Source organism: Bradyrhizobium sp. USDA 3262 (genome assembly GCF_054060035.1).
The window spans coordinates 183,682-296,118 of sequence record NZ_JBSSCT010000001.1 but is presented as its reverse complement, the minus strand read 5'-3'; the positions used below and the strand labels follow the sequence as shown (position 1 = coordinate 296,118).

Sequence of the window (112,437 nt, the reverse complement as noted above, 5' to 3'; positions counted from 1 at the left end):
GTTCGACTCGCTGCTCGACAAGGACAAGCAGCCGCGTCTGCTCGGCGTCGACAACGAGATGGTGGTCCCGGTCAACAAGGTGGTGCGGATCCAGACCACCGGCGCCGACGTGATCCACTCCTTCGCGGTGCCGGCCTTCGGCGTGAAGATCGACTCGGTCCCCGGCCGCCTCAACGAGAGCTGGTTCAAGGCCACCAAGACCGGCGTGTTCTACGGCCAGTGCTCGGAACTGTGCGGCAAGGACCACGCCTTCATGCCGATCGCGGTGCGGGTCGTCAGCGACCAGGAATTCGCGACCTGGGTTGAAGGCGCGAAGAAGAAGTTTGCGACCAACCCGGCGAATTCCTACGCCTCGGCTGGTCAGGCGGCGCAGTAAGCCTCACGGCTTACGGCGCGGATGGAATAAGGGCGACGGGACCGCAAGGTCCAAGAGGGACTGCAAGGCAGGATTTTGAACATGGCGACAGGCGCAGCGACACACGACGATCACGCCCATGATGATCACGCCCACCATCCGACCGGATGGCGGCGTTATCTCTACTCCACGAACCACAAGGACATCGGTACGATGTACCTGGTCTTTGCGGTGATCGCGGGCATCATCGGTGCTGCGATGTCGATCGCGATCCGTGCCGAGTTGATGTATCCGGGCGTCCAGATATTCCACGAGACGCACACCTATAACGTGTTCGTGACCTCGCACGGTCTGATCATGATCTTCTTCATGGTCATGCCGGCGATGATCGGCGGCTTCGGCAACTGGATGGTGCCGCTGATGATCGGCGCGCCGGACATGGCGTTCCCGCGCATGAACAACATCTCGTTCTGGCTGCTGCCGGCCTCGTTCGCGCTGCTGCTGATGTCCACCTTCGTCGAGGGTGAGCCGGGCGCCAACGGCGTCGGCGCGGGCTGGACCATGTACGCGCCGCTGTCGACCTCCGGCCATCCGGGTCCTGCGGTCGATTTCGCGATTCTCTCGCTCCATCTCGCGGGTGCCTCGTCGATCCTCGGCGCCATCAACTTCATCACCACGATCTTCAACATGCGCGCGCCGGGCATGACCCTGCACAAGATGCCGCTGTTCGTGTGGTCGATCCTGGTGACCGTGTTCCTGCTGCTGTTGTCGCTGCCGGTGCTCGCCGGTGCGATCACCATGCTGCTGACCGACCGCAATTTCGGCACCACGTTCTTTGCGGCTGACGGCGGCGGCGACCCGGTGCTGTTCCAGCATCTGTTCTGGTTCTTCGGTCACCCCGAAGTGTACATCCTGATCCTGCCCGCCTTCGGCATGGTCAGCCAGATCGTCTCCACCTTCTCGCGCAAGCCGGTGTTCGGCTATCTCGGCATGGCCTACGCCATGGTCGCGATCGGCGGCATCGGCTTCGTGGTGTGGGCGCACCACATGTACACCGTCGGCATGTCCTCGGCGACGCAGGCCTATTTCGTCGCCGCCACGATGGTGATCGCGGTGCCGACCGGCGTGAAGATCTTCTCCTGGATCGCCACGATGTGGGGCGGCTCGATCGAGTTCAAGGCGCCGATGATCTGGGCGATCGGCTTCATCTTCCTGTTCACCGTCGGCGGCGTCACCGGCGTCGTGCTGGCCAATGCCGGTGTCGATCGCGTGCTGCAGGACACCTACTACGTGGTGGCGCACTTCCACTACGTGCTGTCGCTCGGCGCCGTGTTCGGCATCTTCGCCGGCTGGTACTACTGGTTCCCGAAGATGTTCGGCTACATGTACTCGGAGACCATCGCCAAGGCGCACTTCTGGTTTACCTTCATCGGCGTCAACCTGGTGTTCTTCCCGCAGCACTTCCTCGGCCTGTCGGGCATGCCGCGCCGCTATGTCGACTATCCGGATGCATTCGCGGGCTGGAACCTGATCTCGTCCTGGGGCTCCTACATCTCGGGCATCGGCGTTCTGATCTTCATCTACGGCGTGATCGATGCCTTCGTCCGCAAGGAGCAGGCCGCGAACAATCCGTGGGGTGCGGGTGCGACCACGCTGGAGTGGACGCTGACCTCGCCGCCGCCGTTCCACCAGTTCGAAGTGCTGCCCCGCGTGCAGTAAGTCCAGGACAACGCGGCGCACTTTAAGGGTGCGCCGCGCCTTTTGAGAGAAGCGAGACCTGATCTTGTCGGTTATCGATCACAACGCCATCGAACTGCCCCGGATCTCCGAGGCCGAAGTGGGCGACTACATCGCGCTGTTGAAGCCGCGCGTGATGTCGCTGGTGATCTTCACCGCCCTGGTCGGGCTGATGATCGCGCCGGTGCACGTGCATCCGGTGCTGGCGTTCACCTCGATCCTGTGCATCGCGGTCGGCGCCGGCGCCTCCGGCGCGCTCAACATGGCCTATGAGGGCGATGTCGACGCGCTGATGACGCGCACCGCCAACCGGCCGATCCCGCGCGGCCGTATCACGCCGACCGAGGCGGCCGCGTTCGGCATCACGCTCGCTTTCTTCTCGGTGATGACGCTCGGCATCCTCGTCAACTGGGTGGCGGGCGCGCTGCTTGCCTTCACCATCTTCTTCTATGCCGTGATCTACACGATGTGGCTGAAGCGCTGGACCGCGCAGAACATCGTGATCGGCGGCGCCGCCGGTGCCTTGCCGCCGGTGGTGGCGTGGGCCGCCGCGACCGGATCGCTCTCGGTCGAGCCGATCCTCCTGTTCCTGATCATCTTCTTCTGGACCCCGCCGCATTTCTGGGCGCTGGCGCTGTTCCGCAGCGACGATTATGCGCGCGCCGGCATCCCGATGCTGCCGGTCGTCGCCGGACCCGACGCGACCCGGCTGCAGATCCTGCTCTACACCATCGTGCTGGTCGCGATCGCGCTGGCGCCGTGGCCGCTCGGCTATTTCGACGCGATCTACGGCGTCACCTCGCTTGTGCTTGGCGCCGGCATGCTGTGGCTCGCCATCGAGGTCTATCGCCGCCGCGAGGGCACTGCTGCCAATCGCGCCACGCGCCGGCTGTTCGCCTTCTCGATCCTCTATCTGTTCGCGCTGTTTGCCGTCCTCCTCGCCGAGGTCGTGGTCCGCGCGATTGCGCCTGTCTTCATCGGATAGGGAGCCGGGGGGCGAGATGGGGGCGCATGGGATATCAATGGACGAGAAACGCGAACCAGAAGGAATCGTCCTCACCGAGGCACAGCTCAGGAGCCGCCGCCAGCGCTCGATCGCCATCGCGCTCGCGCTCGGCATCCTGGTCGTGCTGTTCTTCGCCGTCACCCTCGTCAAGGGGCCAGCCGTGCTGGTGCGGCCGCTGTGAGTGAGATGGCGAACCAGGAACCGCAGCAGGGTGAGGGCGCCAAGGTCACGCGCCGCACGCTGACGCGCGACGCCGTGGTCGCCTCGATCTGCGGCTTCGTCGTGGTGCTGATGGTCGGCGCGTCCTACGCGGCCGTGCCGTTCTACAACTGGTTCTGCCGCACCACCGGCTTCAACGGCACCACCCAGGTCGCGACCTCGGTGCCTTCGGATGCGCCGCTCGCGCGCACCATTTCGGTCAGCTTCGATTCCAACGTCGCGCCGGGCCTGCCCTGGAAGTTCGAGCCGGAGCAGAACACGATCGACGTCAAGATCGGCCAGGTGGTCACGGTCTACTACGCCGTCACCAACCAGTCGGCGCGCACCACGACCGGCCAGGCGTCCTACAATGTCGCGCCGCTGACGGTCGGCGCCTATTTCCAGAAGATCAACTGCTTCTGCTTCACCGAACAGACCATGGCGCCGGGCGAAAAGCGCGAGATGGCCGTGGTGTTCTATGTCGATCCGGCGCTGGCCAAGGACAGCGAGAACGACACGCTGAAGACGATCACTTTGTCCTACACCTTCTTCCCCGTGCGCGACGCAACGCCGAAGCCCGTGGCGGCCGGCGAGGCGGAGCAGCGCAAGGGCGGCTAGTCCTGGAATTTGAGATTTAAGACGTGCCTTGCGGCACGCGAATGGAGAGACGGCAATGGCTGAGGCGCAAGTCAAGCATCACGACTATCATCTCGTCGACCCGAGCCCGTGGCCGGTGGTCGGCTCGATCTCGGCCTTCATCATGGCGTTCGGCGCGATCGGCTGGATGCACCACATGTTCTCCGCGGCCCCGATCGTGTTCGGCGTCGGCACCATCGGCGTGCTCTACACCATGGCGAGCTGGTGGGGCGACGTGATCAAGGAAGCCCAGTACAAGGGCGACCACACCCGCGTGGTGCAGATCAGCCACCGCTACGGCATGATCCTGTTCATTGCCTCCGAGGTGATGTTCTTCGTCGCCTGGTTCTGGGCCTTCTTCAACTCGGCGCTGTTCCCGGCCGACGCGGTGCACGCCACGCGCGATGCGGTGTTCGGCTGCGGCGCCGGCACGGCGATGGGTGCCTGCTCGGTCCCGGGTACCTGGCCGCCGAAGGGCATCGAGACCTTCGATCCCTGGCATCTGCCGCTGCTCAACACGCTGCTGCTCCTGACCTCGGGCACCACCGTCACCTGGGCGCACCATGCGCTGCTCGAGAACGACCGTCAGGGCCTCAAGCAGGGCCTGATCCTCACGGTGATCCTCGGCGCCCTTTTCACCTGCGTGCAGGCCTATGAGTACGCCCATGCGACGTTCTCGTTCGGCGGCAACGTCTATGGCGCGACCTTCTTCATGGCGACCGGGTTCCACGGTTTCCACGTGCTGGTCGGCACCATCTTCCTGCTGGTCTGCCTGATCCGCGCCTATGCCGGCCACTTCACGCCGAAGCAGCACCTCGGCTTTGAGTTTGCCGCCTGGTACTGGCACTTCGTCGACGTGGTCTGGCTGTTCCTGTTCATCTGCATCTACGTCTGGGGCCACGGCGCCGAGACGATGGCCCACGGCGCACACTAATTGCCGGCCGACGTGCTAAGAGGGGGCGGCCGAATGGCCGCCCCTTTGCTTTTGAAGAGAACCGATGACCGATACTCCGCCGACCGTCACTGAGAGCGCACTGCGCGGCATCGCCTGCCGCTGCCCGCGCTGCGGCAAGGGCAAGCTCTATTCCGGCTTCCTGACGCTGGCGCCGCGCTGCCAGGCCTGCGGCCTCGACTTCGCCTTCATCGATTCCGGCGACGGGCCGGCGATCTTCGTCATCATGCTGGCCGGCGCCATCGTGGTCGCGGCGGCGCTGATCGTCGAGGTGAAGTACCAGCCGCCGTTCTGGGTGCATGCCGCGCTGTGGCTGCCGTTGATCCTGGTCACCACGATCCTGCCGCTACGATCGATGAAGGCACTTCTGATCGCGCTGCAATTCCACCACAAGGCCGCCGAAGGCCAATTGATCGAGCGCGACCCGAAATGAATGATACGACGACGCATCGGCCGAGCGCGGCCGGCTTCGGCATTTTCACGTTGATCCTGATCGCGGTGTTTATCGCCCTCGGCTTTTGGCAATTGCAGCGCCGGGTCGAGAAGCACGCGCTGATCGCGGCGCTCGATGCGCGGCTGGCCGCCCCGATCGAGGCGCTGCCGCCGCCGTCGGCATGGCCGACGCTGACCTCCGCCAAGGATGAATTCCGCCGCGTCACCCTGACCGCGACCTATGCGAAGCAGCCCGACGCGATGGTGTTCAGCTCCGGCTCCGCGGTGCGCGACGACATTTCGGGTCCGGGCACCTGGGCGTTGCTGCCGGCGAAGCTCGCGAGCGGCGAGATCGTCGTGATCAACACCGGCTTTGTCCAGAACACGATGCAGGATCGCGCCTTCGAGGACCGCGTCGTTGGCCGCCTCGTCACCGGCGCGCCGGTTGAACTGACCGGCTATATCCGCTTTCCCGAGCCACCGGGCCGGCTGACGCCCAAGGAAGATCCGGCGAAACGGCTGTGGTTCGTGCGCGATCATCGCGCGATGGCGCAAACGCTCGGCTGGGGCCAGGTCGCACCGTTCTATATCGACCTCGAGGCGCCGGTGCCCGACAGCGGCACGCCGAAGCCCGGACCGCTCAAGGTGCGTCTCAAGGACGACCACATGCAGTACGCCATCACCTGGTTCTCGCTGGCCGCCGCGGTCACCATCGCCTTCGGCCTGTGGTGGCGCGGCCACCGGCGGCGCGCCTCTGGTCGAACCTAGCCTCATCATGGTTTGATTGACCGCGAAGGGGACTTCGCGGCGAGCAAATCAGGGTGTGCCATGGAGAAATACGGCGCCGGGCCAATCGTTGTCCTGGACTATGACCCCAACTGGCCGGCCATGTTCGAGACGGAGCGCGCGAGGATCGAGCATGCGCTCGGCTCGCTGACCCTGGCCATCGAGCATGTCGGAAGCACCGCGGTTCCGGGTTTGCCGTCGAAGCCGATCATCGACCTGATGGTCGGTGTCTCCAGCCTCGCGGAGGCACGGGAGCGCTGCATCAGGCCGATCGAGGCGCTCGGCTACCACTACATACCGGAATACGCGGCGTGGCTGCCCGGCGAGTTGTTCTTCCGCAAGGGCCCCCCGGGCCCGTGGACCCATCATCTGCATGTGATGGAGCCATCCAATCCGCGCTGGGAAACGCTGCTGGTGTTTCGCGACTATCTTCGCGCGCACCCCGAGGCGGCCCGCGCCTACGCGGATATCAAGCAGGCCCTTGCTGCCTCCTCAAGGGAGGACATCGCGGCCTATCGCAACGGCAAAACTCGTTTCGTCGAGGAGACGACCGCGAAGGCCCGCGCATGGCGCGCGGACCCGTCCGGTCGATAGCGCGGCTTCGCCACGCCTGCATTCTGTCGTAGCTCATGCATGTCCGCGCCGGGATCAATGACCCATAGGGGCGGGACCGCCAAGCCTGACCTTGCGCAAGGTCAGCGCCAGCGGGATCGCGGAGAGCGAGATCAGCATCAGGACCCAGAACGCGTCCATGTAGGACAGGAACGAGGCCTGGGTCTGCACCTGCTGCCCGATCCACTGAATCGCCTGTTGATGCGCCTGCGCCAGCGAACTGCCCTGGGCGACGAAGAAGTCGGTGATCTGGTGCAGCGTGTCCTGGTATTGCGGGCTCGACGGCGTCACCTGCTCGACCAGCCGGCTCTGGTGGAATTGCTGGCGATGCGTCAGCACGTTGGACACGATCGAGACGCCGATCGAGCCGCCGGTGTTGCGCGCCGCGTTGATCAGCGCGGAGGCCTGGTCGGTCTTGTCGGGCGGAATGCCGTCATAGGACGCCGCCATGATCGGCACGAAGATCAGCGGCAGGCCGACGCCGATCAGCATGCGCGAGCGCGCCATGAACCAGAAGCCGAGATCGCCATAGACGTTGGTCATGCTGTACATCGAGGCGGCGATCACCAGCGCGCCGGCAACGATCAGGTATTTCGGCTGCACCCGGGCGGCGAGCCGGCCGACCGCGAACATCATCATCATGGTGACGACGCCGCCGGGCGAGAGCACGAGGCCGGCCCAGGTCGCGGTGTAGCCGAAATCCTGCTGCACCAGCTGCGGCAAGAATTGCGTGGTCGCGAGCAGGATGGCGCCGGTCGCCAGCATCACCAGGAAGCAGGCGCCGAACTGCCGGGTTGCGACCATGCGCAGGTCGATCATCGGATTGCGCCGGGTCATCTCCCACGGGATCATCAGCACGAACGCCGTAGCGCAGATCACTGCAAAGGTGATGATGAAGGGCGAGGCGAACCAGTCGTCCTCGAGGCCGCGGTCGAGCACCACCTCGAGCGCGCCGAGGAAGGTCGCGACCAGCGCGAAGCCGATGAAGTCGAACGTGTTGCCCTGGGGCTGCGCGCCCTTGGCTTTCGCGGTCGCGGGCTCCTGCAGCACGGCCGCGATCAGCGCGATCGCGAACACGCCGACCGGCGCGTTGATCAGGAAGCACCAGTGCCAGGAGAGGTTGTCGGACAGCCAGCCGCCGAGCGTCGGGCCGACCACCGGCGCCACCACGACGGCAATGCCGAACACCGCGAACGCCTGCCCGCGCTTGGCCGGCGGGAACGCATCGGCGAGAATAGATTGCGCAACCGGCACCATGCCGCCGCCGCCGAGACCCTGCAGGATACGGAACAGCAGCAGCGCGTTCAGATTGGGCGCGAAGCCGCACAGGATCGAGCTGATTGTGAAGATGCCGAGGCAGATCAGGAAGAAGGTCTTGCGCCCGAGCGTGCGGGCGAGAAAGCCCGAGGCGGTCAGGATGATGGCGTTGGACACCAGATAGGTGGTGACCACCCAGGAGGCCTCATCCTCGCTCACGCCCATGCCGCCGGCGATATAGGGCAGCGCCACGTTGGCAATGGTGGTGTCGAGCACCTCCATGAAGCTCGCGAGCGCAACCACGATGGCGATCAGCCAGGGATTGACGGTGGCGCTCGGAGTCGAAAAACCTTTGGCGTCGATGGCGGCGGCACTCATCACAGCCTCCCGAAGCTCGACTTCTCAAGGCGCTCGACGAGGGACGGCGTGGCATCGATCCGCACCGTCGGCACCACGGACATGCCCGGGCCGAGCGCGACGTCGGTCGGCGGGTTGTCCATCACGATCTTCACCGGCACGCGCTGCACGATCTTGACGTAGTTGCCGGTGGCGTTCTGCGCCGGCAGCAGCGAAAACGCGGTGCCGGAGCCCGGCTGCACGCTCTCGACATGGCCCTGGATGGTGCGGCCGGGATAGGCGTCGATCTTCAGCGTCACCTTCTCGCCCGGCCGCATCTTGTCGAGCTGGATCTCCTTGAAGTTCGCGGTGACCCAGGTCTGGTCGGGCACGAACATAGTGAGATTAGTGCCGGCCTGTGCGAACTGGCCGACCGCGGCTGACAGGTTGACGACGCGGCCCGGCTGCGCGGCGGTGACCGTCGTATAGGACAGATTGAGCCCGGCCTGGTCGCGCTGCGCCTCGGCCTGGGCGAGGTTGGCGACCGCGCTCTTGCGCTGCGCCTTCAGCGACTCGACCTGGCGCTGCGCGAGGTTGAGCGTCGCCTGCGCGCTCAGCAGCGCAGCCTGCTGCTGATGCAGCTGCGAGGTGAACTGCTCGGAATTCTGCACCGTGCCGTAGCCGGATTGCTCCAGATGCTGGTAGCGCGTCGCCTGCTGCTGGGCGAATACCAGCGCCGCCTGCGCCTGGTCGACCTGCGCCTGGTTGGCGGCAATCTGCGCCTGCTGCACGTCGAGCTGCGCATCGACATTCTCGATGCTGGCGCGCGCGGCCGCGACCTGCGCCTCGGCCTGCGCCAGCGCGACGCGATAGTCGCGGTCGTCGAGCCGGGCGATCACGTCGCCGGCCGCGACATGCTGGTTGTCGGTGACCGGGACGGCGGTGATGTAGCCGGAGATCTTCGGCGCCAGCGCCGACTGACGCGCGGCGATGAAGGCGTCGTCGGTGGATTCGAAATGCGCGCTGTAGTCCATGTAGAGATAGCCGCCGCCAATGGCTGCGGCGAGCAGCACGGCGCCGATCGCGGAGACGACCGGACGGCGGCGGAGAAAGCTGGGCCGTGTTGCCTTGCCGATGATCTCCGGCGGGATTGTTGCCGGCGGAGCGGGCTCCTTGTCCGCAGGGCGCTCCTGCGCAGGAGCCCGCGCCGTGATCTCCGGCTGCTCCGATGTGACGTTGGGCTCATGCGCTGAGGGGGCACCCTCGATGCCCTGGTGGCCCGGTTGGTCGCGCTCCAAGACGGTGTCTTCAAACATGATGGCGGCTCCTGCTGTCAGGCGAGGTCTGCAAGGCCTTCGCAAAAAAGGAACGGTACCGTTCCGTTCTATGCGGCAAATAGTCTCGCCGTGGTGCGCCGTCAATAGAAACGGAACTGTATCGTTCTATTTACAACTAGATGTGATAAGGCTATATTGCCTGATATTGCCGGCCTGACCGGCCCATCGAACCCGGGTCGATGCGATGACCACCAGCACCCTGAAGAAGCCGCGGGTCGCCAAAGCCAAGCCGGTCGAGGTGCGCGCCGGCCGGCCGCCGAAGGAGCTCGCCGGCGAGGTCGATGCACGCATCCTCGACGCCGCGCGCCGGGTGTTTCTGCAGCGCGGGTTCGAGGGCGCGAGCATCGATGAGATCGCGGAAGTCGCGCGCTCCGGCAAGCGGACGATTTATGCGCGCTTTCGCGACAAGCGGGCGCTGTTCACGGAAGTGGTGACGCGGGACATCCTGGCACGCATCGCCGAGTTCAAGGCCGATCCGCCGGTCGGCGCGACTATCGAGGAGCGCCTCACCAGCGTTGCCTCGACCCTGCTGCATTGGGGCTTCGATGCCGACCGGATCGGCCTGATGCGGCTCGCCATCGCGGAGGCGCACCGCTTCCCGGATCTCGCCGCCAACGTCAACCGCAGGGCGCGCGCGCTTAGCACCGAGCTCGGCATTCACCTGCTGCGCGACCTGACGCAATCCGACGAGCTCGGCAAGCTGCCGGCCTTCGCGCCCGAACACCTGCCGACCACGGCGCGGATGTTCCTCGACATCATCGCCGTGCCGATGCTGCTTCGGGCCTTGTTCGAGGTGGATCTGAAGGCGCTCGACCCCGAGATCGACGCCCATGTCGCGCGCGGCGTCGCGTTTTTCGTTGCTGCATGCCGGACCGGCTGGGTGGAGAATCCCAAGCCATAGGCGCGCTCAATCCGGCGCGCGCTCCACCGCGTGACGCAGCCAGACCATGCCGCCTTCCAGCGTCTCGCAATGGGTGAGCCGGAGCGATTGTCCGGCGCCGGGGCGGTCGCCGTCGGGGCCGTGATAGTCGACGATGCTTTGCGAGCCGGCGACGCCGTCGACCGCCGGAAAGATCAATGTGCTGAACTCGTCGATCAGCCCATGCTTGAGGAAGGCGCCGTTGATTCCGCCGCCGCCTTCGAGCAGCAGCGTCCTGGCGCCGAACAGCGACGCCAGCTGCGCCATCGCGCCCGGCAGGTCGTCGCCCTTCGTGCCTGCAAAGATGTAAGACGCACCGTCCTCGCGCAGCTCGGCGAGATGTGCATCGGACACCTGCTCGCCCAGCACCGCGACGGCGTGATCGCCGCCGACATTGTCCTTGCCGAAATGCACGCGGCCCGACGGATCGATGCCGACGGCAAGCTTGCGGCCGTTACGGTTGCCGAGATGCGCCTCGCGCGGCAGCCTCAGTGGGTTGGCGGTATGCCGCTCGGCTCCCTTGGCCATCTCGTTCATGGTGACGCGGCCGATGATCCATCCATCGGCATCGAAGCCGTCATGGATCCGTTCGTAGTGGCCGCGCAGCACGTCGGCCGGAATCCCGGCAGCGGCCTTGGTGAAGCGGCTGGGATGCAGCCGGCCGTCGATCGACGTGCCCATGTGGCAGATGATGTGGAGGCGCATAGGCTGAACTCTTCGATGGGGGATGACCGCGCCGCAGGGGCGGGTGGGCAGCTTCAGATTTATAGACGCGCAGGCAGGTTCTCAACGCCGATAACGCCGCGGCGTTTCAACTTCGCTTGTTAATCGAACCAGCCGTGCCGCTTGAACCAGAGCACCGGCAGGATGCCGCTGGCGATGATCGCGGCCCAGGCCAAGGGATACCCAAGCGTCCAGCTCAGCTCCGGCATCGCCTTGAAGTTCATCCCCCAGACCCCGACCAGGATGGTCGGGGGAACGCCGACCACCGACACGATGGTCAGGATCTTGAACAGGTCGTTCTGCTGGATGTTGATGAAGCCGAGCACGGCGTCCAGCAGCAGCTGGATCTTGTCCGACAGCCGCGTCTCGTAGTCGCCGAGCGAGGCGACGTCCTTGGTGACGGCCTCGAGCCGGCGCTTCGATGCCGACGTGATCCATTCATTGCCGACGTCGTCGGCGAAGCTCGCGACCCGGCCGACGCCGAGCAGCACGTCGCGCGCCTTCGCCAGCCGATCGGCGAGCTCGCCGATGTTCTCCAGCGCCTCGCGCAGCCTGCGGCTGGAGCGCACCGGACGCTTGCTCCGCACCAGGCCGCCCTTGAAGACGCCCCGCGACAGCCTGTCGGTCTTGGCGCCGAGATGCTCCAGCACGTCGGCGCCGCGATCGATCATGGCCTCGAGCAGCGCGGTGAACACGCACATGCCGTTCTGCAGGCTCTTGTCGGTGCCGATCCGCTTCATGACGTCGTCGAACGTGGTCAGCTGCGCGAACCGCACGGTGACCAGCACCTTGGGGCCGATCACGAAGCCGATATTGGTGATCTCGGCTTCGTTGTTTTCGTCGAGCCGCACCGCCGGCGAGCTCAGATAGAGCCGGTCATGGTCGGTGATCAGGCGGCTCGACGCCTCGATCTCGCCCAACGATCGCTCGGACGGGACGCGGATGTCGAGCACGCGCTCGACGAACTGCTTTTCGTCCTCGGTGGGATCGAGCAGATCGATCCAGATGATCTCGGACGGCAATTCCACGCCGATGCTTCGCCAATCAAAGGTCGCCGACCTGTACAGCTTCAGCAATGATCGGGCTCCATGCATGGTGGGTCGTGCGTCCCACGACAATCGCGAGGACAGCAAAGCCGTTCCATGCATCTGGAAGCCTGCCGGCACTCACTTCAGTCGATGAGAGGTTCCGCCGAGCTTTCTAAGCCGGCGCAGGTCACTTGCGGCCTCCGAGAGCAACCAATCGCGAAACGTCACGATCTTCGGCAGGTTTGCCGTCGCCTTCGGGCAGAGGATCCAGTAGGTCTTCGACAACGGCAGCGACTGCGGAAACGGCCGCGCCAGATGGCCGTTGATGAGGTCCCATGCCGCCAGCGTGGTGCGCGCCAGCGCAATGCCTTGCCCATTGATGGCGGCATCAATCACCATGCTGGCGCGATTGAGGACCGGGCCATGCGTGGCGGCAGCATCGTCAAGTCCCGCTTCCTGAAGCCAGTTCTTCCAGTCGACGCGACTGTCCATATGGATCAGCGGAAATTTCAGAATGTCAGCGGGATTGCTCAAGCGTCGCTTGCCGGACAATAGCTTTGGGCTGCACACGGCAAATAGCTGCTCCGGGCTCAGCCGCACCGCGTCAAGCCCCGGCCAGTTGCCGTCGCCATGGCGTACCGCGAGATCCACTTCCTCGCGCGCGAAGTCGACGTGGTGCAGCGTGGCGGAGACGCGCAGGTCGATGCCGCTATGCGCCTCAACAAAGTGGCCGAGCCGGTGCACCAGCCATTTCGCAGCAAAATCCGGCGAGGTCGAAACCGTGAGCACACCGGTATTCTGCCGCAGCAATAGCCGCTCGGTGCCGATCGCGATGCGATCGAGTGCGTCGCGCACGACCGCCAGATAATCGCGTCCGGCTTCTGTGATGATCAGTCGCTGGCGCTCGCGGTTGAAGAGCTTAATTGCGAGCTCCGCTTCCAGTGCTTTCACCTGATGGCTGACGGCACCCTGCGTGACACAAAGCTCTTCAGCCGCGCGCGTAAAACTCTCGTGGCGCGCGGCGGCCTCGAAGGATTTCAGGGCGTTCAGTTGCGGCAGGCGTGGGCGCATCGCAATACTTCATGAGAAAAATTAGGGCAGGCACGAGAAACGATGCTTTGCGGGAAACCGCCCCGCGCCATTATTGAACAGCTCCAGTGCAGCATTTTCAAGCAATTTGGAGCCCCATCATGTCCGTCCTATTAACCGATACATGGTCGATCCCGCCGGTGCCCGCCGCCGACCCGGCCACTCCACATCATCAATCCAGCTCAGGAACGTCGCCAGGCGCTCCGCGCCCCGGATGGTGGAGCTTGCTTGACCGGCCGTTTCAGCGCATGGCGCTGCGCGCGATTGCCGATGACCCGCATCTGCTTCGCGATCTCGGCCTGACGCGCGAAGAGGCGCAGCGCGAGGCCTCCAGCCCGTTCTGGCGCTGAGACCAAACAGAAAGGAGAAACGGATGTCCGATCCGATCGTCTACGGTTTCCCACGCAGCAGTTTTGTCAACATCGTCCGCTTGATCCTCACGCACAAGGACGTAGCATACCAATTCCACGACCTTGAACCGGTCATGGGCAAGCCCGATCACCTGGCGCTGCACCCGTTCAACCGTGTCCCAATTCTGAAACACGGCGATCTCACCGTCTACGAGACGAGCGCAATCGCCGCCTATGTCGACAAAGCCTTTGGCGGCGTGTCGCTGACGCCGAAAGAGATCAAGGCGCGGGCACGCATGAACCAGTGGATCAGCGCTGTTAACAACTATTACTACCCCTACATGATCTATCACGTGACGCATGAGCGTCTGGTTTTCCCGGAGCTCGGCATCGCCCCCGACGAGAAGGTCGTGGCGCATGCGCTGCCCAAGGTCGAGATCGGGCTTGCGGTGGCCGAGCGCCAGCTTGCGCACGGCAAGGATTTTTTGCTCGGGGACGAGCTCTCGATTGCGGATTTCTATCTGCTGCCGAGCACGTTCGCCTTCAGCCTCACCGCCGAAGGGCAGTTGATGTATCCGAAATACCCGGCATTCTGCCGCTGGCGGGAACGCATGGACAATCTGCCCGCAACGCAAAAGGTTCGCGCCGTCGTGCAACGGGTGCCGATCGAACACGCGCGCGAATGGGCTACTTCGCACCGGCCGAAATATTGACCATCACTGTTCGCGTGCAGAGCGCCCGGTTCCGGGCCAGAAACCCGTTTGTTTCCGAACAAAGGCGATGACGGAGCGTTAGCGCAGAGCAAGAGGAAGGGACAACACCATGAAGAATTCCATATCGGTTGCGTTCATCTCCGCGGTCGCAATGACCTTCGCATTCGCCGGAAGCGATGCAAAAGCACAGTCTACGCCTGTCCAACAGGCCCAGCCGCCTCAGCAGTCGGAGCAAACCCGCGAGCAGGATCGCAGTCGCGCCGAGGACGTCAAGATCGGGCGTGACTGGAAGGCTCAAGGCGGCGAGAAGGACCACGCCGGCCAGGCAACACCTGACGACAGCCATCAGACTGTCGGTCGAGACTGGCGAGCCCATCCAGAGAACCGGGACCGCCAGTAGCTATCGAGGCGGAATTGGCGACGCTTGGTGCGCGGCGTGACCTTCGAAGAAGGAAAGCGGAAAGCCGAAGGTCAATCCCGCACGTATCTCGTTTACCGGATGGCCTCCTGTGAGCGCGTGCCGGACCGCGATGTCGAAGCTGAGGTCGTCGCGCACACGATAGATCAGCCCGACCAACCCCGAGAACGTCTCCTCCTTGCCAAACTCGTTCTCGTAGAAGATCTCGGCGACGGGGCGCACCGTCCAGGTCATCGGTCCTTCGACAATAGCACCCACGAACACGTCGCCATGATGGTCGCGAGTGATGGCTGTCTCGGCATTCAGGTGAATGGTGCCCCAATCCCAGCGCTGCGAGACGATGCCGGCCAAGCTTACGCCAACGCCCGAATTGCCGGTACTGTCAGGAAGAAGGACGCCAAATTCGGTCGCAATGCTCGGACCGGTCTTGTCCTGCAGGCTACCGGGTACGACCACGTGCTTGAGAAACGCTCCGGCTGCAGTCAGGCTGGTCAGCCCGGGCGGAGAGAGCGACGTTTGTCCCTGGCCTTCGAAGACGGCTTCCCAACTCTCGCTCAAACCGTAGTTGAGAACCCAGGCCGGCGCGATCAGGCTCGTTCCACTCTCATCACGCAAACGTCCGGCCGGCTGCAGCTCGACCTCCATCTCACCTTTCTTGGCAACGGCGGCATCGGTGCCATCGAAGGGGCGATAGGCCGAGGCGGGGTCAGACCAGGCGATCAGTCCAAGAGCGACCATGAAGCGAGGCGCAAGGCGTCTCGAGCTGCGAAAGCCCCGGCTGCGTTTCCACATGCGCCGTCTCCCCACAAAGTCGATCTCAAGGCATTGGCTTGAACACCCAGATTGCCGCCGGTCCGGCAGGCCCCGCGCGGACCGCAACAAACAGACGGTCCATCTCCGGCACAAAGAGCGATGTTCGTGCGCCCGTTGCCGTCGGCAGGCGCGCGATCAGTCGATAGGCCGCTTCATCAATCTCAAATACGTCGACGTATCCACCGCCGCAGCTCACATAAATGCGTCCGCGCTTTGCATCTACAAAGAGGTCGTCGGCATCGCCGCAAGTACCGGTGGCTGCAATCACCTTGCCGTCGTTCGAAAAGGCTGCAAGCTCGGCTGGGCTGCGATACACCAGGAGAACGCGACTTCGTTCGTGATCGATGGCCATCGCGAAATTACCGCCCTTGTCCAACGGCCAGCTGGTGAGTTGTTTCCCGGAAGCAACGTCCACCACCGCGACGGCTCGCGCGTCAGGCAGATTGACAAAGATACGCCCACTATCGGGCTGAAGCTGGAAGCTTTCCGGATGTGCCTTAAGGAGTAGGCTCCGAACCTTTGTCCGGGTGGATGGGTCGACGACTGCCAGGCCACCATCGCCATAGCCGACGATGACGCGCTTGGCCGCCGCGTCGACCCGGATATTGTCGGCGTCGCTGCCGAGTTCGATTCGCCCGGTCGCCTTGTATTCGTTGGCTTCGTACAGCTGCACCGATCCGTCGCGGGCGTTGGCGACGTAGAGGGTGTCGGTCGACGGCTCATAGCCGACGCCTTGGGGTTCGCTCAATCCGGTAATGGTTCGAAGCAAGCTGCGCGCAGCCAGATCGACGACGCCGACGCTGTCATTGCCGAGCTCGGCCACGAACAGTCGCTGCCGCTTCAGGTCGACCGCCAGGTGATCAATCCGACCGCGGACATCGCCGAGCAGGATTTTCGTTTCGAGCTGAAGGGGCGTTTTGTCTCCTGCCGGTTCAGCTGCCGCTGCCAGCGTCGGAATGAGGGCGTCGATGCGCCGGACGATCTGATCCCGGGCCGACTCATAATCATCGATACCCAAGGGAATGCCGGACCAGTAGGTCACGTCGGCCCGTCCGTGCCGCTCGGCGGGGATCTGATCGAACGCCACCACCTGGTCCGCCGCGGCCATGTCGTCCACGGTCAGCTGCTGCGGCGTGTTGGCCGCCTCCAGACCATCGAGTGCAAGGCCATCCTGGACCCTGACCGGTACCGACCGATAAAGGTCGATGCCGCGTGAGACCGCCCTGAATCGCAATCCACGCTCCTGGGCAGCCTTGTTGAAATAGGCCGCCGCCATCTGGCTGTTCACCACGCCGTGCAGGCAGACAAAGACAACGATCTTGCCATCGTCCGCCGGCGCCGGCCGAGCCGATGTCAGCGCGATCGCAAGCAATATGGCGGCAACGCGCAGCGTCGCCTGGGCACTCCTGAGCAGCGTTCGCGTCGTCAGCATCTCACTTCAGCCCGGTTAGCACCCACGCCGGTTGCAAGAGCGCCCCTGTCATTTCTTGCAGGCTTTCTTGCACATCTGATACTCGGACTCGCAGGTCGGCCCGGCATAGTTCTTCATGCACGCTTTTTGCTGATCGGCGCAGACCCGACAGCTGGTCTGGCCGATCGCAGCGTCCATCCCCACAAGAACTCCGACGACAACCATGGACATGACCGTGAGGCTTCGCATCGTCGATCCCTCCAAGACCAGAGTCAGCTTTTTGTCGTGGCCGTCTTGTCCAGCGCGGCGCGCAGGCCCTTGGCGAGCTTGATGGCGTCGTCATTGGCCCAGAAATGCATGAAGAACAGGCGCGGCTGTTCATCCAGCATGTGGCTGTGCAGCGCGGTGACGTCGATGCCGTGCGTCCGCAGCGCCATGATGACGGGGTTGACCTCGTCATTTGTCAGTACGAAATCGCCGGTGATCGCCGCCTTGCCGCCGCCGGTCGGCTGGAAGTTGATGCCGATGGCGACGCCCATCGGACCGACCGGGCTCAACGCCATGCCCTGTTCGGTGATCGGATCGCGGCGGGGCACGTTGAACTGATAGACGCCGCCATTGGCCTGACCCTTGACGCCGATGATCTGGTCGAGCTGCGCGGTATCGAGATCGATGGCCGGCGGCGGCGCGGCCGGCGCCGCGGCCGTGAGCGGCGTCTTGCTTTCCGCGAGGCCATCCCGGATCGCGGCGGCGAGCTTGACCGGGTCGCCGTGGCCGGCGACGTGCATGTAGAAGGTGGCCGGGCTCGCGCCAAGCAAATGGTTGTGCACGGCCGTGATCTGCAGGCCGTTTCCGATCATCTTCAGCATCACAGGGTTGATCTCGGATTCGAGCAGCACCAGGTCGCCCATCGCCATGACGCCGTCGTGCATGGGCTTGAAGGCGACCCAGCCACCGAGCGCCAGCGCCGGCTTGATGGTGACACCGTCGAGCGTCACCGCAAGGTCGCTCCGCGGAAAGCCGTAGCGATGCACGTCGCCAGTGACGGCGGGTTTTCTGCCCAGCACGTCATCGACCTTCTGCCAGTCGATCGCCTGCGCATGCGCCGACGAGACGAACGGCTCGGCGAACACCTGCCAGTCGATCTTTTGCGTGCTCCCGCCCGTGGCGAAGAGGCACGCACCGACGCCGATCAGGGCCGAAATCGTGTGTCGCATTGGATTGCTCCCTTGAACCTGGTTTTCGATGCGTCGGAGCCCGGCTCTATTGCTTCGAGAGCCCGACGATGGTCCGGAATCCGGCGATGCTCTGCACCGCGATTTCGACGGGATCGCCGAAGCGGACGGCATTGAAGATCAGGCCGTCCTGAACCTTGAACGATTCGATCCGGTCCGGAGACAGCCGTATCAGCAGCGCGTCGTTGCGTTCATCGACGCGATCGACGACGCCGCGCAGCGTCTCGCTCGCCTGCGGATGGACCGTCGCCGCCTGCAATGTGACGGCCGCGTCCTGCTGCTCGTCGAGGGCGGCCGGTACTGCCAGGGTTGCGCCCGGCCACAGCACCGCCATGCACAGGGCCACAATAGCTCTCATCATGATTGTCACTCCATCGATTGGTCGGCGACTTTCGCGCCCGCAAGCTCAGTCCCGCTCCTTGACTTGGCCGCTGCTGTCGATCACGAGCCGCACCGGCTTGCCGTTCTTCATCGCCTTCGCCGTCGTGCCCTCGGCCGTCGACTTGACGTCGGTGACCTCGGCGTAGCCGGCGGCGCGAAGCTTCGCGACGAGCTCGTCCTGCGTCAGGGCATGGGCCGGCATGGCCGCACCCGCGATCGTCAGTGCGAGAATCAAGTGGGAGAGTCTTCGTCTCTGCATGGTTGTTCTCCTGGTTGTGTTGTGCTGCCCCAGGTTCTTCCGATGCGTGCCGCTCCGCTCAGATGATGCCCGCGAGGCGTAGCAGCACGCCCGTGATGCAGGACGCGGCGAGGACACTGAGCATCCCGACATTGAAGCGGAAGATCGCGATCGCGGCGGCGATGGACAGCGCCAGCGCCGGCCAGTCGACGCTATCGAGCACCGGCGCGTCGAACGACAGGCCAAGCCCATGCACCGGCGAGGTTTGCCGAAACAGCGTGTGCAGCGCGAACCAGATCGACAGATTGAGGATCACGCCGACCACGGCGGCGGTGATCGCCGAAAGCGCGCCCGCCAGCGCCTTGTTGCCGCGCAGCGCCTCGATGTAGGGCGCCCCGACGAAGATCCACAGGAAGCACGGCGTGAACGTCACCCAGGTCGCGAGCAGCCCGCCGAGCGTGGCGGCAAGCATCGGCGACAGCCCGCTCGCCTCGCGGAACGCGGCCATGAAGCCCACGAACTGCACCACCATGATCAGCGGGCCGGGCGTGGTCTCGGCCATGCCGAGCCCGTCCAGCATCTCGCGCGGGCTGACCCAGTGATAATAGTCGGCCGCCTGTTGCGCGACATAGGCGAGCACGGCGTAGGCGCCGCCGAACGTCACCATCGCCATCTTGCTGAAGAAGATCGCGATCTGGGTGAACACGTCGCCGGGCCCGAGCGCAATGAGCAGGGCGAACACTGGCACCAGCCAGAGCGCGAGCCATATGGCGCCGACCCGCAAGGTGCGCGATGCGTTGGGACGGACATGATCCGGCACCGCTTCACCGAGCATGCTGTCGATCACGGCGGAATTCTTGCCGTCATGCTCGATTGCCGCAAATTCGCTCCGGCCGAGGCGTGCGCCGACCAGCCCGGTGACCGCGGCGGCTCCGATGATCAGCGGAAACGGCACGGCGAAGAAGAAGATCGCGACGAAGGCGATCGCCGCGAGCGCGATCATCACCCGGTTGCGCAGCGCGCGCTTGCCGACCCGCACCACGGCCTGGATCACGATGGCCAGCACCGCGGCCTTCAGGCCGAAGAACAGCGCCTCGACAAACCCGACATTGCCGTATGCCGCATAGATATAGCTGAGGCCCATGATGGCGAAGACGCCGGGCAGGATGAACAGCCCGCCCGCCACGATGCCGCCGAGCGTCCGGTGCAGCAGCCAGCCGATATAGGTCGCCAGCTGCTGCGCTTCCGGCCCCGGCAGCAGCATGCAGTAGTTGAGGGCGTGCAGGAAACGCCCCTCCGATATCCAGTTCTTCTCCTCGACCAGGATGCGATGCATCACCGCGATCTGGCCGGCCGGTCCGCCGAAGCTCAGGATGGCGACGCGCATCCAGACCAGCAGCGCCTCGTTGAAGGAGATGCCGTGCGCGGGCTCATGCCCGCGCGCCTTCGCTGTCGTTGCGACGTCCGTCATGGCTTCACCTTGCTGGTCGGCCAGTTGTGCGTCTCCTTGGTCGCGTCGCGGCACCATCGGTAGAAGGCGTCGTAGAGCAGCAGCCCGGCGCTCAATTGCTCGAGGTCGTCGTCGAACATGCGCGAGAGGCCGAGCGAGGCGGCGAGCAGCCCGGGCGCCTCTGGCGAAAGCTCGAGCCGCGCTGTATCGGCCGCCCGCACCATCGTCGCGAGCCGCTCCAGCGCCGGCGTCGCGAGGCCGAATTCCTTGACCATCACGTCGAAGGTGCAGAGCTCGCCGCGATGGCTCCAGAACACGTTCTCGATGTCGAACGGCGTGGCGTCGAACCGTTCGGCGACCGCCTCCACCTCGGCCGATGTGACGAACAGGAACACCGCCGCGGGATCGACGAAGCGGCGGATCAGCCATGGACAGGCGATGCGGTCGATCTTCGGCCGCGATCGCGTCACCCAGACGGTGCGGCCCCGCCCGTCGCGTTTCGGAATCTTGTCGGCGGGAACGGTCGGTAGCTCCGCCTCCCGCCAGCCGAGGTGGCCGCCCTCGAGAATCTCGGCCGTGATGTTGCTGCAGCGGAGCCAGGCGGCGGTGCCTTCGGCGAGCTTCTGCCCCTTCTGGCAGACCACGACCACGGACTGGCCGGTGAGGCGGGAAGCCCAGTCCTGGACATCGCGATGGGAGTAACGGACCGCGCCCGGGATCAGGCGCGGATCGGCGGCGAAATCTTCATCGAGACGAACGTCGACGAGCGTCGGCGCCTTGGCCGTGCCGATGAGACGGGACAATTTTTCGGATGAGATCGATGTGTATGACGACATGGTGCGCCCTTGGTGAAAGGACGCGATTCTTGGGCATGTCGCCTCGCGGGGAGATCGCACATCCCCGTAGCCGCATCAAAAACCCTGATCTCCGGGCTGTCAACCTGACTTTGCCAAATCCCGCAGCAATCGCCGATCGACAGTCACGAAAACTTCATCGCGCAGGTTGGAACGAACATCCGCCGCAGGAGCGGCGCGCTGCCCCCTCCCAATCGCCAACCGAAGCTGGCTCAAGCCGATGGGTCACCTCTCCATCTCCGGCGAGTTGCGAATAGGAACATACAATTCGTTGCCGAGTTGCGCGGTGGCAGGGACCAGCTCAGGTAGACGCCGGACACTGCGAACGTGTCGCGCTCCCGCCTGCATTCATTGGAGCAATGCCGATTGATGGACAGTCATTATTGGCATGCGACGCCTGTTGCGCTTGTCGCCATGCTGCTCATCACAACAACCGGCGGCGCTCGCGCCCACGATCATCAGCACCCCGACTTGAACGGTTGGTACGAGGGCTTGCATAGCAGCAAAGGTCCCTGCTGCGATGGCACGGATGCGCAGCACATTGACGACGTCGACTGGGAAACCAGGAACGGCCATTATCGGGTGCGCATCGATGGTGAGTGGGTTGACGTTCCGAACGAAGCCGTCGTGCCCGGGCCGAACCTGTCCGGCCGACCCATCGTGTGGCCCTACTACATAGACGGTCACCCGAAGGCGCGTTGCTTCATGCCTGGAAGCATGGGCTGACGCCCGTCGCTGACATCCCGCCCGCCATGCCTCGATGCGCCGCCCGGCCGGCCGACAGCGTGGTTGACCAATATAGGGTACCCCCCTATATTACATTCATGTCGCATACCATCAAGCACAAGTCCAAGCTCGTCGGCCGGGTTCGCCGCATCAAGGGCCAGCTGGAGGCCGTCGAGCGCGCGCTGGAGTCCGAGATTGGTTGTGCCGACGTGCTGATGCTGGTGGCCTCGGTTCGCGGCGCCATCAACGGGCTCACCGCGGAATTGCTCGAGGATCACATCCGTCATCACGTCGTGGATCCCGCCCGGGAGAAGGATCCCGACAAGGCGCAGGGCGCCGCTGACCTGATCGACGTCGTTCGTACCTATTTGAAGTGAGTGCCATGACCGACCTGTCTCAGCTGCTCCAGCAGGGCAGCGCGCATGCATGGCTGTTCGTACCCAGCGCGATCCTGCTCGGCGCGTTGCACGGGCTCGAGCCCGGCCACTCCAAGACAATGATGGCGGCCTTCATCATCGCGATCCGCGGCACCGTGGTGCAAGCGGTGTTGCTCGGCCTGTCGGCGACGATCTCGCACACCGCCATCGTCTGGCTGGTCGCGCTCGCCGGGCTGCACTTCGGCCAGCAATGGTCCGGAGAGCGCAGCGAAGCCTGGCTGCAACTGGTGTCGGCGGTGATCATCATCGCGATTGCGGCCTGGATGGCCTGGCGCACCTGGCGCGAGCAGACGGCCGAACACGATCACGATCATCACCATCACGACGAAACGCGGCGGCTGGTCCTGGCCGGACAAGCGCTGTCGCTTGAGGTCTTCGAGGACGGCGTGCCGCCGCGCTGGCGGTTGCGAAGCGAGGCCGGAGCGCTGCCGGCGGCCGGCGACGTTGACGTCGTGACGATCCGTCCCGACGGCAGCGAGCAACGCTTTCGTTTCGCCGGCCACGACGGCTATCTGGAAAGCATCGACGAAATTCCGGAGCCGCATGCGTTCAAGGCGCGCGTCTCGGTGCGGGCGGACATGGCGGAAGTCCTGTTCGAGGAGCACGACCATGCGCATATGGATCTCGTCGACGAGGACGACGCGCATGCGCGCGCGCACGCCGCCGACATCCGCAAGCGCTTTGCCGGGCGCACCGTCACGACGTGGCAGATCATCCTGTTCGGCCTGACCGGCGGCCTGATTCCGTGTCCGGCGGCGATCACCGTGCTGCTGCTCTGTCTCCAGCTCAAGCAGTTCAGCCTCGGCTTCGTGCTGGTGCTTTGCTTCGGCATCGGGCTTGCGATCACCATGGTCTCCGCCGGTGTTGCGGCCGCGCTGAGCCTGCGTCATGTCGAGCGCCATTGGGCCGGCTTCAGCCGCTTTGCCCATCGCGCTCCCTACGTCTCGGCGGCGCTGATCGTGCTCGTCGGCCTCTATACGGGCTGGCTCGGGTTGCACGGGATCACGGCGTGATCCGGGATCACGGCCTGATCCGCTTCGCCCCACTTCCATCTTGAAACCTGCGCGCGGTGGTCTAGATTTGCCTTGAGGGGACAAGGCAGACTCCCCGTGAGACCTCGGTCCAAGCTCTGCGCGACATTCACCGTCGTGGAGCTTTCACATGGACACCGAACCACACACACATCTTCGTTCCGAAAATCGTCGTTGCAAAATCGCCATCCTGTCGCGTGGCGACGCCGCGTCGCGACGGGAGGCGACGGCGCAAAACAGCCGTTTCGTCCGCGTCTTCGAAGCGCTCGCCGCCTCGGACATCGAGGCCGTTCCCGTCGTCTATGACGAGACATTCGCCGATACCGTTCGCGACCAATTGCTGACCATGGACGGCGTTCTCGTCTGGGTCGATCCGATCCATCAGGGCAAGACCCGCGCCGCCCTCGATCCGCTGCTGCGCGAGGTCGCGGCGAAGGGACCGTGGGTCAGCGCACATCCCGACGTCATCCTCAAGATGGGCGTCAAGGACGTGCTGTACCGGACGCGTCACCTGGGCTGGGGCGCCGACACCCATCGATACGCCACGGTCGATGCGTTCCGCGCCGAATTCCCCTCGCGCTTGCGCGCGGGCGGTCCGCGCGTGCTCAAGCAGAACCGCGGCAATGGCGGGCAGGGCGTCTGGAAGGTGGAAACCGTGCCGAACACCGACGCGACGATTCGCGTGCTTCATGCGCTGCGTGGCAGCCGGCCGGAGGAGATGTCGCTGGTTGACTTCATGGCGCGCTGCGAGCCGTATTTCGGCTGGGGCGGCTGTATCGTCGATCAGGCATTCCAGCCGCGCCTGCCCGAGGGCATGATCCGTTGCTATGTCAGCGGATCGAAGGTCGCGGGCTTCGGGCACCAATTGATCAAGGCCTTGATCCCGCCGCCCCCGCAAGGCCCGGATTCTCCGGAAGCTCAACCTGGACCGCGCATCATGCACGGCCCCGATGCCCCGCAATTGCAGAGGCTGCGAAGGTTGATGGAGGACGAATGGATCCCGCAAATGATGGCCGCGCTGGCGATCGATGAAGCGTCGCTGCCGGTGATCTGGGATGCCGATTTCCTCTACGGTCCGCGCGACGTTGATGGTGCCGACACCTATGTGCTCTGCGAGATCAACGCGAGCTCGTGCTTTGCGATCCCCGACGAAGCGCCGGCGGCGATCGCGCAAACGGTCGGGAATCGCATCGGCCGGAACATGGCGAGCGTGAGGTGAGCACGCCCTCCAGGCTCCCTCTCCCGCATTCGCCAAGAGGCGACGGCGGATAGGAGGGGGAGGGAGCCTGCCGCCGATGCTTGACGCACGCGTGGGTCGTCAATCAATTTGTTCTGATTTTCGGAATTCAACTTGACAGGTCCCCCAACTCAGATGTTCAATACATCCATCTCACCCGATCGAGGGGCGCTTCGCGGTCGTCACGAACGCGGCGTGGGATGCGGTGGACGCCGAGCGTGGTGCTGACGAGAGCGCGCGAAGCGGACGGTGAAGTCGTGTGGTCCTGACGCCCTAGCGGCAGGTGTCTTTTCGCATTGCGCGATGCGCGTTGTGAAGACGGTGACAACAAAGCCCAGTCTCACCGGGGAGAGCACGTATAAGCCGTAGCCCATCGCGCAGGGAAAGCCGGGCTGCTCCGGTTACACCTGTGGTCCTACCGCCGAGCTTTCTACCCATTGCTCGGGGCCCATGGGTGCGATCGGCGCCCGGCCTTCCATGCGCCCTCTGTCCAAGAGAGGGCGGAACGAACAGCAACGCTCGGACAAAATCGTGTCGCGAGAATGTGGATGTATGGCTCACAGATCGTGCAACACACTCGGCGTCGTCCCGGCGAAGGCCGGGACCCATTACCCCAAATGCCAATGATCGCGCGACGCTGGGGCCACAGCCTTCTTCAACTACTCGACCCTGTGGTTATGGGTCCTGGCTTTCGCCAGGACGACAACGATGAGTCCCCTCCACAACAACCGCCGCGGAGTATGGGTCCCTGCTTTCGCAGGGACGACGGTTGTGTTTGCGGCGCGCCCGTCAATCTCCCTCAGCAGCGCCACTCACCACTCGTCCCGCGACCCCGAAGCGCGTGCTTCGGGCTACCCATTGCCAGTCCGATCTTCTATGGTGAACCGTTCGGGTCGCATGAGGCGAACTCGATAAATCCATGATATCAAAGGCTTAAGGCTCTAATCGAAGCCTTTGGAGGGCGGTTTGACGCGGTATATCTCGACCAGGGGTGAGGCCCCGGTGCTTGGCTTCTGCGACGTGATGCTGACCGGGCTTGCCCGCGACGGCGGGCTCTACGTGCCCGAGACCTGGCCGCAGCTGTCGCCCGAGACCATCGCCACCTTCTTCGGCCGTCCCTATTGGGAGGTCGCGGTCGAGATCATCCGTCCGTTTGTCGCCGGCGAGATTTCCGACGCCGAGCTCGGCCGCATGGCCAACGAGGCCTATGCCACGTTCCGTCATCCCGCGGTGGTGCCGCTCGATCAGGCCGGGCCGAACCAGTTCCTGCTAGAGCTGTTCCACGGGCCGACCCTGGCGTTCAAGGACGTCGCGATGCAGCTGATCTCGCGGCTGATGGATCACGTGCTGGCCAAGCGCGCGCAGCGCACCACCATCGTGGTCGCGACCTCGGGCGATACCGGTGGCGCCGCGGTCGAGGCTTTTGCCAATCTCGACAATGTCGACCTCGTCGTGCTGTTCCCGAACGGCCGCATCTCCGAAGTGCAGCGCCGCATGATGACGACGACCGGCGCCGCCAACGTCCATGCGCTTGCGATCGAAGGCACCTTCGACGATTGCCAGGCGCTGGTGAAGGCGATGTTCAACAATCATCGCTTCCGCGACACGGTGGCGCTGTCGGGCGTCAACTCGATCAACTGGGCGCGCATCGTCGCGCAGGTGGTCTATTACTTCACCTCGGCGGTCGCGCTCGGCTCGCCGCAGCGCACCGTCGACTTCACGGTGCCGACCGGCAATTTCGGCGACATCTTCGCGGGCTATGTCGCGAAGCGGATGGGGCTGCCGATCCGGAACTTGCGCATTGCGGCCAACGTCAACGACATCCTGGCGCGCACGCTGAAGACCGGCATCTACGAGGTGCGCGAGGTGCACGCCACGACGTCGCCGTCGATGGACATCCAGGTGTCGTCGAACTTCGAGCGGCTGTTGTTCGAGGCGAGCGGCCGCGACGCCGATCAGGTCCGCCGCCTGATGGCCTCGCTGAAGCAGTCCGGCCGCTTCGTGCTGCCGGATGCGACGCTGGCCGCCGTGCGCCGTGACTTCGACGCCGGCCGCGCCGACGAGACCGAGACGGCGGCGGCGATCCGCGCCGCCTGGCGCGAGGCCGGCGACCTCGTCGATCCCCACACCGCGGTGGCGCTCGCAGTCGCCGACCGCGACACCTCCGATTCCAGGATTCCGAACATCGTGCTGTCGACCGCGCACGCGGCCAAATTCCCCGACGCGGTGGAAGCCGCCTGCGGGGTGCGTCCGCAGCTGCCGGTCTGGCTCGGAGGCCTGATGAGCAAATCCGAACACATCACGGTCATGAAGAATGATTCTGCCGAGGTCGAGCGCTTCGTGCTGTCGGTCAGCCGTGCTGCCAAGCAGGGAGTTGCCTGATGGGCGTTGAAATCACCAAGCTGCCGAGCGGCCTGACAATCGTCACCGACACCATGCCGCATCTGGAAACCGCGGCGCTCGGGGTCTGGGCTGGCGTTGGCGGGCGCGACGAGAAGCCGAACGAGCACGGCATCTCGCATCTGCTCGAACACATGGCGTTCAAGGGCACGGCGCGGCGCTCCTCGCGCGAGATCGTCGAGGAGATCGAGGCGGTCGGCGGCGACCTCAATGCCGGGACCTCGACCGAGACCACGGCCTATTACGCGCGGGTGATGAAGGCGGATGTGCCGCTGGCGCTCGACGTGCTCTCCGACATCCTCGGCAACCCGTCATTCGTGCCGGACGAGCTGGAGCGCGAGAAGAGCGTCATCGTGCAGGAGATCGGCGCGGCGCAGGATACGCCCGACGACGTCGTGTTCGAGCATCTCAACGAGCTCTGCTATCCGGAGCAGCCGATGGGGCGCTCGCTGCTCGGCACCGCCAAGACGCTGAAGGCCTTCGACCGCGACATGCTGCGCGGCTATCTCTCGACGCATTACCGCGCCCCCGACATGGTGGTCGCAGCCGCCGGCGCGGTCGATCATGCGCGGATCGTCGAGGACGTCACGCAGAAATTCGCAAGCTTCGACGCCACGCCGGCGCCGAAGCCGCAGGCCGCGATGTTCGGCAAGGGCGGCTCGCGGGTGGTGCATCGCGACCTCGAGCAGGCGCATCTGACGCTGGCGCTCGAAGGCGTGCCGCAGACCGACCCGTCGCTGTTCTCGCTGCAGGTCTTTACCAACACGCTCGGCGGCGGGATGTCGTCGCGGCTGTTCCAGGAGGTGCGTGAGAAGCGCGGGCTGTGCTACTCGATCTACACCTTCCACGCTCCCTACACCGACACCGGCTTCTTCGGCCTCTACACCGGGACCGATCCGGCCGACGCACCGGAAATGATGGAAGTCATCGTCGACGTCATCAACGACGCGGTCGAAACCCTGACCGAGGCCGAGGTCGCCCGCGCCAAGGCGCAGATGAAGGCCGGCCTGTTGATGGCGCTGGAAAGCTGTTCATCCCGGGCCGAACAATTGGCACGCCATGTGCTAGCCTATGGCCGGCCGCAGACGGTGGAAGAACTGGTGGCGCGGATCGACGCGGTCAGCGTCGAATCGAGCCGCAACGCCGCCCGTGCCCTGCTGGCGCGCAGCCGGCCCGCCGTTGTCGCGCTCGGCAGCGGCAGGGGTCTGGACACGGCGGTGGCTTTTGCGGAAGGATTGACGAAGTCGAAGGCAAAGACGCTGCTGCATTAAGAATTCTGCTTACCTCGCCCCGCGCTTGCGGGGAGAGCATAGGCCGCCTACCGGCGGCCGTTGACGGACATACGCCGAGGCGGAGCCTCGGCTATGGCCGAAGGCTTCGGGTGAGGGGTAGAGCCGCAAAACCGAATCTGCGGTAGGACCCCTCACCCCGACCCTCTTCCCGCAAGGGCGGGGCGAGGGAGAAGTGGCGGGGAGTGTTGGGCCATGGCCCTGTTTCGTTTGCCGTCCAATGGACCCGCTGCACTGATGCCGCGCGGTCACGGGCTCTTGCTGCGCGCCCCGCAGATGTCGGATTTCCCGCAATGGGCGCAGTTGCGCGAATTCAGCCGCGCCTATCTCACGCCGTGGGAACCGATCTGGCCCTCCGACGACCTGACTCGCGCCGGCTTCCGTCGCAGGCTGCGCCGCTACACCGAGGATATCGCCGCCGACCGCTCCTATCCGTTCATCATCTTCCGCGAATCGGACGGGGTGATGATCGGCGGCATCACGCTCGCCAATGTGCGGCGCGGCATCGTGCAGGCCGGCACCATCGGCTATTGGGTCGGCCTGCCGCACGCCCATCGCGGCTACATGACAACGGCGCTGCGGGTGCTGCTGCCCTCGTTGTTCGGCGAGCTCAATCTGCACCGCATCGAGGCGGCCTGCATTCCCTCCAATGCCTCGTCGATCCGGGTGCTGGAGAAGTGCGGCTTCACCCGCGAGGGCCTGGCGCGGCGCTATCTCTGCATCAACGGGATCTGGCAGGACCACCTGCTGTTCGGCCTGCTGCACGAGGATTTCCGCGGCTGAATCATAAGCCTATTGGCTGATGACGATCCCGATTCCATGCCTTGGGTTCGCCGCCATTGCCTTGCTATAACGCCCGCGAAACGGGGAACCGGGCTTGGAGATTTGAGGATATTGATGGGTGACAGGGTGATCAGGTTCGCGCTCGCGGCGGCGGTATCGATCGGTCTCGGTGCCACCCTGCTGCCGTCGGCAGCTTCCGCGCAGTCGCTGAGCGACCGTTTCAAGAGCCTGTTCGGCGGCGGCTCGTCCGACCAGGACAAGCCGTCGACGCCCGCAGCGCCGCAGCAGCTCAACGATGCCGACGCCGAGCTGACCTGCCCACCGGTGCAGATCCGCTCCGGAGCCTCGACCTATTCGGTGGCCGCGAACGGCAAGGAAGCGGTCGGCAACGACGTCAAGTTCCTGGCTTCGATCACGCGCACGGCGCGGCAATGCAATCTGAATAGCGGCCAGATCACGGCCAAGATCGGTATTCAGGGGCGGATCATTGTCGGTCCCCAGGGCGCGCCACCGAGCATTCAGGTGCCGCTTCGCGTCGCCGTGGTGCAGGGGGGCGTCGGCGAGAAGACGATCATGACGAAGGCCTACACCACCACGGTGCAGATGGACGAGAGCGGCAGCGTGCCGTTCAGCCTAGTCGCCGAGGATGTCGTGTATCCGGCGCCGTCGCCGGCCGACAACGACAATTACATCTTCTATATCGGCTTCGATCCGCAGGCCCTGAAGCCGGAGCCCAAGCCCCGCGCGCCGCACAAGAAGAAGTAGGCGCAAGAGAAAAAGAAAAGGCCGGCGCGATCAGCTCGCGCCGGCCTTTTCTGGAAGGAGTTGAGATCGCGTCAGTTCAGCTTGGAGCGGACTTCGGCGATGCCCTTGCCGACGAGGTCGTCGGCAACCGAGCCCCTGACCGATTGCGACAGGATGGTCGAGGCGGCGGTCACGGCGGCGTTGGCCGCGGCGGCGCGGACATCAGCCACGGCCTGCGCCTCGGCCTGGGCGATCTTGCTCTCCGCGGTCTTGGTCCGCCGGGCGACAAAATCTTCCATCTTGGTCTTGGCCTCGGCCGCGATCCGCTCGGCTTCGGCCTTGGCGTTGGAGATGATCTCCTCGGCCTCGCGCTCCGCGCTGGCGCGGCGCGCCTTGTACTCGCCGAGCAGCTTATTGGCCTCGTCCTTCAGACGGCGGGCGTCTTCCAGCTCGGCCTTGATGCGCTCGGCACGGTGGTCCAGCGCCGTCAGCAGGGTGCGATGGACGCCGAGATAGCCGAACACGACCAGCAGAATGACGAAGGCGATCGCAACCCAGGTTTCCGGTTCGTAAAACATCGTCTATCCCTTCAGCGACGCGTCGACGGCGCTGTTGACCGCATTGGCGTCCGGCGTGACGCCGGCGAGTTGCTGGACGATGGCACCGGCCGCATCCGCCGCGATGCCGCGGACGTTGCTCATGGCGTTGGTCCGGGTCGTTGCGATCTGCTTCTCGGCGTCGGCGAGCTTTGCCGCCAGCTTCTCTTCCAGCGCCTTGCGCTCGGCTTCCGAGGCCGCGTTCAGCTTCTCGCGGGTCTCGTTGCCGATCGCCTGCGCGTTGGCGCGCGCATTCGCCAGCTCGGTCTCGTAGGCCTTCAGCGCCGCGTCGGACTCGTCCTTCAGCTTCTGCGCCTCGGCCAGATCGCCCTCGATCTTGTTCTGACGTGCGTCGATCGTCCCGCCGACGCGCGGCAGGGCGAAACGCGACACGATCAGGTAGAGCGCGACAAATGCAATCGCCAGCGACACCAGCTGCGAGGCGAAATTGGACGAATCGAACGGCGGAAAGGTTCCGCCGTGATGTCCGCCGTCGGTCTCGGTGTGGGCGCCGGCTTTCTGGCCTTTTGCCTCGCCATGACTCTCAGCCATGGTGTTCTCCTGTTGCTGTCATGCGCGCCGCCCTCGGGATGGTCTTTGGGACGACCTTTGGGCGGCGCGAAGGGGTTACCGCTAATGCGGAACCGGGTTACCGCATAGCGGAACCGGGGTGCCGCTCAGAGCGGAACGAACAGCAGGAGCAGCGCGATCAGCAGCGAGAAGATGCCGAGCGCTTCGGTCACGGCGAAGCCGAAGATCAGGTTGCCGAACTGGCCCTGAGCGGCCGACGGATTACGCACCGCAGCGGCGAGGTAGTTGCCGAAGATGATGCCCACGCCGACGCCCGCGCCGCCCATGCCGATGCACGCGATGCCCGCGCCGATAAGTTTTGCTGCTGCCGGTTCCATATGTAGCTCCTTGAGAAAGATAGACAGATTGGTGGGTGGAGATTCCCCGGACCGCTTAGTGTCCCGGATGAATGGCGTCGTTGAGGTAGATGCAGGTCAGGATCGCGAACACGTAGGCCTGCAGGAACGCGACCAGCAGTTCGAGGGCGTACAGCGCAATCGTGAGAGCCAGGGGCAGCACGCCGCCGACCCAGCCGAGCGCGCCCAGCGAGAAGCCGAGCATTGCGACGAAGCCCGCGAACACCTTCAGCGCGATGTGGCCGGCCAGCATGTTGGCGAACAGACGAACGCTGTGCGAGACCGGCCGCAGGAAGAACGACAGGATCTCGATGAACATGACCAGCGGCAGGATGTAGATCGGAACGCCGTGGGGGACGAAGATGCTGAAGAATTTCAGGCCGTTCTTGTAGACGCCGTAGATCAGGACGGTGAAGAACACCAGAAGCGCGAGCGCCGCGGTGACGATCAGATGACTCGCGATCGTGAAGGTGTAGGGAATGACGCCGACCAGGTTCGAGACGCAGAGGAACATGAAGAGCGAGAAGATCAGCGGGAAGAACTTCATGCCTTCCGCGCCGGCCGTGCTGCGAATCGTGGTGGCGACGAACTCGTAGGAGATTTCGGCGACCGACTGCAGCCGTCCCGGAACCAGTTCCCGGCCGCTCGCCAGCATCAGCAGCGCGATCAGCAGCACCGCGATGAACATGAAGAGCGACGAATTGGTGAAGGCGATCGTGTGATTGCCGATGTGGCCGAGCGTGAAGAGGGGCTCGATATTGAACTGGTGGATCGGGTCGATTTTCATCCGCGCGGCTCTTGGTCCACCGGCTATCGTGCCGGTAATCGAATTTCAAATGTCGTGACTTCCCGCCAGCGCTCAGCGCTTGCCCGAGGCCACGCCCGCGGACCTCACCACGTTGACCACCCCGGCGACGAAGCCGAGCAGCGTTAACACGATGAAGCCGAATGGCGACGTCGACAGCAAACGGTCGAACCCCCAGCCAATCGCCGCTCCGACGGCAACGCCCGCGATCAGCTCCGAGGAAAGGCGAAAACCGAGCGCCATCGCCGAAGCTCTGGCGGCACTGTCCCCGCTTTCATTACCGGATTGATCAGTCTTGCTCCTGCGGCTGTCGCGAATTTCTGACAACCGATGATCGAGACTTCCGAGCCTTGCGGAAAGCGCAGCTTCGTCAGGAGGCGATTGATCGCGACTTCCATTTGCGCCGTCGTTGGTGTTCTCAGCCATGCTGCAAACACTAACCGATGCCGCGGATGATGGAAATTGCGCCCGTCCCCGTCAAAAGCCGCGCGGACCATACTTACCGCGTCTAATCAAGTCAAGATTGCGTCGTCACCAGTTATTGCTTTGATTCTGCTGGTTTTATTTGGAGATATTCAAGGTCAGAGTGACGCAGTGATCGCAGTGCAACAGCTTGCGTGGCATTGAGCGATATTGCGTGGCTTTTCCCGCTCTGCTGGGATCGCCGAAAGTCCCGTCCTCTCATGCAGTCAGGTTCCGCATGCCGCGCCAGATCGATTACTACTTCTCGCTGCAATCCCCCTGGGCCTATATTGGCCACAAGCCCTTCGTTCGACTCGTAAGCACTTACGATCTCAAGGTAAATTACCGGCCTGTGCTGCTGGTCGATCTGTTCTCGGAAACGGGCGGGCTGCCGCTCGCCAAGCGCCATCCGGTGCGGCAGCGCTATCGGATGATCGAGTTGCAGCGCTGGCGCGACAAGCGCGGGCTGAATTTTCATCTGCAGCCGGCCAACTGGCCGTTCAACGGGCGCCTTGCCGATGGCGTCGTGATCGCGGTGCTCGAGGCCGGCCTCGACCCCGAGCCCTTCCTGCAACGGGCTTATCCTGCGGTCTGGGAGCAGCAGCTCAACCTTGCCGATCCCGCGACACTGGTGAAGCTCGCCGATGATGCAGGTTTGCCCGGCCGGCAGCTGGTGGAGCGCTCCGGCACTGAAGCGATCAGCGCGACCTATGAGCAGAATCGCCAGAATGCACTGGACGCCGACGTGTTCGGTTCGCCCGGATATGTGCTCGATGGCGAGGTGTTCTGGGGCCAGGACCGGATCGAATTGCTTGAAGACGCGTTGAAGTCGGGCCGCAAGCCCTATAGCTCTGTTGTGTAGGGGCAGGAAGGTTGAGGCGGAGCAAGCCATGCCCATCGCGATGTCGCCGTCCAAATTGTCCATCGCAATTGCTGCCATCCTGATTGCAAGCGGCGGCGCGGCGATCGCGCAAAATGCACCGGACACCGAGAATGGCCGCTACGCCTTGTCTCCGGCCGGCGACGGTTTCCTGCGGCTCGACACGCGCACCGGTGCGGTGTCGACCTGCACCAATTCCAGCGCCGGCTGGGCCTGTTACATGGTGCCGGACGAGTGGGCGGCGCTGGATGCCGAGATCGGGCGTCTGCAGGCAGACAATGACAAGCTCAAGGGCGAGCTTGCCGCGCGCGCACCGTCGGCCAAGACCGACGAGGCGTTGCCGAAATCGGATTCGTTGAAGAAGCCAGAGCCCAAGACCGAGCCGAAGAGCGCCGAGGGCGAGCGCAAGATCGAGATCCCGCTGCCGAGCGACCGCGACATGGATCGCATGATGTCGTTCGTGGAGCGGGCCTGGCGGCGGCTGATCGAGATGGCCAACCGCGTGCAGCGCGACGTCAATGGCGGCAAGATTTGATACGGCGTTTGCAACATCCACGGTGTCGTCCCGGCGAAAGCCGGGACCCATAACCACCGGAGCGTATGGTTACAAAGAATATCCACTCCGAGTCTTTGAACATGAGGGGCCGCGGAGTATGGGTCCCGGCTTTCGCCGGGACGACGAGTTGAGAGGCTGCAGATGAGTTCGGCGAAAATGATCACGCACTCGGCGCCGTCCTCCGTCGCGGCAACCAGCATCGTGTCGTCGCGATTGACGGTCGAAACGTCGGGCGCCGGCTTCACCGACATCTCGCGCGAGGTCGTCAAATTCCTGCGTGAGGTGCGCGCCGGCGAGGGCGCGGTGACGCTGTTCATCCGTCACACCTCGGCCTCGCTGACGATCCAGGAGAATGCCGATCCGACCGTGCTGCTCGACCTGATGACGGCGCTCGATCGCGCGGCGCCCGAAGACGGCGGCTGGCGTCACGACGCCGAAGGTCCCGATGACATGCCGGCGCACATCAAGACCATGCTGACGTCGACCTCGCTGCAGGTCCCCGTGCTCGACGGCGAGATGGCGCTCGGCACCTGGCAGGGCATCTATCTGATCGAGCACCGCGCCCGGGCGCACCGGCGCGAGATCGTGCTGCAATTCATCGGCGCCACGCGCTGACGCGCGCATGTCATCCGGCTTCGGCTCCTAAAACGACATCGGCCGCGGATCGCTCCGCGGCCGATGCATTTTGACTGGGATGTCGACCGGTCAGGTCTTGGTGATGTCGACGTCCTTGGTTTCCGGGATGAACAGCGCGCCGACCACGACGGTGATTGCGGCGAAGATGACCGGATACCAGAGACCGGAGTAGATATCGCCGGTCGATGCGGTGATCGCGAACGCGGTCGCCGGGAGCAGGCCGCCGAACCAGCCGTTGCCGATGTGATAGGGCAGCGACATCGAGGTGTACCGGATGCGGGTCGGGAACAGTTCGACCAGCATGGCGGCAATCGGGCCGTAGACCATGGTGACGTAGAGCACCAGGATGAACAGCAGGCCGATGACCGCGGCCACCTGCGGACGGAAGACATCGAACGGATGCGACATCTTCACGATGCCGGCGTCACCCGGCTTCGGATAGCCCGCCGCCTGCACCGCCGCGAGGATTGCGGGGTTCGACGTCTTGGCGTCCGTATACGGCACTTCCTTGTCGTTGATCAGGATCTTCACCGGCGAGCCGGCCGGGCCCGGCACCGTCGAGTATTTCACCGACGATTGGGCAAGGAAGGCGCGGGCGGTGTCGCAGGGCGCGCTGAAGACGCGGGTGCCGACCGGGTTGAACAGATCGCCGCAGCCCGCGGGATCCGCAACCACCTGCACCTTGACCGTCTCATAAGCCTTCTCCAGCGCCGGATTGGCGTTGGTCGTGATCATCTTGAAGATCGGGAACAGCGTGAGTGCGCCGATCAGGCAGCCCGCCAGGATGATCGGCTTGCGGCCGATCTTGTCCGACAGCGCGCCGAACACCAGGAAGAAGCCGGTGCCGAGCAGCAGGGACCAGGCGATCAAGAGGTTGGCGGTATAGCCGTCGACCTTCAGGATCGATTGCAGGAAGAACAGCGCGTAGAACTGGCCCGTGTACCAGATCACCGCCTGGCCCATGGTCAGGCCGAGCAGCGCGAGGATCACGATCTTGGCGTTGCTCCAGGTCGCGAAGGCCTCGGTCAGCGGCGCCTTGGAGGTCTTGCCCTCCTCCTTCATCCGCTGGAACACCGGCGATTCGTTCAGCCGCAGCCGGATCCAGACCGAGATGCCGAGCAGCAGCACCGACACCAGGAACGGAATGCGCCAGCCCCAGTCGGCGAAATCCTTTTCGCCGGTGAGGGTTCGCGTGAACAGGATCACCAACAGCGACAGGAACAGGCCGAGCGTTGCCGTGGTCTGGATGAAGGAGGTGTAGTAGCCGCGCTTGCCGGGCGGGGCATGCTCGGCGACATAGGTCGCGGCACCGCCATATTCGCCGCCGAGCGCGAGGCCCTGCAGCAGGCGCAGCGAGATCAGGATGATCGGCGCCGCGATGCCGATGGTCTTGGCGTTGGGCAACAGGCCGACGATGAAGGTCGACAGACCCATGATCAGGATGGTGACGAGGAAGGTGTATTTGCGGCCGACGATGTCGCCGACCCGGCCGAACACGATCGCGCCGAACGGGCGCACCAGGAAGCCCGCGGCGAATGCCAGCAACGCGAAGATGTCGCGGGTCGCCGGCGGATAGTCCGAGAAGAACTGCGCGCCGATGATGCCGGCCAGCGAACCGTAGAGATAGAAGTCGTACCACTCGAACACGGTACCGAGCGACGACGCGAGGATGACGAAACGCTCATCCTTTGTCATGCCGGCGGGCCGCGCCGAAGTTGCAGTCATAGTGGACATCTGGATTGCTCCCCCCGAAATATTGCTGCCATGCTCGCCCCCGGCTGGCGGGTGAGGCCCGAATAGGCCCTCGGCTTGAGATGAAGGTAACATCGCAGTGAAACCCGCCCCAATAAGACTTTTGGCCTTTTCAGGATCGAACCTATCTTCAGAAGGAAGAGCAGGATGGAACGCCTTCGCAGGCGTCTATTGCGGCGCACAAGCTGCGCGGGTTAACCGCGTTGGCATCTGGTATTATCAAGCGCTTGCGTGATACTGCCGCGCGGGCGAAAACCGAGCGACGCGGGTTTGCCTAAAGCCCGCTTGTGGGACTGAGATGACTGCTGCTGCCAATACTCATCTTGTCATCGCCGACGACCATCCGCTGTTCCGCGATGCGTTGCGTCAGGCGGTGTCGAGCGTCGTGAGATCGGCCACGATCAGCGAGGCCGGATCGTTCGAGGACCTGACCGCGCTGTTGGAGCGGGACTCCGAGGTCGACCTGATCCTGCTCGATCTGAGCATGCCGGGGATCAGCGGCTTCTCCGGCCTGATCTATCTGCGGGCGCAATACCCTGCGATCCCTGTCGTCATCGTCTCCGCCAGTGACGATGCCGGAACCATCCGCCGCTCGCTCGACTTCGGCGCCTCCGGCTTCATCCCCAAGCGCTTCGGCGTCGAGACGTTGCGGGATGCCATCATGAAGGTGATGGAGGGGGACGTCTGGGTGCCGCCGGACACCGATCTGTCGGCGGCCGGCGATCCCGACATGACGCGGCTGCGCGACCGGCTGGTCACGCTGACCCCGCAGCAGGTGCGGGTGCTGATGATGCTGTCCGAGGGGCTGCTCAACAAGCAGATCGCCTATGAGCTCGGCGTTTCCGAAGCCACCATCAAGGCCCATGTTTCGGCGATCCTGCAGAAGCTCGGCGTCGAAAGCCGCACCCAAGCCGTGATCGCCGCTGCCAAGATCGCCGGCGGCCAGTGGCGCCAGGGCACGCCGCCGACGTAGTCCCGAGCAACTCCAGCTGTGATCGCCGGGCTCGGGCCACGGCATTTGCGAGCCGATGGGTGGCGCGAGAGCGCGCCCGATGGCACGCTTCCGCGAAGCCATCCAGATCCCATTCAAACTGCGCATCGGTCGAAAACCGAGTATCCTGTCCGGCATCGGCCCGTGAGAGGCCGCATGCTTTTGGGGAGAACGCCATGATTTCCGTCACTCGCCTCGCCGGACTATCTCTGGCTGCGGCAATCCTTCTCGGTACCAGCTCTTTCAATTGCGCTCAGGCCAAGCCGTTGATGATCGTCGGCCTGGACGAGAAGCTGTTGTGGGACGACGACGGCAAGCCGGTGCTGTCAGCGCCCGGCAAGGATCAAGTGCTGATCGTCGATCTCGCCGATCCCGAGAACCCGAAGATTGCGGCTTCTCTCCCATTGAAGAACTCGGTAGTCGGTCCCCCGGTCAACGTCGCTATCGATCCGACCGGAACGGTGGCGCTGGTCGCGGATTCGGTCGACGTGGTGAAGGAAGGCGACGCTCTGAAGCAGGTGCCGGATAACAAGATCTATGTGATCGATCTCAAGGCGACCCCGCCCAAGCTGGCAGCGACCATTGCCGGCGGAAAGCAGCCATCAGGGTTGAGCTTCAGTCCCGATGGCAAGATGGCGTTGGTTGCCAACCGCGGGGACAATTCGATCAGCGTACTTTCGGTCAACGGCACTGACGTCAAGATCACCGACACGATATCGATGCCTGACAGTGTCGCACATGTCGCGTTCGCGCCAGACGGCAAGCACGCGCTGGTCGCGCGTTTTCCCGGGCACAAGATATCGGTGCTCGATATCGCCGGCGACAAAGTCACCTACACCAAGATAGACCTGCCGGCCGGCCAATGGCCTTATAACGTCGCAGTGACCCCGAACAGCAAGATCGCGTTGACGTCGGACAATGGCAACGCGGGCGCGTCGGACGGCAGCGTCGACACGGCCAGCGTCATCGATCTCGAAGCGAAGCCGCCGCGCATCATCGATCGCGTGGTGGTCGGCGATGGACCGGAGGGGCTTGGCGTCAGCCCGAAGGGGGATCTCGCAGTCTCGGTGATCCTGCGCGGCTCGAACATGAAGAATGCGTTCTTCCATGAGAAGAACGGCAGCGTCTCGGTCCTGAAGATCGACGGCAAGAAAGTGACCAAGACCGGAGATATCGAAGTCGGCGGACTGCCTGAGGCCGCGGTCTTCACGCCCGACGGAAAATACATCCTGGTCGGGAACTACCTCAGCCAGGATTTCTCGATCCTCAAGGTCGACGGAACCAACGTTACCGACACAGGCAAGCGCTTTCAGGTGCCAGGGCACCCGGCGTCGGCCGGAATGGGGCCGAACTGAACCGACACCTGGCGATCTTGCTGGAGCATGTGATTTTCGGTTGAGCCGGCCACTCCGCGGCTCGCTTCACCTCTCGCGCTTGCGGAGGGAGCACCGTGTCTTTGCGGCGCCTTCATGATGCGATTCGATCCAATCGCATCATGATCCAAAGCGAGATGCGCGCCCGGATTGCGCCGCCGCGCGCTATTCCGCGGCCACCATCTGCTGGGTGCGCCATTGTCCGAGCAGGGCGCGCAGCGAGGCGGGTTTGACCGGCTTGTTCAGCACGGCGATGTTCTCCTCGCGCGCGGCGGCGCGCACCGCCGGGCTGCGGTCGGCGGTGATCAGGATCGCCGGAATGCCGTCGCCGAAGCGGCGGCGGATCTCGCGGATCGCGGCGACGCCGTTGCCGCGGTCGAGATGATAGTCGACCAGCACGCCGGTGACGCGGCCGCCGGCGGCCTCGATCGCGCTGATCGCGCCGTCGGCGTCGAGCACCGCGATCACCTCCGCGTCCCACGCCGTCAGCAGCGTCTTCATGCCGTCGAGAATGGCGGGATCGTTCTCGATGCAGACGATCAGCGAGCCGCTCATCGGCGTCTTCGACAGCGGCGTGGCGGTGGTGACGGCCGCGGTATGGTTGACGGCGGTCGCGACCGGCACGGTGACCGAGAACGCCGAGCCGCCGCTGACATTGGCCGAGATCGCGATGCGGTGGTTGAGCACCCGCGCCAGCCGCTCGACGATCGACAGGCCGAGGCCGAGGCCGCGCGCGATCCGGGCGCCCTGCTCGAGACGATGGAACTCCTTGAAGATCTCGCCGCGCTTCTGCACGGGAATGCCGACGCCGGTGTCGAAGATGCTGATCTGGAGCGTGGCGCCGCGGCGGCGGCAACCGATCAGGACGCGGCCGCGCGGGGTATATTTGATCGCGTTGGAGATGAAATTCTGCAGCAGCCGGCGCAGCAGCGAGCGATCGGATTCGACCGGCAGCGAGCAGGCCACGAAGCGCAGGTCGAGGCCCTTGTCGCGGGCGATCGGCATGAACTCGATCTCCAGCGAGCGCATCAGGTCGGCCATCCGGAAGCTCGTGATCGCCGGCGTCATGGCGCCGGCGTCGAGCCTGGAAATGTCGAGCAGCGCGCCCAGGATGTCCTCGATCGCTTCGAGCGAGTCGTCGATGTTCTCGACCAGGCGCGAGTCCTCGCCGCCGTTCTGACGCTCGACCAGGCTCGTGACATAGAGGCGCGCCGCGTTGAGCGGCTGCAGGATGTCGTGGCTGGCGGCCGCCAGGAAGCGCGTCTTGGAGGCGTTGGCGTCTTCCGCGATGCCCTTGGCGAGCGCGAGCTCCGAGTTCAACCGCGTCAGCTCCTCGGTGCGGTCGCGCACCCGCTTTTCCAGCGTCGCGTTGGCGCGCTCCAGCGCCTCCGCCGCCTCGAAGCTCGGCGTGACGTCGGAGAAGGTGATGACGAGCCCGCCGCCTGGCATCCGGTTGGCACGCACCTCGATCACCAGATGGCGGTCGGTGAAGCGTTCCAGATAGGGCTCGCCCTCGGTGGTGTAGGCGCGCAGGCGGGCCTGCAGCAGGCTGTCGCCGTCGCCGGACGCCGGCGGACTGATCGCGCCCATGAATTCGAGGATCTCGGACAGCGGGATGCCGAGCTGTACCAGATGCTGCGGCAGCCCCAGCAATTCGGAGAACTGGCGGTTGGAACAGATCAGCTGCAGATCGGCGTCGAACACCGCGATGCCCTGGCGCACGTGATTGAGCGCGGTCTGCAGGATCTCGCGGTTGAAGTGCAGGGCGGCGTGGGAATCGTCGAGCAGTTTCAGCGCGGCCTTGGCCGACACCGTGCGCCGTTGCAGCAGCAGCGACATCACGAGGCGCGAGGACGCCGCCCCGATCGAGGAGGCGATCAACCGCTCGGCATGCTGCAGCAGCTCGAAATCGGCCGGAGCCGACGCCAGCAGCACGATGTTGCGGTCGACGGCGAAGGCGGCGAAGGCCTCGCGGGTGCGGTCGGGGCCGAGATATTGCGTCACCGTGCTCTGGATGTCCTCCACCGTCACCGTGGTGCGCCAGCGCCGGAAGCTGGGCGCGATCGGCGCCAGCGCGTTGGGCACGAACACGTCGGCCTGCAACAGCTCGATCGAGGACGGCGCGCGCGCCAGCGAGAACAGCACATAGGTGAGGATGTTGAGCGCAAGGCTCCACAGCACGCCGTGCAGCAGCGGCGGCAGGTCGGCGCCGAACAGCGCCTGCGGCCGCAACGCCTCGATCCCGAACGGCCCGTGCTGCAGCAGCATCAGGCCGGCGGTCGAGGTTTCCAGGAAGCTCGGGATGAACAGGGTGTAGAGCCACGTCGCGAAGCCGACCAGCATGCCCGCCATGGCGCCGCGGGCGGTGGCTCTGCGCCAGAACAGGCCGCCGAAGAACGCCGGCGCCAGCTGGCTGATCGCGGCAAACGACAACAGGCCGATCGCGACCAGCTGGGTGTTGCCGAGCGCGCGATAGTAGAAATACGCCAGCACCATGATGGCGAAGATCGAGAAGCGGCGCGCCTTCAGCAGGAAATTGCCAAAGTCCTTCTGGCCGGCGCTGGCATCGTCGCTGCGCGGCAGGACCAGCGGCAGCACGATGTCGTTGGAGACCATGATCGACAGCGCGACGCATTCGACGATCACCATCGCGGTCGCCGCCGACAGCCCGCCGACGAACACGGCGAGGCTGAGCAATTGCGAATTGCCCTCGATCGGTAGCGCCAGCACGAACATGTCGGCATCGACCGCGCCGAACGGGAAGATGACGAGGCCGGCGATCGCGATCGGAATCACGAACAGGTTGATGGCGATGAGGTAGAGCGGGAACAGCCAGCGCGCCCGGGTGACTTCGGCGGGCGTCGAATTCTCGACCACGCTGACATGGAACTGGCGCGGCAGCAGCATGACCGCGCAGAACGACAGCAGCGTCATGATCAGGAAATTGCCGATCGACGGCACATATTCGATCGCGCGCACCGCCTCCGGCGTCTTCAGGGCGCGCTCGTAGAGCTCGACCGGAGAGAACATCCAGAAGGTGACGAAGGCGCCGGCGGCGATGAAGGCGACCAGCTTGACGATGGACTCGGCCGCGATCGCCAGGATCAGGCCGTGCTGATGCTCGGTCGCGTCGGTGTGGCGGGTGCCGAACAGCACCGCGAACACCGCCATCGCCAGCGTCACCATCAGCGCGATGTCGCCGATCACAGGGATTTTCGAGAACGCCTGGTCCTCGCTCAGGATGGTCTCCAGCGACGCCGCCACCGCCTTCAGCTGCAGCGCGATGTAGGGCACCGAGCCGATGATCGCGATCAGCGCCACGGTCGCCGCCACCGCCTGGCTCTTGCCGTAGCGCGCGGCGATGAAGTCGGCGATCGAGGTGATGTTCTGCGACTTGGCGAGCGCGATCACCCGGCGCAGCAGCGGCGTGCACAGTCCGACCATCACGATCGGGCCGACATAGATCGCCAGGAAGTCGATGCTGGTGCGGGTGGCGAAGCCGACCGAGCCGAAGAAGGTCCAGGAGGTGCAGTAGATCGCCAGCGACAGCGGATAGATCCACTGGCTGGCACGGCCGCGCTCGCCCGGCGACGTGCGGTCGCCGCGGCTGGCAATGAAGAACAACAATCCGATGTAGGCGAACGCCGTGGCGATTACGCCCCAGTCGTGCAGCATCGCTGCTTATCTCCGTCCAGGCCGGGAAAGGGGCCGGATACCGGATTATATAACGCAAAGGGCCGGCCGCGCGATGCACGGCCGGCCCAAATTCGGGGTCGGAAACGAATAGGGTTACTCGGCGGCCAGCGACTTCTGGCGCAGGGGCAGGCCGAGCCGGTCCCAGACCTGGAGCAGCGCCTCGGCCAGCGCGTCGATCAGGCCGTCGTCATGGTAGGGCGAGGGCGTGATGCGCAGCCGCTCGGTGCCCTTGGCGACCGTCGGATAGTTGATCGGCTGGATGTAGATGCCGTGGTCCTCGAGCAGCAGGTCGGAGGCCCGCTTGCACTTCTCGGGATCGCCGACGAACAGCGGCACGATATGGGTGTCGCTCGACATGACAGGCAGGCCGGCGGCGGTCAGGATCGCCTTGGTGCGGGCGGCACGGTCCTGGTGGCGCTCGCGCTCCCAGTTCGAGGTCTTCAGGTGCCGGATCGCAGCCGTCGCGGCCGAGCAGATCGCCGGCGGCAGCGCGGTGGTGAAGATGAAGCCCGGCGCATAGGAGCGCACCGCGTCGATAACCTCGGCGCGGCCTGCAATGTAGCCGCCGAGGCAGCCGAAGGCTTTTGCCAGCGTGCCCTCGACGATATCGATCCGGTGCATCACGCCGTCGCGCTCGGCGATGCCGCCGCCGCGCGGGCCGTACATGCCGACCGCATGCACCTCGTCGAGATAGGTCATGGCGCCGTATTGCTCGGCGAGATCGCAGATCTTGCCGAGCGGCGCGACGTCGCCGTCCATCGAATAAAGGCTCTCGCAGACGATCAGCTTCGGCCGGTCGGGACCGGCGGCGATCAGGAGCTCCTCGAGATGCGCGACGTCGTTGTGGCGGAAGATCTGGCGCTCGCAGCCGGCCTGGCGCACGCCCTCGATCATCGAATTGTGGTTCAGCGCGTCCGAAAGGATCAGGCAGTTCGGGATCAGCTTGGCGAGCGTCGAGATGCCGGTCTGGTTCGAAACATAGCCCGAGGTGAACAGCAGCGAGGCTTCCTTGCCGTGGAGGTCGGCGAGTTCCGCCTCGAGCTGCACCAGCGGGTGATGGGTGCCCGCGATGTTGCGGGTGCCGCCGGCGCCGGTGCCGACCCGGGTCGCAGTCTCGACCATCGCGCCGACCACCTTGGGGTGCTGGCCCATGCCGAGATAGTCGTTGGAGCACCAGATCACGACGTTGCGGCTGCCCTTCGGCGAATGCCAGGTCGCGTGCGGGAAGCGGCCCGCGATCCGCTCGAGGTCGGCGAACACCCGGTAGCGCCGCTCGTCGTGCAGGCGGTTGAGGGCGGCATTGAAGAACTGGCTGTAATCCATCGGCAAACCCAGAAAACGGAACCTGACCGGAATGATTGCTTCTTCTTAGAGCTTTTCCAGCTCTAATGTCCATGCATTGACCCACATCTGGGCATGCGCCGCAGTTGGGCAAATTGCCCTAGCCGGGGCCGTTCGGCTTGATTTCGGTCAAATCGCCGGGCGATCCCTTGCCGCCCGGCCGGGTTCAGGTCGTCTTGAAGCGCAGCATGCCGTCGGCGTGCATCTCGGCCGTCAGGCGGCCCTCGACCAGCATGTAGTTGACATGGGCGACCAGCTCGCCGGCGGCAAAACCCATCTGGTGCTCGTCCAGCACGTGCTTGTGGAACACCACCGGCACCAGCTCCTTGGAGGTCTGCGGCACCTCGCGGCAGGCTTCGGCGATCAGCCGGCAGCGCTCCTCATGGTGATCGGCAAGCTGCTTGATCCGGGTCTTCAGCCCGTAGAACGGCACGCCGTGGCCGGGCAGCACCATCACGTCATAGGGCAGGGTGGTGGTCAGGCTCGCCAGCGACGCCAGATATTCGCCGAGCGAGTTCTGCTCGGGCTCGACCGCCCAGACGCTGACATTGGGCGAGATCTTGCTCAGCACCTGGTCGGCGGACAGGAACAGCTTGTCGGCCGCGCAATACAGCATCACCTGGTCGAGCGCGTGGCCGCCGCCGGTAATCACCTTGAAGCGCCGCGTGCCGATCACGACCTCGTCGCCATGGGTGAGGCGGTGATAGGACGGCGGCAGCACCGAGACGCGCTTCAAATAGTCCTGGCCGCGCCCGAGGAGTTTTTCGGTCAGGTCCTCATCCATGCCGTGACGGCGGAAGAACAGCCGCTGCGCGTTGCGCCGCTCCTCGGTGCCGCGGTTCTGGTGATAGACCGACTGCAGATATTCCACCTGCGACATGAACAGCGGACAGCCGAAGCGCTCGGTGATCCAGCCGGCGAGACCGACATGATCGGGGTGCGAATGCGTCACGATCAGGCGGGTGACCTTGACGTGCTTCAGCGGTCCCTCGAACAGCGTGGTCCAGGCCGCGATCGATTCCTCATTGCCGAAGCCGGCATCCACCATGGTCCAGCCGTCGCCGTCGGCGAGCAGATAGATGTTCACATGGTTGAGGCGGAACGGCAGCTTCAGCCGCGCCCACAGCACGCCGGGAGCCACCTCCACGACCTGGTCGGGGCCGGGATGGTTCTCCCAGGGGTATCGCAGTGCCTCCGCCGAGGAGTGCACGGGGTCGGTCTTCGTATGCATGCTACCGGCTTAGCGGCACACGGGCCGCCGCGCCAGCCGAAAAATCAGATAGTCGTCCGGAGAATACGCTGGGAAGTCGCCGGAATTCCGTAGCCCGGATGAAGCGAAGCGCAATCCGGACAAACCTCCCCTTGAAAAGGGGAGGTCGCTTTGCTCGCAGAGCAAAGCGGGTGGGGATCTGCTCTCTCCACATAGAGCGTCGCCTGCGGCTGAACCCCATCCCGACCTTCCCCCTTTCAGGGGGAAGGGGAAGACAAATCGTGGTCCCGGATTTCGCGGAGCCTGTCATCGGGCGCGCGTTCGCGCGACCCGTTGGCTTCATCCGGGCTACGGGATATCGTTGTTACGCCGCGCGGATGTTCGACAGGAAGCCGTCGATCTCCGAGCGCAGCACGTCGGCCTCGCGGCGCAGCGCGTCGGAGGCGCTCAGCACCTCGCCGGCGGCAGAGCCCGCCTCGGCCGAGGCTGTGGAGACGCCGACGATGTTGCTCGACACCTCGCTGGTGCCGCCCGCCGCATGCTGGATGTTGCGGGCGATCTCGCGGGTCGCCGCGCCCTGCTGCTCGACCGCGGCGGCGATCGCGGTGGTGACGTCGTTGATCTCGCCGATCGTGCTCGAGATGTTGCGGATGGCGGAGACGGCCGTGGTCGTCACCTCCTGCATGCTGACGATCTGCTGGCGGATTTCTTCGGTCGCCTTCGCGGTCTGGCTCGCGAGGTTCTTCACCTCGGAGGCGACCACGGCAAAGCCGCGGCCGGCCTCGCCGGCGCGCGCCGCCTCGATGGTGGCGTTGAGCGCGAGCAGATTGGTTTGCGAGGCGATGGTCTGGATCAGGTCGACCACGACACTGATGCGTGCGGCATTGTCGGCGAGCCCCTGCATCGTGCTGTCGGTGGCGCTGGCTTCCTCCACCGCCTTGCGGGCGATCTCCGCCGAGGTGACGACCTGACGGCCGATCTCCTGGATCGAGGACGACAGCTCCTCGGTGCCGGCCGACACCGTCTGCACGTTGACCGAGGTTTCCTCGGCGGCCGACGCGACGGCGTTGACCAGCGCGCTCGACTGGTCGGCGGTCGCCGACATGCTCTGCGCGGTCGACTGCATCGAGTTCGCCGCGGTCTGCAGGCTGCCGAGCGCGCCGCGGACGTTGGATTCGAACGTGACGATCTGCGCTTCCATGCGCGAGGCGCGCTCGGCCTTGGCGCTGCGGTCCTTGTTCTGGTTTTCCGTGAGCTCGCGGCTCTCGACCATGCTCTCGCGGAACACCTGCAGCGCGTCGGCCATGACGGCGATCTCGTCGCGCTGGCGGCTCTGCGGGATCTCGGTGTCGAGGTCGCCGTCGGACAATAGCTGCATCGAGCGCTGCAGGCCGCGGATGCGGCGCAGGATGTTGCGCCCGACATAGAGCCAGACGAACAGGAACGAGCCGACCAGCGTCAGCGCGCCGAGGCCGATCATCACCATGGTCGCGAGCGAGATCTGCTGCCGCGCCTGGAAGGTCGAACTGTCGGTCTCCTTCTGCACCGCGTCGACCAACTGCTGGACGCTGATGCCGAGCCCGACATTGAGCTTGCGCGTCTCTTCCAGGATGGTCTGGCCGTAGTCGATCGCGTCGAGCTCCTTCTGGCGGATCTTGAACACGCCGGTCTTGCCTTCGCCGAGCACGAGCAGCTTCGAGGCGGTGTCGCGCACCGCAACGATCGCGGGATTGTTCGGCAGGTCCTCGAGGTTGGACTTGACGCGTTCGCGCCCGGCCTTGAACTCGGCCTCGATCGCATCGAGCGTTTCGCTGGAATTGGCCGACAGCGCCGCGGTCATGTCGGCAGCCATCAGATTGCCGGCGGCGAGCACGTTGCTGATCTGGCCGACGGTGCGGGCAGCTTCAGTGGCGTCGTCCGCGGACACCTCGGCCGCGGCGAGGATGGCGTTGAGCCGGGTCTGCGCGTCGAGCATCGCCGGACTTGCGGCGGAGACGAACGCCGCCTGCGCCTTGCGCAGCGCGTTGTACTGCTTGTCGCGCAACGCGCCGACCTCGAGCCGCTCGCGCGCCGCCGAGATCAGGCTCTTGGTCGCCTCGTCGGTGTTCTTGACGTTCTCCTGCAGCGCGCTGACCACGGATTTGTCGGCGCCGAGCTCGATGATCTCGCCAAGCTTGGCGTTGGTGAGCCGCGCGACGTCCTGCACCTTCTTGGTGCGATCGTTCAGCGCGTCCTCGCTCTGCACGGCGAGCAGGCCGGGACCTTGCGCCGCGAGCGAAGCGCTTTGCGCGGCAAGCTGCAGGCTCGCGGCAAGTCGCGGAATGTCGCGGCCGGAGAGATCGGTCATGGTGCCGCCGAGCTGATGCAGCACGATGCCGGCGCCTGCGCTGATCACCAGCGCCATGCCCGCGATCACCGCGAACGCTGCGAACAGGCTGCCCCTGACGCCCATCTGCGGCAGATGGATACGCTTGAGATTTGGTTTCCCGAGCTTGAACCGAAACGCCATTGCCCCCGTGCCCCCTGGCCCACTACGCTTGGCCACTATCCTTGGCCACTACTCTTGGATGTTTCCCCGGCGCGGGAGTATCGGTGCGGCCGGTTAACAAAATCGGGAAAATTGCGACCATCTGCGGGATTTTTCAGGGCGGCCACGCCGTAGCGCGGTCCTGGTTCGCTGTGCGGAATCGATGCACGCGACATGACGCAAAAAGGCCGGCTTGCGCCGGCCTTTTCCACTATCGGTTGTGGGCAGTATTCTCAGTAGCGGCCGTAAGCGGGGCCGCCGAAGTTGCCGAGATTGAAGCGGTAGTTGAGGCCCGCCTTCACGGTGTGCTCGTCATTGTGGAAGCTGCCGACCGGCACCAGCGCACCCGGCGCGGTGAAGCGGCTGTCGCCGAAGTCGTAGTACTGGTACTCGACCTTGGCCGACCAGTTCGGCGCGAACATGTATTCGGCGCCGCCGCCGATGGTCCAACCGTTGCTGTGGTTGTCGCTGAGCGCGAAGCCGACCGGGGCGCCGCCGAGCGTCACCGTTTCGTTGTTGTCGGAATAGGCGTAACCGCCCTTCACATAGATCAGGCCCGGGCCCCAGGTGTAGCCGACGCGACCGGTGATCGAGCCGATGCCGCGCTGGTTGTTGTTGTAGACGTAGCCGCCGGGGAAGATCGCGTTGAGCTGGTGGCCGCCGACCCAGGAATACTGGCCTTCGACGCCGATCACCCACATCGGCGACAGCTGCCAGTCGTAGCCGCCCTGCACGCCGCCCATGAAGCGGGCGTCGGAGTCCGACAGCGCGAGGCCGTTGAAATTGTTGTTCTGGGAGAACACGCCGCCGAGATGGCCGCCGAGATAGAAGCCGGTCCAGTTGTAGAGCGGAGCGGCGTAAACAGGCGCGGGCGCCTTCTGATAGTAGCCACGGTTGAAATCGGCGGCGTTGGCGGTCGCGCCAAAGGCAGCGACGGCAGCCGCGGCGGCTGCGGTTGCGAGCAGGAACGTCTTCATGGGGGCAGTCTCCGGACAAGTCATGAGGCGCAGCGTGAATGGCGCCATCCATGGCGGATGGGTTAGACCGCATTTGAATAAAATGCAGTCACCCGAACGCTGCTCGGAGCGTTAAGTCGCAGCCTTTGCGGTGAAACGTTTTGTTGTGCCTAACGAACGCTTAAGGTGGAATGAAGCAAGGCTTAACGCGGTGCGCGCGGCGCGCATTTCCCGTTAACCAAGCCGTCGGCTAGAGCATGATCCGGAAAAGTGCGAAGCGGTTTTCCGAGAAGATCATGCTCAAACAAGGAGCTAAAGCGCGATGATGATTCAACCTAATCTCATCGCGCTTTAGGCCAGTCGCTTGCGCACATCGTCGCGCATCTGCTCGCGAAACGCCTGGCGACGCGCGGCGCGATCCCTGACCGGAACGTCGTGGCGATCGAACACGTCGAACTTCTCCAGGATCGGATAGTGCTCGCTCGCCATCGCCAGCACGCGCAGCAGGGCGGCAACCTTCGGAGTCGGGCCGGTGACTTCCCACCTGCGCAGCTTCTCGGCGCCGCCTGCGGCCGACAGCCCGCACAGCTTCGCCATGTCAGCCGCCGTCAGCTCGCGGCCGAGCGCCTCGCCGAGATGTTCGCGCAGTTTCTTCAGTTCTGGGCCGGTCACGATTGGTCCGCTCCGCGATGGCAAAATGTGAAGTGAGTCACATGACGTGCTCGAGGCGCGGGTTATACGCCACACAGGTGAGTTCTAAAGGAAACCATCATGCACGGCATCATCGAAAGCCTCAGCCCCGAACACGATCAGATCGATTGGAAATGGGTCGGCAGTGTGTTCGCGTTCTACGTCGTGCTGACGATCGGCGGAATGGGCGCGCTGCTGGCGCGTTGATCCGCGGAAGCGGTGCGAAGGGCCGATTGCGCGGATAGCGATCAAAATAGAGCGGTCACGTGACGGCTCAGGCCCGGCGGTAGCCGCCGGAACCGGATCGCAGAATCCTCCCTGAGAGGCGGTAGCCACGTCCTGCCGGCGCCTCCGATCGGCGCCGACAGGGTGTGTTCAGATCATCAGCGTGAGGCGAGAGCGTTGGCCATCCGGGCGGATTTGCCGGACGGCTTGGGCGCAGACCGTGCTGCCACCACAGGTTCGGATGGTGTCGCATTCGTCGGCCAGGCACCGGGGAACGGCGGGGCAAAATGGTGCGCTTTCAGGGCCGCGATGTCCCAAGAGTTCAGACAGGTTTTCCCGCCATACTCCGTCGAGTTGTAGAAGGCGTGAAATCCGATACCGAGAGCCGAGGCGAAGCGGTCTCCCTTGGTCGCTCCATCCACATAGCTTCGGAGCTTTGCGCAGAACTTGGGCAGATTTGCCGACCAGGGAGAATCAACCGCATTCTGGGCATTGTTGAATTGGCCTTGAAGCTCGCCGTACCGATCGGAAAAGGCCCTGTCCACTCCGAGCCAGCCGTTTCCGCCGTCAATATCCGGCCCGGTGTCACGCACGATCTTGTCGATCGAGATGACGGTCTTTCGGCCGCTTCTGTAGCTGATGTTGCTGGCGGTTGACCTGATCTCATACTGCCTGGGATCGGGCGATCTGGTTTCCGCAAACGACGCCATGATCGAGTTCACCCCGTTATTGAGCGTGGTGATGGCGTTGCTGTTCTTCTCCAGATAGGAGACGACAGGAACGATCGCCGATCCAACACCGGTGCCCGTGGCCAAGGAACCCAACGCGACCGCACTGGTGCCGACCGTCGCAATCCCGCTCACAAACTTCGTCGGGTCATTGAATCGGATGGTGTCCGACTGCTTGTACTCAAAGTGCAGCCTTACTTTCGCGTTCGCCGGAACGTCGGTGATGATGGTGCCTTCGCAGTTCTGAATTTGAACGTCGCCAAAGTTGGCTTTCGCTATGATCGGTACCTTGACCTGCTTGATCTGGTCACTCTTGGCGTTCGGGAACGTGACGACGGCCGCAAGGGCGACAGACCGGTCGTGAATATTGAATCCATCCTGGAATATGTTGCCGGTTCGCTTCGCTCCGACCCAGCCCGATGCCACGTTGTTCAGGCTCTGCGGATTGTCGCAGAGATTGCGGACCTTGAGATCGTACTGGAAAACGTCCCTGGGGCCGTCGAAGGCTCTTACGACCGGCTGCGAGCCCGATGCACGCTCAACATCTCCCAAGTCAAAGCCAAATGCGGACGAGGAGGCCAGCAGCGTAACAGCCGCCGGCAGCAGAACTTTTATGTGCACGTGAAATCCCCCAATTCCCTGTCGTATTGCCGAGTTCTGAAATTCGCCAAAGTAATTACAGGTGCCATAGAAGTATGGCTGTGGCCGAAAATCAACCAAAAGTAGATTTCACGATCAGGACGTAACGGAGGCCGGGCCTTTGGTCCGGTCTTTGGCGAGGCGGGGATGTCTCGTATTCGGCTCAGCGCTGCGCGATGAAGATCCTGGTGCTGCCAGACAGGATTGAACTGTCGACCTCTCCATTACCAATGGAGTGCTCTACCACTGAGCTACGGCAGCATGCCCGGGAAAAATTGAATCGGCCCCAAGGGCCCGTCCAAGCGGGCGGTTCTTGCCACAGGCCTCCCTTTGGCGCAAGCGAAACAGCGCCCCTGTCGCCCTTGAAATCGGCAGAAATCGACGGCCTCGCCGATGATTTTGGCCAATTCGGCCGATTTCGGCCGGATTGGGTTCCCGATCTCGCCGAAACTATCCCGATCCGCGCTTGCCGCCGAATCATATCGCCGCAACTGGCCGACCGGGCAGGGTGCGCGGGCATCCGCCATTGGCTATGCTCGCCTCGCGCCGGTCGGCGGCGGCTCGAGAGTTTTGCAATGACAGGCGATCAGGACAGAGGCGGCGGGCAGGCCGGAGCCCGCGTGAAGGATTCACGACAGGATCGTCTCAAGCTGGCGCTGCGCGAAAATCTGAAGCGACGGAAATCGCAGGCGCGCGGTCGCGAGGATGTGGCTTCCGAACCAGCCGATGGCTCGGTAGATGACGCCGGCGGAAACGAGCCGCGCCGTTAACCCGGTTCGTGCGCATTGTTATAAGGAAGCGGGTCGCCGATATGGCTGTAGATGAGACGACGATCGATCGGCTGAACGCAACCGCCTACGCCTTCCCGCGCCATGAGCAGACCTTTCCGACCCTGACCGCGCACGAGATCGAACGGATGCGCCGCTTCGGCGAGCCGCGCGCATACCAGGACGGCGAGGCACTGTTCGAGACCGGCAAGCCCGGGCCCGGCATGTTCGTGGTGCTGTCCGGCAATGTCTCGATCACCCAGCGCGACGGGCTCGGCCATGTCGCGCCGATCATCGACCAGGGACCGGGGCAGTTTCTCGCTGAGATCGGCCAGCTCTCCGGCCGCCCGGCGCTGGTCGACGGCCATGCCGATGGGGTGGTCGAGACGCTGCTGTTGCCGCCCGACCGGCTGCGCGCGCTTTTGGTTGCGGAGGCCGATCTCGGCGAACGCATCATGCGCGCGCTGATCCTGCGCCGCGTCAGCCTGATCCAGGGCGGCGCCGGCGGGCCGGTGCTGATCGGCCCCGCCTCGGTCGGCAACATGGCGTCGCTGCAGAATTTCTTGGCGCGCAACGGCCAGCCGCACCACTTCCTCGACCCCGAGACCGACAAGGATGCCGCCGACCTCGTCGCGCGCTATTCCCCGACGCGCGCCGAGCTGCCGCTGGTGGTCTGTCCCAACGGCACGGTGCTGCGCAATCCGTCCGAGACCGCGCTTGCGATGGCGCTCGGCATGATCGGCAACAGCGCGCATGAAAAACTCTACGATGTCGCCGTGGTCGGCAGCGGCCCGGCCGGGCTTGCCACCGCGGTCTATGCGGCGTCGGAAGGCCTGTCGGTCGCGGTGTTCGATTCCCGCGCCTTCGGCGGCCAGGCCGGCGCCAGCATGCGCATCGAAAACTATCTGGGCTTTCCGACCGGCATCTCCGGCCAGGCGCTGGCCGGACGGGCCTTCAACCAGGCGCAGAAATTCGGCGCCGAAATGCTGATCCCGGTCTCGATCAAATCGCTCGACTGCACGAAAGCGTCCGGCGCATTCGTGCTCGACACAGCGTGCGGGCATACGCTGCGCGCGAAATCCGTGGTGGTCGCCAGCGGGGCGCGCTATCGACGGCCCGAGATCGACAATCTCGATGCCTTTGAAGGCCGCGGCGTCTGGTACTGGGCATCGCCGATCGAGGCGCGGCTCTGCGCCCAGCAGGAAGTCGTGCTGGTCGGCGGCGGCAACTCCGCGGGGCAGGCGGCGGTGTACCTGTCGGCGCATGCCCGCAGGGTCAACATGATGATCCGCGGCGGCGGGCTCGGGGCCAGCATGTCGCGCTATTTGATCGAGCGCATCGAGGCGACGCCGAACATCGAATTGATGTTCAACACCGAGGTGATCGGACTCGACGGCGCCGAGACGCTGCAGCGGGTGCGCTGGCGCAGCCGGCTCGCGCCCGACGAGTTCACCATGGATATCCGCAATCTCTTTTTGTTTGTCGGCGCCGATCCGGCGACCGGTTGGCTCGAGGGCTGCGGGGTGCAGGTCGACCGCGGCGGCTTCGTGATGACCGGCGTGCAGACCGGCGAGGGCGCGCGCGCCGTGCCGCTGCTCGAGACCACGGTGCCCGGCGTGTTCGCGGTCGGCGACGTCCGCTCCGGATCGGTCAAGCGCGTCGGCGGCGCGATCGGCGAGGGCGCGCAGGTCGTCGCCGCTTTGCACGGCTATCTCGCCGACGCGGGCAGTCCGACGCTGTAAGTACGATTGATGCGGAAAACGCAAACGTTTCCCCGTCATCCCCGCGCAAAGGCTTCGCCTTTGCGCGGGGATGACGGGTTAGAGAGGCGCACAAGGTTAGAGGTCGCAAATGACGAAAGGCTGCACCCATATCGCCGGCATCCAGGATGTTACGCCGAGCGCGCTCGGCTGCGAGGAGTGCCTGAAGAGCGGCAGCCGCTGGCTGCATTTGCGCATCTGCCGGACCTGCGGCCATGTCGGCTGCTGCGACGATTCGCCGAACCGGCACGCGACGGCGCACTTCCACGCCACCGGCCATCCCGTGATCGAGGGCTACGATCCGCCGGAAGGCTGGGGCTGGTGCTATGTCGACGAGGTGCTGTTCGACCTGTCGAAGCGCAAGACGCCGCATGACGGACCGATCCCGCGCTATGATTGATTCAGCTTCGCACAGGGCGCACGATGCCGCATCGTGTGACATACGTGCGAAAATTTTCAGCAATCGCAGGCGCCGGCAAAATTTTGATGAGATGTCGGCCGTCCTGCCATCGAAGCATGTAGCAATTTTCCGTCACGCATCGTAACCTCGCATGCGGGTCTCAGCGGGGAGTGCGCCACATGACGACATTGGTGCTTGTGCACGTCATTATCAGCCTGATTGCAATCGTCGCCGGTGTGCTCGTGATGTTCGGGCTGCTCGGCTCGCGCGCGATGCCTGGGCTGACCGCGATCTTCCTCGTGCTCACGATCCTGACCAGCGCCACCGGCTTCGTGATCCCGCCTTTGGTGACCGAGAAGCTGCTGCCGTCGCATATCATCGGCGGGCTTTCGCTGGTGCTGCTCGCGATCGCCTGCATTGCGCTCTATGCGATGCAGCTCAAGGGCGCCTGGCGTCCGATCTACATCGTGACTGCGATGGTCTCGCTCTATCTCAACGTCTTCGTGCTGGTCATTCAGAGCTTCCTCAAGGTGCCGGCGTTGCAGGCGCTGGCGCCGGCGGTGCCGCCGAACCCGCCGTCCGGGCCGGTGTTTGCGGCGGTGCAGGGCATCGTGCTGGTGTTCTTCGCCGTGGTGATCATCGGCGCCTGGCGCCGCTTCAGGCCGGTCACGTTCGCCTGATCCGGGGCGGATGACCTCATTTCGAGGCGACGCGCGGCATAGAAGATGAGGTGCGGTGGCGTGTCCGCGATGTGCCGTCGCCCAAGGTTCGTTCACGCCTGGCGTGTCCGGAATGACGATCAGCTGAAGGAGTGCTTCCAATGCCCACCATCACCACCAAAGACGGCGTCGAGATCTTCTACAAGGATTGGGGTTCGGGGCAGCCGATCGTGTTCAGCCACGGCTGGCCGTTGTCGTCGGACGACTGGGACGCGCAGATGCTGTTCTTCGTGGGGCGCGGCTTTCGTGTCGTCGCCCACGACCGCCGCGGCCACGGCCGCTCCGCCCAGGTCGCCGACGGTCATGACATGGATCACTACGCCGACGACCTCGCTTCCGTCACCGCGCATCTCGACCTGAAGAACGCCGTCCATGTCGGCCATTCCACCGGCGGTGGCGAGGTGGTGCACTACATCGCCCGCCACGGCGAGAGCCGGGTGGCGAAGGCGGCGATCCTGAGCGCGGTGCCGCCGTTGATGGTGCAGACGGCGAACAATCCCGGCGGCCTGCCGAAGTCGGTGTTCGACGGCCTGCAGGCCCAGCTCGCCGCCAACCGCTCGCAATTCTACCGCGACCTGCCGGCCGGGCCGTTCTACGGCTACAACCGGCCCGGCGCAAAACCGTCGGAAGCCGTGATCCAGAACTGGTGGCGGCAGGGCATGATGGGCGGCGCCAAGGCGCATTACGACGGCATCGTCGCGTTCTCGCAGACCGACTTCACCGAGGATCTGAAGAAGATCAACGTGCCGGTGCTGGTGATGCATGGCGACGACGACCAGATCGTGCCCTACGCCGACTCCGCCCCGCTCTCGGCCAAGCTTCTGAAGAACGGCACGCTGAAGACCTACAAGGGTTTTCCGCACGGCATGCCGACGACGGAGGCCGAGACGATCAACGCCGACCTGCTGGCGTTCATCAAGGGCTGAAGGTGAGAGAGGCTGTGCTCTGCGCCGCGCGTCTCAACATTGCGCAGCCTCAATCCACCTCGCCCGGTGGCTTACTCCTCTCCCCACAAGGGGCAGGGCAATCGCATATGGAATGAACCGATTCTTCCGCGCCGTCATGGCCGGGCTTGTCCCGGCCATCCACGTCTTCTCTTCGCGTGGAAACGAAGACGTGGATGCCCGGGACAAGCCCGGGCATGACGAGTTTGTGGGAACTCCGATCGCCTCAAACGGCCATATGCGATTGACCTACCACACGGGGGGAGGAGTCCGAAGCATGTGTTCGCCTTACGAGGACTATGTTTCGGAAGCGCCGTGATCGGCTGGCTCACTCAAAAATCGCGCGGATCGCTGCGAACAGGCGCTTGGCGACCAGGTCCGGCTTCTCGCGGGCGCCATCGTCGGCCCAGAGCTCGCTGCCGACGCGCATCGCGCCGGTCGTGATCATCGCGACCAGCCGGGCTTTCATCCGGTCGTTCTTGTGGTTGGCGCGCTTGAGCAACGCGTTGGCGAGCTCACGCTCAAGCCTTTCATATTTGGCCTGATCGCGCGCTTGCAGCGCTGGATTGTCGCGCTTCAGCCGCGCTAGCGCGACCGCCTCGCGTGGGTCGATCTGCTTGACCATGTCGGCGATGGCGTTCTCGGCGGCCTGCAGCATGGATTCAGTGGCCGGGCGCGCCGCAACGGCTGCGATCAGTGCCGCGGTACCGTCCTCCTGCCAGGCCAGCACCACGTCTTCCTTCGAGGCGAAATAGTGAAAGAAAGTGCGGCGCGAGACGTCGGCGGCGGCGACGATGTCGTCGAGCGTGGTCGCCTCGAAGCCGCGCTCGAGAAACAGCATCATCGCCGCCTTGGTCAGCCGCTCCCGGGTCTCCTGCCGCTTGCGTGCACGCAGGCCCGCCGCCGGCGGCGGGCGATTCGCTTTGGATTGCATCGACTTGACCGGTTTCTTGGCCGATTTCCTGGCCGGTTTGCGCGCGGGCGCCGGACGTTGCAATTTTTCACCCCTTGCAAAAATGCACTTAGTGCACATTTCGTCGGATGCGGCTGGACCCGCAAGAACCCGACGAGAAACCCGAATCGTGTCGCAAGGAGATATAAGCATGACCGGCTGGAGCACTGCAGACATTCCGCGGCAGGGCGGCAGGATCGCCGTGATCACGGGCGCTACCGGCGGACTCGGCTACGAGACCGCGCTGGAACTGGCGCGCGCAGGCGCCAATGTCGTGCTCACCGGCCGCAACGGCGCCAAGGGGCAGGACGCGCTGGCGCGGATCCGCGCGCAGCTTCCCGATGCCGCGGTGACCTATGAAACGCTCGACCTCGCGAACCTCGCATCGGTTGCCGATTTCGCCGGGCGCTTCGCCGCCACGCATAACGCGCTCGATCTCCTGATCAACAATGCTGCGGTGATGTCGCTGCCGAAGCGGCAGGTCACCGCTGACGAGTTCGAGATGCAGTTCGGCACCAACTATCTCGGCCACTATGCATTGACCGCGCTGCTGTTGCCGCAGCTCCGCCGCGGCCACCAGACCCGCGTCGTCAATCTTTCCAGCCTTGCGCATCGCTCCGGCGTCATCAATTTCGACAATCTGCAGGCCCGCCGTTCCTACGCGCCGTGGCGCGCCTACTGCCAGTCGAAGCTTGCGATGCTGATGTTCGCACTCGAATTGCAGCGTCGCAGTGCGATCAACGGCTGGGGACTGATGAGCAATGCCGCGCATCCCGGCTACGCGCGCACCGAGCTGATCCCGAACGGTCCCGGCACCGACAGCCTGTCGTGGCGGTTCGGTCGATATTTGCAGCCCATCATGAGCCACTCCGCGGCGGCGGGCGCATTGCCGACGCTGTTCGCGGCGACCTCAGCCGCGGCCCAACCGGGCGGCTATTACGGCCCCAACGGGTTTTACGAGTTGAAGGGCCCACCTGCGCCGGCGCGCATCATGCCGCACGCCAGGGACACCGCGGTAGCGCAGCGGCTATGGGATATCTCGGCGGCGCTGACCGGTGTATCGTTTGATCAGGTCGCAACCGCCGCCTGAACGGATCGGGCGGCAGCGGGGCAATCGAGATGAAGGTCATCCTGTTCGGCGCGACCGGCATGGTCGGGCAGGGCGTGCTGCGCGAATGCCAGCTCGATCCCGGTGTCGAGCGCGTGCTCGCGGTTGGGCGCAGTCCGACCGGGCAGCGCGATGCCAAGCTTGTCGAGTTGATCCACGACGATTTCGTCGATTACAGCGCGATCGAACCGCAGCTTGCCGGCTACGACGCCTGCTTCTTCTGCCTCGGCGTCTCCTCGATCGGCATGGACGAGGCACGCTACCGCTATCTCACCTACGACATCACGCTGGCCGCGGCGACGGTGCTGGCGCGGCTCAATCCCGGCATGGTGTTCAGCTATGTCACGGGGCGCAGCACCGATTCCACCGAGCGCGGCCCGTTGATGTGGGCGCGCGTGAAGGGCAAGACCGAGAACGATTTGCTCAAGCTGCCGTTCAAGGCCGCCTACATGTTCCGGCCCGCCGGGATCCAGCCGCTGCATGGCGTCCGCTCCAAGACCGGCTGGGTGCAGGCGATCTATGTCGCGACCTCGCCGCTGCTTTCCTTTCTGGTGCGGGTCGCCCCGAGCTACATGACGACATCGGAACAGCTCGGCCGCGCCATGCTGAAGGTCGCCCGCGACGGCTACCCCAGGCCGGTGCTGGAGAGCGAGGACATCAATCGCCTCTGAAGCGCGGTGGCCGGTTCCCTCGAGCGGCGATTTCGCCAGGTCTCTTGGTACCTCCCGGGCCGCGAGGCGTTATAACCACCGTCATGTCCCCACCCGCGCCGCTGAAGCTGATCGCCCTCGATGCCGATGACCTCGCGGTCATCTCGGCCCATGTGCAGGACGCCCACGTCCAGCCCTCCGACATCGTCTGGCGCCAGGACGAGAAGCGGCTCGTGGTCGGCCTGAACCGGCTGGACTGGGAGCAGACCCTGTCGGGCGGCACCTGCTCGCGCCGGCTGATCGCCGCGCTCAGGTTCGACCGGGTGCTGGCATGCAAGTCGCGCAATATCGACCTGGAGGCCCCGGAAGCCACCCTGGAACTGCTCGGGATCGAGTTCTATGCCTCCGACCCGCCGGGCGGCAGCGCGCTCCTGATGTTCGGCCATGGCGGGGCGCTGCGGCTGGATGTCGAGTGCCTGGAGTGCGAATTGACCGATCTCGGCACCGACGATCTCGGCGTGGCGCCGGGGTAGTTATGCCGTCGTCCCGGCCTGGTGCGCAATTGCGCCCCAGGCCGGGACGACAGCAATTTCAGCTCCCCCCAAGGGTTGACGGCCATTATCCGTCGCGCCATTGAGCAGGGACCCGAATTCCTCCTAAGAAAGCCGTCATGCCCGTTCGCCTGGACCGACAGAGCGCCGATTTCGAGCAGCGATTCCGCGATTTCCTGGCGGCCAAGCGCGAGGTGTCGGCCGACGTCGAGCGCGCCACCCGCGCGATCGTCGACGACGTGGCGGCCCGCGGCGATGCGGCGCTGCTCGAGGCGACCAAAAAGTTCGACCGGCTCGATATCGACGCGGCCGGCATGCGCATTACGGCAGCCGAGATCGACGCCGCGGTTGCGGCCTGCGACCCCGAGACCGTCGAGGCGCTAAAATTCGCGCGCGACCGGATCGAGACCTTTCACCGCCGCCAGTTGCCGAAGGACGAGCGCTTCACCGATGCCGCCGGCGTCGAGCTCGGCTGGCGCTGGAGCGCGGTCGATGCGGTCGGGCTCTATGTGCCAGGCGGTACCGCGGCCTATCCGTCCTCGGTATTGATGAACGCGGTGCCGGCCAAGGTCGCCGGCGTGCCGCGCGTGGTGATGGTGGTGCCGGCGCCGGACGGCAAGCTCAACCCGCTGGTGCTCGCTGCCGCCCATCTCGGCGGCGTCTCGGAAATCTACCGCGTCGGTGGCGCCCAGGCGGTGGCGGCGCTGGCCTACGGCACCGCGACGATCGCGCCGGTCGCCAAAATCGTCGGCCCCGGCAACGCCTATGTCGCCGCGGCAAAACGGCTGGTGTTCGGCAAGGTCGGCATCGACATGATCGCCGGTCCCTCCGAGGTGCTGGTCATCGCCGACGACACCGGCAATGCCGACTGGATCGCGGCCGATCTCCTGGCGCAGGCCGAGCATGACGTCAGCGCGCAGTCGATCCTGATCACCGACAGTGCACGGCTCGCCGCCGACGTCGAGCGTGCGGTCGAGGCGCAGCTGGCGACCTTGCCGCGCGCCGAGATCGCCCGCACCTCGTGGAACGATTTCGGTGCCGTGATCAAGGTGGCAAAACTCGACGACGCGGTCGAGCTCGCCAATGCGATCGCGGCCGAGCATCTCGAGATCATGACCGCGGACGCCGAGGGACTGTCGAACAAGGTCCGCAACGCCGGGGCGATCTTCCTCGGGGCCCATACCCCGGAGGCAATCGGCGACTATGTCGGCGGCTCCAACCATGTGCTGCCGACCGCGCGCTCGGCGCGGTTCTCGTCGGGCCTCGGGGTGCTTGACTTCATGAAGCGAACCTCGATCCTGCGGTGCGGGCCGGATCAGTTGCGTGCGCTCGGGCCCGCCGCGATGACGCTCGGCCAGGCCGAGGGTCTCGATGCCCATTCACGTTCCGTCGGATTGCGCCTCAACCTCTCATGAACAAGCCACCAGACGACGAGGATTCCAACAATCGCATCGTCGCGGTGACGCTCGACGAGGAATCGATCGGCCGTTCCGGGCCCGATATCGAGCATGAGCGCGCGATCGCGATCTACGATTTGATCGAGCAGAACCTGTTCGCTCCCGAGGGCGCCGCCGGGCCGGGGCCCTACACCCTGCATATCGCGATCACCGGCAACCGGCTGATGTTCGACATCCGCAAGGAGGACGGCGCGCCGGTGGTCGCGCATCTGTTGTCGCTGACCCCGTTCCGCCGCGTCGTGAAGGACTACTTCATGATCTGCGACAGCTACTATCAGGCGATCCGGACCGCGACGCCGGACAAGATCGAGGCGATCGACATGGGCCGCCGCGGCATCCATGACGAGGGCTCGCGCACGCTGCAGGAGCGGCTCAAGGGCAAGGTGCGCGTCGATTTCGAGACCGCGCGGCGGCTGTTCACGCTGATCACGGTGCTGCACTGGAAGGGTGAAGGCGCATGATCGGTGACGCGATGATTGACGGGGGCGTACCCCGATCGAAAAAAGCCTGATCGCATGGAAGCGCCGCGCGCGCGCAACCCCCAGGCCGTGCTGTTCGCATGCGGCCTGAACAGCGTGCGGTCGCCGATGGCCGAAAGCCTGCTGCAGCAGATGTTTCCGCAAGGCCTCTATGTGCGCTCGGCCGGGGTGAGGAAGGGTGAGCTCGATCCGTTCGCGGTCGCCGTCATGGCCGAGCTCGGCCAGGACATTTCCAGCCACAAGCCGCAAACTTTCGAGGAGCTCGAGGACTGGGAGGGGCTGAACTTCGATCTCATCATCACGTTGGCTCCTGAAGCCCATCACAAGGCGCTCGACCTCACCCGCACGCTCGCGGCCGACGTCGAATACTGGCCCACCGTCGATCCGACCGGCACCGAGGGCTCGCGCGAGCAGAAGCTGGCCGCCTATCGCGAGGTCTGCGACGGTCTCCTGCTGCGCATCCGTCGCCGCTTTGCCAAGGCCGGCGCGGCAAACCTGTGAGGCTCCGTGAGGTGACGGGACCAGCGTGTTCCGATTCGCAGTACCGCCGCTTGTCGCCAGACTGACAAACAGCTGTGCTTATGGGGCCTTGTCTCCAAGCGGGGGCGCGATTCGCGGCCGGTTCCAAGGTTGTGCATCCATGCCCCATCCGATAGGTTCCGCCCGCGTCCGTCCCCCCGATTCAGCCCAAAAGCCCGCATGCTAGGCCGTCCCAAATTCGTTCTTGCTTCCGGTTCGCCGCGGCGGCTGGCTCTGCTCAACCAGGCCGGCATCGAGCCCGATGCGCTGCGCCCGGCCGATGTCGACGAGACCCCGCGGCGGGGCGAGTTGCCGCGCGCCTGCGCCAACCGCCTGGCGCGCGCCAAGGCCGACGCGGCGCTGAAATCGGTGCATCTTGACGACGACCTGCGCGGCTCCTTCATCATCGCCGCCGACACCGTGGTCGCGGTCGGCCGCCGCATTTTGCCCAAGGCCAATCTGGTCGACGAGGCCGCGCAGTGCCTGCGGCTGCTGTCGGGCCGCAATCACCGCGTCTACACCGCGATCTGCGTGGTGACGCCGCGCGAGGCATTCCGTCAGCGCTTGGTCGAAACGCGCGTGCGCTTCAAGCGGCTCAGCGAGGACGACATCCAGGCCTATATCGGCTCGGGCGAATGGCGCGGCAAAGCCGGCGGCTACGCGGTGCAGGGCATTGCCGGATCGTTCGTGGTCAAGATGGTCGGTTCCTACACCAATGTGGTCGGCCTGCCGCTCTACGAGACCGTGACCTTGCTCGGCGGCGAGGGTTTTCCGATCCGCCACGGCTGGCTCAACTCCGTCGCGGTGTGAGGTATCCACTTTCGTGCGGCGACGGCAGTCCACCTCTCCCGCTCGCGAGGGCTTTGCGCAAAGGGGAATCTGCGATTCTCTAAGACCGATCTGAAGGGGGAGGCGGGGATGGCGTATCGGCAGGTTGGTCAAGCGAGCTTCGCAGATGCGCTGGTGTCGCGGCGGGGGAAAGGGAGTTCGGTGCTGAGGCGGATTTGCGAGCTGGTCGATTGGGCGGCTGTGGAGTGCGTGCTGCGCAGCCTTGCTGAACCGGAGCGTGGAGCGCCGCCCTATCCACGGCTGGTGATGTTCAAGGCGTTGCTGTTGCAGCAATGGTATGGGTTGTCTGATCCGGAGCTGGAGGAGGCGCTCGATGATCGGGCCTCGTTCCGCGAATTCTGCGGCTTTGTGCTCGGTGACGAGACGCCCGACCACACGACGATCTGGCGCTTCCGCGAAGCTTTGCAGCAGGCCGATCTGGAGGAGAGGCTGTTCGGCGAGATCCTGCGCCAGATCGACGCGCGCGGGCTGGTGCTGCGCCGGGGCACATTGATCGATGCGAGCCTGATCCCGGCGGCGGTGAAGCCGCCGAAGCCGCCGAAAGACCCGCTGCCGCTCGGCCCGGACGGGCGTGCGCCGAGCAAGCTGGTCAACAGCGAGCGGGATGCGGATGCGCGATGGACCAAGAAGGGTGGCAAGCGGTACTTCGGCTACAAGGCGCATGTCGGCGTCGACCAGGGCTCGGCGATCATCCGTCGCAGCAAGCTGACCGACGCCGCGGTCAACGACACGGTGCCGGCCGACGAGTTGATCTGCGGCGACGAGAAGGCGGTCTACGCCGACCAGGCCTATGACAAGCACGAGCGCCGCGCCCTCCTCGCGGCCCGGGGCATCAAGCCGCGGCTGATGTTCCGGCCCAACAAGCATCATCCCCTGACCGCGCGTCAGAAGCGCTTCAACGACGCCGTGGGACGGCGCCGCGCCCCGGTCGAGCAGGTCTTCGCGCGCCTCAAGGGCGTCTATGGCTGGGCGCGCGCTCGCTATCTGGGCTTGGCACGCAATCAGACCCATCTGCATCTTCTCTGCCTCGCCATGAACCTCAAACGATGGGCAATGCTGCGTCCAACGGGTGTTGCGCTGTGACCGCCGCTCCGCAATGCCGTCAATCGGCCGCCCAAACGAAGCTGTCCACTCCCGCGCGCCCCCAGAAGCCACGCAAAAAAATGCCTGACACTGGCCTGCACCCGCGCACGCCCGATTGCGCAAAGCCCTCGCAAGCGGGGGAGGTCGTAGGACGCGATAGCTTGCCGCAGGGGCGCTGCCAAAATATCGAAAACAACCCCATGCAAAGGAGCCGTCGGCTGCCGGCGTTCCGACACGGCAGCTTGACTCGTCGGGCAAATCAGCGGCATTCTTCCATTATCCAGAAATCGCGGAGACGCCCCTCGCTCCGAAGCTATCGCCCTGCTCTAGCGGGCGCGGTCGCCGTCCCGAGCCACGAGGCCAAGCACCTGCGCGGCCGGCGAAGACGCATATGCGATTGCCCTACCCGCAAGCAGAGAGGGGAGCGCAGCGGAACATGCGGCAGATGATGTAGACTCCGTCCCAGCCATGACTGACCAAGCCCGAACGCCCAAGGCCACACCCTCTGCCACCCCGCGCGCCTGCCCGATCTGCGGCAAGCCCGTCGAGCAGGCCTTCCGCCCGTTCTGCTCGGCGCGCTGCCGCGACGTCGACCTCAACCGCTGGCTGACCGGCCGCTATGTCGTCCCAGGCCGCGAGGACGACGCGGAGGACCCGGAATAGCCAAGATTTCCCAACAAGTTGGGGAAAGGGTGCTGGGCGGGCCGCGCCCGGCGAAGCGTTTCGCGAAGCCGGGTGGACACGACGCTCCGACCTCTCTATAAACCGCCCGCTCGCTCCGGCCTTTCGGCCCCGCGAGTATGCCCAGGTAGCTCAGTTGGTAGAGCATGCGACTGAAAATCGCAGTGTCGGTGGTTCGATCCCGCCCCTGGGCACCATCACCCTTGATGCTACCGTAATCAGCGATCGCTCCATGCAGGCGCTCGTCCCGGCGTAGCCCGGAGGGCGGAGCCGGATGGTTCGATCCCGCCCCTGGGCACCATTTCCGTTCGACAAGCGCCCGGTGCTCCCCGCTGCGCCTCAACCCGCGTACAGGTAGTTCGGCAGCCACAGCGTCATGCCCGGCCAGAGATACATGATCACCATGCACAGGATCACGATCAGCATGTAGGGCATCATGCCGGCGAAGATCTGGTTCAGCGTAACGTGCTTCGGGGCGACGCCCTTGAGATAGAACGCCGACATCGCGACCGGCGGAGACAGGAACGCGGCCTGCAAGTTCACGAACACCAGCGTGCCCCAAAGGATCGGATCGATGTTGAAGTGCTTCAGCATCGGCAGGAAGATCGGCACAAAGATGATGATAATCTCGGTCCATTCGAGCGGCCAGCCCAGCACGAAGATGATCACCTGCGACAAGATCATGAACTGCACGGGCGTCATGTCGAGCGAAAGCACCCAGCTTTCCAGCAGCGCCTGACCGCCGAGAATGGCGAACACCGCCGAGAACAGCGCCGAGCCGACGAACAGCCAGCACACCATCGCGGTCGTCTTTGCGGTCAGGAACACCGCTTCCTTGGTGCGCTTCCAGTCGAGCGTGCGGGCGTGGAAAGCGAGGATGAAGGCGCCAGCGGCGCCGACGCCGGCGGACTCGGTCGCGGTCGTGATGCCGAACAGGATCACCCCCAGTACCACGACGGTGAGGATGCCGAGCGGCATCACCGACGACGTCAAGAGCTTCAACACTTCGAAACGTTCGCCGTCCATGCGCAAGTAAGAGCGCGCCGTCCACGCAGCCAGCACGGCGGCTGATATCGCGAACCAGATGTAGAACTGGGTGTCCGGTCCCTTTTCGGCGGGCGACAGCTCCTTCGGCTCGACCGGGCTGCCGAGCTGCTGCAGGCCTTCGACGGCTCCGCTCGCGGCGCCGGGCTGCTGGTGGATCACGACGTACCACCAGACCGTGCCAAGCGCGGCTGCGGTCATCAGGAACGGCACCAGCGAAATGAGGAAGTTCTGCACGATCGCGCCATAGCCCATCGGCTTGCCGTCGATCCGGAGCGTCTTCGCCCTTGCGGGCGAGAGCAGTGCCTTGAACAGGCCGACGAACAGGTTCGGCGAATACAGCGTCGCGAAATTTCTGATCCATTCGGGCACGTTGACGCGGGTCTGTTCCTCCGGCAGCGGCGGGGCGATCTTCGGGTTGATCATCGCCCAGCCCACGACATAGACGAGGTAGAGGAACGCCAGGAAGAAGCCGGGAAGCATCGCCGCCGCATAGAGCTTGACCACGGACTGGCCGGCGACCGCGGCATAGACGATGATCATCACCGAAGGCGGGATCAGGATGCCGAGCGTGCCGCCCGCGGTGATGACCCCGGAGGCGAGCTTCACGTCATAACCGGCGCGCAGCATCGGGTTGAAGGCGATCACGCCCATCAGCACCACCACCGCGCCGACGAGCCCGGAGGCGATGCCCCAGAACGTGCACACGATCAGGGTCGCAACCGCGAGCGAGGCGGGCAGGCGGCGGAAGGCGAGCTGGATCGAATAGAACATCTTGTCGACGAGGGCGCCGCGCTCCATCACATAGCCCATCAGCACGAACAACGGGATGGAGATCAGCACGTCGTTGGTCATCGCGCCGTAGGTGCGCTGGACCATCAGCTCGAAAACCTTGTTGTGCGTCCAGTTCTGCGACGGGTCGTAGAAGGCGATGAAGCCGAAGAACATGCCAAGGCCCATCAGCGTAAACGCCGTGGCAAAGCCCATCATGATGACGACGACGATGAGCGTCAGCATCAACAGGCCGAGCGCCGGATCGCTCATGTGTTCAGGTCCCCGCCCATGCCGCGCTGCCGCGCCATTTCATCGATGCGCGCCGCGCCCTCGATGGCGAGCTTGCGCGATTCCTCGTCCACGAATTCAGAGTGCGCGAGCTGCTCCCCGATGACGTCGGTCTCGGCGACGTCGGCAAGCCGGCTCGGCCATTCGCCGGTCTTCAGGCACACGATGCAGCGGATGATCTCGCCGATGCCCTGCAGCATGATCAGCGCGCCCGCGATCGGGATGACGGTCTTGAAGTGGTAGACCGGCGGGCCGTCCGCCGTGACGTTGGAATGCTCGTTGATGTGCCAGGAGTCCGCGGCGTAGAAGTAGCCGGCATAGATCAGCGCGGCGATGCCCGGGATGAAGAAGACGAAGTAGAGAACGAGGTCGAGCGCGGCCTGCGTGCGCGGGCGCATCGAGGAGTACAGGAAGTCGCCGCGGACATGGGCGTTCTGCGCCAGCGTATAGGCGCCGCACAACATGAACAGCGACCCATACAGCATGTTCTCGGCGTCGAAGATCCATGCCGTCGGCATGTTCACGGCATAACGCTTGAACACCTCGATGCAGACGACGCTCATCAGGACGATCATCAGCCAGGCGGTCGCCTTGCCGACCCAGGTGGAGATGCCGTCGATCGTGTGCAGCAAACGCTGTGCGCTCATGTGATACGGTTCGGCATAAGAAGCGATCCCAACATAGCACAGGGCCCCCCGTCGGGGGCGGACGGCGCCTTGCCGGCTCTATCTCGCCATCAGAGTTTCTTGGCGGCGGCGTTTGGCCCGAAATAGTGATCGTAGGCCATGCGGCGGCTCACCACCGTGTCCTGCTCCCACTGCGTCGCGCGCTTGGCGAACTCGATCTGCGACTGCACGATCTCCTTGAACAGGGGATTTTCCGCCGCCTTCTTCTTCACCACGCCATCATAGATCTCGAGCTGCTGCTTCAGGATGGCGTCGGGCGTCTTGTAGAACTTGACGTTGTCCTTGGTCTGCAACTCGACGTAGTCCTTGGAGTAGCGGTCGATCGCCTTCCACGACATATCGGCCGAAGCCGCGTCCACCGCGTTGGCGATGATCGCCTTCATCTTCTCCGGCAGCGCGTTGTACTTGTCCTTGTTGAACGTGATCTCGAACTGCTCGGCGTTCTGGTGATAGCTCTGCAGCATGCAGACCTTGGAGACGTCGGGGAAGCCGAGCACGCGGTCCGAGGTGGCGTTGTTGAATTCCGCCGCGTCCAAGAGGCCGCGGTCCATGGCAGCCACGATTTCGCCGCCGGGCAGCGCGTTCACGGCTGCGCCCATCCCTGAGTACACGTCGATGGAGATTCCGACGGTGCGAAACTTCAGCCCCTTGACGTCGTCGGGCTTGGTGATCGGCTTCTTGAACCAGCCGAACGGCTGGGTCGGCATCGGACCGTAGGGGAACGAGACGACATTGGCGCCGATCGATTCATAAAGTTTTGCGAGCAACTCCTTGCCGCCGCCATAGCGGTGCCAGGCCAGCAGCATGTTGGCGTCCATCGCAAAGCCCGGTCCCGAGCCCCAGAGCGCCAGCGCCGTCTGCTTGCCGTAGTGATAGACCAGCACGCCATGGCCGCCGTCGAGCACGCCCTTGGAGACGGCATCGAGCAGCCCGAAGGCGGGCACGACAGCGCCTGCCGGCAGCACTTCGATCTTGAGCTCGCCGCCGGTCATGTCGTTGACCTTCTTGGCGTAGTCGAGGGCGTATTCGTGGAAAATGTCCTTTGACGGCCAGGTACTTTGCCAGCGCATGCTGATCGGCCCCTGGGCGCTGACGACGCTCGGCGCGGCTACCGTCGCGGCGGCCCCCGCAGCAGCGACCTTGAGAAAGCCGCGGCGGCTCGAAGTGCTGCCCTTGTTTGATTTGGTCATGGCTGCCTCCTCCCCTTTGAAATAGCGGTCCTTTGCGGATCGGCCCTTTTTTATTGGAACAAGTCAAAGTCTTGCGCAGGGGTTTGGCAAGAATGTTCGGAATGATGCGACGCTACGACGCGGACTGCGGTGATGACGCGCCACTCGAGGACCGACCACGGAGGCGTAGCCGCCTTTCGGAAGAGCAGATCATCGGAATTTTGAAAGAGCATGAGGCCGACGTTTCGGCCGCCGATCTGCCGCAAGCATGGCGTCAGCGACGCCAGCATCTACAAATGAAGAGCGAAGTTCGGCGGGATGGAGGTGTCAGAGGCCAAGCGGCTGAAGACGCTGGAGGACGAGAACACGGCTGAAGCGGTTGCTGGCCGACGCCATGGTCTGGACGGCATGTGTGGTCCACCCCGTCCATGCATGGTGTCGTGACGTCGTGGGTGACGATTTCAGTTGCATGAATGTATCCGGCCTCTCGCGAGTGGACTGCTGTTGCAGAGATCCGAGCACGCGGCTCATGCGCTGACGCCTTAAATTATATAGTTACTTCAATAACATATGAGTTCGCATTTTTATTCTGAATGGCGCACCATTCCCCCCGATGCGATCGTAGCCAGCCATCCCTCCACGCAGACGCTCGTCCCGGCGTAGCCCGGAGGGCGAAGCCGGATGGTTCGATCCCGCCCCCGGGGCACCAGAATTCCTACGCCCAACCTGTCGGTGGCTCGATTCCGCTCCCTGCACGAGATGTAGCGGTATTGGGCGCAATGTGACGCCTCTGTGTGAGTAGGATTTTGAGTAGGGCGGATTTTCCGCCGAGGCCGCCTACTCACGAAAGGGGTGGCGGGTCGATTCCCCTTTTGCAATCGAGCGGTCGCAGATTTTCTAGCGCATGCTTCAATGAGGGGCATGTACAGGTACGTCGTGTAAAGTCACTCGACAGCCGACGGATTCCAATTTGTCTTCACGCCCGCGAAAGAGCTGAGGCAGCACGATTTATTGCCCGATGATCGTAGCGATCCAACCCACAAGGCCAACCACATTCAAATTCGTGATTGCCCTTGGTGGCAAATCGAGCCGCCATGCATCGTACAACCTCTTCGACGACGGCTCCAAATCCGCTACAGAGCTACTTTCAGATAGGGTGCGGTCAAGCTGCCTTTTGCGTCGGCAACTTCACGCGGAACGCCGCCGGCGATAACGCGACCGCCGTCTTCGCCGGCCCCGGGGCCGAGATCGATGACCCAGTCCACCTGCGCGATGACCCGCATGTCATGCTCGACGACGACGACGGTGTTGCCGGCGTCGACAAGTCCCTGCAGTTGACGCATCAGGCGGTCAACGTCGGCGGGATGGAGGCCGGCAGTCGGTTCATCGAGCAAATAGAGTGTACTGCCGTGCTGCGCACGCTGGAGTTCGGTCGCCAACTTGATCCGTTGCGCTTCGCCGCCAGAGAGTTCCGTCGCCGGCTGGCCCAGCCGCAGGTAGCCAAGCCCGATCTCGCGCAACACGGTGAGCGGCCGCAACACCTGCGCTTCGTCGGCGAAGAACTGGCAGGCCTCGTCGACGGTCATCTGAAGCACTTGCGCGATGTTGCGGCCATGCCATTCGATCTCGAGCGTCTGCGGATTGTAGCGGCTGCCGTTGCAGGTCGAGCAGGGCGCATAGACGCTGGGCAGAAACAGCAACTCGACCATCACAAAACCTTCGCCCTCACAGGTCGGACAGCGCCCTTGCGCGACGTTGAACGAGAATCGACCTGCGCTGTAGTGGCGCTTTCGCGCCATGGGCGTGGCGGCGAAAAGCTTGCGTACATGATCGAACAGGCCGCTATAAGTCGCCAAATTCGAGCGCGGCGTGCGCCCGATCGGCTTCTGGTCCACCTGGACAAGGCGGCGGATGTGGTCCATGCCGCCAACAATGCGCCCTTCGGCGGCCGCCTGCGTCACCGCAAGCAGAGGATCAAGCTCGTCCTCGTCCGACGCGGCGAGCGGCCGCCCGAGTCGTTCGCTCACCAGTTCAGGGAGCGCCTGGCTCACGAGACTGGATTTGCCAGAGCCCGAAACGCCGGTGACCGCCGTAAAGCAGGCGACCGGAAATGCGACATCGAGACCATGCAGGTTGTTGCGCGTCACACCTTCCAGCCGCAGCCAGCCCTTGGGCGGTCGGGGCGTGCGCTCGACCGCAGCCGGTTTGCCGAACAGATAGCGGCGGGTGATCGAGGCCTCGACGTCTGCCAGCCCCGCAGGCTTCCCGCTATAGATGACGCGGCCGCCCTTCTCACCGGCTCCCGGGCCCACGTCCACCAGCCATTCGGCACGGCCTATGAGATCGAGATCGTGCTCGACGACGAACAGCGAGTTGCCCGCGGCCTTGAGGCGTTGGAGGATGGCGAGCAATGCCTCGCCATCCGCCGGATGCAGCCCGGCCGAGGGCTCGTCCAGCACATAGACGACACCGAACAGGTGCGAAGATAGCTGGGTCGCAAGTCGCAGGCGCTGCAGCTCGCCCGACGACAGCGTTGGCGTGCTCCGGTCCAGCGACAGATAGCCGAGCCCGAGATCGGTGAGCGGCGCAAGGCGCTCGAGCAATTCCGAAGCCAGGCGTTGGGCGGCGATACGCTTTTCTTCGGAAAGATTCGGGGTGCGGCGGATGTCTGGCGCACTCTTGTGCGCCGATCCGCCTGCGGCGACCCGGCGCTCGATCGCAGCACTACGCGCCTTTTTGTCGAGGACGCCGGCGTGCGAGTATTCTTGCGCGCCCGTCTGCTCGCCGCGCGCAACGGGCGTCAGCAATTCCGCCAGTTTCAAGAACGACAGCTTCCCGAATTCGGAAATATCGAGCCCTTTGAATTTCACCGACAGTGCCGCGCGCGTCAGCCGCTTGCCGTGGCAGGTCGGGCATTCCTGGCCGATGATGAACTGCGTGACACGCTTTTTCATCAAGGGGCTTTTTGTGTTGGCGAACGTATCCAGCACATAGCGCCGGGCACCCGTGAACGTACCCTGATAGCTCGGTTCAAAGCCGCGCTTGATCGCGACGCGCGTTTGCTGCGGCGTAAGGCCTGCATACACCGGCACGGTCGGTTGCTCGTCCGTGAACAGAATCCAGTCGCGGTCCTTTTTCGGCAGATGGCGCCAGGGCGTGTCCACGTCGTAGCCAAGCGACACCAGAATATCGCGAAGATTCTGTCCGTGCCATGCGGGCGGCCAGGCGGCGATTGCGCGCTCGCGAATCGTCAGCGAGCTGTCCGGCACCATCGTTTTCTCGGTCGCGTCGTAGATCCGGCCGAGTCCATGGCAGGTGGGGCAGGCCCCTTCGACGGTGTTCGGCGAGAAATCCTCGGCATAGAGCATCGGCTGATTCCGCGGATACTCGCCGGCGCGGGAATAGAGCATCCGCACCAGGCTCGACAGTGTCGTCACGCTGCCGACCGACGAGCGCGCGTTCGGCGAACTCCGCTGCTGCTGCAAGGCAACCGCCGGCGGCAATCCGTCGATCGAGGTCACGTCCGGAACGCCGGCCTGGTCGATCAACCGGCGTGCATAGGGGGCGACCGATTCCAGGTAGCGGCGCTGCGCCTCGGCATAGAGAGTGCCGAATGCGAGCGATGACTTGCCGGATCCGGATATGCCCGTAAACACCACGAACGCGTCGCGTGGAATGTCGACGTCGACATTCTTCAGATTGTTTTCGCGCGCGCCCCGTACCCTCACACAATCGGATCGCTCTGCAAGGTTGTCCCGAGCGGCGGTCAATACCGGGTCCGGATTTCCGTTCATGTCACGCCTTTCCGGGGCGGCATCCCGTTTGGGTGGTCGCTCGTCTTTTCGTGCTCATTCGAAGGATAACGGCCGATAAGAGACTTGAGGCGATCAAAAAAGAAACTGGAGGCACTGTAACAGGGAGCGATACGCGAAATACTGCCAGACGCGACGATTATTGCGGTTAACTGTCGCTCCGCGTTGTCGGAGATCCAGCCGATGAACCGCGTTTCACCGCCCTCCGGAATGCCTTCACCGCCGACGCGCCATTTAGGCAGGGGGCTTCCGAGCGCCCGTAACCTGCTGCAGCTGCAGAGTGGTTCTGAATTTCGAGAGGGTGAGCCGTAAATTATAGTGTAATTTCAATGATATAAGAGTTCATTGTTTTATTCTGGGTGGCGCACCATCCCCTTGACGCTACCGTAATCTGCAATCGCTCCACGCAGGCGCTCGTCCCGGCGTAGCCCGGAGGGCGAAGTCGGATGGTTCGATCCCGCCCCTGGGCACCATCCCCTTGATGCTATCGTAATCAGCAATCGATGCGTCGACGGCTCACGCGCGAACGCGACCTTCGTCCGCGCCGCCGATGTCGCCGCGACCGACAGGACGTGAGGCAGGCGGCCCTTGCAGGCCGCCTGAGAGCAGACAAGCCTACTGGCAGAGATGCTGGAGTCCGTCGGACCCCTTGAAAGTGGTGCCGGGCCTGCAGACGATGCCGTTGTGCGACGCGTAAGTGTTCCAGTCGCCGTTCCACGCGTAGTAGTCGCCATATGCGGCGGGCCGATCGTAGGCGCCGTATGCCGCGTAGGAATTGCGCCAGCCGCCGAAGGGAGCGGTCGCGATCGCCGCGGCCGTTCCGACGGCAGCGCCCGCCACGCCGGCGGCGGCCCCCACCGGTCCCACCGGTTCGCGATAGGCGGTTCGCCGCTGATAATAGCCTCGCCTGCTGTCGTACGGGCTCCCGGCTCCTCTATTGAGGCAGTTGGCGTTGGCGAACTGAGATGAACAGGCGGCCGGGTTGGAGAAGACCGCTTGCGCCGACGCGGGGCTCGAAACTGCGGACGCCACTATCACGGCCGCGCCAAGAACTCTTAGACTCATCATGGCTTGCTCTCCCTGGATTTGGTTTGCTTGCGACAGGGCTTGTTTAAAGCCGCATCGGAACGTTTCCGTTCTTCTCGCATGCAATCAAATGCAACCTCAGGAAGTGGTTCCTGTGCGCCTCGCACGATGCATCAAATCGACGTGACTGATGGACGATTGAAGGATGACTTCAGCGAAGCGGCACAAGCGCGGCGCAGTGCCGACTGAGGATAGGCCAAGCGACACGACAGGAATCAAAATGCCGCTCCCCGTCGGCGAAGGCGCAAAGCTGCGTTCGATGATGACGCCTTCGCATATACGGGGAAGTCTTCGCAAATACGGGGAAGTCCGGCCATTGTATCAATTGGTAGAAAAGCGCAAAAGGGCGAGCGCGGTGACGATCCTGATCGGCCTCGGTGATCAGGATCGCGCGGTCTTTCGACGCAAGGAGGCCCATTGCGGAGCGACGCCGCCACAGACCTCGTTGCCGAACTCGTTCGCGCAATCCGGGCCCAAGTTGATCAGGCGGTCCGCGATCTCGAACTCGGCGGAGATGTGATTAGCCCGGCATCGCCGACGAGATGATGCCTAACAGACCCTCACGCTTTGCTGAACATACGCGTAACCGTTCCACACGTTTCGCGTCTGATAGCAGGAGTTATAGGCCGTCGCGGCTCCGATGGCTGCGCCAGTCGCCAAACCGGCTGCGGCAGCTCCGGCGCCCCAACCGCCTCGATAGTAACCGCCACCGCGGTAATAGCCGCCGCCGGCCCAACGCGCGCGGCCGCCGTGCCAGCCACCGGCATGCCATCGCGTGCCGCCGCCGTGCCAACCAGGTCGCATGCCTCCGCCGTGGAAGTGAGCCGATCGAGCGCCGGCTCCGCGCCGGGCCTGTGCGTCATAAGGAAGTATCATTGCTGCAGATGCGATGAAGCTGAGAACCAGCAAAGCCTTGGTTGGTCGCATATCCGGACTCCTTACAAGGGTGTCCCGATCAATCCCGCTGAACGTGCTTCGTTCCGTTGGTTCAACTGCGTGCCACGCTGGCACAAGATGCATAAGGCAGTGGTCGCAGCAAAGCGCGACAGCAAGCGTCTTTGCGACGCTGAACATCTCCTCATGCTCGCTCTTCGAAGACGTTCGACCGCAATCAGATGAAAGCATTAACCTGCAGGATGGACGGTCCGCGCGATCGCGCGCTTGAGTATCGGAACTCGTTCTGCGAAATTCCCGCAAGCGCGAGGCGGGAACCTGGCCGGTGCCGGCTCGTTTGCCCCGGCGGCGCTTGGCGCCTGTATCGTGCGAGCAATTCCGCGCCTGAAGGAGGCTTCAAGCATGGCCAGGAAATTCAAGGTCGGCGATCACGTCAGCTGGAATTCCGAGGCCGGCCGCGTCTCGGGCACCATCATCGCGGTTCACACCAGCGATTTCGACTACAAGGGGCACACGCACCGCGCCTCGGAGGCCGATCCGCAATACGAGATCAAGAGCGACAAGACCGATCACGTCGCGGCCCACAAGGGCAGCGCGCTGCATCATGCCTAGCAAAGACGTGGCGCTTCCGTTCTTCACGATCGGTCATTCCACCCGCAGCCTCGAGGATTTCATCGCTCTCCTCGGCACGGTCGCGATCGAGCGCATCGTCGACATCCGAACGGTGCCGCGGTCGCGCACCAATCCGCAGTTCAACATGGATGCGCTGCCCAAGCCGCTCAAGGCTGCGGGCATCTCGTATGAGCATCTGGCCGATCTCGGCGGGCTCCGCGGCAAGGCGCGAAGCGTGCCGCCGTCCGTCAATGGGTTCTGGAGCAACGAGAGTTTTCACAACTACGCCGACTATGCGTTGTCGCCGCAGTTTCATGCGGCGCTCCAGCATCTGCGCGACGAAGGGCGCCGGCAACGCTGTGCGATGATGTGCTCGGAAGCGGTGTGGTGGCGCTGCCACCGCCGGATCGTTGCCGATTATCTGATCGCGTCCGGCGAGACCGTCGTCCACATCATGGGGGAGGGCCGCCTCGAGCCCGCCCGTCTCACCGAAGGCGCCGTCGTCCAGGGCGACGGCACGGTGGTCTATCCGGCGACGGGTGAACTGGATTTATGAAAGGGGGCGAGGCTTGCGGCTGCACCGCGCCGCGCCCACTCACTCCACGCTGCGTTTCCAATAGCCGGTGCCGAGCTTGCCGGTGATCACGGCAATGGCGTCGCGGACCTCGTAGGAGCCGCCGTCGCTGTAGTTCCTCAGTCCTCGCAGAGCATGCAGGGTCCAGCGGCCGTTGGCGAAGCTGACGGTGCCTTCGTGCGGGCGCGCGGCGCGGGAGGGCTCGGCGTGGAATTGGTAGGTGCCGTCGGCCATGATCCGCCAGATCCAGCGCGACTGGCCGCGACCATCCGGCACCATGATCTCCCAGGTGCCGACCAGCGCGGGATCGATCGCGCCGGCTGACGTCGTCGATGGCGCCGACAATGCGGCGGCCGCCGGCGCAGCGTTCGCCTGTTTCGTGGCGGCGGCGTCGGTCGGCGCGGCCACGAGATAGATCGCCTTGCGCGACAGCGAGCCGTACACAAACGGCTGCTGCGCGTTGCGCGTCGCCTCCATCACGTCGTCGCGGACGTTGCGGAACATGAAGGTGACCTCGACGCCCGGCGTCTCGATGTTGCGCAGCAGCGCCGCGGCGAACGGGCTGTTGCGGCCGTCGCCGTCGAGCGCAATGGTGCCGTCGCGGGCGGCATAGGCGACCAGCACGTTGCCGACCGGCTCGATGCGGCCGAGCCCGCTGCCGGCAGCGGCGCGGGTGGCGAGTGAGCGGCTCATCTTCGTCGCGAACGGATTGTTGCGGCAGGCATCGAGGATGACGAGGCCGAGACTTCCGGTGTTGGCGACCTGCAGCATCACGCTTTGCAGGCTGATCGCTTCATTGGCGGCGTCGGTATCGCGCTTCAGCTCGGCATCGACCGGGATCAGCCAGTTGTCGCCGTTGATCTCCATGCCATGGCCGGCGAAGTACACCGCCGCCATGTCGGCGCCCGCGGCATTGCGGCCGAATGCGATCAGTCCGCGCCGCATCTCGTCGAAGCCTGCGTTGGTGATGAGCGTCACGGTAAAGCCGAGCCGTTGCAGCGCGGCGGCGACATCGCCGGCATCATTCGGCGGATTGGACAGCGCCGGCACGCTCTTGTAGGCGCCGTTGCCGATCACCAGCGCCACCCGCTTGCCGTCGGCCGCAGCCGGCGCGGCGAAGCCTGCAAGCGCCGCGGCAACGGCCAGTCCCGAGACAAACGCGCGGCGGTTCATGCGGGCCCCGATCGGAAGTGACCGGCGCATGGTAGCGCAGCGGGCGCGATGCGGCCACGGAAATGGCGGCGCGATCAGGCCGCCTGCTTCGGTGTCCAGACGCCGGCGGGCACCGGCTCGGCCGGCAACAAACTGGCGCCGGCGGCGCCCGCGATCGACATCGTGATCTCGTGGATGTCCTGCACCGACCGCTGCATCGAGAAGCGCGGATAGAGTTCGCGCAAGGTGGTCGCGGCCGCCGCTTGCGCCGCTGAGGGATCGGCCAGCACGGCCTCGACGGCGGCGGCGATGCTCATCGTGTCCTGGCCGAAGCTGAAGCGGGCGAGATGCGGCATCTCGGCGGCCGAGAAGCGGTTGGCGTCGAACACCGGCACGGTGCCGGCGCCGAGCGCAAAGAACACCCGGTCATGCACCGACAGGTCGATATTGGGATTGAGCGAGACCGCGGCAAGGTAGCTGCCGAGGCCTTCGCGCATCGCATCGAAGGTCATCGCGCCGAGCACGCGGGCCGGACGTCCGCTGACGTCGAGATCGCTCCAGCCGCCGCCGATGAAGTCGACCGGATAGTCGGCGAGCACCGCGCCCACCTCGCGGGTGCGCACGCCTCGTGTGTAATTGTCGAGCCGGGTCAGGATCACGTTGAACAGGTCGCCGCCGGGCTTCAGATAGACCAGATGCTGCCCGGCGACGTCGACGATGATCTTCGGAAATGCGCCGCAGGCCTTGCCGCGCGCCTCGGCGATCGCATCGAACAGCAGCGCGAACAGTCTTGGCGGCATCGTCTTGCGCCAGCCGCGCTCGAGCGCCAGCGGATTCCAGCCGGACTTGGCGAAGATCAGCCGGCCGTTGCGCTGCTCGGGCGGCACGCCGCCGAAGAAGCCGGGATCGGGGATGCCCATATGGGTCGCGAACACGGCGCCGTTGGCTCCCAGATGATCGCGGTTGAATGCGGCATGGTCCGGAAACACGTAGCCATGCGCGGTGTAGCGGCTCTCGAGCCCGTGACGCCTGGCGAAATAGCAGGGGTGATCGCAGAACCAGGTGAAGACGGGAATCTGGGCGACGTCCCAGAACAATCTGCCGTCCTTGGTGTGGATATCGAGCCCGATGCCGGAGAAGCCGAGCGCCATGGTCTCGGCGCGCCGCGGCAGCAGGGCGTTGAGCCGGGCCGAGAAATCCGGCGCCAGCAGATCGAGCATCTTGACCTCGTGCCCGAGCCGGTCGAACTCGGCGGCCGCCATCGCCAGGATGCCGCGCAGTGAATCATAGGTGGTGTTGCTGGAGTACAGGACGCAGATCACGGACATGGGGACCTCCGCGCTTGATGGTGTGGCTGCTCGCGCGGGCATTTCCGTCGCCTTGCATGCTGTCAGTTGAACGGCCGAGCCAGCCGTTCCGGGCTCGGAATTATCCTGATGGGCGGATTTATTTCGCCCGAAACGGCCGTGCCGTCACGTTGAAGCTGCGTCGGGCGCCGTCGCGATCCGACATGAGGGGCGAGAACGCATGCAGCTTGATGGCTTCGACGTCGTCGTGGTGGGGGCCGGCTTCTTCGGCGCTGTGATCGCCGAACAGGTGGCGAGCAGGCTCGGCCGCTCCGTCTGCGTGCTCGACCGCCGTCCGCATATCGGCGGCAATGCCTATTCGGAGCTCGACCCCGACAGCGGCGTCGAGGTGCATCGCTACGGCACACATATCTTCCACACCAATTCCGAGACCGTCTGGCGCTATCTGCACCGCTTCACCGAGTTCACCGGCTACCGGCACCGTGTCTTCACGGTGGCGAACGGCCGCGTCTATTCCATGCCGATCAACCTTGCGACCGTGTGCGCGGCGTTCGGGCGCGCCATGACGCCCGAGCAGGCCCGCGCCATGATCGCGGCGGAGGCGGCCGTGCACGGCGCCGCGGGGATCGGCAATCTCGAGGATAAGGCAATCGCCTCGGTCGGCCGCACGCTCTACGATCTCTTGATCCGCGGCTATACGCAGAAGCAGTGGCAGACCGATCCGCGTGAGCTTTCGGCCGACATCATCGGCCGCCTGCCGGTCCGCTTCACCTTCGACGATCGCTACTTCGCCGACCGCTATGAGGGCATGCCAGCCAGTGGCTACACCGCGATCTTCCGCCGGATGCTCGATCATCCCGCGATCGACGTCCGGCTCGGCGTCGATTATTTCGACATCGCCGATCGCATCAATCCGCGGCAGCTCGTGGTCTATACCGGTCCGATCGACCGCTTCTTCGGCTATGCCTGCGGCCATCTCGGCTGGCGTACCGTCGACTTCGCGCGCGAGGTGCACGACGTCGCCGACTACCAGGGCGCCGCGGTGATCAACTATGCCGACGCCGAGGTGCCGTTCACCCGCGTCCACGAGTTCAGGCATCTGCATCCGGAGCGCGCACATGCGCAAGGCCGGACGACGATCTACCGCGAATATTCCCGCTTCGCGGGCCGCAGCGACGAGCCGTATTATCCGATCAACACCGCCGCCGACCGCGCCGTGCTCGCCTCCTACCACGCCATGACGGCGTCGCATCCGAACGTCATTTTCGGCGGCCGGCTCGGCTCCTACAAATATCTCGACATGCACCAGGCGATCGGCGCGGCGCTGAAGACGTTCGAGCACGAGGTCGAGCCATTCTTCGCCCGGCAAGGCATGCACCCGCGTGACGCGGCCACGCGCCGCGAAGTCTTGTCGCCCTTGCCGGCGTGATCTAATCACGCGAGCTGCGGGCAACGAACGCCATAACAAATCGCCCGCTGTCCCCGGTGAGGAAACAATGAGAAAAACCGTCATTGCCGCGGCTGCCGCCGCCACTTGTCTTGCTGTCAGCATCGCCCACGCCGCGCCACTCCCGGAAACGTCGGCGCACCAGGTCGGTTTCTCGGAGCAGGGGCTGGCGCGGCTCGACGACTTCTTTGCGCGCGAGATCGCGGCCAAGCGCGTGCCCGGTGCTGTGGTGGCGATCGCGCGCGACGGCAAGCTCGTGCATTACAAGGCGTATGGCCAGCTCGATCCGGTGAAGGGCACGCCGATGCCGATCGACGCGGTGTTCGCGCTGGCGTCGATGACCAAGCCGATGGCGGCGGTTGCAGGCCTGACGCTGATGGAGCAGGGCAAGCTGCCGCTGCAGGCCAAGGTCGCCGAGTTCTATCCGGCGTTCGCCGACATGAAGGTCGGCGTGCAGCAGGCCGACGGCTCGCTGAAGATGGAGCCGCAGGCGCAGCCGATCTTCATCCACGATCTCTATCGCCACACCTCCGGCCTGATGTATGGCGGCCGGCCCGACAGCTCGAGCGCGCTGGCGCGGCTCTATCCCGACGGCACCGCGCCGGCGGTCGAGGGCGACACCCAGACCTTCATCGACCGGATCACCCAGCTGCCTCTGGTGCATCAGCCCGGCACCGAGTTCGAGTATGGCTTCTCGATCGACGTGCTCGGCGCTGTGGTCGAGAAGGTCTCCGGCCAGCGGCTTGGCGATTATCTCGCGGCCAATGTCTGGAAGCCGCTCGGCATGAAGGATGCGACATTCCATCCGGCCGATGCACAGCGCGCGCGGCTGGCGCGTCCGTTCCCCAACGATCCGCTCACCGGCAAGCCGCAAGCCATCAAGCTGCTCGATGCGCCGACCAGGTTCGATTGCGGCGGTGCCTGCTCGTTCGCCACCGTCGGCGACTATCTGCGCTTCGGGCAGATGCTGCTCAATGGCGGCGAGCTCGACGGCAAGCGCATCCTCAGCCCCAAGACGGTGCATCACATGACGTCGAACCATCTCGGGCCGGAGATCAAGAACAACGTCGCCGCGGTCGAACCGCATCGCGGCGGCTTCGGCTTCGGGCTGTCGGTCGCGGTGCGGACCGGCGAGGGGCTGTCGTCGGTGCCGGGCAATCCCGGCGAGTTCACCTGGAACGGCGCCTACGGCACGCAGTTTTTCTGCGATCCGAAGGAGCGCCTTGTCGTTGTGGTGGGAACCGCGGCGCCGGGCGAACTGCGCAAATATTATCGCGAGAATGTGCAGGACATCGTCAACGGCGCGATGGTGAAGTAACGCCTCAGCAGAAAAGTCGAACCTCACATTCCCACGTTTTGCGTACGTGGAACGTGGAACAGCAAAAAGGCCCGTCGCTCAAGCCAAGCGACGGGCCTCAAATTTTGCCTGGCTACCAGCGCCTGTAGACGCCGGTCAGCGTACCATTGTTGTTCCCTTCAGGACCCACGTCACCCTGGGTCGAGCTCGGCGTTGGATGGTTGGTGCCGTTGAATGAACCGTACCAGCCCGGCTCCGCCGGAGAGTACATCACATCAGGCTGCACGGCCTGATAGCGGGGGCCGCCGTAATATCTCGGACCAGGGTTCCCGTAAGGATAGTAGCCTTGTGCGAACGCGCCTGCCGTTGTTGCGATCAGGGACGCCGCGGCGAGGGACAATATCTTGGTCTTTCGTTGCATTCACACTCTCCTTGCTGGTGTCCCGACCAACGACCGCCATGGAGCGGCGTTCCTGATCTGCCATGCATCTCGCATAGGCAAATCTGCGCGAGCGTGGGATCAGGTTCTTGTGAAGGGGCTTGCGCTCCGGAAAGGCACTGCCGGGCTCTGCCCGGCAGGATACATCCGTCGCCGGCCCGCGTTATGCTTCTATGGCTATAACGGCGCATGCGCGAGCGGCGCCTCGAAAAACCGGGGCGGTTCGGAAAAGGAAGCCCGCCACTGCGGCGGGCAAGGTCCAGGGAGGAAAACGCCCTGACAAGGGAGCGTGCAGCCAGTCTCCCCGATTCGTGCGCGGCTGCGAAGATCGTATAACTACTGTCATCAGAGCCGGCATTATGCGAATGCTGCTGGGGCCGCGGCCGGTCGGCAAGGGAATGACAAGGCGCGCTAACACGGCGCAAATACAGGGGAAGTTCATGAGCACGTCTGGAGTTTTTGCCCGCGTCGTCGCGGCGATCGGGGCCGGCGCCTTGGCGTGGCGGCGGATGCAGGGCGCGCAGCCCGCGCCGGCCTGGGGCAGCGCGCCGCAGATCCCGCAGGCCAAGCCGCAGGGCGCGATCCCGACGCTCAAGATGCCGACGGCGCGGGGCTGGGACAAGGACCAGAAGCCGATCGCCGCGCCCGGGCTCAAGGTCAACGCCTTTGCGGCCGGGCTCGATCATCCGCGCTGGATCAACGTGCTGCCGAACGGCGATGTGCTGATCGCGGAGGCAACGCAGATCGCTGGCACGCCGCGCAGCGTCTTCCACTACGCGATGCAGGCGACGATGCGGCGCGCCGCGGCGCTCGGCGTCAGCGCCAACCGTATCACGCTGCTGCGCGACCGTGACGGCGACGGCGTCGCCGAAAGCCGCGGCGCCTTCATGGAAGGATTGAGCCAGCCGTTCGGCATGGCGCTGGTCGGCGACACCTTCTATGTCGGCAACACCGACGGCGTGGTGGCGTTTCCCTATGCCGCGGGCGCCGATCGCATCATCGCGCAGGGACGCAAGCTCGTCAGCTTCAAGCCCGACGGGCACTGGACGCGCAGCCTGCTGCCGAGTGCCGACGGCAAGAAGCTTTATGCCGGTGTCGGTTCGCTCAGCAACATCGCCGAGAGCGGCTTTGCGGTCGAGGAAGGCCGCGCCGCGATCTACGAGCTCGATCTCGTCGCGGGCACCAGCCGCATCTTCGCCGGCGGCCTGCGCAATCCGGTGGGCATCGCGTGGGAGCCGACCACCAATGTGCTCTGGACCGTCGTCAACGAACGCGACGGCCTCGGCGACGAGACGCCGCCGGACTATCTGACCTCGGTGCGCGACGGCGGCTTCTACGGCTGGCCCTATTGCTACTGGGGCAAGACCGTCGACGATCGCGTGCCGCAGGATCCGGCGATGGTCGCCAGGGCGATCCAGCCGGACTACGCGCTCGGCGGCCATACCGCCTCGCTCGGGCTGTGCTGGATGCCGCAGGGCACGCTGCCGGGATTCCCCGACGGCATGGTGATCGGCCAGCACGGCTCGTGGAATCGCTCGACGCTGTCGGGCTACAAGGTGGTGTTCGTGCCGTTCGCGAACGGCCGTCCCGCAGGGCCGGCGCGCGACATCCTGTCGGGCTTCCTCGCGCCCGACGAGAAGGTGTCGTACGGCCGCCCGGTCGGCGTCGCGCTCGGCCCCGACGGCTCGCTGCTGGTGGCCGACGACGTCGGCAACGTGATCTGGCGCGTCACGGCGGCGTAGGCGCGGCGACCTCAGACGGATCTGATCTCGCCGCCATCCATGCGCAGCACGGTGCCGGTCATCCAGCGTGCCGGCGGCGACACGGCATAGGCGACGAGGTCGGCGATCTCCTCCGGCGTGCCGAACCGCCTGATGCCGGCCTGCCTGAGGAAGCCGGTCTTGGCGGCGTCCAGATCTACCTGCTTTGCCGCCGCGGCCTTCTCCAGCATCGCGAGGCGGCGTCCGGTCATCACGGCGCCCGGCGACACGCAGTTCGCCTGCACGCCGTCGTCGATGCCGCGCTCGGCGAAGGCTTTTGCAAGTGCCTCGATCGCGGCGTTGATCGTGCCCACCGCGGCGGCGCCTGCGCGCGGCATCGCGGCGGCATTGCCTGAGGTGAAGATGACAGCGCCTTGCGACGCTTTCAGCGCGTCCCAGGCGCGGATCGTCAGCCGCCTGGCGCCGTGGAATTTGAGCGCGAGGCCGGCGTCCCATTGCGTATCGGTCATCTCGAACAGATCGAGCCCGGGCACGGCGCCCGCGACATTGACCAGCGCGTCGATGCGGCCGAAGCGATCCAGCGTGGCCTTGACGACTTCATCGGCGGCATCGGGCCTGGCGAGATCGAGCTCGAGCGCCAGTGGCGTGCTGCCACGACCTTCGATCTCCTGAGCGGCCTCGCGCAGCCTCTCGCCGCTGCGCGCGACGAGCACGATGGCGGAAAAATCCCGCGCGAGCCGCAGCGCGGTGGCGCGTCCGATGCCGGAGCTGGCGCCGGTCACGATGGCGACGGATTGGGTCACGTGCATTTCCTTGGTGGTTCGGCGACTGAGTAGATGGAGGTTCGTCATTGCGAGGAGCGACAGCGACGAAGCAATCCATCCTTCCGTTGTGCGGAGCTATGGATTGCTTCGCTTCGCTCGCAATGACGCGGATAGAGTTGTGGGTGCGGACATCCTTGAGTCAGCGGCTCAGGAATTCGCGGATGCTTAGCGCGATCTCGGCGGCATGCGTCTCCAGCGCGAAGTGGCCGGTGTCGAGGAATTTGACGACCGCCTTCGGATTGTCGCGCCTGAAGGCCTCGGCGCCCGGCGGCAGGAAGAACGGATCGTTCTTGCCCCACACTGCGAGGAACGGCGGCTGGTGGGTGCGGAAGTAAGTCTGGAAGGTGGGGTAGAGCGCGACGTTGCTCTTGTAGTCGCCGAACAGATCGAGCTGCACGTCGTGGGCGCCGGGGCGCGCCATGTAGTAATTGTCGAGGTTCTGCCCGTCCGGCGACACCGCCGCCGGATCCGAGGTGCCGTGGGTGTACTGCCAGCGCGTGGTGTCCGGCGTCAGGAAGGCGCGCAGCGCGTCGCGGTTCGCCGGCGAGGGATTCTGCCAATAGGCCTTGATCGACGTCCAGCCGTCGCTGAGGCCTTCCTCATAGGCGTTGCCGTTCTGCGAGATGATCGCCGTGATCCGCTCCGGATGCTTGACCGCGATGCGGAAGCCGGTCGGCGCGCCATAATCGAACACATAGACCGCGAAGCGATCGAAGCCGATCACCTCGGTGAAGCGATCGATGACGCCGGCGATGCGCTCGAAGGTGTAGTTGAACTTGTCGCGCGGCGGCATGTCCGACTGGCCGAAGCCGGGCAAATCCGGCGCCACGATGTGGAATTTGTCCGCGAGCTGCGGGATCAGATCGCGAAACATATGGCCCGCGCTCGGGAAGCCGTGCAGCAGCAGCAGCTTCGGCGCGCCGGCCGAGCCGGCTTCGCGATAGAAGATGTTGAAGCCATCGACATCGGCGGTGCGGTATTTGACCTGAGACATCTGTCACTCCTTGTGATCGTGATGTGTGGTGTGGTTTTGCGAGTTCAGGACTTGGCCTGCCCGGCGACCGCGCCGACCGCCTCCCGGATGATGTCGGTGACGAGCTTCGGCGCGGTGACGATCGGGGTATGATCGACGGGATGTGAACGCACGGTCGCTTGCATCCGCGCCGCCATGCTGCGCTGTGTCTCGGGCGCGATCATCCGGTCGTCCTCGGCAACCAGGAACCAGCTCGGGACGTCCTTCCACAGCGGGCGGCCGACCGGCACGGTGATGCAGGCCGGCGAGATCGGCCGCTGCACCGCGGCGAGCACCGCGAGGTCCTCGGACCGCGCGCCTTGCGCGAAGGCCGCCGCGAAAGCGGACTCCGGCAGCCAGATCAGGCCATTGGCGTCGGGCGCGAGCTTGGGCGCGAACGGATGCGGTGGCAGCCGGTAGAATACGTCGGCGACCGTCTCGCCTTCATCCGGCGCCAGCGCCGCGACATAGACCAGCGCTTTCACGCGCGGCGAGCGGGTCCCGGCGATCACGGCGCCGGCATAGGCATGGCCAACCAGCACCACCGGGCCCGCGACGCGGTCCAGGGTGCGGTTCAGCGCGGCGACGTCGTCGGCGAGCGAGGTGAGGGGCAGCGGCGCCGCCACCGCCGCAATGCCCTCGGCGTCGAGCGCCCTGATCACCCGTGCCCAGCTCGAGCCATCGGCCCACGCGCCATGGGCAAGCACCACGCTGACATTCTCGTTCGACATTGTCCGCTCCCTCGTCTCAGGCCGGTTTTGGCCGTAACCTCTAAAATGCAGTCTGCTAGGTTAGCGCGCTTATGGCTCACGACGCGTAACTTGTCAAATGCATTTTATCAGGTTACTATCTGCGCGACTGAGGAAGCCGCCAGGAGGGCGTCACCGTGCAATCCCATCCGCCCGCGATGTTCATCGCAGATAGCCTGGGCCTCGATTTCATCAATTCGATCGCGACGCCGGTCGATACGCCGGTGGACTGGGTCGCCGATGGCGACGGCCTGCTGCGCTGGCTCGCGCAGGCACAGCTGGTGCCGTCGGATGTGCTCGACGACTTCAGGGCGCGCGCGACGCCTGGCGAGCTCGACAACGCCGCCGGTCAGGCCCGCGATTTGCGTGAATGGTTCCGCGGCTTCGTCCGCAAGCATATGGGCCGGCCGCTGACGCCGCGGGCGCTCAAGGAGCTCGAGCCACTGAACCGGCTGCTGGAAAGTGATCAGGCGTTCAGCAAGATCGTGGCGCATCGCCAAAAGGATGGCGATGACGGTTTCGCGCTGGAGCGGACGCGGCGCTGGCGCTCGGCCGAAACATTGCTGCTGCCGATCGGGGAAGCGATGGCCAGGGTGGTCTGCGAGGAAAGCTTCTCCGACATCAAGGCGTGCGAGGGCCCGGCCTGCACGCTGATGTTTGCCGACCACACGCGGGCGCGGGCGCGCCGATGGTGCAGCATGGCGATCTGCGGCAACCGCGCCAAGCAGGCAGCGCACCGCAGCCGGATGAAGGACAGGGGCTGAGACCAGCAAAAGACTAAGCAACGGAGACCAACAAAATGGCGGCACTTCCCTTGATCGTGTTCGACGTCAATGAAACCCTGCTCGACCTCGAGACCATGGAGCCGGTGTTCGCCCGCATCTTCAACGACAAGAGCGCGATGCGGCTGTGGTTCGCCAACTTCATCATGTACTCGGCCTCGCTCACGGTGGCCGGGTGCTACGTGCCCTTCACCGATATCGGCGCCGCGGTCATGAAGATGCTGGCCGACACCCGCGGCATCAGGATCGACGAGTCCGACAAGCAGGAGCTGACCGAGAAATTCTCCACCATGCCGCCGCACGGCGAAGTGCCCGGCGCGCTGCGCAAGCTGCGCGCGGCGGGCTTCCGCCTGTTCACGCTGACCGACAATCTGCTCGAGGTGCAGACCCGGCAGCTCACCCATGGCGGCATCGTCGATCTGTTCGAGCGGCGCTTCTCGGCCGACGGCGTCAAGCACCACAAGCCGTCGCGGCAGGCCTATGCCTATGTCGAGAAGGAGCTCGGGGCTGCGCCCTCGGCGTTCTGCCTGATCGCCTGCCACACCTGGGACACGCTGGGCGCGGTCGCCGCCGGCTGGGAGGCCGTGCTGATCAAGCGTCCCGGCAACGATGTGCTCGGCGTCGGTCCGCAGCCGCAGGTCGTCGGCAATGATCTCGACGATGTCGCCGATCAGCTGATCCGCCGCCATGGCGCCAAAGGGTAACGGCACCTGACGGGTTCTCGCGGCGGAGGAGCGGGCAAAACTCCCCTCCAGGGCCCGATCGCTCGGAAGTGCATAAAACCGGAATGAAATCCATAGCGGTTTTCAACCATGCCCCTTGAGCCTTCCTCAACTTCCGCGGCCGATGCTGCGCCTGCCACAGGGATCGAAGGAGCTCACAGCATGCCGGCCAAGGGACGAGCGACCGCGACCAACGCCACCGCGCAAGGGCGCGAGGATATCCTTAACGCGCGCGCCATCAGCACGCTGGGCGCCGGCGTCGTCAGCGCGATGAGCGCGGTCGGCGCCGCCGTCATCAAGAAGAACAAGCCGGCACTCGGCAAGAATGCCGACTGGTTCTGGCACATGTTCGCGAAATGCGAGGCCAGGGCCGCGCGCATCGCCGAGCAGGCCGCGCGCGATCCGGAGGCCTGCGGCGATGCCACCTTCATCGAGGTCTATGCCGCGCAATTGCCGAAGCTGATGACAGCGGCGCTCGAGAGCCATGAGAAGGCGCTCAAGGCGAAGTGATGTAGCGTCAAGGGGAGTGCCACAACGGCGCTCGTCCCGCTGTCGTTCCCTCTTGACCTCTCACATGCGCCAAGGCGGCTAGTAGGGGTGGCTCTCGCCGAGCAGACGGGTCTTGCGGGTCAGGCGAAGCCGTTACGCGCCATCGCGCTGACCGGCCCTACGGCCCCGATCGGGCAGCCAGCCTGATCCGCGCCAGCTTTTCTGCGACGGGGGCATGGCGATTTGGTCGGTCTTGGCGTAAAGCACCCCAAATCGTCATGCGGCTGTGCCGCCTGCCGGGTACGCAGCTCCAGGTCGTCCCGCTCGACGTTCTGCGCCCGGACCAATCAAGGTTTCCCATCTCGTGCCCTTTCCGACCACAAGTTCGCCGCTCGCCCGCGCCTTGGCCGAGCGCAACTACGATCAGCCAACCCCGGTCCAGCTCGCGGTGCTCGCCGCCGACGCCGTCGACCGCGATCTCCTCGTTTCGGCCCAGACCGGCTCGGGCAAGACCGTTGCCTACGGCTTGGCCATGGCAAAGGACCTGCTCGACGGCGCCGAGCGGTTCGAGCCGGCTGCCGCCCCGCTGGCCCTGATCGTCGCGCCGACGCGCGAGCTCGCCTTGCAGGTCCAGCGCGAGCTTGCTTGGCTTTATGAACACGCCGACGCCCGCGTCGTCTCCTGCGTCGGCGGCATGGACCCGCGCCGCGAGCAGCGCGAGCTGGCCCAGGGCGCCCACATCGTGGTCGGGACCCCCGGCCGGCTGTGCGACCATTTGCGGCGCGGCCGTCTCGACATTTCGGAACTCAAGGTCGTCGTGCTCGATGAGGCCGATGAAATGCTCAATCTTGGTTTCCGCGAGGACATGGAATTCATCCTCGAGACCACGCCCGACGCCCGCCGCACCTTGCTGTTCTCGGCGACGTTCCCGCGCGGCATCGTTGCGCTCGCCAAGCAGTATCAGGAGCATGCGTTCCGGATCGAGGTCGCCGGTGACGAGGGCGGCCATGCCGATATCGAGTACCGCGCCATCCGCGTCGCGGCCGACGACGTCGAGCACGCCGTCGTCAACGTGCTGCGTTTCCATGAGGCGCCGAGCGCGCTGGTGTTTTGCAACACCCGTGAGGCCGTCCGGCATTTGCAGGCGGCGCTGCTCGAGCGCGGGTTCTCCGTCGCCGCGCTGTCGGGCGAAATGACCCAGAACGAGCGGACCCAGGCGCTGCAGGCGTTGCGCGACGGACGGTCGCGGGTTTGCGTCGCGACCGACGTCGCGGCGCGCGGCATCGACCTGCCGAGCCTCGATCTCGTCATTCACGCGGATTTGCCGAAAGATCCCGAGGTCATGCAGCATCGCTCGGGCCGCACCGGCCGCGCCGGCCGCAAGGGCGTCAGCATCCTGCTGGTGCCGCCGGCACGGCGGCGGCGCGCCGAATTGCTGCTCGATCTCGCCGGTATCGATGTGGCCTGGGGCTCCGCGCCACAGGCGGAGGAGATCCGCAAGCTCGACCATGATCGCCTGCTGCAGGATGCGGTGTTCTCCGAAGAGGCGACATCAGATGATCAGGCACTGGCGCAGGCCTTGCTCGCCGAACGCTCGCCCGAGGCGATTGCCGCAGCGCTCGCCCGGCTCTATCGCGCGCGGCTGCCGGCGCCCGAAGACATTCTCGATCCCGGCGAGGGACGCGGCCGGGACCGCGACGATCGCCGCGGCGAGCGGGCCTCGCGCCGCGATGATCGTGCCGCCGGACCGCGATCGAAGACCGGCAAGTCATCTGCGCGTCACGGCATGGAGGAGGCGACCGTCTGGTTCCGCGCCGCGATCGGGCGCCGGAAGAATGCCGAAGCCCGCTGGCTGCTGCCGATGATCTGCCGCCGCGGCGGCATCGACAAGCGCGACATCGGCGCGATCAAGATCATGGACACGACCACCGAGTTCGAGATCGCCGCGCGGGTCGCGGAGTCCTTCGCGGTCAAGATCAAGCGTCCGGACAAGGAAGACAGCATCCGCATCGAACCGCTGGCCGACGCTCCGCAGGGCGAGGTGCGCGAGAAGCCGGCGCGCAAGCCCAGGCACGATCCTTGGCGCGACAAGGACGACGGCGGATACAGCGCGCCGCGCGCCGACGAGCCGCGCGACGAGGGGGCAGGAAAGCGGCGCGGCAAACCGGATCGCGAGGCCAGAGCGTTTTCCAGCGAAGGCGCGAGCGGTTCGCGTCAGGACTACGCGTCAAAAAAGGAATCCAGGGACTCGTTCCGATCCGATCGGGACGGAAAAGGCTTCAGGCCGAAATCCGGCGACGAGCCACGGTTCGGGAAGAAAAAGAAGCATCCGGGCAAGTCCAGTCACGCCGGACGCACGCAGTGGCCGGACGTGTCGGCGAAGCCGAAGTTCGGCAAGAAGCCGAAGAAGAAGCGGCGGGGCTGAGCTGGCGCCGGCGGCGGCGCAGCGTTCAGAATGCCGATGTATGAGTTTCGACGTCGCAACAAACTCAGTGTCGTCCCGGCGAAGGCCGGGACCCATTACCCCAAATGCTCATTGTTGCGCGACGCTGGGGCCACAATTCCGTTCACAATCACATGCGGTGGTTATGGGTCCCGGCCTTCGCCGGGACGACGATGTGGATGTGGTGCGACATGGGCTTCGTTACGACGGCGAACCGTAAGAACAGTGCGCGCAACTCTCCCTCACGCCACCAGCGCGATCTTCGGCACGGTTGCGAGCACCGACTGGTTGCGGCCGTTGGCCTTGGCGGCGTAGAGCGCCTTGTCGGCGGCCTCGATCAGGTCGGACCATTGCTGGCCCGCGGTCGGCCGCATGCTGGCGACGCCGATGCTGACCGTCGTGATCAGTTCGCCCGCGCACCATTGCTGGACCTTGTGGCGGATGGTCTCGGCCAGGTTGAAGGCCTCGAGCGCGGTCATGTTGGGCAGCAGCACGGCGAATTCCTCGCCGCCGAAGCGCGCCGGGCAATCGCCGGCGCGGCGCACCGCATCCGAAATGCAGATCGCGATCCCGACCAGCACCTGGTCGCCGGCCTGATGCCCATAGGTGTCGTTGTAGGCCTTGAAATGATCGGCATCGATCATCAATAGCGCGACCGGCTGGCCGTAGCGGCCGGCACGGCGCCATTCGCGCTCGATCTCGCCGTCGAACTTGCGCCGGTTCTTCAGGCCGGTGAGGGCGTCGGTGGTCGCCATCTCCTCGAGCTTGTCCTCGGCGTCGGCGCGGCGGACGATCTCGCGGGCGAGGACCAGCGTTGCGCTGAGCACGAACAGGATCAGAAGCGCCATGATCGCGCCGATGCGAATGGCCTCGGTGCGCCAGAGGTTGAAGACGGCCTCGAGCGGCTTGCCGACCACCACGTAAAGCGGCCCGGAGCTGCTGCGCCTGACATAGAGCCGCGGCGTGTCGTCGACCGGGCCCTTGCCCGAGAAGGCGCCGCCCGCCTTCAGGTTCTCGGCCTTCCAGTCCAGCTGCTCCGCGAGGTTCTTGCCGATCACGTCGAGATCGAACGGCGTCCGCATGATGATGGTGCGGTCGTTGCGCAGCACGGTGATGGTGTCGCCCGGCATGAGGTTCAGCCGCCCGAACAGATCGTGGAAATAGCTGAAGCGGATCGAGCCGACCACGACGCCGAGGAAGCGGCCCGCGTCGTCGACGATGCGCCGGCTCAGCACGATGGCGTAGGCGCCGCGATGCAGCATCGGCCGGCTGATGTAAAGGCCGGCATCGGGATTGTCGCGCTGGACCGTGAAATACTCCTCGTCGCTGCGGTTCTCCGGCCGCGGATCGAGGCTCGCCGCGTCAATGGTCAAATTGCCCTTGGTGTCGAACACCTGGATCGCGCCGAAATGTTTTGCGGTCGCGGCGTGATCGAACAGGATCAGCTGGCGCAGTTCCTTGCTGATATCGCGGATCTCCGGCATCTCGAGATTGCTGGCGACCGCGCGCAGCGACAGGTCGTAGAGCTCGATGTTGCGGCTGACGTCGGCCTCGATACCCGACGCCAGATTCTCCAGGGTGCGGCGGGCCAGTTCCTCCTCGCCGCGGCGCATGTCGAACATCACGCCGGCGCAGACCGCGGAGAAGCCGAGGACGGTCGCAACCGACGAGGCGATCAGCAGCCTTGCCGAGAGCCGCCAGCGCCGCCTTGCGTCCTTTCCGCGCCGAAATCGCATGTCCCGCTCCAAAGCGCCGTCATGCATCGGGAATTGTTGTTGTCGCCTTAAATGGCGACAGCAGCCGCCGAATGGGTTAACGGGTGGTTGCCGGACTTTTGTCATCGAGGACGTTGTGAACGACTACGACGCATTGCGGGATTATCTGAAGAAGCAGCATCTGCCCGAATTCGTGCTGACCTTCGAGGAGATCGAGGCGATCATCGACGCGGCGCTGCCGCGCGCCGCGCATCGGGCGTCGTGGTGGGAGACGTTGCGCAGCCCGCAGGAGAAGATGCCGCAGCGCGAGGCCTGCCTCGAGGCCGGCTACATCGCCACCCGTCAGGCCGACGGCAAGAGCGTCAAATTCAAGCGCGTGCCCAAGCCGCGCTAAGGCGCGATCCTGTAAGGTCGGACAGTTATCGCGGAGAAGGTGCGCTCCCTCTCCCGCTTGCGGGGGAGGGCTGGGGTGGGGGCTCTCTCCGCGAGTCGTTCCGTGGAGAGAGCCCCCACCCGTATCGCATCTTCGATGCGATACGACCTCCCCCGCAAGCGGGAGAGGTGCGGCGAGCCCGCTGCAAGATCGATGTTAACTTACTTGACCGAGCTTAGCTCGCGGCTTCCAGCCGTTCCTCGGTGAGGAGCCGGGTCGCGGCATCGGCGTCCATCGGCTCGCCGAAGGCAAAGCCCTGGGCGTATTCGCAGCCGAGCTGGTAGAGCTCGACGGCATCCGAATCCGTCTCGGCGCCTTCCGCGACCACTTCCATGCCGAGATCATGCGCCAGCGCGATGATCGATTTCAGGATCACCGGGCGGGTGCCGCGGCTCGTGGTGCGGACGAAGGACTGGTCGATCTTGATGGTGTCGAACGGGAAGCGCTGCAGATAGGACAGCGAGGAGTGGCCGGTGCCGAAATCGTCCAGCGACAGCCCGGTGCCGAGCTCGCGGATCCGCGCCAGCATCTGGGCGGCGTGCTCCGGGTTCTCCATGACCAGCGATTCCGTCAGCTCCAGCTTCAGTGTGCCGCGCGCCACCGAGGAGCGCGACAGCACGGTTCTGATGTCGTGGATCAGATCGTGGCGCAGCAATTGTCGCGACGACACGTTGACCGACGCGAAGATCGGCTCGCGCGCGCGCATGGCGCGCTGCCACACCGCGAGCTGGCGCGCGGTCTGGTCCATCACGAACATGCCGAGATCGACGATCAGGCCGGTTTCCTCGGCGACGTTGATGAACTCCGACGGCGACATCCGGCCGAGCTTGGGATGGTCCCAGCGCGCCAGCGCCTCGAAGCCGGCGATCGCGCGATCCTCCAGCCGCACGATCGGCTGGTACAGGATCGTGATCTCCTGCCGTTCGATGGCGCGGCGCAGGTCGCTTTCCAGCGTCAGGCGGTCGGTCTTGCGCGCCCGCATCGCCGGCTTGTAGACGTCGATGCGGTCGCCGCCGATCCGCTTGGAATGATACATCGCAAGCTCGGCGTCCTTGATGATCTCGTCGGTGAGCGGCGCTGCCGGGTCGGACAGCGCAAGCCCGATCGAGGCGGTCAGGAAGATCTCGCGGTCGTTGAACGCGATCGGGGCGCGGATCGTCTTGCGGATGGTCTCGGCGAAATTGGTGATCCGCGCCGGGTCCTGTTCCGACAGCAGGATCAGGCCGAACTGGTCGCCGGCCATGCGCGCCAGCGTGTCCTGCGGCTTGAGGATGCGGGTCAGCCGCCGCGCCAGCGTCAGCAGGATGGAATCGCCGACCGCAATCCCGACGGAATCGTTGACCTGCTTGAAGCGGTCGAGGTCGATCACCATCAGGGTCGGCCGCAGGTTCGGCATGGTCTTGGCGAGGTTCGCCACCGCGCCGAGGCGGTCCATGAACAGCCGCCGGTTCGGCAGGCCGGTCAGGTTGTCATGCACGGAGTCATGCAGCATCCGCTCTTCGGAGTTCTTGAACTCGGTGACGTCGGTCAGGGTGCCGACCACGCGCGAGACCTCGCCGTCGGAGCCGACCACCGGCCGCGCCTTGAGCGCGAACCACATGAAGTGGCCGTCGGGGGTGCGCAGCCGGAAATCCTGCACCAGGCGGCCGCGGCGCTGGTCGAGCACGCTGTCGAGCGCGGCGCGGAAGCGGTCCTGGTCGAGCGGGTGCAGCACCTCGAGCCATTTTGCGGCGGGGCCTTCCAGCGTGCCGCGCTTGAGGCCGAGCAGCGCCTCGGTCTCCGGGCTGGTGAACACCTTGTCGGCGGACACGTCCCAGTCCCAGATCAGGTCGCCGGAGCCGGTCAGCGCCAGCGCGCGGCGCTCGACATCCGAGACGACGCCGGTGGTGGCGCCGCCGCCGGCGAAGGCGTGCTGCATCACCGTGAAGCCGATCAGCATCACGATCAGCACCAGGCCGCCGAGCAGCGCGGGGCCGACGATGTCGTTGGTGACGGAGCCTGCGACCGTCATGCCGGCCGCGACCACCCAGACCACCAGCAGGAACCAGGTCGGGATCAACAGCACCGCGCGGTCGAAGCCGTGGGTCGAGAGATAGACGATCAGCGCGAAGCCGGCGAAGGCGATCATCACCAGCGACATGCGCGCGATGCCGGAGGCGACCGCGGGATCGAACAGCGCCAGCGCGACCAGCGAGCCGAGGAAGACCAGCCAGCCGATCGTGATGTGCGAGTAGCGGACGTGCCAGCGACTCAAATTCAGATAGGCAAACAGGAACACCAGCAGTGTCGCCGCGAGGATCGCCTCGCCCGCCGCGCGCCAGACGCGCTCGGCGTTGTTCGACATGTCGAGCACCTTGCCCCAGAAGCCGAAGTCGACGCCGATATAGACCAGCACCGCCCAGGCCAGCGCCGCGGCGGCCGGGAACATGATGCTGCCCTTGACCACAAACAAGATCGTGAGCACGAGCGCGAGCAGGCCCGAGATGCCGATCACGATGCCCTGGTACAGCGTGAACGAGTTGACCTTGTCCTTGTAGGCGTCGGGTTCCCACAGATAGAGCTGCGGCAGCTTGTCGGTGCGCAGTTCCGCGACATAGGTGACGACGGCGCCGGGATCGAGCGTGATGCGGAACACGTCGGCGGTCGGGCTCTCCTGCCGCTCGGGACGATCACCGACCGACGGCGTGATGGTGGCGATGCGCGACAGGCCGAGGTCGGGCCACAGCAGGCCTGACGACACGATGCGATAGTGCGGCGCGACGATCAGGCGGTCGAGCTGGTCGTCGGTGTTGTTGGCGAGCGCGAACACCACCCAGTTCTGGCCGCCTTCGCGGGCGCGAACCTCGATGCGGCGCACGATGCCGTCGGTTCCGGGGGCGGTGGAGACCTGGATGCGGTCGGTTTCACTGCGCTGATGGTCGAGAACCGCCGTCAAATCGATCGCCGGCGCATCGCTGCGCACGCTCACCGCGTCGATCGCATACGCGGCAGGCGCGGCGGCAAACATCATGAGGCCCAGCGCGAGCAGCGCAAGGCACCTGATCAGACGCAATGTCAGTACTCCGCGATCGACAAACTGACCGGGCCCGGCGACCGGCCCGGCGGTGGCGCGATAAATGACACGAAAGCGAAGGGAATCAAAGGGTTTCCGCCCCTGCTTCCGTCGCGAGGGTTAAACCACCAACACAATTTTGCCAATATGTTCGCTGGTCTCCATGCGCCGGTGCGCGTCGGCGGCCTTTTCCAGCGGGAATGTGCTGTCCATCAGCGGTTTGACGCGTCCTTCGCGCAGCAAGGGCAGCACCTTTGCCTCGATCGCCGCGACCATCGCCGCCTTGTCCGCATTACTACGGGGGCGCAGGGTCGAGCCGGTGTGATGCAGCCGCTTGACCATCAGCTTGGCGAAATTGGCCGTGGCCTTCGGTGTTCCCGACAGGAACGCGATCTGGACGATGCGGCCCTCGACGGCGGCGGCGTCGTAGTTCCGGTCGATATAGTCGCCGCCCACCATGTCGAGGATGACATCGGCGCCGTTGCCGCCGGTGGCCTTTTTCACCGCCTCGACGAAATCCTCGGTCTTGTAATTCACCGCGTGATCGGCGCCGAGCTTGAGGCAGGCGTCGGCCTTGTCCTGCGAGCCGACGGTGACGATCACCTTGGCGCCGAACGCCTTGGCAAGCTGGATCGCCATCGTGCCGATGCCCGACGAGCCGCCGTGGATCAGCAGCGTCTGCCCGGCCTTGAGCGCGCCGCGCTCGAACACATTGTGCCACACCGTCATCAGCGTTTCCGGGGTAGCGCCGGCTTCCTGCATCGACAGCGAGGGCGGCACGGTCATCGCCTGCGCGTCCTGCGCGATGCAATATTGCGCGTAGCCGCCGCCGGCGACGAGCGACATCACCTTGTCGCCGATCTTGTGCTTTGCGCCTTCGCCGAGCGCGACCACTTCGCCCGCGATCTCGAGGCCGGGCAGGTCGCTGGCGCCGGGCGGCGGCGGATAGGAGCCGGAGCGCTGCGCGACGTCAGGACGATTGACGCCGGCGGCCGCGACCTTGACCAAAATCTCGCCGGCCTTCGGCACCGGCACCGCACGGGTCTCCGGCACCAGCACCTCAGGGCCACCCGGCTTGCTGATGGCGACGACGGTCATTTGCGCGGGCAGGTTTGGCATGGTCGGTCCCTGGTCAGTGGAGAGGATTGGCGGATGGCATACCGCCTTTTCCACCGAAGCGAAACGCCATTAAGCCCCGAACCGCGCCGCGAGCTGGCCGGCTCTCTCAGGCGTGATCTTCTCGACCAGCGGTCCGAGCCTTGCGACCGGCGTGCCCGCGCCGCGATCCAGCAGCGGGAGGATTGGGCCATTGGGCCAGCGCGGCACGGCATCGCTCTGACCGAGCGCGCCGAGCACGCGCTCCGCGAGGTGAGGCGCGATGCTCCACGCCAGCGTGGCGCAGAGCGCGACAAGATTGAGCCCGACGCGGGTGACGACGGCCGCGCGTGCCGGATCGGACTTGATGGCGGACCATGGTGCCGCGTGTTGCAGGTAAGCATTCGCGGCGTCCCAGATCGCGCGGGTCGTTGCCGCCGCTGCGCGAAACTCCAGTGCGGTGTGATGGCGGTGCAGCGTCGCGATGCGCCGCTCCAGATCGTGCGCCAGCTGTCGTTCGGCATCACCGGGTACGCCGCCTCCGGGAAAGCGGCCATCGAAGGCGCGATGCGCAAAGCTGATGATGCGGTTGGCGAGATTGCCGAAGATGTCGGCGAGATCCTTGTTCACGTCGGCAACGAACCTGGCGACGCTAAAATCCGTGTCGGCGCTTTCTGGCGCGTTGGCGATCAGCCACCAGCGCCAGAGATCGGCGGGCAATTCCGTGAGCGCCGCATCGGTGAAGACGCCGCGCTTTTGGCTGGTCGAGAACTTGCCGCCTTCGTAATTCAGCCAATGGAATCCCTTGATCACATCGGCGGTCTTCCACGGTTCGCTGGAGCCGATCAGCGTCGCCGGAAAGCTCACGGTGTGGAACGGGATGTTGTCCTTGCCGAGAAACTGGATGTAGCTGACGTCATCGGCCTGCCACCACCATTGCCGCCAGTCGCGGCCCGGCGCGGCGTCGGCCCATTCCTGCGTCGCCGCGATGTAGCCGATCGGCGCGTCGAACCAGACATAGAACACCTTGCCGTCGAAACCTTCGCGCGGCACCGCGATGCCCCAGGCGAGATCGCGCGTGATGCAGCGATCGCGCAGCTCCGCATTGAGCCAGCCCTTCGCGGTCGACACCACGAAGGGTGGCCATCCGCTGCGGCTGTCGATCCATGCGCCGATTTTTTCGACCAGTCGCGACTGCCGCAGAAACAGATGACGGCTCTCGCGGATCTCGAGCGAGCGGTCGCCTGAGAGTGCCGAGCGGGGATCGATGAGGTCCGGCGGGTCGAGTAGCGTGCCGCAATGGTCGCATTGATCGCCGCGCGCGCCAGCGTCGCCGCAATGCGGACAGGTGCCGAGCACGTAGCGGTCGGGCAGGAAGCGGCGGTCGGCGGGCGAGAACACCTGTCGCGAGGTGCGTGCTTCGATCAGTCCGGCGTCGTCGAGCCGGCGATAGAAGTGCTGCGTCAGCGTATGATTATGCGGCGAGCTGGTGCGGCCGAAATGATCGAAGGAGAGGCCGAAGCGCCGGTAGATGTCGGCCTGGATGGCGTGCTGCGCGTCGCAGAACGCCCGGACATCCTGTCCGGCCTCGATGGCGCCGAGCTCCGCCGGCGTGCCGTGCTCGTCGGTCGTGCAGATGAACAGCACGTCGCAGCCGATCTGCCGGCGGAAGCGGGCCGTGGACATCGGCGGGCAGCAGCGAGCCGACGAGATTGCCGAGATGCTTGACGCCGTTGACGTAAGGCAGCGCGCTGGTGATGAGAATCTTGGTCATGGGTTAAGGTCTTTCGCGTTCGGTGATGCCGACCCCCCAAGAGAAATTCCGACGAAATCAAATCGGAAAATCAAAAAGCCCTCCCGCGTGACCGGAAGGGCTTGGGGTCGGCTCATGCCTGGCGCGCAGGCGCGCAACTATCCCCTCCGGTCAGACTCCTTGCGGTCGGGCCGGGGCATTCGCGTCAGATGTTGCGCGCACACGAAAGTCACTGCAAAATTCTCCTCGAGCATGATCCGGAAAAGTGCGAAGCGGTTTTCCGAAAAGATCATGCTCAAACAAAGAGCTGAAGCCCGATGACGATTCAACCCAATCTCATCGCGCTTTGGGACATCTACCAGCTCTGGACGCACGGCGCCAGACCAGCATCGCGGGGAGGACACATGCCGATTGAGGATGAGGACCGGCCGCGGAAGAAAATCAGCCACGAGATCGGACAGGATCTCTCGCTACTGTCGGTCGAGGAATTGACCGAGCGCATCGCGCTGCTCACGACCGAAGTCGATCGCCTGAAAGAGGCGATGACAAAGAAGCGCGCGTCGAAGGATGCCGCGAACGCATTCTTCAAGTCGTAGCGCTGCGATCTCATTGCTGTCGTAGCCTGGATGAAGCGCAGCGCAATCCGGGGCAGTGTTATCCACAGATGGGCGTTTCCCGGATTTCGCTGCGCTCCATCCGGGCTACGCCACTGCGATTTTGTTCGACGCCGCCCTCAATCCGTCATCCTGAGGAGCCGCGAAGCGGCGTCTCGAAGGATCGACGGCCAATGGCCGGGCCGTGCATCCTTCGAGACGCGCTACGCGCTCCTCAGGATGACGGAATACGCGTTCGCGCGACCCGTTGGCTCCGTCCGGACTACGAAGAGACCTGTCCCAAACTAGGTCAATGGCCGACATGGCAAACAAAAGCGTCAAGAAATCCGTTCATTTACGATCGGTTAAGCTTTCTCGATTATGACTGCATTGTCCTCGTTTGGACACCGAGTGGCTCCTGTCCACTCTGTTTGACGCCTCCCTGTTATCAACTTCAAAAGCCGCCGGAAACGGCGGCTCTTTTTTGTGCGTCCTATCCGCTGGAAACCATAAATCCGGTTGCGGCTGGACTCTTCGGCGCGCCCGCGCAATGATTTGTTCATCATAAGCTGGCGCGTCAGATGCCAGCGGGCGTTACGATGGTGTGAGGGCGTTAACCATGGCCGATCGTTCCCAGAGCGAAGCCGGGCTTGTACTGTTCAGTGAGCGGCTGACCAATTCTGCGGCATTCGGCGTGCTGTTCCGGGAAGGCATGGACCTGGTCGAGCAGACCGCGGCCTATCTCGACGGTGACGGACGTGCCGAGGCCAAGGCGCTCGAACGGTCCGTGAGCCTGACCTATGCCACCGAAAGCATGCGCCTGACCACGCGGCTGATGCAGCTCGCGTCCTGGCTGCTGCTGCATCGCGCGGTCAAGGAAGGCGAGATGACGCTGACCCAGGCCAATCGCGAAAAGACCAAGGTCAAGCTGTCGGCCGCCGATCCCGGCCCGGTCGACATGGTGACCAAGCTGCCGGAGCAATTGCAGCAGCTGATCGCCCGCTCGATGGATCTGCAGGCGCGCGTCCGCCGCCTCGACACCACGATCCACGCACCGGCGCCGGATCGTTCCTCGATCGGCAACCCGCTGGTGCCGCAGCTCAACCGCCTCAAGGCCGCGTTCGAGCAGTAAAGTCCAAGCTGCAAAATCAGTGTGAGGCCTCAGCACGGCGTGGCTTGGCGCGCCGCTGTGACGTGTGCTGATCGATCACGCGTCGTAGCCTGATTGCCGCCGCCTCCAGCTCCTCCGGCTCGAAGCCGCCGAAGCCGAGCATCAGGCCAGGCCGCGGAGCTGCCTTGTACATCGGTGAGATCGGCCGCACGACGATGCCGTCGGCCAGCGCCGATTTCGCCAATTGCACGTCGTCGACGCCGCGCGGCAGCCACAGCAGCAGATGCATGCCCTGGTCGCACGGCTGCAGCGAGACATCATCGGGCATGTGACGTTCGAGCGCCGCGATCAGCGTCGCACGCCGTGCGGCGTAGACGCCGCGAATGCGTCTGATATGCGCTTCGAACAGTCCCTCGCGCATATAGGCCGCCAGCACATGCTGGTCGGCGGTTGGCGAATGCCGGTCGAGCAGCGCCCGCGCGCCGGCGAAGGCGTCAATCAGCGGCGCTGGCGCCACGACGTAGCCGAGCCGCAGCGACGGAAACAGAACCTTGCTCAGCGTGCCGAGATAAATCACCCGCGATGGGGCGAGGCCCTGCATCGACGGGAAGGGATGACCGGCATAGCGCAGCTCGCTGTCGTAATCGTCCTCGACGATCCACCCATCACGTCGTTGCGCCCACGCCACCAGCGCATTGCGGCGGGCCATGCTCATCGGCATGCCCAGCGGATATTGATGCGACGGCGTCACGAAGGCCGCGCGCGCATGCGGGCACGCGGCGACGGCGGCTTCGACGTCGATGCCCTGCGCATCGACCGATACGCGCGTGGTGAGGAGATCGAGATCGTCGAGCACGGCGGTCATGCCGGGATAGGCGGGATCCTCGGCCCAGACGCGATCGCCTGACGACAGCAGCACGCGGCCGGCGAGATAGAGGCCTTGCTGGGTGCCGGCCGTGATCACGACCTGCTCGGGCTCGCAATGCACCGCGCGGGATTTGCGCACATAGTCGGCGATCGCCTGCCGCAGCTCCATCAGGCCGCGCGGATCGCCATAGCTCGCAGGCGCCGCCGCGCGCGATGCGCGTACGCGGTTGCCGAGGCGGCGCCAATGGTCGTCGGGCGCGACCGCGCCGCCGGGGACCGCGATTGCAAACGGGACTTCCGGCATCGGCGTGAAGGCCGCCGCCACTTTGGCAAGCCGCGCCGCGCGCGGCGGCAGCTGGATCGGCGTTGATTTGTTCGGGTTGCGATCGACCACGACGGGCCGCGCCTGCTCGGCAAGCGTCGGCGCGACGCGGGTGCCGGCACCGACCTGCGATTCCAGATAGCCCTCGGCGAGCAACTGCTCGAAGGCTTCCGTGACCGTGCCGCGCGCAACGCCGAGCGAGGCCGACAGCGCGCGCGTCGACGGCAGGAATTCCCCGGCCTTCAGTTCGCCGCTCGCAATCGCGGCGCGCAGGGCCTGCGCGATCTGGCGCCCGACCTGTCCGGCGGCGCGGTCGACGGCCCGGAGCGAAGGGATGCTGATCGTGGTGCGCAGGCGGGGCATAGTGGAGCAATCAAGATGATCGAAAGTGGCTCTTATCATAGGCCACTTCGGCGCTATGGTGGAGCAGCAATTGATGATGCCTGCCAAAGGTCTGCCAAGAGGTTTGCCAAGAGGTCTGCAATGTACCTGCCGCCGCATTTCAAGATCGATGAGCTCGGTCCGATCCACGCCGCGATGCGGGCCTCAAAGCTCGCGACCCTTGTCACCGCAACCGCCGATGGCCTGATCGGAACGCCGCTGCCGCTGATCCTCAATGAGAACGAGGGCGACTACGGCACGCTGTACGGTCACGTCGCGCGGCCCAATCTGCAGTGGAAGCTGCCGGCGGTCGGCGAGGCGATGGCGATCTTCATGGGGCCCAGCGCCTATGTGACGCCGTCCTGGTACGCGACCAAGACCGAGCACGGCAAGGTGGTGCCGACCTGGAATTACGTCGCCGTCCACGCCTATGGCGCGGCCGAGTTCTTTGAGGATGCCGAGCGCCTGCTCGACGTCGTGACCCGGCTGACCGAGCTGCACGAGACTTCGCGCCCGGAGGCCTGGCAGGTCAGCGACGCGCCGGACGATTTCATCAAGGCGCAGCTGCGCGGCATCGTCGGCTTCCGGATGCCGATCACGCGGATCGACGCCAAGAAGAAGATGAGCCAGAACCGCAAGTCCGAGGATCGCGCCGGCGTCATCGCGGGTCTTGGCGCCAGCGACAATCCGGTCGACCGCGAGGTTGCGGCGATGATCCCTGGGAACTGAGACGAACGCCCCCGATGGAATTGTACCTCGCCTTCGCGATCACGACCGCAACCTTCGCGCTGATCCCGGGCCCCGCCATGCTGTACGCTGCGGCCCGCACTTTGGCGGGCGGCAGGCGCGCGGGGCTGATGGCCTCGCTCGGGCTGCATCTCGGCGGCTATGTCCATGTCGTCGCCGCGGCCGCCGGCCTCGCTCTGCTGTTTCATGCGGTGCCGCCGCTGTTCATGGCGATGAAGCTTGCCGGCGCGGCCTATCTGGTCTGGCTCGGACTGTCGCTGTTCCGCGACCGCGACAATGCAAAGCGCCCCACACTTGCGCCGCTCTCGGCGGAGCGCGCCTTCGTGCAAAGCATCGTCGTCGAGGTGCTCAATCCGAAGACGGCAATCTTCTTCCTGGCGTTCCTGCCGCAATTCGTCGATGCGTCGGCCGGCCTGCAGGTCTGGGTCCAGCTGTTTCTGCTCGGCACAACGGTCAATCTGACCTTTTCGGCGGTCGACATCGTCTGCGTGTTCTTCGCCAGCGCCGTGATGTCGAAGCTGCAGCGCTCGAAGCGGTCGCAGCGCGTCATGCAGCGGATCGGCGGCAGCATCCTGGTCGCGCTCGGCGTGCGGCTGGCTTTCCAGGATCGCTAGCACCATCAGCGGCGATGGTGCGGATCAACGCTTCGTCAAGCTGCGCGACGAGCAGCTTCTGCAATGGCGCGACCGGTCAATTTCTGCGCGAGGCTTCGGTCGTGCTTGACGCCATGGGCGTGCCGGATGATCGCGTCGGTCGCGGAGGCGCGAGATCGTGGATAAAATCTCTCAGTGCCTCGGTATCGAACGGCTTGCGGAGTATTTTCAGACTTGGCGGAGCCGCTTTTGCGGCATCGCTGTAGCCGGTTGTAAGGGCTATCGGCAAACCGGGGTATCGCGACCTGACTTCTCTCGCGAGCCCGACGCCATCGATGGTCCCGGGCATGACGATATCGCTGAAGACGAGATCGATCTTTGTACCGGCTTCGAGCAATTTCAGCGCCGCTTCGGCCGAATCTCGATAGATCGTGTCATAACCCAGATGCTCGAACAGCGAGGATGTCACATCCGCCACTTCTGGGCTGTCGTCGACAACGAGAACCGTCTGCCGCTGCGGCTGCCTTGCTCTTGTTCTGGCAGCGGCCAGCTCTTTGCTGGTGATTTGCTCGTCCGCGCAGGACGGCAGGTAGATTGTAATCGTTGTTCCCTGTCCAACCTTGCTGTCCGCCGTCACCGTTCCGCCGGCCTGATGCGCGAAACCATAGACTTGGGACAAGCCGAGCCCGGTGCCCTTGCCGACCTCCTTGGTCGTGAAAAACGGATCGAACATCTTGGACAGCAGGTTTGGCGGAATGCCGGTGCCGGTATCGCCAAGCGCTATCGCAAAGAAGGCCTTTGCGCGGCGATCGCCGCCGGTTTCCTGGTTCGCGGTCACCGCATGGACGGATAAGGTGAACGTGCCGCCGCTTGGCATGGCATCGCGCGCATTGACGGCGATGTTGACGATCGCAAGTTCCAGCTCGGCGAGGTCCACCTTGACCGACGCTACGCCCTCGCCGACGTTCTCGTTGTACACGATGTTCCCGCGCAGCGAGCTCTCGATCATGGTCCGCATGTTCTTGATGGACGCATTCAGGTCGACGACCGTCGGGCTGAGATGCTGATGACGAGAGAACGTCAACAATTGGCGGGTGAGGCTCTCGCCGCGTTTGGCCGCGGTCTGTATGGCTTCAATTGCCTTGGGCAGTTTTGGATCGAGCAGGCGAGTAAAGATCTGGGCACTGCCTCCGATGATCATCAATAGATTGTTGAAGTCGTGTGCAATCCCGCCGGTCAGCTTGCCGATTGCCTCCATTTTCTGCGACATCGCGAGCTGCTCGCGTGCCTGAACCAGCTTCTCCTCCGCATCGCGTCGCTCGGTTGCGTCGCGCAGAATACTGATGAAGCCGATCAGATTTCCCGCGTCATCATGGCTCGACGAGACCGAGCCCGTGATGAAGAACGGCGTACCGTTCTTTCTAATGCGCCAACCCTCTACGTCGTACTTGCCTCGTTCGATTGCCGTCTCCAGCGCGTGTGTTGGCGAACCCGCGCGTCGTTCATCCGGCCGATAGAATATTCCAAAATGCTTGCCTATGATTTCTTCCGAGGTGTAGCCGATGATTTTTTGAGCGGTGCTATTCCAGCTCGTAACGTGTCCTTCTCGATCAAGCGCAAAAATCGCATAGTCGACGACGCCTTCGATGAGGGTTTGGAAGTGCCGTCTGATGCTGTCCAGCGCCGAGGCGTTCCGTTCAAGTTGACCGTTCAGTTGGTCCTGCACGGAAAGCAGATGGGCTTCCGTGGTCTGGCGCGTGGCAATTGCCGCAGCCAGGGCAAGAGGGGGCGCCGATACGATGATCGAAAGCACGAGCAGTGACAACAATGCGCCGCTCAGATCCGTCTTCGGAAACGGATCATTACCGGACGCGAACCCCCAGACTGCCATTCCGGTGAAAATGAGCGCAGCCGTAGCCGCGGTGCATCGATTGCCGCGCAGACCGGTCCAGATCAACGGGAGCAAAGCCAGAAAGCCCAGCAGGCTGCGATGCGGCAACGGCAAATTGAGATCGTCGCTGATGAGGTCACTGCCGATGAGCGGGCTGTAGGCTGCGATCCCAATGAGACCAGCGAGGGCGGGAACAGCGATCGATTCCAGCAGAGCCCACCTGGAGGGAATCCGTAAGGGCATCATCGCCCAGAGCACGATGACCGGAGCAATCACCAGGGTCGCGGCTGCGTCGGCAAGCCACCAGGTCAACCCGGCGGCGACGGAATCGGGAAAGCCCGGTTCGTTGACGAAGATGAATCCGGCCAAAGCGGTGGATGAACTGATCATCGCGGTCGGTACAAAGGAAATGCCTGCAAACTTTGCGACGCCGGATGGCGTGGCAAACGTCTGGCGACCGTTCGACCAGCGTCCGATCAGCCATGTCCCGGCCAATGCAGCAAGGAGGGTGCCGATCCCGGCGGCGACAAACTCCAGGAGCGATCGGTCGGTCATCAGGTAAGGCGCGACGGCGCCCACCAGGATCGCGGGCCAGACCCGGTACCCACGCAGCAGCATGAGCGCGAGCGCAACCCCGGTTGGCGGCCACAGCGGTGTCGCGGCTGGATTGATAGCGGGAAGGAGATGTGCGGAGGCCGCAAGGCTCCCGTAGATCGCGGTGACAATAAAAACTTCGATCGAGTAGGTCACAGCGCTCCGAGCATCGCCAAAGGCGAAAATGCCGGCCTTATCGAACCTTGCCCGTTCCATCACAAGCCTTTGCGGTGGGCACCTCAAGAATGCGGTAGGGAACGACCTGGCACCTGGTCCAATGTCACCCGAAGGAGGGCGATTGCATTTTCACCATGTCGATGACCCCTGCCAAACACTCAACGCAGTTTTGACCAAAGCATGGCCGCTGGATCGAGAGTAGGGGGCGCCAACAACTTCGTCACAGGGGCTATGGGGCAGGATCGCTGACCTAATGGCGAGGGTCCTGCAAAATCGATCCGATCCCGCTGCGTGTCGGTGTCGCTCAAGTGACCGCTTCGGGTCAAAGGCGAATATCGGCAAGCGCCCTTCGAGCTCAGCTTTGGGCCAGGAGCAAACGCCGGAACGGCGCGAGCGGTCGGCGTTCTCTCGCCGCCATGTCGACCCCGAGACACCGGCAGATATTTCTTCAACCCTAGGTAGCCAAACCCGGGCTGCATGGTACCGTGCGCTCGTCGGGACGGCATTTCCGTCCCGGATTTGGGAGGGCCATGTCATGAAATTGCCGTCGAGCCTTGTCGCGCCTTCAGCCGTCGCTGTGTTGTCAACTGCCTGGCTGTGCGGCCCGGCAGCGTCGCAAACAGATCCCGCCAAGCCGCTTCCGTCCATCACGGTCGAGGCACCGAAGCCGGTGGCAAGGCCAAATCGTCCGACCCAGGTGGTGACCACAGGGGCACCTCACCGCAGATCGAGAACCACCCAGGCGTCATCGTCAACCGCTCGAGCGCCGGCACCGGATTCAGTGCTGGGCAGGATTGCGGCGCTGGAGAAAGTCGCCAGCAATTGCAACGGTGGCTGCGAATCGAGCCTCCCGCATGGCAAGGACCCTTGGGTCGGGTGTAGCGAGTCGACGGGCGGACAAACCCACGGACCGTTCTCGTCGACGTGCCGAGACAACCTCACCTACAAATCCTACGTCGATTGCGTCGAGACCAAATGGTTCCTGGGCGAGTACCGAAACAGGGCCTGGTGGCTTTGCAGCAGCCTGCAGGCCGCCGGGAAGTTTAAGGTCGCCGAGCTCAAGCGATCGAAACGTCCGCACTAGACCGCTCGTACGTCGGCAAGTCGCTTGATTGCGTACGCGTCGTCCCAGCAGACGGCGGCCTCCCATGCGGCCGACGCCTGCGCGGCGATGTCGTGCGCGACGCCGTCGAGACCGGCGGCATTGTGGGGCAGCACCAGGTCGAGATCGGGGACGTCGACATGCGACTCGTCCCAGTCGATCAGTGCGACCCGATCTGCGGTTACGCGGATGTTGCGCGGGTTGGGGTCGCCGTGGACGACGCAGGTCTGACGTCCGGCGAGCCGCGCCCACGCGGCGCGGCATCGGCCAACGCCCTCAGGCGGCATCGCGCCGAGGTCGATCTTCGTCCCGGTTTCGGCGTGCAGCAGGTCGGTCGACGATCGCCAGCCCGGGCGCTGCGGCCAGTGCTGCGTCAACCGATGCAGCCGGCGGAGCGTGTCGGCCGCGCAACGCCAGTCGGCCTCCGTCTCCGGCGGTCCGCCCTCCACATATGTCATGACCACCAGACCGTCCGCGAACAACCGGCCGTCTATCGTCGGGATGGGCACCGGCACGGTGAGACCTTCACGATCGAGGTATTGGAGGAGCTTCGTCTCCCACGCGAGATCAGCGTCGCTCCTCGTACCGAGACGACCGACGGCGCGGTGCCCGTGGATGCGCACGCTCCACACGTCGTTCGCGACTCCGCCAGTGAGCGGTTCGATGCGAGTTACGTCTTCACCCCACTGCCGGAGTGCCTCCCATCCCGCTGACGACATCAAAAGCATTCCTCATTGCGTTGGCCGGCAAAAGACATTTAGCGGCAGTCACCTAGTGGCCCGCACCCGCCGGAAACAGAGGGGCAGAGCATGTCCGCTCCGCCCAGATGGCGGACCGTGCTTTCCATTTTTGTACGACCTAGCAGAAGCTGTACGGCTCGCAAGTTGCCGCTGCGACGATAGATGAGGGGTAGCCTTGGTTCGACCGACGTGAATGCGTTCCGAACAGGTGAGGGTCCGATCCTATGCCGGCCAGCCAGTCCGACAGCCGGAAGGCGCAAACGACCCTAAGCGGCCACTCGGTCGGACGCGGTAAGCGTGCCGAAACGGGGTTGCCCCTCTTCGCGCCGGCGGTGTCAACCGCCACAACCTGCTGATCTAGATCAAAGTAGTCGATCCAATGCGGAATAACTGACTAACGGGGCTGACATTTAAAACGATTTCAGGAGGGGAATGCCATGCACAGGTATGCATTAGCCTTACTCATCGTTGGTTCTCCATTTTCTGCATTTGCGGCTGAGCTTCCAAAGGAGGGCAGCTACGACTACATCGCCTGTTGGTCAGGCGTTAATAACACGATCACGTTCTCCAAGACCCACACCGGATCAAGTTTTGAGTTGACGGGCACCGTCCGCAGCAATCCTCCCGGGGGCATGTTTGACAAAAGCACTTTCCGCTGCGTCGGGATGAATGCATCACTTGACGGGAAGATCACGGGGTCCAACGTTTGCGAGTCAATCGATGTGGACGGCGACAAGCGGCTCTCATATTTTTCGACCGGCGATGGAAAGACAACCAGGACGAACCTCGCAGGAACTGGAAAATACGAAGGCATGGTCATGGTAGGCACAGTCGAACCGCTGGGGTCTTTTCCGGTCGTCAAGGACGGAACGTTTCAGAGCTGCAATCATCAAACCGGTACGTATAAGCTGAAGTAACACGAGCAGCGAGAATTTGCCGTCGCTTACCAAATCTGAGCGGCGGCTATTTCGCTCCCTAGAATGGCGGCCTTATCCGTCTCGCCGGTCGAGCGTTGTTGCCGCGGGCTAACGGAAATAGAGCGAAGACGTATGCGGCTTTCTTCCATTGCGCCAAGGGCGGCTATTGACCAAAGGCGACATTCAACGCTGGTCCTACCTCCCGCGTTGTTTATTGCGCGGGACCCATGGGTGCGATCGGCACCCGGCTTTCCCTGCGCCCTCTGCTTTCGGAGCGGCGAAACGAAGAGCAAAGCTCGGACAGATCATGTCGCGAGAATTTGGAATTACGACCCACTGGCCGCGCAACACATTCGGTGTCGTCCCGGCCTGGAGCCGGGACCCATAACCACGAATGCTCAATGTTGCGCGACGCCGTGGCCACAGCCTTTCTTCAGCAACACAACCCTGTGGTTATGGGTCCCTGCTTTCGCAGGGACGACGATTGTGGATGGAGGCCGTGCGATACATTCGCTGTCGTCCTGGCGAAAGCCAGGACCCATTACCCCTAATGCGAATTGCCTCGCCATGCTGGGGCCGCCTGTTCCTCCAACAACACAAGTCGGTGGTTATGGGTCCTGGCTTTCGCCAGGACGACGCATCGGGAGGATCGCAGGCTCGTTCAGCCCGCCGATCTGCACCAGCGCCAAAAACAAAAACGCCCCCGAGACGGGGGCGTTTTGCGTGTGATCGCCGGGGCGATTGCGAAGCGGACTTTAGTCCTTCTTGAGGAAGCCCGAAAACTTCTTCTGGAAGCGCGAGACGCGGCCGCCGCGGTCCATCAGCTGCTGGGTGCCGCCGGTCCAGGCCGGGTGCGACTTGGGGTCGATGTCGAGGTTCAGCGTGTCGCCTTCCTTGCCCCAGGTCGAGCGGGTCAGGTACTCGGTGCCGTCGGTCATGACGACCTTAATCGTATGATAATTCGGATGAATATCGGCTTTCATGACAGTTCCTTCGGCGCGCCGGCGCCCGTCTCAAGATGTCTGGAATACGGGATTTGCGCGGGTCTATAACCCATGGAGCCCGCCAAAACAAGCCAAGAAAGGGCCTAAGCCCATCACCGGATTGGGACTTTACCGGATTTGCCAGCGGGGGGTCGGCGGGCCTATGTGGGGGGCGATAGAACCGGTCTAGATTGATGAGCGTAGCCGAACAGCTTGAGACCCCGCGCGGCGCCCCGCAGCCCCCGCGCGACGCGTTGCTCGATGAGGAAGCCTTCATCGAGAGCCAGATCACGGAGCCGGCGAAGAGCCGTGCCCGGTTGCGGCCGTTGCTTGCGCTCGCGCCCTATGTGGCGCGCTACAAGGGCCGGGCGATCCTCGCGCTGATCTCGCTGACGATCGCCGCGATCACCACGCTGATCGTGCCGGTCGCGGTGCGGCGGATGATCGACATGGGCTTCACGCCCGAAGGCATCGCGATGATCAACAGCTATTTCAGCGTGATGATCGCGGTCGTCGCGGTGCTCGCCTGTGCCAGCGCCTCGCGCTATTACCTCGTGATGACGATCGGCGAGCGCATCGTCGCCGATCTCCGGCGCGACGTGTTCGCGCATCTGATTTCGCTGTCGCCCTCGTTCTTCGATTCCGCACGGAGTGGCGAATTGGTGTCGCGGCTCACCGCCGACACCACCCAGATCAAGTCCGCGGTCGGCGCGTCGGTGTCGATCGCGCTGCGCAACCTGATGCTGTTCTTCGGCGCCGCCGCGATGATGGTGATCACCAGCCCGCGGCTGTCCGGCTTCGTGCTGCTCGCGATTCCGATCATCGTGATTCCGCTGGTGGCGTTCGGCCGCTGGGTGCGACGGCTGTCGCGCACCGCCCAGGACACGCTGGCCGATGCCAGCGCCTATGCCTCGGAGCTGGTCAATGCGATCCGCACTGTGCAGGCCTATACCGGCGAGCGGCTCGCCAGGACGCGCTTTGCCGGCGAGGTCGAGCAGGCCTATCAAGCCGCGCGCAGCTCGACCAAGGCGCGCGCGGTGCTGACGCTGATCGTCATCTTCATCGTGTTCGCCAGCGTCGTCGTGATCCTCTGGGTCGGCTCGCACGACGTGCTGGTCGGAACCATCAGTCCGGGCCGGCTCGGCCAGTTCATTCTCTACACGGCGTTCGCCGCGAGCGGCCTCGGTCAGCTCAGCGAGGTCTGGGGCGAGGTCTCGGCCGCATCGGGCGCCGCCGAGCGGCTGTTCGAGATCCTGCGCGTCAGGCCGCAGATCGCGGCGCCCGCTTCGCCGCGCGCGCTGCCGCAGCCGGCACGCGGCGATGTCGGTTTCGACAATGTCAGCTTCGCCTATCCGACCCGGCCCAACGCGCTGGCGGTCGACGGCGTGTCGCTCTCGGTACGATCAGGTGAAAAGGTCGCGATCGTCGGCCCGTCCGGCGCCGGCAAGAGCACGCTGTTCCATCTGCTGCTGCGCTTTTACGATCCGAAGTCGGGCACGATCTCGCTCGACGGCGTGTCGATCCGTCAGGCCGATCCGGCCGAGGTGCGCGCGCGCATCGCGCTGGTGCCGCAGGATTCCGTGGTGTTCGCCGCAAGCGCCCGCGAGAACATCCGGTTCGGCCGGCCCGATGCCACCGACGCCGAGGTCGAGCGCGCCGCCGATCTCGCCCATGCCACCGAGTTCCTGCGCCGCCTGCCCGAAGGCTTCGACGCCCAGCTCGGCGAGCGCGGCGTGACGCTGTCCGGCGGCCAGCGCCAGCGCATCGCGATCGCGCGCGCGATCCTGCGCGATGCGCCGCTGCTGCTGCTCGACGAGGCGACCTCGGCGCTCGACGCCGAGAGCGAGACGCTGGTGCAGACCGCGCTGGAGGAATTGATGCGCCACCGCACCACGCTGGTGATCGCGCATCGGTTGGCGACCGTCTTGTCCTGCGACCGCATCCTGGTGATGGACCAGGGCAGGATCGTCGAGCAGGGCACCCACGCCGAGCTGGTCGCCGCGGGCGGCCTCTACGCCCGGCTGGCGCGGCTGCAGTTCGAGGGGATTTGAGCGAATTGGGCCTCGGCGCGCTTCGCCTATGCGATTCCTATGCGATCGGGCGCGCGCGCCCCTCGAAAACCTATTCCCACGCAAGGATAGTCGCGCCGCGCCTGACCTCCCTCGACAGCCGAAGGAGGTCGGGCGCGCGGGGTGTTCGACTGATGCGCGAGAATGCGACCGAACCGGAGAGCAAGCTGCTTTGTGCCTGGCAGCTTGCCGTGCTGCGCTTCGCAGTGACGCTTGACGACGACGATCGGATGCACGCGCTCGGTGTGGCCGGCGAGGTCGACCGGCTGGGCGGCGCGGCCGATGACGCCTTCCACTTCTTCCGCAGGACGACCGCGGAGCTGTGCGCGGCGATCTCCGGTCAAAGCGCGGATCAGGATTCCGTCATCCGGCGATTCCTGGCGCAGATCGACAATGTCAGGCTCAAGCGCGCGGTCGAGGCGGCGATCGCCAAGGACCGCTCGCCGCCAAAACTCGTGGCGAGCCGCGTGAAGCCCGGCCCCGATCTCTGGCGCGGGCTGGCGCCGCGGCGTGCAAACGGAACGTAGGAAGGGCCTCACTCTGCAATCGCCATCACGGCGCGGCGGATATTCCGTCACAGCATGTCGCCACAACCCTGGCCGGCTTGCTGCGATCAGTGCGATGCGCTTCTCTGTGCTCGACAAGAGACCGGTCGGTTTCGGAATGCGGGGAGTGGCGAGATGGGTGGCTTGGTGATCAGCGGCGGCCGGGTGGTGGATCCGGCCAGCGGGATGGACGCGATCGGCGATGTGGCTGTGGTCGACGGCAAGATCGCCGCGGTCGGCAGCGGCCTCGGCGGCGCCGAGCGGCGGATCGACGCGACCGGGCTCGTGGTGGCGCCGGGTTTCATCGACCTGCACGCGCATGGCCAGACCATTCCGGCCGACCGCATGCAGGCGTTCGACGGGGTGACGACCTCGCTCGACCTCGAGGCCGGCGTGCTGCCGGTCGCGTCCTGGTACAAGCGCCAGGCCGAGAAGGGCAGGGTGCTGAACTACGGCGCCGCCGCCAACTGGGCCTTCGCGCGCATCGGTGCGATGACCGGTTCGAATTCGGAAAGCTCGCTGGAATCGTTTGGCGCCGCGATGCGCGATCGCCGCTGGATCGAAAACGTCGCGACCGAAGGCGAGGTCGGCGGCATCCTCGACCGCCTCGCCATCGGCCTGAACGAGGGCGGTATCGGCATCGGCATTCTCAACGCCTATGCGCCGGGCGCCGGCGTGCAGGAATTGACCGCGGTGTGCCAGCTCGCGGCCACGCATGCGGTGCCGACCTTCACCCACGTCGCCTATATGTCGCGGATCGATCCCGAGAGCGCGGCGGAAGCCTATATCCGCCTGATCGGGTATGCCGGCGCCACCGGCGCGCATATGCACATCTGTCATTTCAACTCGTCGAGCAAGACGGATATCGAACGCTGTGTTGCGCTGATCGCGAAAGCGCAGGCGCAGGGGCTGCCGATCACGGTGGAGGCCTATCCCTACGGCACCGGCTCGACCGTGCTGGCGGCGACCTTCTTCAGCGATCCGAAATTCGAGGAGCGCAACGGCCTCGGTTATGATTCGGTGCAGCGCGTGACCGACGGTCACCGTTTCGGCAGCCGCGAGGAACTGCTGGCGGCACAGGCCGAAGAGCCCTCGACCTTGGTGCTGTGGCACGTGCTCGACATCGAGAACAATGCGCATCATCGCGATCTGCTCGACATGGCGGTGCTGTATCCGGGCGGCGCGATCGCCTCCGACGCGATGCCGTGGACGCTGTCGGACGGCCGCCCCTACACTGGCGACGCCTGGCCGCTGCCCGACGATGCCACCTCGCATCCGCGCTCGGCGGGCTGTTTCACCCGCTTCATCCGCGAATGGGTGCGCGAGCGCAAGAAAGTGTCGCTGCTCGAGGGTATCCGCAAATGCGCGCTGATCCCGGCCGAGATCCTGTCGGCGAGCACGCCGGCGATGCGGGCCAAGGGCAGGCTGCAGGTCGGCGCCGACGCCGATGTCGTGGTGTTCGACTTCGAGACGCTGAGCGACCGCGCGACCTTCTCCGCGATGAATCGTCCGGCGGAGGGCGTGCGGCATCTCGTGGTCAGCGGCCAGCCACTGATCAGCGATGGGGTGCTCGATGTCGCGGCGCGTCCCGGCCGGCCGGTGCGCCGGCCCGT

Annotated in this window: 106 protein-coding genes, 2 tRNA genes and 2 pseudogenes (3 of these 110 running past the window's edge); 62 read left to right on the top strand and 48 right to left on the bottom strand. The window is 64.9% G+C overall.

The window, feature by feature from the left end; translation table 11 throughout:
- The 9 genes from coxB to ACVWYP_RS01375 form a co-directional block, all read left to right on the top strand.
- On the top strand, window positions 1-376 hold the end of the coding sequence (gene coxB / locus ACVWYP_RS01415; RefSeq protein ID WP_028338988.1) for a cytochrome c oxidase subunit II. Its footprint begins 464 nt before the window's first position; only the last 376 of its 840 coding nucleotides appear in the window; its start codon lies beyond the left edge, outside the window; its stop codon occupies window positions 374-376.
- Between the two features lie 81 nt (window positions 377-457).
- Window positions 458-2,074, top strand: a complete 1,617-nt coding sequence (gene ctaD / locus ACVWYP_RS01410) for a cytochrome c oxidase subunit I (RefSeq protein WP_028338987.1) — start codon at window positions 458-460, stop codon at window positions 2,072-2,074.
- Window positions 2,075-2,138: 64 nt separating this feature from the next.
- A complete protein-coding gene (locus ACVWYP_RS01405; RefSeq protein WP_304497466.1) occupies window positions 2,139-3,077 on the top strand; it encodes a heme o synthase in 939 nt (312 codons plus the stop codon).
- A 37-nt stretch (window positions 3,078-3,114) separates the two neighbouring features.
- Window positions 3,115-3,279, top strand: coding sequence for a hypothetical protein (locus ACVWYP_RS01400; RefSeq protein ID WP_018269059.1), 165 nt, complete (start codon window positions 3,115-3,117; stop codon window positions 3,277-3,279).
- Window positions 3,280-3,284: 5 nt separating this feature from the next.
- The gene (locus ACVWYP_RS01395) at window positions 3,285-3,914 is read left to right on the top strand and encodes a cytochrome c oxidase assembly protein (RefSeq protein WP_304497465.1); all 630 of its coding nucleotides are present in this window, start codon (window positions 3,285-3,287) and stop codon (window positions 3,912-3,914) included.
- 55 nt (window positions 3,915-3,969) lie between these two features.
- On the top strand, window positions 3,970-4,866 hold the full coding sequence (locus tag ACVWYP_RS01390; RefSeq protein ID WP_028338984.1) for a cytochrome c oxidase subunit 3: 897 nt from the start codon (window positions 3,970-3,972) through the stop codon (window positions 4,864-4,866).
- A gap of 64 nt (window positions 4,867-4,930) precedes the next feature.
- Window positions 4,931-5,317, top strand: coding sequence for a DUF983 domain-containing protein (locus tag ACVWYP_RS01385; protein ID WP_026191934.1), 387 nt, complete (start codon window positions 4,931-4,933; stop codon window positions 5,315-5,317).
- Entirely contained in the window at window positions 5,314-6,084 is a 771-nt protein-coding gene (locus tag ACVWYP_RS01380) for an SURF1 family protein (protein WP_304497464.1), read from the top strand. Before ACVWYP_RS01385 ends, ACVWYP_RS01380 begins: the two co-directional genes overlap by 4 nt.
- Window positions 6,085-6,144: 60 nt before the next feature.
- Entirely contained in the window at window positions 6,145-6,696 is a 552-nt protein-coding gene (locus ACVWYP_RS01375; protein WP_304497463.1) for a GrpB family protein, read from the top strand.
- A gap of 54 nt (window positions 6,697-6,750) precedes the next feature.
- Here ACVWYP_RS01375 and ACVWYP_RS01370 read toward each other — a convergent pair whose 3' ends face one another.
- Complete coding sequence (locus ACVWYP_RS01370) at window positions 6,751-8,349, bottom strand: DHA2 family efflux MFS transporter permease subunit (RefSeq protein WP_456683978.1); 1,599 nt, start codon at window positions 8,347-8,349, stop codon at window positions 6,751-6,753.
- Window positions 8,349-9,623, bottom strand: a complete 1,275-nt coding sequence (locus ACVWYP_RS01365) for an efflux RND transporter periplasmic adaptor subunit (protein ID WP_439711122.1) — start codon at window positions 9,621-9,623, stop codon at window positions 8,349-8,351. The genes ACVWYP_RS01370 and ACVWYP_RS01365 overlap by 1 nt, the downstream gene beginning before the upstream one ends.
- A 205-nt stretch (window positions 9,624-9,828) precedes the next feature.
- Between ACVWYP_RS01365 and ACVWYP_RS01360 the strand changes: the two genes are divergently transcribed.
- Window positions 9,829-10,545, top strand: coding sequence for a TetR/AcrR family transcriptional regulator (locus ACVWYP_RS01360; RefSeq protein WP_304497461.1), 717 nt, complete (start codon window positions 9,829-9,831; stop codon window positions 10,543-10,545).
- 6 nt (window positions 10,546-10,551) lie between these two features.
- Here ACVWYP_RS01360 and ACVWYP_RS01355 read toward each other — a convergent pair whose 3' ends face one another.
- The 3 genes from ACVWYP_RS01355 to ACVWYP_RS01345 all read right to left on the bottom strand — a co-directional run bounded on the left by ACVWYP_RS01355 (window position 10,552) and on the right by ACVWYP_RS01345 (window position 13,385).
- Window positions 10,552-11,268, bottom strand: coding sequence for a dihydrofolate reductase family protein (locus tag ACVWYP_RS01355; RefSeq protein ID WP_304497460.1), 717 nt, complete (start codon window positions 11,266-11,268; stop codon window positions 10,552-10,554).
- Between the two features lie 119 nt (window positions 11,269-11,387).
- Entirely contained in the window at window positions 11,388-12,362 is a 975-nt protein-coding gene (locus ACVWYP_RS01350) for a magnesium transporter CorA family protein (protein ID WP_304497459.1), read from the bottom strand.
- Window positions 12,363-12,452: 90 nt separating this feature from the next.
- Window positions 12,453-13,385 (bottom strand): transcriptional regulator GcvA, encoded by a 933-nt coding sequence (locus ACVWYP_RS01345; protein ID WP_304497458.1) that lies wholly within the window; start codon window positions 13,383-13,385, stop codon window positions 12,453-12,455.
- Window positions 13,386-13,627: 242 nt separating this feature from the next.
- Here ACVWYP_RS01345 and ACVWYP_RS01340 point away from each other — a divergent pair, with 242 nt between their 5' ends.
- From ACVWYP_RS01340 to ACVWYP_RS01330, 3 genes are all read left to right on the top strand, one after another.
- Window positions 13,628-13,753: a hypothetical protein gene (locus ACVWYP_RS01340; RefSeq protein WP_453945796.1), complete on the top strand. Its 126-nt coding sequence runs from the start codon at window positions 13,628-13,630 to the stop codon at window positions 13,751-13,753.
- Window positions 13,754-13,776: 23 nt separating this feature from the next.
- Window positions 13,777-14,466, top strand: a complete 690-nt coding sequence (locus tag ACVWYP_RS01335; RefSeq protein ID WP_304497456.1) for a glutathione S-transferase family protein — start codon at window positions 13,777-13,779, stop codon at window positions 14,464-14,466.
- A gap of 109 nt (window positions 14,467-14,575) precedes the next feature.
- Window positions 14,576-14,866 (top strand): hypothetical protein, encoded by a 291-nt coding sequence (locus ACVWYP_RS01330; RefSeq protein ID WP_304497455.1) that lies wholly within the window; start codon window positions 14,576-14,578, stop codon window positions 14,864-14,866.
- On the opposite strand, the gene ACVWYP_RS01325 is transcribed toward ACVWYP_RS01330, so the two are convergent.
- The 8 genes from ACVWYP_RS01325 to ACVWYP_RS01290 form a co-directional block, all read right to left on the bottom strand.
- The gene (locus ACVWYP_RS01325) at window positions 14,867-15,676 is read right to left on the bottom strand and encodes a hypothetical protein (protein ID WP_304497454.1); all 810 of its coding nucleotides are present in this window, start codon (window positions 15,674-15,676) and stop codon (window positions 14,867-14,869) included.
- Between the two features lie 25 nt (window positions 15,677-15,701).
- Complete coding sequence (locus ACVWYP_RS01320; RefSeq protein WP_304497453.1) at window positions 15,702-17,129, bottom strand: arsenate reductase/protein-tyrosine-phosphatase family protein; 1,428 nt, start codon at window positions 17,127-17,129, stop codon at window positions 15,702-15,704.
- Window positions 17,130-17,177: 48 nt separating this feature from the next.
- On the bottom strand, window positions 17,178-17,357 hold the full coding sequence (locus tag ACVWYP_RS01315) for a hypothetical protein (protein ID WP_028338971.1): 180 nt from the start codon (window positions 17,355-17,357) through the stop codon (window positions 17,178-17,180).
- A gap of 23 nt (window positions 17,358-17,380) precedes the next feature.
- Entirely contained in the window at window positions 17,381-18,325 is a 945-nt protein-coding gene (locus ACVWYP_RS01310) for a DUF1259 domain-containing protein (protein WP_304497452.1), read from the bottom strand.
- 46 nt (window positions 18,326-18,371) lie between these two features.
- Complete coding sequence (locus ACVWYP_RS01305; protein ID WP_304497451.1) at window positions 18,372-18,677, bottom strand: hypothetical protein; 306 nt, start codon at window positions 18,675-18,677, stop codon at window positions 18,372-18,374.
- A gap of 72 nt (window positions 18,678-18,749) precedes the next feature.
- Window positions 18,750-18,983 (bottom strand): hypothetical protein, encoded by a 234-nt coding sequence (locus ACVWYP_RS01300; protein WP_304497450.1) that lies wholly within the window; start codon window positions 18,981-18,983, stop codon window positions 18,750-18,752.
- 58 nt (window positions 18,984-19,041) lie between these two features.
- The gene (gene chrA / locus ACVWYP_RS01295) at window positions 19,042-20,433 is read right to left on the bottom strand and encodes a chromate efflux transporter (protein ID WP_304497449.1); all 1,392 of its coding nucleotides are present in this window, start codon (window positions 20,431-20,433) and stop codon (window positions 19,042-19,044) included.
- Window positions 20,430-21,248 (bottom strand): sulfurtransferase/chromate resistance protein, encoded by an 819-nt coding sequence (locus ACVWYP_RS01290; RefSeq protein WP_304497448.1) that lies wholly within the window; start codon window positions 21,246-21,248, stop codon window positions 20,430-20,432. The genes chrA and ACVWYP_RS01290 overlap by 4 nt, the downstream gene beginning before the upstream one ends.
- 387 nt (window positions 21,249-21,635) lie before the next feature.
- Here ACVWYP_RS01290 and ACVWYP_RS01285 point away from each other — a divergent pair, with 387 nt between their 5' ends.
- The 8 genes from ACVWYP_RS01285 to ACVWYP_RS01250 all read left to right on the top strand — a co-directional run bounded on the left by ACVWYP_RS01285 (window position 21,636) and on the right by ACVWYP_RS01250 (window position 29,934).
- The gene (locus tag ACVWYP_RS01285; RefSeq protein ID WP_304497447.1) at window positions 21,636-21,992 is read left to right on the top strand and encodes a hypothetical protein; all 357 of its coding nucleotides are present in this window, start codon (window positions 21,636-21,638) and stop codon (window positions 21,990-21,992) included.
- Window positions 21,993-22,090: 98 nt separating this feature from the next.
- Complete coding sequence (locus tag ACVWYP_RS01280; protein WP_038384439.1) at window positions 22,091-22,369, top strand: metal/formaldehyde-sensitive transcriptional repressor; 279 nt, start codon at window positions 22,091-22,093, stop codon at window positions 22,367-22,369.
- A 5-nt stretch (window positions 22,370-22,374) separates the two neighbouring features.
- The gene (locus ACVWYP_RS01275) at window positions 22,375-23,442 is read left to right on the top strand and encodes a nickel/cobalt efflux transporter (protein ID WP_304497446.1); all 1,068 of its coding nucleotides are present in this window, start codon (window positions 22,375-22,377) and stop codon (window positions 23,440-23,442) included.
- Window positions 23,443-23,590: 148 nt separating this feature from the next.
- A complete protein-coding gene (locus tag ACVWYP_RS01270) occupies window positions 23,591-24,679 on the top strand; it encodes a Cj0069 family protein (RefSeq protein WP_304497445.1) in 1,089 nt (362 codons plus the stop codon).
- Between the two features lie 984 nt (window positions 24,680-25,663).
- Window positions 25,664-27,079 (top strand): threonine synthase, encoded by a 1,416-nt coding sequence (gene thrC / locus ACVWYP_RS01265; RefSeq protein WP_026191928.1) that lies wholly within the window; start codon window positions 25,664-25,666, stop codon window positions 27,077-27,079.
- Window positions 27,079-28,368 (top strand): M16 family metallopeptidase, encoded by a 1,290-nt coding sequence (locus ACVWYP_RS01260; protein ID WP_304497444.1) that lies wholly within the window; start codon window positions 27,079-27,081, stop codon window positions 28,366-28,368. Before thrC ends, ACVWYP_RS01260 begins: the two co-directional genes overlap by 1 nt.
- Before the next feature lie 213 nt (window positions 28,369-28,581).
- Window positions 28,582-29,169, top strand: a complete 588-nt coding sequence (locus tag ACVWYP_RS01255) for a GNAT family N-acetyltransferase (RefSeq protein WP_026191927.1) — start codon at window positions 28,582-28,584, stop codon at window positions 29,167-29,169.
- A gap of 114 nt (window positions 29,170-29,283) precedes the next feature.
- Window positions 29,284-29,934 (top strand): hypothetical protein, encoded by a 651-nt coding sequence (locus ACVWYP_RS01250; RefSeq protein ID WP_304497443.1) that lies wholly within the window; start codon window positions 29,284-29,286, stop codon window positions 29,932-29,934.
- Between the two features lie 71 nt (window positions 29,935-30,005).
- Here the strand turns inward: ACVWYP_RS01250 and ACVWYP_RS01245 are convergent, their stop codons facing one another.
- The 5 genes from ACVWYP_RS01245 to ACVWYP_RS01225 form a co-directional block, all read right to left on the bottom strand.
- Entirely contained in the window at window positions 30,006-30,491 is a 486-nt protein-coding gene (locus tag ACVWYP_RS01245) for a F0F1 ATP synthase subunit B family protein (RefSeq protein WP_304497442.1), read from the bottom strand.
- A 3-nt stretch (window positions 30,492-30,494) separates the two neighbouring features.
- Window positions 30,495-31,061 (bottom strand): F0F1 ATP synthase subunit B, encoded by a 567-nt coding sequence (locus tag ACVWYP_RS01240; RefSeq protein ID WP_304497441.1) that lies wholly within the window; start codon window positions 31,059-31,061, stop codon window positions 30,495-30,497.
- Window positions 31,062-31,186: 125 nt separating this feature from the next.
- Window positions 31,187-31,417: a F0F1 ATP synthase subunit C gene (locus ACVWYP_RS01235; protein WP_016847054.1), complete on the bottom strand. Its 231-nt coding sequence runs from the start codon at window positions 31,415-31,417 to the stop codon at window positions 31,187-31,189.
- A 55-nt stretch (window positions 31,418-31,472) separates the two neighbouring features.
- A complete protein-coding gene (locus tag ACVWYP_RS01230; RefSeq protein ID WP_028338954.1) occupies window positions 31,473-32,222 on the bottom strand; it encodes a F0F1 ATP synthase subunit A in 750 nt (249 codons plus the stop codon).
- Window positions 32,223-32,294: 72 nt separating this feature from the next.
- Window positions 32,295-32,666 (bottom strand): AtpZ/AtpI family protein, encoded by a 372-nt coding sequence (locus tag ACVWYP_RS01225; RefSeq protein ID WP_028338953.1) that lies wholly within the window; start codon window positions 32,664-32,666, stop codon window positions 32,295-32,297.
- A gap of 274 nt (window positions 32,667-32,940) precedes the next feature.
- Here ACVWYP_RS01225 and ACVWYP_RS01220 point away from each other — a divergent pair, with 274 nt between their 5' ends.
- The 3 genes from ACVWYP_RS01220 to ACVWYP_RS01210 all read left to right on the top strand — a co-directional run bounded on the left by ACVWYP_RS01220 (window position 32,941) and on the right by ACVWYP_RS01210 (window position 34,753).
- Complete coding sequence (locus ACVWYP_RS01220) at window positions 32,941-33,564, top strand: 2-hydroxychromene-2-carboxylate isomerase (protein WP_028338952.1); 624 nt, start codon at window positions 32,941-32,943, stop codon at window positions 33,562-33,564.
- Window positions 33,565-33,592: 28 nt separating this feature from the next.
- Window positions 33,593-34,117: a hypothetical protein gene (locus ACVWYP_RS01215; RefSeq protein ID WP_304497440.1), complete on the top strand. Its 525-nt coding sequence runs from the start codon at window positions 33,593-33,595 to the stop codon at window positions 34,115-34,117.
- A 162-nt stretch (window positions 34,118-34,279) separates the two neighbouring features.
- Entirely contained in the window at window positions 34,280-34,753 is a 474-nt protein-coding gene (locus ACVWYP_RS01210; RefSeq protein ID WP_304497439.1) for a secondary thiamine-phosphate synthase enzyme YjbQ, read from the top strand.
- Between the two features lie 90 nt (window positions 34,754-34,843).
- On the opposite strand, the gene ACVWYP_RS01205 is transcribed toward ACVWYP_RS01210, so the two are convergent.
- Complete coding sequence (locus ACVWYP_RS01205) at window positions 34,844-36,508, bottom strand: MFS transporter (RefSeq protein ID WP_035631004.1); 1,665 nt, start codon at window positions 36,506-36,508, stop codon at window positions 34,844-34,846.
- A 316-nt stretch (window positions 36,509-36,824) separates the two neighbouring features.
- Here ACVWYP_RS01205 and ACVWYP_RS01200 point away from each other — a divergent pair, with 316 nt between their 5' ends.
- Window positions 36,825-37,499: a response regulator gene (locus tag ACVWYP_RS01200; protein ID WP_028338948.1), complete on the top strand. Its 675-nt coding sequence runs from the start codon at window positions 36,825-36,827 to the stop codon at window positions 37,497-37,499.
- Between the two features lie 194 nt (window positions 37,500-37,693).
- Window positions 37,694-38,872 carry a YncE family protein gene (locus ACVWYP_RS01195; protein ID WP_304497438.1) on the top strand — a complete coding sequence of 393 codons (1,179 nt, stop codon included), beginning with the start codon at window positions 37,694-37,696 and terminating at the stop codon, window positions 38,870-38,872.
- Window positions 38,873-39,055: 183 nt separating this feature from the next.
- Here the strand turns inward: ACVWYP_RS01195 and ACVWYP_RS01190 are convergent, their stop codons facing one another.
- The 6 genes from ACVWYP_RS01190 to ACVWYP_RS01165 all read right to left on the bottom strand — a co-directional run bounded on the left by ACVWYP_RS01190 (window position 39,056) and on the right by ACVWYP_RS01165 (window position 49,292).
- Window positions 39,056-42,565: a PAS domain-containing hybrid sensor histidine kinase/response regulator gene (locus tag ACVWYP_RS01190; protein ID WP_304497437.1), complete on the bottom strand. Its 3,510-nt coding sequence runs from the start codon at window positions 42,563-42,565 to the stop codon at window positions 39,056-39,058.
- Window positions 42,566-42,679: 114 nt separating this feature from the next.
- Entirely contained in the window at window positions 42,680-43,909 is a 1,230-nt protein-coding gene (gene hemA, locus ACVWYP_RS01185; RefSeq protein ID WP_028338945.1) for a 5-aminolevulinate synthase, read from the bottom strand.
- 184 nt (window positions 43,910-44,093) lie between these two features.
- Complete coding sequence (locus ACVWYP_RS01180; RefSeq protein WP_028338944.1) at window positions 44,094-45,158, bottom strand: MBL fold metallo-hydrolase; 1,065 nt, start codon at window positions 45,156-45,158, stop codon at window positions 44,094-44,096.
- 343 nt (window positions 45,159-45,501) lie between these two features.
- A complete protein-coding gene (locus ACVWYP_RS01175; protein WP_304497436.1) occupies window positions 45,502-47,646 on the bottom strand; it encodes a methyl-accepting chemotaxis protein in 2,145 nt (714 codons plus the stop codon).
- Window positions 47,647-47,897: 251 nt separating this feature from the next.
- The gene (locus ACVWYP_RS01170) at window positions 47,898-48,641 is read right to left on the bottom strand and encodes an outer membrane protein (protein ID WP_304497435.1); all 744 of its coding nucleotides are present in this window, start codon (window positions 48,639-48,641) and stop codon (window positions 47,898-47,900) included.
- A gap of 330 nt (window positions 48,642-48,971) precedes the next feature.
- On the bottom strand, window positions 48,972-49,292 hold the full coding sequence (locus ACVWYP_RS01165) for a hypothetical protein (protein WP_028338941.1): 321 nt from the start codon (window positions 49,290-49,292) through the stop codon (window positions 48,972-48,974).
- Window positions 49,293-49,391: 99 nt separating this feature from the next.
- Between ACVWYP_RS01165 and ACVWYP_RS01160 the strand changes: the two genes are divergently transcribed.
- The gene (locus ACVWYP_RS01160; protein ID WP_256438803.1) at window positions 49,392-49,517 is read left to right on the top strand and encodes a hypothetical protein; all 126 of its coding nucleotides are present in this window, start codon (window positions 49,392-49,394) and stop codon (window positions 49,515-49,517) included.
- 176 nt (window positions 49,518-49,693) lie between these two features.
- Here the strand turns inward: ACVWYP_RS01160 and ACVWYP_RS01155 are convergent, their stop codons facing one another.
- Entirely contained in the window at window positions 49,694-50,884 is a 1,191-nt protein-coding gene (locus ACVWYP_RS01155) for a hypothetical protein (RefSeq protein ID WP_304497434.1), read from the bottom strand.
- Window positions 50,885-51,088: 204 nt separating this feature from the next.
- Window positions 51,089-51,163, bottom strand: a tRNA-Thr gene (locus ACVWYP_RS01150).
- A gap of 101 nt (window positions 51,164-51,264) precedes the next feature.
- On the opposite strand from ACVWYP_RS01150, the gene ACVWYP_RS01145 reads away from it, so the two are divergent.
- The 5 genes from ACVWYP_RS01145 to ACVWYP_RS01125 all read left to right on the top strand — a co-directional run bounded on the left by ACVWYP_RS01145 (window position 51,265) and on the right by ACVWYP_RS01125 (window position 55,474).
- Entirely contained in the window at window positions 51,265-51,672 is a 408-nt protein-coding gene (locus ACVWYP_RS01145; protein ID WP_304497433.1) for a hypothetical protein, read from the top strand.
- A 41-nt stretch (window positions 51,673-51,713) separates the two neighbouring features.
- A complete protein-coding gene (locus tag ACVWYP_RS01140) occupies window positions 51,714-53,411 on the top strand; it encodes an FAD-dependent oxidoreductase (RefSeq protein ID WP_304497432.1) in 1,698 nt (565 codons plus the stop codon).
- Window positions 53,412-53,520: 109 nt separating this feature from the next.
- Window positions 53,521-53,829, top strand: coding sequence for a UBP-type zinc finger domain-containing protein (locus ACVWYP_RS01135; RefSeq protein ID WP_016848445.1), 309 nt, complete (start codon window positions 53,521-53,523; stop codon window positions 53,827-53,829).
- A gap of 179 nt (window positions 53,830-54,008) precedes the next feature.
- Window positions 54,009-54,509, top strand: coding sequence for a hypothetical protein (locus ACVWYP_RS01130; RefSeq protein ID WP_304497431.1), 501 nt, complete (start codon window positions 54,009-54,011; stop codon window positions 54,507-54,509).
- 140 nt (window positions 54,510-54,649) lie between these two features.
- The gene (locus ACVWYP_RS01125) at window positions 54,650-55,474 is read left to right on the top strand and encodes an alpha/beta fold hydrolase (RefSeq protein WP_304497430.1); all 825 of its coding nucleotides are present in this window, start codon (window positions 54,650-54,652) and stop codon (window positions 55,472-55,474) included.
- A 346-nt stretch (window positions 55,475-55,820) separates the two neighbouring features.
- On the opposite strand, the gene ACVWYP_RS01120 is transcribed toward ACVWYP_RS01125, so the two are convergent.
- Window positions 55,821-56,426: a TetR family transcriptional regulator gene (locus ACVWYP_RS01120; protein WP_245288637.1), complete on the bottom strand. Its 606-nt coding sequence runs from the start codon at window positions 56,424-56,426 to the stop codon at window positions 55,821-55,823.
- 169 nt (window positions 56,427-56,595) lie between these two features.
- On the opposite strand from ACVWYP_RS01120, the gene ACVWYP_RS01115 reads away from it, so the two are divergent.
- The 10 genes from ACVWYP_RS01115 (at window position 56,596) to ACVWYP_RS01070 (ending at window position 64,018) form a co-directional block, all read left to right on the top strand.
- Window positions 56,596-57,534, top strand: coding sequence for an SDR family oxidoreductase (locus tag ACVWYP_RS01115; protein WP_304497429.1), 939 nt, complete (start codon window positions 56,596-56,598; stop codon window positions 57,532-57,534).
- 29 nt (window positions 57,535-57,563) lie between these two features.
- Window positions 57,564-58,223: a Rossmann-fold NAD(P)-binding domain-containing protein gene (locus ACVWYP_RS01110; RefSeq protein ID WP_304497428.1), complete on the top strand. Its 660-nt coding sequence runs from the start codon at window positions 57,564-57,566 to the stop codon at window positions 58,221-58,223.
- Between the two features lie 83 nt (window positions 58,224-58,306).
- The gene (locus tag ACVWYP_RS01105) at window positions 58,307-58,735 is read left to right on the top strand and encodes a DUF2948 family protein (protein ID WP_304497427.1); all 429 of its coding nucleotides are present in this window, start codon (window positions 58,307-58,309) and stop codon (window positions 58,733-58,735) included.
- 137 nt (window positions 58,736-58,872) lie between these two features.
- Entirely contained in the window at window positions 58,873-60,168 is a 1,296-nt protein-coding gene (hisD, locus tag ACVWYP_RS01100; protein WP_304497426.1) for a histidinol dehydrogenase, read from the top strand.
- Window positions 60,165-60,671: a UPF0262 family protein gene (locus ACVWYP_RS01095; RefSeq protein ID WP_016841326.1), complete on the top strand. Its 507-nt coding sequence runs from the start codon at window positions 60,165-60,167 to the stop codon at window positions 60,669-60,671. Before hisD ends, ACVWYP_RS01095 begins: the two co-directional genes overlap by 4 nt.
- Before the next feature lie 54 nt (window positions 60,672-60,725).
- Window positions 60,726-61,190, top strand: a complete 465-nt coding sequence (locus ACVWYP_RS01090) for an arsenate-mycothiol transferase ArsC (RefSeq protein WP_304497425.1) — start codon at window positions 60,726-60,728, stop codon at window positions 61,188-61,190.
- A 198-nt stretch (window positions 61,191-61,388) separates the two neighbouring features.
- Window positions 61,389-62,018: a Maf-like protein gene (locus ACVWYP_RS01085; protein ID WP_018269043.1), complete on the top strand. Its 630-nt coding sequence runs from the start codon at window positions 61,389-61,391 to the stop codon at window positions 62,016-62,018.
- Between the two features lie 108 nt (window positions 62,019-62,126).
- Window positions 62,127-63,140: an IS5 family transposase gene (locus ACVWYP_RS01080; RefSeq protein ID WP_259244704.1), complete on the top strand. Its 1,014-nt coding sequence runs from the start codon at window positions 62,127-62,129 to the stop codon at window positions 63,138-63,140.
- 468 nt (window positions 63,141-63,608) lie between these two features.
- Window positions 63,609-63,803 carry a DNA gyrase inhibitor YacG gene (gene yacG, locus ACVWYP_RS01075; protein ID WP_069280262.1) on the top strand — a complete coding sequence of 65 codons (195 nt, stop codon included), beginning with the start codon at window positions 63,609-63,611 and terminating at the stop codon, window positions 63,801-63,803.
- 139 nt (window positions 63,804-63,942) lie between these two features.
- Window positions 63,943-64,018, top strand: a tRNA-Phe gene (locus tag ACVWYP_RS01070).
- Between the two features lie 142 nt (window positions 64,019-64,160).
- On the opposite strand, the gene ACVWYP_RS01065 is transcribed toward ACVWYP_RS01070, so the two are convergent.
- The 3 genes from ACVWYP_RS01065 to ACVWYP_RS01055 form a co-directional block, all read right to left on the bottom strand.
- Window positions 64,161-65,909 (bottom strand): TRAP transporter large permease, encoded by a 1,749-nt coding sequence (locus tag ACVWYP_RS01065; protein ID WP_304497424.1) that lies wholly within the window; start codon window positions 65,907-65,909, stop codon window positions 64,161-64,163.
- Window positions 65,906-66,574 carry a TRAP transporter small permease subunit gene (locus ACVWYP_RS01060; protein WP_304497423.1) on the bottom strand — a complete coding sequence of 223 codons (669 nt, stop codon included), beginning with the start codon at window positions 66,572-66,574 and terminating at the stop codon, window positions 65,906-65,908. The genes ACVWYP_RS01065 and ACVWYP_RS01060 overlap by 4 nt, the downstream gene beginning before the upstream one ends.
- Window positions 66,575-66,663: 89 nt before the next feature.
- Window positions 66,664-67,803 (bottom strand): TRAP transporter substrate-binding protein, encoded by a 1,140-nt coding sequence (locus tag ACVWYP_RS01055; RefSeq protein ID WP_304497422.1) that lies wholly within the window; start codon window positions 67,801-67,803, stop codon window positions 66,664-66,666.
- A gap of 104 nt (window positions 67,804-67,907) precedes the next feature.
- Here ACVWYP_RS01055 and ACVWYP_RS01050 point away from each other — a divergent pair.
- Window positions 67,908-68,182: pseudogene (locus ACVWYP_RS01050) on the top strand (transposase); the annotation flags it as partial.
- 733 nt (window positions 68,183-68,915) lie between these two features.
- Here the strand turns inward: ACVWYP_RS01050 and ACVWYP_RS01045 are convergent.
- Window positions 68,916-71,576, bottom strand: coding sequence for an excinuclease ABC subunit UvrA (locus ACVWYP_RS01045; RefSeq protein ID WP_369525543.1), 2,661 nt, complete (start codon window positions 71,574-71,576; stop codon window positions 68,916-68,918).
- A 633-nt stretch (window positions 71,577-72,209) separates the two neighbouring features.
- On the bottom strand, window positions 72,210-72,461 hold the full coding sequence (locus tag ACVWYP_RS01040; protein WP_453945798.1) for a hypothetical protein: 252 nt from the start codon (window positions 72,459-72,461) through the stop codon (window positions 72,210-72,212).
- A 1,515-nt stretch (window positions 72,462-73,976) separates the two neighbouring features.
- On the opposite strand from ACVWYP_RS01040, the gene ACVWYP_RS01035 reads away from it, so the two are divergent.
- Window positions 73,977-74,186, top strand: coding sequence for a hypervirulence associated TUDOR domain-containing protein (locus ACVWYP_RS01035; RefSeq protein WP_028338922.1), 210 nt, complete (start codon window positions 73,977-73,979; stop codon window positions 74,184-74,186).
- On the top strand, window positions 74,179-74,742 hold the full coding sequence (locus ACVWYP_RS01030) for a DUF488 domain-containing protein (RefSeq protein ID WP_304497420.1): 564 nt from the start codon (window positions 74,179-74,181) through the stop codon (window positions 74,740-74,742). The genes ACVWYP_RS01035 and ACVWYP_RS01030 overlap by 8 nt, the downstream gene beginning before the upstream one ends.
- Window positions 74,743-74,781: 39 nt before the next feature.
- On the opposite strand, the gene ACVWYP_RS01025 is transcribed toward ACVWYP_RS01030, so the two are convergent.
- Both ACVWYP_RS01025 and ACVWYP_RS01020 read right to left on the bottom strand, forming a co-directional pair.
- Entirely contained in the window at window positions 74,782-75,933 is a 1,152-nt protein-coding gene (locus ACVWYP_RS01025) for a caspase family protein (RefSeq protein WP_304497419.1), read from the bottom strand.
- A 74-nt stretch (window positions 75,934-76,007) separates the two neighbouring features.
- Entirely contained in the window at window positions 76,008-77,240 is a 1,233-nt protein-coding gene (locus ACVWYP_RS01020; RefSeq protein WP_304497418.1) for a hypothetical protein, read from the bottom strand.
- Between the two features lie 199 nt (window positions 77,241-77,439).
- Between ACVWYP_RS01020 and glf the strand changes: the two genes are divergently transcribed.
- Window positions 77,440-78,648 (top strand): UDP-galactopyranose mutase, encoded by a 1,209-nt coding sequence (gene glf, locus ACVWYP_RS01015; protein ID WP_304497417.1) that lies wholly within the window; start codon window positions 77,440-77,442, stop codon window positions 78,646-78,648.
- Between the two features lie 67 nt (window positions 78,649-78,715).
- The gene (locus ACVWYP_RS01010) at window positions 78,716-79,984 is read left to right on the top strand and encodes a serine hydrolase domain-containing protein (protein ID WP_304497416.1); all 1,269 of its coding nucleotides are present in this window, start codon (window positions 78,716-78,718) and stop codon (window positions 79,982-79,984) included.
- Window positions 79,985-80,096: 112 nt separating this feature from the next.
- On the opposite strand, the gene ACVWYP_RS01005 is transcribed toward ACVWYP_RS01010, so the two are convergent.
- Window positions 80,097-80,384, bottom strand: coding sequence for a hypothetical protein (locus ACVWYP_RS01005; protein ID WP_075969423.1), 288 nt, complete (start codon window positions 80,382-80,384; stop codon window positions 80,097-80,099).
- Between the two features lie 458 nt (window positions 80,385-80,842).
- Between ACVWYP_RS01005 and ACVWYP_RS01000 the strand changes: the two genes are divergently transcribed.
- On the top strand, window positions 80,843-82,144 hold the full coding sequence (locus tag ACVWYP_RS01000) for a PQQ-dependent sugar dehydrogenase (protein ID WP_304497415.1): 1,302 nt from the start codon (window positions 80,843-80,845) through the stop codon (window positions 82,142-82,144).
- Window positions 82,145-82,155: 11 nt separating this feature from the next.
- On the opposite strand, the gene ACVWYP_RS00995 is transcribed toward ACVWYP_RS01000, so the two are convergent.
- The 3 genes from ACVWYP_RS00995 to ACVWYP_RS00985 all read right to left on the bottom strand — a co-directional run bounded on the left by ACVWYP_RS00995 (window position 82,156) and on the right by ACVWYP_RS00985 (window position 84,690).
- Window positions 82,156-82,932 carry an SDR family oxidoreductase gene (locus tag ACVWYP_RS00995; RefSeq protein ID WP_304497414.1) on the bottom strand — a complete coding sequence of 259 codons (777 nt, stop codon included), beginning with the start codon at window positions 82,930-82,932 and terminating at the stop codon, window positions 82,156-82,158.
- A 154-nt stretch (window positions 82,933-83,086) separates the two neighbouring features.
- A complete protein-coding gene (locus tag ACVWYP_RS00990; RefSeq protein WP_304497413.1) occupies window positions 83,087-83,941 on the bottom strand; it encodes an alpha/beta fold hydrolase in 855 nt (284 codons plus the stop codon).
- Window positions 83,942-83,985: 44 nt separating this feature from the next.
- Window positions 83,986-84,690, bottom strand: a complete 705-nt coding sequence (locus ACVWYP_RS00985; RefSeq protein WP_304497412.1) for an alpha/beta fold hydrolase — start codon at window positions 84,688-84,690, stop codon at window positions 83,986-83,988.
- Window positions 84,691-84,866: 176 nt separating this feature from the next.
- Here ACVWYP_RS00985 and ACVWYP_RS00980 point away from each other — a divergent pair, with 176 nt between their 5' ends.
- The 4 genes from ACVWYP_RS00980 to ACVWYP_RS00965 all read left to right on the top strand — a co-directional run bounded on the left by ACVWYP_RS00980 (window position 84,867) and on the right by ACVWYP_RS00965 (window position 89,126).
- Complete coding sequence (locus tag ACVWYP_RS00980) at window positions 84,867-85,472, top strand: CGNR zinc finger domain-containing protein (RefSeq protein ID WP_453946192.1); 606 nt, start codon at window positions 84,867-84,869, stop codon at window positions 85,470-85,472.
- A gap of 35 nt (window positions 85,473-85,507) precedes the next feature.
- Window positions 85,508-86,194, top strand: a complete 687-nt coding sequence (locus ACVWYP_RS00975) for a haloacid dehalogenase type II (protein ID WP_304497411.1) — start codon at window positions 85,508-85,510, stop codon at window positions 86,192-86,194.
- Window positions 86,195-86,374: 180 nt separating this feature from the next.
- On the top strand, window positions 86,375-86,722 hold the full coding sequence (locus ACVWYP_RS00970; protein WP_076827336.1) for a hypothetical protein: 348 nt from the start codon (window positions 86,375-86,377) through the stop codon (window positions 86,720-86,722).
- A 343-nt stretch (window positions 86,723-87,065) separates the two neighbouring features.
- Window positions 87,066-89,126: a DEAD/DEAH box helicase gene (locus tag ACVWYP_RS00965; RefSeq protein WP_304497410.1), complete on the top strand. Its 2,061-nt coding sequence runs from the start codon at window positions 87,066-87,068 to the stop codon at window positions 89,124-89,126.
- 260 nt (window positions 89,127-89,386) lie between these two features.
- Here ACVWYP_RS00965 and ACVWYP_RS00960 read toward each other — a convergent pair whose 3' ends face one another.
- Complete coding sequence (locus ACVWYP_RS00960; RefSeq protein WP_304497409.1) at window positions 89,387-90,880, bottom strand: GGDEF domain-containing protein; 1,494 nt, start codon at window positions 90,878-90,880, stop codon at window positions 89,387-89,389.
- A gap of 115 nt (window positions 90,881-90,995) precedes the next feature.
- Here ACVWYP_RS00960 and ACVWYP_RS00955 point away from each other — a divergent pair, with 115 nt between their 5' ends.
- Window positions 90,996-91,253: a DUF7662 domain-containing protein gene (locus ACVWYP_RS00955; RefSeq protein WP_304497408.1), complete on the top strand. Its 258-nt coding sequence runs from the start codon at window positions 90,996-90,998 to the stop codon at window positions 91,251-91,253.
- A 214-nt stretch (window positions 91,254-91,467) separates the two neighbouring features.
- Here ACVWYP_RS00955 and ACVWYP_RS00950 read toward each other — a convergent pair whose 3' ends face one another.
- The 4 genes and pseudogenes from ACVWYP_RS00950 to ACVWYP_RS00935 form a co-directional block, all read right to left on the bottom strand.
- Window positions 91,468-94,344: an EAL domain-containing protein gene (locus ACVWYP_RS00950; protein WP_028333677.1), complete on the bottom strand. Its 2,877-nt coding sequence runs from the start codon at window positions 94,342-94,344 to the stop codon at window positions 91,468-91,470.
- 120 nt (window positions 94,345-94,464) lie between these two features.
- Window positions 94,465-95,463 carry an NAD(P)H-quinone oxidoreductase gene (locus ACVWYP_RS00945; protein ID WP_304497407.1) on the bottom strand — a complete coding sequence of 333 codons (999 nt, stop codon included), beginning with the start codon at window positions 95,461-95,463 and terminating at the stop codon, window positions 94,465-94,467.
- A 69-nt stretch (window positions 95,464-95,532) separates the two neighbouring features.
- Complete coding sequence (gene metG, locus ACVWYP_RS00940; protein WP_456683977.1) at window positions 95,533-97,125, bottom strand: methionine--tRNA ligase; 1,593 nt, start codon at window positions 97,123-97,125, stop codon at window positions 95,533-95,535.
- 31 nt (window positions 97,126-97,156) lie between these two features.
- A pseudogene (locus ACVWYP_RS00935) lies at window positions 97,157-97,213 on the bottom strand (hypothetical protein); the annotation flags it as partial.
- 383 nt (window positions 97,214-97,596) lie between these two features.
- Here ACVWYP_RS00935 and ACVWYP_RS00930 point away from each other — a divergent pair.
- Together ACVWYP_RS00930 and rcdA are read left to right on the top strand one after the other, a co-directional pair.
- Window positions 97,597-97,788 carry a DUF1192 domain-containing protein gene (locus tag ACVWYP_RS00930; protein WP_028340278.1) on the top strand — a complete coding sequence of 64 codons (192 nt, stop codon included), beginning with the start codon at window positions 97,597-97,599 and terminating at the stop codon, window positions 97,786-97,788.
- 616 nt (window positions 97,789-98,404) lie between these two features.
- A complete protein-coding gene (rcdA, locus tag ACVWYP_RS00925; protein ID WP_069280242.1) occupies window positions 98,405-98,917 on the top strand; it encodes a protease adaptor protein RcdA in 513 nt (170 codons plus the stop codon).
- Between the two features lie 16 nt (window positions 98,918-98,933).
- On the opposite strand, the gene pdxR is transcribed toward rcdA, so the two are convergent.
- The gene (gene pdxR, locus ACVWYP_RS00920) at window positions 98,934-100,448 is read right to left on the bottom strand and encodes a MocR-like pyridoxine biosynthesis transcription factor PdxR (RefSeq protein WP_304497405.1); all 1,515 of its coding nucleotides are present in this window, start codon (window positions 100,446-100,448) and stop codon (window positions 98,934-98,936) included.
- Window positions 100,449-100,568: 120 nt separating this feature from the next.
- Here pdxR and ACVWYP_RS00915 point away from each other — a divergent pair, with 120 nt between their 5' ends.
- Both ACVWYP_RS00915 and ACVWYP_RS00910 read left to right on the top strand, forming a co-directional pair.
- On the top strand, window positions 100,569-101,195 hold the full coding sequence (locus ACVWYP_RS00915) for an FMN-binding negative transcriptional regulator (RefSeq protein ID WP_304497404.1): 627 nt from the start codon (window positions 100,569-100,571) through the stop codon (window positions 101,193-101,195).
- Between the two features lie 14 nt (window positions 101,196-101,209).
- A complete protein-coding gene (locus ACVWYP_RS00910; protein ID WP_304497403.1) occupies window positions 101,210-101,827 on the top strand; it encodes a LysE family translocator in 618 nt (205 codons plus the stop codon).
- Between the two features lie 76 nt (window positions 101,828-101,903).
- On the opposite strand, the gene ACVWYP_RS00905 is transcribed toward ACVWYP_RS00910, so the two are convergent.
- Together ACVWYP_RS00905 and ACVWYP_RS00900 are read right to left on the bottom strand one after the other, a co-directional pair.
- Entirely contained in the window at window positions 101,904-104,447 is a 2,544-nt protein-coding gene (locus ACVWYP_RS00905; RefSeq protein WP_456683976.1) for an MASE1 domain-containing protein, read from the bottom strand.
- Between the two features lie 1,101 nt (window positions 104,448-105,548).
- Window positions 105,549-106,289: a phosphotransferase enzyme family protein gene (locus ACVWYP_RS00900; RefSeq protein ID WP_304497401.1), complete on the bottom strand. Its 741-nt coding sequence runs from the start codon at window positions 106,287-106,289 to the stop codon at window positions 105,549-105,551.
- A 458-nt stretch (window positions 106,290-106,747) separates the two neighbouring features.
- Between ACVWYP_RS00900 and ACVWYP_RS00895 the strand changes: the two genes are divergently transcribed.
- A complete protein-coding gene (locus ACVWYP_RS00895; protein WP_304497400.1) occupies window positions 106,748-107,227 on the top strand; it encodes a hypothetical protein in 480 nt (159 codons plus the stop codon).
- A gap of 755 nt (window positions 107,228-107,982) precedes the next feature.
- Here the strand turns inward: ACVWYP_RS00895 and rpmE are convergent.
- The gene (rpmE, locus tag ACVWYP_RS00890) at window positions 107,983-108,210 is read right to left on the bottom strand and encodes a 50S ribosomal protein L31 (protein WP_016845230.1); all 228 of its coding nucleotides are present in this window, start codon (window positions 108,208-108,210) and stop codon (window positions 107,983-107,985) included.
- Between the two features lie 194 nt (window positions 108,211-108,404).
- Between rpmE and ACVWYP_RS00885 the strand changes: the two genes are divergently transcribed.
- Complete coding sequence (locus ACVWYP_RS00885) at window positions 108,405-110,261, top strand: ABC transporter ATP-binding protein/permease (protein WP_304497399.1); 1,857 nt, start codon at window positions 108,405-108,407, stop codon at window positions 110,259-110,261.
- 152 nt (window positions 110,262-110,413) lie between these two features.
- Entirely contained in the window at window positions 110,414-110,806 is a 393-nt protein-coding gene (locus tag ACVWYP_RS00880; protein ID WP_304497398.1) for a hypothetical protein, read from the top strand.
- Between the two features lie 153 nt (window positions 110,807-110,959).
- Window positions 110,960-112,437, top strand: the 5' portion of a protein-coding gene (locus tag ACVWYP_RS00875) for an amidohydrolase family protein (RefSeq protein WP_304497397.1). The gene runs 13 nt beyond the window's last position; the window shows 1,478 of its 1,491 coding nt (coding positions 1-1,478); its start codon is at window positions 110,960-110,962; the stop codon falls past the right edge of the window.
- Window positions 112,398-112,437: the start of a CobW family GTP-binding protein gene (locus tag ACVWYP_RS00870; protein ID WP_304497396.1), read on the top strand. Its footprint extends 944 nt past the window's final position; only the first 40 of its 984 coding nucleotides appear in the window; its start codon is at window positions 112,398-112,400; the stop codon falls past the right edge of the window. The genes ACVWYP_RS00875 and ACVWYP_RS00870 overlap by 53 nt, the downstream gene beginning before the upstream one ends.

Excerpts from the sequence above, each read along its gene's own strand:
- ACVWYP_RS01235 (WP_016847054.1), bottom strand. The coding sequence starts at position 31,417 with ATGGAACCGGCAGCAGCAAAACTTATCGGCGCGGGCATCGCGTGCATC.
- ACVWYP_RS01300 (WP_304497450.1), bottom strand. The coding sequence starts at position 18,983 with ATGCAGAGACGAAGACTCTCCCACTTGATTCTCGCACTGACGATCGCG.
- ACVWYP_RS01230 (WP_028338954.1), bottom strand. The coding sequence starts at position 32,222 with ATGAAAATCGACCCGATCCACCAGTTCAATATCGAGCCCCTCTTCACG.
- ACVWYP_RS01140 (WP_304497432.1), top strand. The coding sequence starts at position 51,714 with ATGGCTGTAGATGAGACGACGATCGATCGGCTGAACGCAACCGCCTAC.
- ACVWYP_RS01255 (WP_026191927.1), top strand. The coding sequence starts at position 28,582 with ATGGCCCTGTTTCGTTTGCCGTCCAATGGACCCGCTGCACTGATGCCG.
- ACVWYP_RS01160 (WP_256438803.1), top strand. The coding sequence starts at position 49,392 with ATGCACGGCATCATCGAAAGCCTCAGCCCCGAACACGATCAGATCGAT.
- ACVWYP_RS01180 (WP_028338944.1), bottom strand. The coding sequence starts at position 45,158 with ATGCATACGAAGACCGACCCCGTGCACTCCTCGGCGGAGGCACTGCGA.
- ACVWYP_RS01285 (WP_304497447.1), top strand. The coding sequence starts at position 21,636 with ATGGACAGTCATTATTGGCATGCGACGCCTGTTGCGCTTGTCGCCATG.
- ACVWYP_RS00985 (WP_304497412.1), bottom strand. The coding sequence starts at position 84,690 with ATGTCGAACGAGAATGTCAGCGTGGTGCTTGCCCATGGCGCGTGGGCC.
- ACVWYP_RS01360 (WP_304497461.1), top strand. The coding sequence starts at position 9,829 with ATGACCACCAGCACCCTGAAGAAGCCGCGGGTCGCCAAAGCCAAGCCG.
- ctaD (WP_028338987.1), top strand. The coding sequence starts at position 458 with ATGGCGACAGGCGCAGCGACACACGACGATCACGCCCATGATGATCAC.
- ACVWYP_RS01135 (WP_016848445.1), top strand. The coding sequence starts at position 53,521 with ATGACGAAAGGCTGCACCCATATCGCCGGCATCCAGGATGTTACGCCG.
- ACVWYP_RS01005 (WP_075969423.1), bottom strand. The coding sequence starts at position 80,384 with ATGCAACGAAAGACCAAGATATTGTCCCTCGCCGCGGCGTCCCTGATC.
- ACVWYP_RS01310 (WP_304497452.1), bottom strand. The coding sequence starts at position 18,325 with ATGCGACACACGATTTCGGCCCTGATCGGCGTCGGTGCGTGCCTCTTC.
- ACVWYP_RS01380 (WP_304497464.1), top strand. The coding sequence starts at position 5,314 with ATGAATGATACGACGACGCATCGGCCGAGCGCGGCCGGCTTCGGCATT.
- ACVWYP_RS01330 (WP_304497455.1), top strand. The coding sequence starts at position 14,576 with ATGAAGAATTCCATATCGGTTGCGTTCATCTCCGCGGTCGCAATGACC.
- ACVWYP_RS01200 (WP_028338948.1), top strand. The coding sequence starts at position 36,825 with ATGACTGCTGCTGCCAATACTCATCTTGTCATCGCCGACGACCATCCG.
- ACVWYP_RS01175 (WP_304497436.1), bottom strand. The coding sequence starts at position 47,646 with ATGGCGTTTCGGTTCAAGCTCGGGAAACCAAATCTCAAGCGTATCCAT.
- ACVWYP_RS01395 (WP_304497465.1), top strand. The coding sequence starts at position 3,285 with ATGGCGAACCAGGAACCGCAGCAGGGTGAGGGCGCCAAGGTCACGCGC.
- yacG (WP_069280262.1), top strand. The coding sequence starts at position 63,609 with ATGACTGACCAAGCCCGAACGCCCAAGGCCACACCCTCTGCCACCCCG.
- ACVWYP_RS01125 (WP_304497430.1), top strand. The coding sequence starts at position 54,650 with ATGCCCACCATCACCACCAAAGACGGCGTCGAGATCTTCTACAAGGAT.
- ACVWYP_RS01275 (WP_304497446.1), top strand. The coding sequence starts at position 22,375 with ATGACCGACCTGTCTCAGCTGCTCCAGCAGGGCAGCGCGCATGCATGG.
- ACVWYP_RS00930 (WP_028340278.1), top strand. The coding sequence starts at position 97,597 with ATGCCGATTGAGGATGAGGACCGGCCGCGGAAGAAAATCAGCCACGAG.
- ACVWYP_RS01345 (WP_304497458.1), bottom strand. The coding sequence starts at position 13,385 with ATGCGCCCACGCCTGCCGCAACTGAACGCCCTGAAATCCTTCGAGGCC.
- ACVWYP_RS01385 (WP_026191934.1), top strand. The coding sequence starts at position 4,931 with ATGACCGATACTCCGCCGACCGTCACTGAGAGCGCACTGCGCGGCATC.
- ACVWYP_RS01370 (WP_456683978.1), bottom strand. The coding sequence starts at position 8,349 with ATGAGTGCCGCCGCCATCGACGCCAAAGGTTTTTCGACTCCGAGCGCC.
- ACVWYP_RS01025 (WP_304497419.1), bottom strand. The coding sequence starts at position 75,933 with ATGAACCGCCGCGCGTTTGTCTCGGGACTGGCCGTTGCCGCGGCGCTT.
- ACVWYP_RS00915 (WP_304497404.1), top strand. The coding sequence starts at position 100,569 with ATGTACCTGCCGCCGCATTTCAAGATCGATGAGCTCGGTCCGATCCAC.
- ACVWYP_RS00910 (WP_304497403.1), top strand. The coding sequence starts at position 101,210 with ATGGAATTGTACCTCGCCTTCGCGATCACGACCGCAACCTTCGCGCTG.
- rpmE (WP_016845230.1), bottom strand. The coding sequence starts at position 108,210 with ATGAAAGCCGATATTCATCCGAATTATCATACGATTAAGGTCGTCATG.
- ACVWYP_RS00975 (WP_304497411.1), top strand. The coding sequence starts at position 85,508 with ATGGCGGCACTTCCCTTGATCGTGTTCGACGTCAATGAAACCCTGCTC.
- hisD (WP_304497426.1), top strand. The coding sequence starts at position 58,873 with ATGCCCGTTCGCCTGGACCGACAGAGCGCCGATTTCGAGCAGCGATTC.
- ACVWYP_RS01400 (WP_018269059.1), top strand. The coding sequence starts at position 3,115 with ATGGACGAGAAACGCGAACCAGAAGGAATCGTCCTCACCGAGGCACAG.
- ACVWYP_RS01305 (WP_304497451.1), bottom strand. The coding sequence starts at position 18,677 with ATGGCGGTGCTGTGGCCGGGCGCAACCCTGGCAGTACCGGCCGCCCTC.
- ACVWYP_RS01105 (WP_304497427.1), top strand. The coding sequence starts at position 58,307 with ATGTCCCCACCCGCGCCGCTGAAGCTGATCGCCCTCGATGCCGATGAC.
- glf (WP_304497417.1), top strand. The coding sequence starts at position 77,440 with ATGCAGCTTGATGGCTTCGACGTCGTCGTGGTGGGGGCCGGCTTCTTC.
- ACVWYP_RS01010 (WP_304497416.1), top strand. The coding sequence starts at position 78,716 with ATGAGAAAAACCGTCATTGCCGCGGCTGCCGCCGCCACTTGTCTTGCT.
- ACVWYP_RS01270 (WP_304497445.1), top strand. The coding sequence starts at position 23,591 with ATGGACACCGAACCACACACACATCTTCGTTCCGAAAATCGTCGTTGC.
- chrA (WP_304497449.1), bottom strand. The coding sequence starts at position 20,433 with ATGACGGACGTCGCAACGACAGCGAAGGCGCGCGGGCATGAGCCCGCG.
- ACVWYP_RS01120 (WP_245288637.1), bottom strand. The coding sequence starts at position 56,426 with ATGCAATCCAAAGCGAATCGCCCGCCGCCGGCGGCGGGCCTGCGTGCA.
- ACVWYP_RS01020 (WP_304497418.1), bottom strand. The coding sequence starts at position 77,240 with ATGTCCGTGATCTGCGTCCTGTACTCCAGCAACACCACCTATGATTCA.
- ACVWYP_RS01290 (WP_304497448.1), bottom strand. The coding sequence starts at position 21,248 with ATGTCGTCATACACATCGATCTCATCCGAAAAATTGTCCCGTCTCATC.
- ACVWYP_RS01240 (WP_304497441.1), bottom strand. The coding sequence starts at position 31,061 with ATGGCTGAGAGTCATGGCGAGGCAAAAGGCCAGAAAGCCGGCGCCCAC.
- ACVWYP_RS01390 (WP_028338984.1), top strand. The coding sequence starts at position 3,970 with ATGGCTGAGGCGCAAGTCAAGCATCACGACTATCATCTCGTCGACCCG.
- ACVWYP_RS01080 (WP_259244704.1), top strand. The coding sequence starts at position 62,127 with ATGGCGTATCGGCAGGTTGGTCAAGCGAGCTTCGCAGATGCGCTGGTG.
- ACVWYP_RS00900 (WP_304497401.1), bottom strand. The coding sequence starts at position 106,289 with ATGTCGTCAGCGGGATGGGAGGCACTCCGGCAGTGGGGTGAAGACGTA.
- ACVWYP_RS01325 (WP_304497454.1), bottom strand. The coding sequence starts at position 15,676 with ATGTGGAAACGCAGCCGGGGCTTTCGCAGCTCGAGACGCCTTGCGCCT.
- ACVWYP_RS00880 (WP_304497398.1), top strand. The coding sequence starts at position 110,414 with ATGCGCGAGAATGCGACCGAACCGGAGAGCAAGCTGCTTTGTGCCTGG.
- ACVWYP_RS01110 (WP_304497428.1), top strand. The coding sequence starts at position 57,564 with ATGAAGGTCATCCTGTTCGGCGCGACCGGCATGGTCGGGCAGGGCGTG.
- ACVWYP_RS01315 (WP_028338971.1), bottom strand. The coding sequence starts at position 17,357 with ATGCGAAGCCTCACGGTCATGTCCATGGTTGTCGTCGGAGTTCTTGTG.
- ACVWYP_RS00980 (WP_453946192.1), top strand. The coding sequence starts at position 84,867 with ATGTTCATCGCAGATAGCCTGGGCCTCGATTTCATCAATTCGATCGCG.
- pdxR (WP_304497405.1), bottom strand. The coding sequence starts at position 100,448 with ATGCCCCGCCTGCGCACCACGATCAGCATCCCTTCGCTCCGGGCCGTC.
- ACVWYP_RS01000 (WP_304497415.1), top strand. The coding sequence starts at position 80,843 with ATGAGCACGTCTGGAGTTTTTGCCCGCGTCGTCGCGGCGATCGGGGCC.
- ACVWYP_RS00995 (WP_304497414.1), bottom strand. The coding sequence starts at position 82,932 with ATGCACGTGACCCAATCCGTCGCCATCGTGACCGGCGCCAGCTCCGGC.
- ACVWYP_RS01085 (WP_018269043.1), top strand. The coding sequence starts at position 61,389 with ATGCTAGGCCGTCCCAAATTCGTTCTTGCTTCCGGTTCGCCGCGGCGG.
- ACVWYP_RS00885 (WP_304497399.1), top strand. The coding sequence starts at position 108,405 with ATGAGCGTAGCCGAACAGCTTGAGACCCCGCGCGGCGCCCCGCAGCCC.
- ACVWYP_RS01190 (WP_304497437.1), bottom strand. The coding sequence starts at position 42,565 with ATGCTGCACGACTGGGGCGTAATCGCCACGGCGTTCGCCTACATCGGA.
- ACVWYP_RS01060 (WP_304497423.1), bottom strand. The coding sequence starts at position 66,574 with ATGAGCGCACAGCGTTTGCTGCACACGATCGACGGCATCTCCACCTGG.
- ACVWYP_RS01225 (WP_028338953.1), bottom strand. The coding sequence starts at position 32,666 with ATGGCTGAGAACACCAACGACGGCGCAAATGGAAGTCGCGATCAATCG.
- ACVWYP_RS01215 (WP_304497440.1), top strand. The coding sequence starts at position 33,593 with ATGCCCATCGCGATGTCGCCGTCCAAATTGTCCATCGCAATTGCTGCC.
- ACVWYP_RS01250 (WP_304497443.1), top strand. The coding sequence starts at position 29,284 with ATGGGTGACAGGGTGATCAGGTTCGCGCTCGCGGCGGCGGTATCGATC.
- rcdA (WP_069280242.1), top strand. The coding sequence starts at position 98,405 with ATGGCCGATCGTTCCCAGAGCGAAGCCGGGCTTGTACTGTTCAGTGAG.
- ACVWYP_RS01170 (WP_304497435.1), bottom strand. The coding sequence starts at position 48,641 with ATGAAGACGTTCCTGCTCGCAACCGCAGCCGCCGCGGCTGCCGTCGCT.
- ACVWYP_RS01095 (WP_016841326.1), top strand. The coding sequence starts at position 60,165 with ATGAACAAGCCACCAGACGACGAGGATTCCAACAATCGCATCGTCGCG.
- ACVWYP_RS01260 (WP_304497444.1), top strand. The coding sequence starts at position 27,079 with ATGGGCGTTGAAATCACCAAGCTGCCGAGCGGCCTGACAATCGTCACC.
- ACVWYP_RS01035 (WP_028338922.1), top strand. The coding sequence starts at position 73,977 with ATGGCCAGGAAATTCAAGGTCGGCGATCACGTCAGCTGGAATTCCGAG.
- ACVWYP_RS00960 (WP_304497409.1), bottom strand. The coding sequence starts at position 90,880 with ATGCGATTTCGGCGCGGAAAGGACGCAAGGCGGCGCTGGCGGCTCTCG.
- ACVWYP_RS01320 (WP_304497453.1), bottom strand. The coding sequence starts at position 17,129 with ATGCTGACGACGCGAACGCTGCTCAGGAGTGCCCAGGCGACGCTGCGC.
- metG (WP_456683977.1), bottom strand. The coding sequence starts at position 97,125 with ATGTCCACGGCCCGCTTCCGCCGGCAGATCGGCTGCGACGTGCTGTTC.
- ACVWYP_RS01220 (WP_028338952.1), top strand. The coding sequence starts at position 32,941 with ATGCCGCGCCAGATCGATTACTACTTCTCGCTGCAATCCCCCTGGGCC.
- ACVWYP_RS01130 (WP_304497431.1), top strand. The coding sequence starts at position 54,009 with ATGACGACATTGGTGCTTGTGCACGTCATTATCAGCCTGATTGCAATC.
- ACVWYP_RS01205 (WP_035631004.1), bottom strand. The coding sequence starts at position 36,508 with ATGTCCACTATGACTGCAACTTCGGCGCGGCCCGCCGGCATGACAAAG.
- ACVWYP_RS01375 (WP_304497463.1), top strand. The coding sequence starts at position 6,145 with ATGGAGAAATACGGCGCCGGGCCAATCGTTGTCCTGGACTATGACCCC.
- ACVWYP_RS01280 (WP_038384439.1), top strand. The coding sequence starts at position 22,091 with ATGTCGCATACCATCAAGCACAAGTCCAAGCTCGTCGGCCGGGTTCGC.
- ACVWYP_RS01055 (WP_304497422.1), bottom strand. The coding sequence starts at position 67,803 with ATGACCAAATCAAACAAGGGCAGCACTTCGAGCCGCCGCGGCTTTCTC.
- ACVWYP_RS01355 (WP_304497460.1), bottom strand. The coding sequence starts at position 11,268 with ATGCGCCTCCACATCATCTGCCACATGGGCACGTCGATCGACGGCCGG.
- ACVWYP_RS00895 (WP_304497400.1), top strand. The coding sequence starts at position 106,748 with ATGCACAGGTATGCATTAGCCTTACTCATCGTTGGTTCTCCATTTTCT.
- ACVWYP_RS01090 (WP_304497425.1), top strand. The coding sequence starts at position 60,726 with ATGGAAGCGCCGCGCGCGCGCAACCCCCAGGCCGTGCTGTTCGCATGC.
- ACVWYP_RS00970 (WP_076827336.1), top strand. The coding sequence starts at position 86,375 with ATGCCGGCCAAGGGACGAGCGACCGCGACCAACGCCACCGCGCAAGGG.
- ACVWYP_RS01030 (WP_304497420.1), top strand. The coding sequence starts at position 74,179 with ATGCCTAGCAAAGACGTGGCGCTTCCGTTCTTCACGATCGGTCATTCC.
- ACVWYP_RS00990 (WP_304497413.1), bottom strand. The coding sequence starts at position 83,941 with ATGTCTCAGGTCAAATACCGCACCGCCGATGTCGATGGCTTCAACATC.
- ACVWYP_RS01335 (WP_304497456.1), top strand. The coding sequence starts at position 13,777 with ATGTCCGATCCGATCGTCTACGGTTTCCCACGCAGCAGTTTTGTCAAC.
- ACVWYP_RS00945 (WP_304497407.1), bottom strand. The coding sequence starts at position 95,463 with ATGCCAAACCTGCCCGCGCAAATGACCGTCGTCGCCATCAGCAAGCCG.
- ACVWYP_RS01115 (WP_304497429.1), top strand. The coding sequence starts at position 56,596 with ATGACCGGCTGGAGCACTGCAGACATTCCGCGGCAGGGCGGCAGGATC.
- hemA (WP_028338945.1), bottom strand. The coding sequence starts at position 43,909 with ATGGATTACAGCCAGTTCTTCAATGCCGCCCTCAACCGCCTGCACGAC.
- ACVWYP_RS01210 (WP_304497439.1), top strand. The coding sequence starts at position 34,280 with ATGAGTTCGGCGAAAATGATCACGCACTCGGCGCCGTCCTCCGTCGCG.
- ACVWYP_RS01195 (WP_304497438.1), top strand. The coding sequence starts at position 37,694 with ATGATTTCCGTCACTCGCCTCGCCGGACTATCTCTGGCTGCGGCAATC.
- ACVWYP_RS01045 (WP_369525543.1), bottom strand. The coding sequence starts at position 71,576 with ATGAACGGAAATCCGGACCCGGTATTGACCGCCGCTCGGGACAACCTT.
- ACVWYP_RS01245 (WP_304497442.1), bottom strand. The coding sequence starts at position 30,491 with ATGTTTTACGAACCGGAAACCTGGGTTGCGATCGCCTTCGTCATTCTG.
- ACVWYP_RS01065 (WP_304497424.1), bottom strand. The coding sequence starts at position 65,909 with ATGAGCGATCCGGCGCTCGGCCTGTTGATGCTGACGCTCATCGTCGTC.
- ACVWYP_RS01365 (WP_439711122.1), bottom strand. The coding sequence starts at position 9,623 with ATGTTTGAAGACACCGTCTTGGAGCGCGACCAACCGGGCCACCAGGGC.